Source organism: Micromonospora sp. NPDC005413 (assembly GCF_040606435.1).
Classification (GTDB): domain Bacteria; phylum Actinomycetota; class Actinomycetes; order Mycobacteriales; family Micromonosporaceae; genus Micromonospora.
In genome coordinates, this window is the sequence record NZ_JBEXEV010000024.1 from 1 (window position 1) to 106,355 (window position 106,355).

The 106,355-nt window shown below is 70.8% G+C and carries 96 protein-coding genes, 2 tRNA genes and 1 pseudogene; 59 read left to right on the forward strand and 40 right to left on the reverse strand.

Translation table 11 applies throughout. The features are described from left to right. Positions 1-648: 648 nt before the first annotated feature. From ABZS37_RS22500 to ABZS37_RS22610, 23 genes are all read left to right on the forward strand, one after another. Positions 649-1,581 (forward strand): ABC transporter ATP-binding protein, encoded by a 933-nt coding sequence (locus ABZS37_RS22500; RefSeq protein WP_355171804.1) that lies wholly within the window; start codon positions 649-651, stop codon positions 1,579-1,581. Between the two features lie 204 nt (positions 1,582-1,785). Beyond that, positions 1,786-2,325, forward strand: a complete 540-nt coding sequence (locus tag ABZS37_RS22505) for a hypothetical protein (RefSeq protein ID WP_355171806.1) — start codon at positions 1,786-1,788, stop codon at positions 2,323-2,325. Positions 2,326-2,468: 143 nt separating this feature from the next. Further along, a complete protein-coding gene (locus tag ABZS37_RS22510; protein ID WP_355171808.1) occupies positions 2,469-2,639 on the forward strand; it encodes a DUF397 domain-containing protein in 171 nt (56 codons plus the stop codon). Positions 2,640-2,851: 212 nt separating this feature from the next. After that, complete coding sequence (locus tag ABZS37_RS22515; RefSeq protein WP_355171810.1) at positions 2,852-3,649, forward strand: ABC transporter permease; 798 nt, start codon at positions 2,852-2,854, stop codon at positions 3,647-3,649. Between the two features lie 10 nt (positions 3,650-3,659). Next, positions 3,660-4,469, forward strand: a complete 810-nt coding sequence (locus ABZS37_RS22520) for an ABC transporter permease (RefSeq protein WP_355171812.1) — start codon at positions 3,660-3,662, stop codon at positions 4,467-4,469. Positions 4,470-4,532: 63 nt separating this feature from the next. Then, positions 4,533-5,558 (forward strand): YihY/virulence factor BrkB family protein, encoded by a 1,026-nt coding sequence (locus ABZS37_RS22525; RefSeq protein ID WP_355171814.1) that lies wholly within the window; start codon positions 4,533-4,535, stop codon positions 5,556-5,558. A gap of 289 nt (positions 5,559-5,847) precedes the next feature. Next, the gene (locus ABZS37_RS22530) at positions 5,848-7,026 is read left to right on the forward strand and encodes an ROK family protein (protein WP_355171816.1); all 1,179 of its coding nucleotides are present in this window, start codon (positions 5,848-5,850) and stop codon (positions 7,024-7,026) included. A 133-nt stretch (positions 7,027-7,159) separates the two neighbouring features. Further along, positions 7,160-8,668, forward strand: coding sequence for a sugar ABC transporter ATP-binding protein (locus ABZS37_RS22535; RefSeq protein ID WP_355171987.1), 1,509 nt, complete (start codon positions 7,160-7,162; stop codon positions 8,666-8,668). Continuing rightward, a complete protein-coding gene (locus ABZS37_RS22540; protein WP_355171818.1) occupies positions 8,665-9,792 on the forward strand; it encodes an ABC transporter permease in 1,128 nt (375 codons plus the stop codon). The genes ABZS37_RS22535 and ABZS37_RS22540 overlap by 4 nt, the downstream gene beginning before the upstream one ends. 98 nt (positions 9,793-9,890) lie before the next feature. Then, entirely contained in the window at positions 9,891-10,943 is a 1,053-nt protein-coding gene (locus ABZS37_RS22545; protein ID WP_355171820.1) for a substrate-binding domain-containing protein, read from the forward strand. A 20-nt stretch (positions 10,944-10,963) separates the two neighbouring features. Then, entirely contained in the window at positions 10,964-12,190 is a 1,227-nt protein-coding gene (locus ABZS37_RS22550; protein WP_355171822.1) for a Gfo/Idh/MocA family oxidoreductase, read from the forward strand. 610 nt (positions 12,191-12,800) lie between these two features. After that, on the forward strand, positions 12,801-13,967 hold the full coding sequence (locus ABZS37_RS22555; protein ID WP_355171824.1) for an inositol-3-phosphate synthase: 1,167 nt from the start codon (positions 12,801-12,803) through the stop codon (positions 13,965-13,967). Next, complete coding sequence (locus tag ABZS37_RS22560) at positions 13,951-14,805, forward strand: SCO3242 family prenyltransferase (RefSeq protein ID WP_355171826.1); 855 nt, start codon at positions 13,951-13,953, stop codon at positions 14,803-14,805. Before ABZS37_RS22555 ends, ABZS37_RS22560 begins: the two co-directional genes overlap by 17 nt. Beyond that, on the forward strand, positions 14,802-15,794 hold the full coding sequence (locus tag ABZS37_RS22565) for a sugar phosphate isomerase/epimerase family protein (protein WP_355171828.1): 993 nt from the start codon (positions 14,802-14,804) through the stop codon (positions 15,792-15,794). The genes ABZS37_RS22560 and ABZS37_RS22565 overlap by 4 nt, the downstream gene beginning before the upstream one ends. Positions 15,795-15,851: 57 nt before the next feature. Then, positions 15,852-16,460: an EboA domain-containing protein gene (locus ABZS37_RS22570; RefSeq protein ID WP_355171830.1), complete on the forward strand. Its 609-nt coding sequence runs from the start codon at positions 15,852-15,854 to the stop codon at positions 16,458-16,460. A 1-nt stretch (position 16,461) separates the two neighbouring features. Next, positions 16,462-17,319 (forward strand): TatD family hydrolase, encoded by an 858-nt coding sequence (locus ABZS37_RS22575; protein ID WP_355171832.1) that lies wholly within the window; start codon positions 16,462-16,464, stop codon positions 17,317-17,319. Next, positions 17,319-18,518 (forward strand): metabolite traffic protein EboE, encoded by a 1,200-nt coding sequence (gene eboE, locus ABZS37_RS22580; protein WP_355171834.1) that lies wholly within the window; start codon positions 17,319-17,321, stop codon positions 18,516-18,518. Before ABZS37_RS22575 ends, eboE begins: the two co-directional genes overlap by 1 nt. Next, a complete protein-coding gene (locus ABZS37_RS22585; protein WP_355171836.1) occupies positions 18,515-19,936 on the forward strand; it encodes a nucleotide pyrophosphatase/phosphodiesterase family protein in 1,422 nt (473 codons plus the stop codon). The genes eboE and ABZS37_RS22585 overlap by 4 nt, the downstream gene beginning before the upstream one ends. Further along, positions 19,933-21,000, forward strand: a complete 1,068-nt coding sequence (locus ABZS37_RS22590; RefSeq protein WP_355171837.1) for a polyprenyl synthetase family protein — start codon at positions 19,933-19,935, stop codon at positions 20,998-21,000. Before ABZS37_RS22585 ends, ABZS37_RS22590 begins: the two co-directional genes overlap by 4 nt. A gap of 220 nt (positions 21,001-21,220) precedes the next feature. Further along, positions 21,221-24,073 (forward strand): PQQ-dependent sugar dehydrogenase, encoded by a 2,853-nt coding sequence (locus ABZS37_RS22595; RefSeq protein ID WP_355171839.1) that lies wholly within the window; start codon positions 21,221-21,223, stop codon positions 24,071-24,073. A gap of 29 nt (positions 24,074-24,102) precedes the next feature. Next, on the forward strand, positions 24,103-26,217 hold the full coding sequence (locus tag ABZS37_RS22600) for a ThuA domain-containing protein (RefSeq protein ID WP_355171841.1): 2,115 nt from the start codon (positions 24,103-24,105) through the stop codon (positions 26,215-26,217). Positions 26,218-26,429: 212 nt separating this feature from the next. Further along, positions 26,430-26,933 carry an ATP-binding protein gene (locus ABZS37_RS22605; protein ID WP_355171843.1) on the forward strand — a complete coding sequence of 168 codons (504 nt, stop codon included), beginning with the start codon at positions 26,430-26,432 and terminating at the stop codon, positions 26,931-26,933. A gap of 211 nt (positions 26,934-27,144) precedes the next feature. Further along, the gene (locus ABZS37_RS22610) at positions 27,145-28,152 is read left to right on the forward strand and encodes a sugar phosphate isomerase/epimerase family protein (protein WP_088949630.1); all 1,008 of its coding nucleotides are present in this window, start codon (positions 27,145-27,147) and stop codon (positions 28,150-28,152) included. Between the two features lie 64 nt (positions 28,153-28,216). Here the strand turns inward: ABZS37_RS22610 and ABZS37_RS22615 are convergent, their stop codons facing one another. Then, positions 28,217-28,621, reverse strand: a complete 405-nt coding sequence (locus tag ABZS37_RS22615) for a hypothetical protein (RefSeq protein ID WP_355171845.1) — start codon at positions 28,619-28,621, stop codon at positions 28,217-28,219. A 293-nt stretch (positions 28,622-28,914) separates the two neighbouring features. Here ABZS37_RS22615 and ABZS37_RS22620 point away from each other — a divergent pair. The 5 genes from ABZS37_RS22620 to ABZS37_RS22640 all read left to right on the forward strand — a co-directional run bounded on the left by ABZS37_RS22620 (position 28,915) and on the right by ABZS37_RS22640 (position 33,057). Next, positions 28,915-28,987 (forward strand) — tRNA-Asn (locus tag ABZS37_RS22620). A 157-nt stretch (positions 28,988-29,144) separates the two neighbouring features. Next, positions 29,145-31,262: an MMPL family transporter gene (locus ABZS37_RS22625; RefSeq protein WP_355171847.1), complete on the forward strand. Its 2,118-nt coding sequence runs from the start codon at positions 29,145-29,147 to the stop codon at positions 31,260-31,262. Beyond that, a complete protein-coding gene (locus ABZS37_RS22630; RefSeq protein ID WP_355171849.1) occupies positions 31,252-32,490 on the forward strand; it encodes an FAD-dependent oxidoreductase in 1,239 nt (412 codons plus the stop codon). The genes ABZS37_RS22625 and ABZS37_RS22630 overlap by 11 nt, the downstream gene beginning before the upstream one ends. Positions 32,491-32,620: 130 nt before the next feature. Next, positions 32,621-32,694, forward strand: a tRNA-Ile gene (locus ABZS37_RS22635). Between the two features lie 24 nt (positions 32,695-32,718). After that, positions 32,719-33,057 carry a hypothetical protein gene (locus ABZS37_RS22640; RefSeq protein ID WP_355171851.1) on the forward strand — a complete coding sequence of 113 codons (339 nt, stop codon included), beginning with the start codon at positions 32,719-32,721 and terminating at the stop codon, positions 33,055-33,057. Between the two features lie 617 nt (positions 33,058-33,674). On the opposite strand, the gene ABZS37_RS22645 is transcribed toward ABZS37_RS22640, so the two are convergent. Beyond that, positions 33,675-35,093 (reverse strand): helix-turn-helix transcriptional regulator, encoded by a 1,419-nt coding sequence (locus tag ABZS37_RS22645; RefSeq protein ID WP_355171853.1) that lies wholly within the window; start codon positions 35,091-35,093, stop codon positions 33,675-33,677. An 82-nt stretch (positions 35,094-35,175) separates the two neighbouring features. On the opposite strand from ABZS37_RS22645, the gene ABZS37_RS22650 reads away from it, so the two are divergent. From ABZS37_RS22650 to ABZS37_RS22660, 3 genes are read left to right on the forward strand one after another with little or no spacing between them, the layout of a single operon-like run. Next, positions 35,176-36,741 (forward strand): toll/interleukin-1 receptor domain-containing protein, encoded by a 1,566-nt coding sequence (locus tag ABZS37_RS22650; protein ID WP_355171855.1) that lies wholly within the window; start codon positions 35,176-35,178, stop codon positions 36,739-36,741. A gap of 20 nt (positions 36,742-36,761) precedes the next feature. Beyond that, positions 36,762-38,171, forward strand: coding sequence for a hypothetical protein (locus ABZS37_RS22655; RefSeq protein ID WP_355171857.1), 1,410 nt, complete (start codon positions 36,762-36,764; stop codon positions 38,169-38,171). Then, entirely contained in the window at positions 38,158-39,405 is a 1,248-nt protein-coding gene (locus tag ABZS37_RS22660) for a hypothetical protein (RefSeq protein ID WP_355171859.1), read from the forward strand. The genes ABZS37_RS22655 and ABZS37_RS22660 overlap by 14 nt, the downstream gene beginning before the upstream one ends. A gap of 155 nt (positions 39,406-39,560) precedes the next feature. Here the strand turns inward: ABZS37_RS22660 and ABZS37_RS22665 are convergent, their stop codons facing one another. Then, on the reverse strand, positions 39,561-39,722 hold the full coding sequence (locus ABZS37_RS22665) for a hypothetical protein (protein WP_355171861.1): 162 nt from the start codon (positions 39,720-39,722) through the stop codon (positions 39,561-39,563). 514 nt (positions 39,723-40,236) lie between these two features. Here ABZS37_RS22665 and ABZS37_RS22670 point away from each other — a divergent pair. Both ABZS37_RS22670 and ABZS37_RS22675 read left to right on the forward strand, forming a co-directional pair. Next, on the forward strand, positions 40,237-41,010 hold the full coding sequence (locus ABZS37_RS22670) for a DUF6338 family protein (RefSeq protein ID WP_355171863.1): 774 nt from the start codon (positions 40,237-40,239) through the stop codon (positions 41,008-41,010). Between the two features lie 92 nt (positions 41,011-41,102). Continuing rightward, positions 41,103-41,327: a hypothetical protein gene (locus ABZS37_RS22675; RefSeq protein WP_355171865.1), complete on the forward strand. Its 225-nt coding sequence runs from the start codon at positions 41,103-41,105 to the stop codon at positions 41,325-41,327. Between the two features lie 270 nt (positions 41,328-41,597). Here the strand turns inward: ABZS37_RS22675 and ABZS37_RS22680 are convergent, their stop codons facing one another. From ABZS37_RS22680 to ABZS37_RS22690, 3 genes are read right to left on the reverse strand one after another with little or no spacing between them, the layout of a single operon-like run. After that, positions 41,598-42,878, reverse strand: a complete 1,281-nt coding sequence (locus ABZS37_RS22680) for a DUF6596 domain-containing protein (RefSeq protein WP_355171867.1) — start codon at positions 42,876-42,878, stop codon at positions 41,598-41,600. Positions 42,879-42,921: 43 nt separating this feature from the next. Further along, entirely contained in the window at positions 42,922-43,293 is a 372-nt protein-coding gene (locus tag ABZS37_RS22685) for a YciI family protein (protein WP_355171869.1), read from the reverse strand. A gap of 45 nt (positions 43,294-43,338) precedes the next feature. Next, positions 43,339-43,977, reverse strand: a complete 639-nt coding sequence (locus ABZS37_RS22690; RefSeq protein WP_355171871.1) for a DUF998 domain-containing protein — start codon at positions 43,975-43,977, stop codon at positions 43,339-43,341. A 150-nt stretch (positions 43,978-44,127) separates the two neighbouring features. Between ABZS37_RS22690 and ABZS37_RS22695 the strand changes: the two genes are divergently transcribed. Further along, positions 44,128-44,553: a hypothetical protein gene (locus ABZS37_RS22695; protein ID WP_355171873.1), complete on the forward strand. Its 426-nt coding sequence runs from the start codon at positions 44,128-44,130 to the stop codon at positions 44,551-44,553. Between the two features lie 145 nt (positions 44,554-44,698). On the opposite strand, the gene ABZS37_RS22700 is transcribed toward ABZS37_RS22695, so the two are convergent. The 6 genes from ABZS37_RS22700 to ABZS37_RS22725 all read right to left on the reverse strand — a co-directional run bounded on the left by ABZS37_RS22700 (position 44,699) and on the right by ABZS37_RS22725 (position 49,673). Then, positions 44,699-45,271 carry a hypothetical protein gene (locus ABZS37_RS22700; protein WP_355171875.1) on the reverse strand — a complete coding sequence of 191 codons (573 nt, stop codon included), beginning with the start codon at positions 45,269-45,271 and terminating at the stop codon, positions 44,699-44,701. After that, the gene (locus tag ABZS37_RS22705) at positions 45,268-46,590 is read right to left on the reverse strand and encodes a hypothetical protein (RefSeq protein ID WP_355171877.1); all 1,323 of its coding nucleotides are present in this window, start codon (positions 46,588-46,590) and stop codon (positions 45,268-45,270) included. Before ABZS37_RS22705 ends, ABZS37_RS22700 begins: the two co-directional genes overlap by 4 nt. Next, positions 46,587-47,387: an ATP-binding cassette domain-containing protein gene (locus ABZS37_RS22710; protein WP_355171879.1), complete on the reverse strand. Its 801-nt coding sequence runs from the start codon at positions 47,385-47,387 to the stop codon at positions 46,587-46,589. The genes ABZS37_RS22705 and ABZS37_RS22710 overlap by 4 nt, the downstream gene beginning before the upstream one ends. Before the next feature lie 11 nt (positions 47,388-47,398). Beyond that, the gene (locus ABZS37_RS22715) at positions 47,399-48,205 is read right to left on the reverse strand and encodes a zf-HC2 domain-containing protein (RefSeq protein ID WP_355171881.1); all 807 of its coding nucleotides are present in this window, start codon (positions 48,203-48,205) and stop codon (positions 47,399-47,401) included. Beyond that, on the reverse strand, positions 48,202-48,753 hold the full coding sequence (locus ABZS37_RS22720; RefSeq protein WP_355171883.1) for an RNA polymerase sigma factor: 552 nt from the start codon (positions 48,751-48,753) through the stop codon (positions 48,202-48,204). The genes ABZS37_RS22715 and ABZS37_RS22720 overlap by 4 nt, the downstream gene beginning before the upstream one ends. 161 nt (positions 48,754-48,914) lie before the next feature. Further along, positions 48,915-49,673 carry a TetR/AcrR family transcriptional regulator gene (locus tag ABZS37_RS22725; protein WP_355171885.1) on the reverse strand — a complete coding sequence of 253 codons (759 nt, stop codon included), beginning with the start codon at positions 49,671-49,673 and terminating at the stop codon, positions 48,915-48,917. 110 nt (positions 49,674-49,783) lie between these two features. Here ABZS37_RS22725 and ABZS37_RS22730 point away from each other — a divergent pair, with 110 nt between their 5' ends. After that, a complete protein-coding gene (locus ABZS37_RS22730; protein WP_355171887.1) occupies positions 49,784-50,983 on the forward strand; it encodes a DUF418 domain-containing protein in 1,200 nt (399 codons plus the stop codon). Positions 50,984-51,049: 66 nt separating this feature from the next. On the opposite strand, the gene ABZS37_RS22735 is transcribed toward ABZS37_RS22730, so the two are convergent. Beyond that, positions 51,050-54,115, reverse strand: coding sequence for a BTAD domain-containing putative transcriptional regulator (locus tag ABZS37_RS22735; RefSeq protein ID WP_355171889.1), 3,066 nt, complete (start codon positions 54,113-54,115; stop codon positions 51,050-51,052). Between the two features lie 217 nt (positions 54,116-54,332). Between ABZS37_RS22735 and ABZS37_RS22740 the strand changes: the two genes are divergently transcribed. The 3 genes from ABZS37_RS22740 to ABZS37_RS22750 all read left to right on the forward strand — a co-directional run bounded on the left by ABZS37_RS22740 (position 54,333) and on the right by ABZS37_RS22750 (position 57,489). Further along, positions 54,333-55,127, forward strand: coding sequence for a hypothetical protein (locus tag ABZS37_RS22740; protein ID WP_355171891.1), 795 nt, complete (start codon positions 54,333-54,335; stop codon positions 55,125-55,127). Between the two features lie 404 nt (positions 55,128-55,531). Next, positions 55,532-56,062, forward strand: coding sequence for a SigE family RNA polymerase sigma factor (locus tag ABZS37_RS22745; protein ID WP_355171893.1), 531 nt, complete (start codon positions 55,532-55,534; stop codon positions 56,060-56,062). Further along, positions 56,059-57,489 (forward strand): hypothetical protein, encoded by a 1,431-nt coding sequence (locus tag ABZS37_RS22750; RefSeq protein WP_355171895.1) that lies wholly within the window; start codon positions 56,059-56,061, stop codon positions 57,487-57,489. Before ABZS37_RS22745 ends, ABZS37_RS22750 begins: the two co-directional genes overlap by 4 nt. Positions 57,490-57,671: 182 nt before the next feature. Here ABZS37_RS22750 and ABZS37_RS22755 read toward each other — a convergent pair whose 3' ends face one another. The 6 genes from ABZS37_RS22755 to ABZS37_RS22780 form a co-directional block, all read right to left on the reverse strand. Further along, positions 57,672-58,856 carry an FAD-dependent oxidoreductase gene (locus ABZS37_RS22755; RefSeq protein WP_355171897.1) on the reverse strand — a complete coding sequence of 395 codons (1,185 nt, stop codon included), beginning with the start codon at positions 58,854-58,856 and terminating at the stop codon, positions 57,672-57,674. An 82-nt stretch (positions 58,857-58,938) separates the two neighbouring features. Further along, positions 58,939-59,883 carry an RNA polymerase sigma-70 factor gene (locus tag ABZS37_RS22760; protein ID WP_355171899.1) on the reverse strand — a complete coding sequence of 315 codons (945 nt, stop codon included), beginning with the start codon at positions 59,881-59,883 and terminating at the stop codon, positions 58,939-58,941. A 42-nt stretch (positions 59,884-59,925) separates the two neighbouring features. Beyond that, entirely contained in the window at positions 59,926-61,149 is a 1,224-nt protein-coding gene (locus ABZS37_RS22765; protein WP_355171901.1) for an MFS transporter, read from the reverse strand. A gap of 51 nt (positions 61,150-61,200) precedes the next feature. Next, positions 61,201-61,680: a hypothetical protein gene (locus ABZS37_RS22770; RefSeq protein ID WP_355171903.1), complete on the reverse strand. Its 480-nt coding sequence runs from the start codon at positions 61,678-61,680 to the stop codon at positions 61,201-61,203. Between the two features lie 9 nt (positions 61,681-61,689). Then, positions 61,690-62,166, reverse strand: a complete 477-nt coding sequence (locus tag ABZS37_RS22775; protein ID WP_355171905.1) for a GNAT family N-acetyltransferase — start codon at positions 62,164-62,166, stop codon at positions 61,690-61,692. 29 nt (positions 62,167-62,195) lie between these two features. Further along, positions 62,196-62,780 (reverse strand): TetR/AcrR family transcriptional regulator, encoded by a 585-nt coding sequence (locus ABZS37_RS22780; RefSeq protein ID WP_355171907.1) that lies wholly within the window; start codon positions 62,778-62,780, stop codon positions 62,196-62,198. 142 nt (positions 62,781-62,922) lie between these two features. Here ABZS37_RS22780 and ABZS37_RS22785 point away from each other — a divergent pair, with 142 nt between their 5' ends. From ABZS37_RS22785 to ABZS37_RS22800, 4 genes are all read left to right on the forward strand, one after another. Then, entirely contained in the window at positions 62,923-63,942 is a 1,020-nt protein-coding gene (locus ABZS37_RS22785) for an aldo/keto reductase (RefSeq protein ID WP_355171909.1), read from the forward strand. A 47-nt stretch (positions 63,943-63,989) separates the two neighbouring features. After that, positions 63,990-64,544, forward strand: a complete 555-nt coding sequence (locus ABZS37_RS22790) for a Uma2 family endonuclease (protein WP_355171911.1) — start codon at positions 63,990-63,992, stop codon at positions 64,542-64,544. A 538-nt stretch (positions 64,545-65,082) separates the two neighbouring features. Beyond that, entirely contained in the window at positions 65,083-65,352 is a 270-nt protein-coding gene (locus tag ABZS37_RS22795; RefSeq protein ID WP_355171913.1) for a hypothetical protein, read from the forward strand. Next, entirely contained in the window at positions 65,352-66,389 is a 1,038-nt protein-coding gene (locus ABZS37_RS22800) for a hypothetical protein (protein ID WP_355171915.1), read from the forward strand. Before ABZS37_RS22795 ends, ABZS37_RS22800 begins: the two co-directional genes overlap by 1 nt. Before the next feature lie 15 nt (positions 66,390-66,404). Here ABZS37_RS22800 and ABZS37_RS22805 read toward each other — a convergent pair whose 3' ends face one another. The 3 genes from ABZS37_RS22805 to ABZS37_RS22815 all read right to left on the reverse strand — a co-directional run bounded on the left by ABZS37_RS22805 (position 66,405) and on the right by ABZS37_RS22815 (position 68,583). Further along, positions 66,405-67,565, reverse strand: coding sequence for an acyl-CoA dehydrogenase family protein (locus ABZS37_RS22805; RefSeq protein ID WP_355171917.1), 1,161 nt, complete (start codon positions 67,563-67,565; stop codon positions 66,405-66,407). Between the two features lie 175 nt (positions 67,566-67,740). Then, the gene (locus ABZS37_RS22810) at positions 67,741-68,271 is read right to left on the reverse strand and encodes an SRPBCC family protein (RefSeq protein ID WP_355171919.1); all 531 of its coding nucleotides are present in this window, start codon (positions 68,269-68,271) and stop codon (positions 67,741-67,743) included. Further along, positions 68,272-68,583 (reverse strand): metalloregulator ArsR/SmtB family transcription factor, encoded by a 312-nt coding sequence (locus ABZS37_RS22815; protein WP_355171921.1) that lies wholly within the window; start codon positions 68,581-68,583, stop codon positions 68,272-68,274. It lies immediately after the preceding gene. Positions 68,584-68,682: 99 nt separating this feature from the next. Between ABZS37_RS22815 and ABZS37_RS22820 the strand changes: the two genes are divergently transcribed. Further along, positions 68,683-69,612 carry an LLM class F420-dependent oxidoreductase gene (locus ABZS37_RS22820; RefSeq protein ID WP_355171923.1) on the forward strand — a complete coding sequence of 310 codons (930 nt, stop codon included), beginning with the start codon at positions 68,683-68,685 and terminating at the stop codon, positions 69,610-69,612. A gap of 33 nt (positions 69,613-69,645) precedes the next feature. Here the strand turns inward: ABZS37_RS22820 and ABZS37_RS22825 are convergent, their stop codons facing one another. Beyond that, entirely contained in the window at positions 69,646-70,083 is a 438-nt protein-coding gene (locus tag ABZS37_RS22825) for a hypothetical protein (protein WP_355171925.1), read from the reverse strand. A gap of 119 nt (positions 70,084-70,202) precedes the next feature. On the opposite strand from ABZS37_RS22825, the gene ABZS37_RS22830 reads away from it, so the two are divergent. Further along, entirely contained in the window at positions 70,203-70,955 is a 753-nt protein-coding gene (locus tag ABZS37_RS22830) for a hypothetical protein (RefSeq protein WP_355171927.1), read from the forward strand. Continuing rightward, on the forward strand, positions 70,952-72,220 hold the full coding sequence (locus ABZS37_RS22835) for an FAD-binding protein (protein WP_355171929.1): 1,269 nt from the start codon (positions 70,952-70,954) through the stop codon (positions 72,218-72,220). Before ABZS37_RS22830 ends, ABZS37_RS22835 begins: the two co-directional genes overlap by 4 nt. A 75-nt stretch (positions 72,221-72,295) precedes the next feature. On the opposite strand, the gene ABZS37_RS22840 is transcribed toward ABZS37_RS22835, so the two are convergent. From ABZS37_RS22840 to ABZS37_RS22855, 4 genes are all read right to left on the reverse strand, one after another. After that, positions 72,296-73,435, reverse strand: a complete 1,140-nt coding sequence (locus tag ABZS37_RS22840; RefSeq protein WP_355171931.1) for a site-2 protease family protein — start codon at positions 73,433-73,435, stop codon at positions 72,296-72,298. Between the two features lie 7 nt (positions 73,436-73,442). Continuing rightward, positions 73,443-74,768, reverse strand: coding sequence for a 7-cyano-7-deazaguanine synthase (locus ABZS37_RS22845; RefSeq protein WP_355171933.1), 1,326 nt, complete (start codon positions 74,766-74,768; stop codon positions 73,443-73,445). Then, positions 74,765-75,529 (reverse strand): hypothetical protein, encoded by a 765-nt coding sequence (locus ABZS37_RS22850; RefSeq protein WP_355171935.1) that lies wholly within the window; start codon positions 75,527-75,529, stop codon positions 74,765-74,767. The genes ABZS37_RS22845 and ABZS37_RS22850 overlap by 4 nt, the downstream gene beginning before the upstream one ends. Positions 75,530-75,788: 259 nt before the next feature. Continuing rightward, positions 75,789-76,052, reverse strand: coding sequence for a hypothetical protein (locus tag ABZS37_RS22855; RefSeq protein ID WP_355171937.1), 264 nt, complete (start codon positions 76,050-76,052; stop codon positions 75,789-75,791). A 200-nt stretch (positions 76,053-76,252) separates the two neighbouring features. Between ABZS37_RS22855 and ABZS37_RS22860 the strand changes: the two genes are divergently transcribed. Next, entirely contained in the window at positions 76,253-76,867 is a 615-nt protein-coding gene (locus ABZS37_RS22860; protein ID WP_355171939.1) for a DUF6082 family protein, read from the forward strand. A 62-nt stretch (positions 76,868-76,929) separates the two neighbouring features. Here ABZS37_RS22860 and ABZS37_RS22865 read toward each other — a convergent pair whose 3' ends face one another. Continuing rightward, positions 76,930-77,136, reverse strand: a complete 207-nt coding sequence (locus ABZS37_RS22865; RefSeq protein ID WP_355171941.1) for a DUF397 domain-containing protein — start codon at positions 77,134-77,136, stop codon at positions 76,930-76,932. Between the two features lie 12 nt (positions 77,137-77,148). Continuing rightward, complete coding sequence (locus ABZS37_RS22870; RefSeq protein ID WP_355171943.1) at positions 77,149-77,985, reverse strand: helix-turn-helix transcriptional regulator; 837 nt, start codon at positions 77,983-77,985, stop codon at positions 77,149-77,151. Between the two features lie 272 nt (positions 77,986-78,257). On the opposite strand from ABZS37_RS22870, the gene ABZS37_RS22875 reads away from it, so the two are divergent. The 3 genes from ABZS37_RS22875 to ABZS37_RS22885 are packed head-to-tail and all read left to right on the forward strand — an operon-like array spanning position 78,258 to position 80,865. Next, complete coding sequence (locus tag ABZS37_RS22875; RefSeq protein WP_355171945.1) at positions 78,258-78,572, forward strand: DivIVA domain-containing protein; 315 nt, start codon at positions 78,258-78,260, stop codon at positions 78,570-78,572. Further along, the gene (locus ABZS37_RS22880; RefSeq protein ID WP_355171947.1) at positions 78,569-78,826 is read left to right on the forward strand and encodes a hypothetical protein; all 258 of its coding nucleotides are present in this window, start codon (positions 78,569-78,571) and stop codon (positions 78,824-78,826) included. Before ABZS37_RS22875 ends, ABZS37_RS22880 begins: the two co-directional genes overlap by 4 nt. Next, positions 78,823-80,865: a hypothetical protein gene (locus ABZS37_RS22885; protein ID WP_355171949.1), complete on the forward strand. Its 2,043-nt coding sequence runs from the start codon at positions 78,823-78,825 to the stop codon at positions 80,863-80,865. Before ABZS37_RS22880 ends, ABZS37_RS22885 begins: the two co-directional genes overlap by 4 nt. A 4-nt stretch (positions 80,866-80,869) precedes the next feature. Here the strand turns inward: ABZS37_RS22885 and ABZS37_RS22890 are convergent, their stop codons facing one another. Next, positions 80,870-81,724 carry an alpha/beta fold hydrolase gene (locus tag ABZS37_RS22890; RefSeq protein ID WP_355171951.1) on the reverse strand — a complete coding sequence of 285 codons (855 nt, stop codon included), beginning with the start codon at positions 81,722-81,724 and terminating at the stop codon, positions 80,870-80,872. A gap of 159 nt (positions 81,725-81,883) precedes the next feature. Here ABZS37_RS22890 and ABZS37_RS22895 point away from each other — a divergent pair, with 159 nt between their 5' ends. From ABZS37_RS22895 to ABZS37_RS22910, 4 genes are read left to right on the forward strand one after another with little or no spacing between them, the layout of a single operon-like run. Next, entirely contained in the window at positions 81,884-82,783 is a 900-nt protein-coding gene (locus ABZS37_RS22895) for an ABC transporter ATP-binding protein (RefSeq protein ID WP_355171953.1), read from the forward strand. Between the two features lies 1 nt (position 82,784). Beyond that, entirely contained in the window at positions 82,785-83,603 is an 819-nt protein-coding gene (locus tag ABZS37_RS22900; protein WP_355171955.1) for an ABC transporter permease, read from the forward strand. 26 nt (positions 83,604-83,629) lie between these two features. Next, on the forward strand, positions 83,630-84,760 hold the full coding sequence (locus ABZS37_RS22905; RefSeq protein ID WP_355171957.1) for a histidine kinase: 1,131 nt from the start codon (positions 83,630-83,632) through the stop codon (positions 84,758-84,760). Further along, a complete protein-coding gene (locus ABZS37_RS22910) occupies positions 84,757-85,386 on the forward strand; it encodes a response regulator transcription factor (RefSeq protein ID WP_355171959.1) in 630 nt (209 codons plus the stop codon). The genes ABZS37_RS22905 and ABZS37_RS22910 overlap by 4 nt, the downstream gene beginning before the upstream one ends. 23 nt (positions 85,387-85,409) lie before the next feature. Here ABZS37_RS22910 and ABZS37_RS22915 read toward each other — a convergent pair whose 3' ends face one another. Both ABZS37_RS22915 and ABZS37_RS22920 read right to left on the reverse strand, forming a co-directional pair. Further along, positions 85,410-86,321, reverse strand: a complete 912-nt coding sequence (locus ABZS37_RS22915) for a L,D-transpeptidase (RefSeq protein ID WP_355171961.1) — start codon at positions 86,319-86,321, stop codon at positions 85,410-85,412. Positions 86,322-86,396: 75 nt separating this feature from the next. Then, positions 86,397-87,842, reverse strand: a complete 1,446-nt coding sequence (locus ABZS37_RS22920) for an alpha-amylase family glycosyl hydrolase (protein WP_355171963.1) — start codon at positions 87,840-87,842, stop codon at positions 86,397-86,399. A 279-nt stretch (positions 87,843-88,121) separates the two neighbouring features. Between ABZS37_RS22920 and ABZS37_RS22925 the strand changes: the two genes are divergently transcribed. The 4 genes from ABZS37_RS22925 to ABZS37_RS22940 are packed head-to-tail and all read left to right on the forward strand — an operon-like array spanning position 88,122 to position 92,841. Next, positions 88,122-89,759 carry a hypothetical protein gene (locus ABZS37_RS22925; RefSeq protein WP_355171965.1) on the forward strand — a complete coding sequence of 546 codons (1,638 nt, stop codon included), beginning with the start codon at positions 88,122-88,124 and terminating at the stop codon, positions 89,757-89,759. Next, the gene (locus ABZS37_RS22930) at positions 89,756-91,222 is read left to right on the forward strand and encodes an NADH-ubiquinone oxidoreductase-F iron-sulfur binding region domain-containing protein (RefSeq protein WP_355171967.1); all 1,467 of its coding nucleotides are present in this window, start codon (positions 89,756-89,758) and stop codon (positions 91,220-91,222) included. The genes ABZS37_RS22925 and ABZS37_RS22930 overlap by 4 nt, the downstream gene beginning before the upstream one ends. Positions 91,223-91,282: 60 nt before the next feature. After that, positions 91,283-91,921, forward strand: coding sequence for a redoxin domain-containing protein (locus ABZS37_RS22935; RefSeq protein WP_355171969.1), 639 nt, complete (start codon positions 91,283-91,285; stop codon positions 91,919-91,921). After that, positions 91,918-92,841 carry a cytochrome c biogenesis CcdA family protein gene (locus ABZS37_RS22940; protein ID WP_355171971.1) on the forward strand — a complete coding sequence of 308 codons (924 nt, stop codon included), beginning with the start codon at positions 91,918-91,920 and terminating at the stop codon, positions 92,839-92,841. The genes ABZS37_RS22935 and ABZS37_RS22940 overlap by 4 nt, the downstream gene beginning before the upstream one ends. On the opposite strand, the gene serS is transcribed toward ABZS37_RS22940, so the two are convergent. From serS to ABZS37_RS22965, 5 genes are all read right to left on the reverse strand, one after another. After that, positions 92,838-94,121 carry a serine--tRNA ligase gene (serS, locus tag ABZS37_RS22945; protein WP_355171989.1) on the reverse strand — a complete coding sequence of 428 codons (1,284 nt, stop codon included), beginning with the start codon at positions 94,119-94,121 and terminating at the stop codon, positions 92,838-92,840. The genes ABZS37_RS22940 and serS overlap by 4 nt on opposite strands. 108 nt (positions 94,122-94,229) lie before the next feature. After that, on the reverse strand, positions 94,230-95,309 hold the full coding sequence (locus ABZS37_RS22950; protein ID WP_355171991.1) for a MerR family transcriptional regulator: 1,080 nt from the start codon (positions 95,307-95,309) through the stop codon (positions 94,230-94,232). A gap of 46 nt (positions 95,310-95,355) precedes the next feature. After that, positions 95,356-96,561 (reverse strand): saccharopine dehydrogenase NADP-binding domain-containing protein, encoded by a 1,206-nt coding sequence (locus tag ABZS37_RS22955; RefSeq protein WP_355171973.1) that lies wholly within the window; start codon positions 96,559-96,561, stop codon positions 95,356-95,358. A gap of 50 nt (positions 96,562-96,611) precedes the next feature. After that, entirely contained in the window at positions 96,612-97,760 is a 1,149-nt protein-coding gene (locus ABZS37_RS22960; RefSeq protein WP_355171975.1) for an alcohol dehydrogenase catalytic domain-containing protein, read from the reverse strand. Continuing rightward, positions 97,757-98,197, reverse strand: a complete 441-nt coding sequence (locus ABZS37_RS22965) for a hypothetical protein (RefSeq protein WP_355171977.1) — start codon at positions 98,195-98,197, stop codon at positions 97,757-97,759. Before ABZS37_RS22965 ends, ABZS37_RS22960 begins: the two co-directional genes overlap by 4 nt. 77 nt (positions 98,198-98,274) lie before the next feature. Here ABZS37_RS22965 and ABZS37_RS22970 point away from each other — a divergent pair. Next, a pseudogene (locus ABZS37_RS22970) lies at positions 98,275-101,251 on the forward strand (LuxR C-terminal-related transcriptional regulator). Positions 101,252-101,263: 12 nt separating this feature from the next. Here ABZS37_RS22970 and ABZS37_RS22975 read toward each other — a convergent pair. From ABZS37_RS22975 to ABZS37_RS22985, 3 genes are all read right to left on the reverse strand, one after another. After that, positions 101,264-101,812: a DsbA family protein gene (locus ABZS37_RS22975; protein ID WP_355171979.1), complete on the reverse strand. Its 549-nt coding sequence runs from the start codon at positions 101,810-101,812 to the stop codon at positions 101,264-101,266. Next, the gene (locus ABZS37_RS22980; RefSeq protein ID WP_355171981.1) at positions 101,809-102,306 is read right to left on the reverse strand and encodes a redoxin domain-containing protein; all 498 of its coding nucleotides are present in this window, start codon (positions 102,304-102,306) and stop codon (positions 101,809-101,811) included. The genes ABZS37_RS22975 and ABZS37_RS22980 overlap by 4 nt, the downstream gene beginning before the upstream one ends. A gap of 64 nt (positions 102,307-102,370) precedes the next feature. Beyond that, positions 102,371-103,057, reverse strand: a complete 687-nt coding sequence (locus tag ABZS37_RS22985) for a BON domain-containing protein (protein WP_355171983.1) — start codon at positions 103,055-103,057, stop codon at positions 102,371-102,373. 357 nt (positions 103,058-103,414) lie between these two features. Between ABZS37_RS22985 and ABZS37_RS22990 the strand changes: the two genes are divergently transcribed. After that, positions 103,415-106,168 carry a cellulose binding domain-containing protein gene (locus ABZS37_RS22990; protein ID WP_355171985.1) on the forward strand — a complete coding sequence of 918 codons (2,754 nt, stop codon included), beginning with the start codon at positions 103,415-103,417 and terminating at the stop codon, positions 106,166-106,168. Positions 106,169-106,355: the final 187 nt, after the last annotated feature.

Consider the following 106,355-nt stretch of genomic DNA (forward strand, 5'->3'; position numbering starts at 1 on the left):
CGACCACGGCGCTGCCCAACGTCACGTGACTGTCGCCCTCCGCCTCGCCAAGGCCGCCGACGATCGCCTGTACGGCGCCCCGCCCCGCCCCGCCGATCATGGAGTTGTGGTCGGGACGAATCGCCCCGTATGCATCCCAGACGGGCACCACAACTCCATGATCAACTATGCCAGGCTCCCCTTCCACGCGATCTTGCACTTACTGCCTCGACATAAAGGGCATTCCGTGCATCTCGGCGACCGAAACTGCAAGATCGGCGCGGCGGGCGCTCTGGAGTGGCGAACCTGGGTGTCGGGAGTTCACCGTGCCCCCTGGCCCAGCAACCGAACGCCTAACGCAACGGTGCTGCGAGGCCCCTCTGCTGCGCGATCTTGCACTTGCTGCCTGGGCATAAGGGGGAATTTCGTGCAAATCAGCGACCGAAACTGCAAGACCGGCGATTCGGGGTCGTGCTCCTGGCGTGTTCAGGCTTTTTCGGGATCTCGCGGCGAGCGCCTCGTCGAGGAGCATGGTCGGTAGCTCCGCGTCGTGGCGCGGGGGCGAAGGATGGTCGCTGACCGGTGCACCGCCATCGCATGCCGGGATCGGGGTACCGGGGCCGGGAATTTGCGTGGAGTGCTGTCGGGCCCGGCGGTTAGGGTCGGGCGGTGACTTCGGGGCGACCACTCATTCAGGCTCGGGGGCTGGTGAAGCGGTTCGGTGACTTCACCGCCGTGGACGGCATCGACGTCGAGGTGCGCTCGGGTGAGGCGTTCGGCTTCCTCGGGCCCAACGGCGCAGGCAAGTCCTCCACCATGCGGATGATCGGCTGCGTCTCCCCACCCAGCGGGGGCAAGCTGCGCATCCTCGACATGGACCCGATCGGTGAAGGGCCGGCGATCCGGGCCCGTCTCGGCGTCTGCCCACAGGCGGACAATCTCGACCCGGAGCTGACCGTCCGGGAAAATCTGACCGTCTACGCCCGCTACTTTGGCATCGCCCGCCGGGCTGCCCGGGAGCGGGCCGATGAGCTGCTCGATTTCGTCCAGCTCACCGAGCGGGCCGACAGCAAGGTCGAGCCGCTCTCCGGCGGGATGAAGCGCCGGCTGACGATCGCCCGCGCGCTGGTCAACGATCCGGAGATCGTGCTGCTCGACGAGCCGACCACCGGGCTCGACCCGCAGGCCCGGCACCTGGTGTGGGAGCGGCTGTTCCGGCTCAAGCAGCAGGGCGTGACGCTGGTGCTCACCACGCACTACATGGACGAGGCCGAGCAGCTCTGCGACCGGCTGGTGGTGATGGACGGCGGGCGGATCGTCGCCGAGGGCTCACCCCGGGCGCTCATCGAGCAACACTCCACCCGCGAGGTGGTCGAGCTGCGCTTCGCCGCCGAGTCGCAGGAGCCGTTCGCCGGCAAGCTCGCCGGGCTGGGGGAGCGCGTCGAGGTGCTGCCCGACCGGGTTCTGCTCTACGTGCCCGACGGCGACGCGGCGGTCGTCGAGGTCTCCGCGTTGGGGCTCAGCCCGGCCAACGTGCTGGTGCGGCGCAGCGGCCTGGAGGACGTGTTCCTCCACCTGACCGGCCGCACCCTGGTTGACTGACCGGCCACGGGTGATCGTTGGCAGCTCAGCCACTACTTCCCCGGCGTGTCGACCTGCTGAGCTGCCAACGATCAGCGCTCATCGGCTCTGGCCTGGCCGGGAAGGTGCGCTGAGCCCGGCGTGCGGCCACATTTGATCTTGGGCGTAGCATCGGCCGGCCCGGTCAGTGAATTCACCGAACCGGCTTCCGACCCCGGGGGTTTCATGTCCGACCTGCTGACTGCCAACCGACGTCAGGCCGGGCTCACAGCCCTCTACCTGGGCATCTTCGCGATGGTCTGGTTCAGCGTGCCGGCGGCGGAGCAGCCACTGCGTGCCCTGCTTGTGGTGGGCAGCATCGCCGCACTGCTCACCGCCGTGGTGGGGGGCGTGCTGGCGGCCCGACTCCGGGGGGTCGGTGGCCCTCGGGACCGGGCGGCCGACCGTCCGTACCTGCTCATCGTCGTCGCCGAATTCGCCGCCGCCGGCCTGGGTGCCGCCGTGCTGGTCGCCGCCGGCTGGTCCGAGTACGTTCCGGTGCTGGTCTGCCTGGTGGTCGGACTGCACTTCTTCCCGCTCGCCCCGCTGCTGCGGGATCCATTGCTTCGGCCGCTCGGTGTCGCGCTGTGCCTGGTGGCGGCGGCGGGGCTCGTCACCGGCCTCGCCTCGGGGGTGTCCGCCGGCCTGGTGGTCGGCACCGGCGCGGGGGTGCTGCTGCTCGGTTACGCCGTGCAGGCGCTGATCCGCGCGTACCGCCCGGCCTGACCGGCCTGTGCTTCGCCGCCGAGGTCGACACGGTCCGATCGTTGACGGTTCAGCAGCAACCTTTCCCGCGCGTCGAGCTGCTGAGCTGCCAACGATCACCGCTCAACGGGCTCTGGCCCAGGTATGGCGGAAGTGGCGGAGACATGGATTCAACGGGTGCCCGGTGGCGCAAGAGCGTTCGTAGCGGCCCGGATGGCGGCAACTGTGTGGAGGTTGCCGTCCGCGACTCCAAGGACCCGACCGGTCCGGTGCTGGCCTTCACGCCCGACGCGTGGCGCGCGTTCGTCGGGTCCGACGCCGTCCGCGCGAGCTGATCGACTCCATGTCGGCGATACGGGGGTGTCCGGGCGGCGGGATGCCGCCACATCGTCGATGTGGAGTGAATCATCGCGTCGACGCGCCACGAGTACGACGCGTCGCCGCCCGATAACCCGGGCGACACGCCGATGGGGGCGTCGTAGGGTGACCGCTGGCCTGTCGTACCCCGGGGGTAGACAGGTCGTGGTGGCCGGCACGGTGGGGCGGGGTGGTCGTGGTGGGTGTGGTGGGGCAGGCACGATTCCCGTGGGTGCCGGCGTACGCGGTCTTCGAGTACTTCCTGGTGGGTCTACGACGCACCTGGCGGGCGGGGGTGTTCTCCTCGTTCCTGCTGCCGGTGCTGACCGTGCTCGGCTTCGGGCTGGGTGTCGGCGCCTACATCGACCAGGGCGTCGGCGGGGTGCGTTACCTCGACTGGCTGGTCCCCGGGCTGATCGCCTCGACCGCGCTCCAGGTGACCGTCGGCGACTCGACGTGGCCGGTGTTCAGCAACTTCCGGTGGATCAAAATCTACTTCGCGCAGAGCGCGTCGCCGCTGCGGGTGGGCGACATCCTGGCCGGGCACCTGGCCTTCGTGCTGTTCCGGGTGCTCACCACGATCGCGGCGTTCCTGCTGGTCACCGGGCTGTTCGGGGCGTTGCGGTCGCCGTGGGCGGTGGCGACCCTGCCGGTGGTGGCGCTACTCGGGCTGGCCGTTGCCGCGCCGACCTTCGCGTACACCGCGTCGGTGTCCAGCGACAGTTGGCTGGCGATGCTGTTCCGGTTCGCCGTCATCCCGATGACGCTCTTCGCCGGGGTGTTCTTCCCGGTCGAGTCGCTGCCCGACGCGCTGCGCTGGCTGGCCTACGTGACGCCGTTGTGGCACGCCGTCGACCTCTGCCGAGCGGCCACGCTCGGCGTCGCCCCGCAGTGGTCGGTCGCCGGGCACCTGCTCTACCTGACCGCCTGGGTGGTCGCCGGCTGGTTGCTGGCGCTGCGCGCGTTCCGTCGCAAGCTCGTCATCTAGAGAGGCTGTCGTGGTCACGCTGATCCTGCCCCGGCTGGTCGACGTCTCCGCCGTGTCCCGGCGGTCGGCGTCGGTGGTTGAGCGCAACGTCGCGGCGCTCAAGTCGGTCTACTGGCTGTTGCTGCTCTCCGGCTTCGTGGAGCCGTTGCTCTACCTGTTCTCCATCGGGGTGGGCGTCGGGGCGCTGGTCGGCGACCTGCCGCTGCCCGATGGGCGGCTGGTCTCGTACGCCGAGTTCGTGGCGCCGGCGATGCTCGCCTCCTCGGCGATGACCGGGGCGCTCGCGGAGACCACCTTCAACTTCTTCGGCAAGATGAAGTACATGAAGCTGTACGACGGGATGATCGCCACCCCGGTACGGCCGTTCGAGATCGCCCTCGGTGAGCTGGGTTGGGCGATGCTGCGGGGCAGCGCCTACTCGGCCGCGTTCCTCGGGGTGATGGTCGCGCTGAATCTGACCAGCATCACCCGGGCATTGACCGCCCTCCCGGCCGCGGTGCTGGTCGGGTTCGCGTTCGGGGCGCTCGGCATGGCGATCTCCACCTTCATGCGCAGCTGGCAGGATTTCGACCTGATGGCCTCCGCACAGTTCACGCTCTTCCTCTTCTCCGGCACGTTCGTGCCGGCGCAGGCCTATCCGACCCTGCTGCACTGGTTGATCGAGGTCACCCCGCTCTACCGGGCGGTGCACCTGATCCGTGGTGTCGCCCTGGGCAGCGGTGGCTGGCTCTGGCTGCTCGACGTGCTCTACCTGTTGGTGATGGTGGCGGTCGGCCTGCTGGTCGCCTCGCGCCGGATGGGCAGGTTGCTCTACAAGTAGGGGTTACCCGCGCCCGTCCACGGGGCATGTCGGAGGCGACACCACCGATGAACAGGAGGGGCGATGGCCTCGGACGAGTCTTCCGCCCACCGGGAGCACGAGCGCGACCCCGCCAGCGCGCCGGTCGGGCCCGACGCGGGGCCGGACAGCCCCACCGATCTGCCCGGCAGCGGCTGGAAGGCGGCGCTGCGCCGGACGATCAGCGAATTCCAGGATGACAGCCTGACCGACTGGGCGGCGGCGCTGACCTACTACGGGGTGCTGTCGATCTTCCCGGGGCTGTTGGTGCTGATCTCGCTGCTCGGCCTGCTCGGCGAGAGCGCCACCCAGGGCGTCCGGGACACCGTCAACCAGGCGGTGCCGGATGACAGCATTCAAAAGATCATCGAGGGTGCGATCACCCAGGCGCAGGGCAACGGCGGCCTGGCCAGCGTCGCGGCGATCATCGGTCTGGTGGCCGCCTTCTGGTCCGCGTCCGGCTACATCGGCGCCTTCATGCGTGCCTCGAACACCATCTACGACGTGCCGGAGGGTCGCCCGATCTGGAAGACGCTGCCGATCCGGCTCGGCGTGACCGCGGTGATCGGGGTTCTGCTGCTGGCCAGCGCGGTGATCGTGGTCTTCACCGGTCGCCTCGCCGAGTTGGTCGGGGATGCGGTCGGCCTTGGCTCGACGGCCGTCGCGGTGTGGGACATCGCCAAGTGGCCGGTGCTGCTGATCCTGGTCAGCCTGATGTTCGCGATCCTCTACTGGGCCTCGCCGAACGCGCGGCACGGCGGGTTCCGCTGGGTCAGCCCGGGCGGTGTGCTGGCCGTGGTGATCTGGCTGGTGATCTCCGGCCTGTTCGCGTTCTACGTGAGCAACTTCGGCTCGTACAACAAGACGTACGGGGCACTGGCCGGGGTGATCATCTTCCTGGTCTGGCTCTGGCTGAGCAACGTCGCGATCCTGCTGGGCGCCGAGTTCGACGCGGAGCTGGAGAGGGGCCGGGCCATCGCGGCCGGCCACGACGTCGACGACGAGCCGTACGTCGAGCTGCGCGACGACCGCAAGCTCCGGAAGAAGCGGAACTCCGCCGGCCGCCGCTGACGGCCCCGCGCTGACGGCCCCGCGCAGACCGCCCCGCGCAGACCGCCCCGCCACCGGAGATCGGCTGGCGGGGCGGTTTCGTGTCCATCGATGGCACTGCAGGCGAGCGGATGCGGGCGGCCCGTGATCCTTTTCTTGATCGACTAGTAGCTTTTGTTCTTTCGGACAAAAGTTGGTCTCGGAACGGTTGAAGCTATGGACATGCGGTGCGGGACGCTCTTACTGTGTCGGACACAACACATCGGCATTGCGTCGATGTGAACGAGGCCGATGACGAGGTGAGTTTCCGGTGCGGACCGTCGACCCCCTGCACGTTCGACTGTTGCGGTTGCTCCGCGACGAGGGGGCCGTGTCCCGAGCCGAGTTGGGCGACCGACTCCAGATGCCGCGCCCGCGCCTGCTGGCCGAGCTGGATCGCCTGGTCGCGCTGGGTTACGTCGCCGAGGCGGGGCTCGCCGCCTCCCGGGGTGGGCGTCGGTCCACGCTGGTCGAGCTGAACCCGAAGCTGCGTTTCGCCGCCGTCGACCTCGGTGCCAGCTCGATCGACGTGGAGGTGGTCAACGGCCGCCTCGAACCGGTCGCCCACTACGCCGAGCCGGCCGAGATCCGCAACGGACCGAAGGTGACCCTGCAACGGGTCAACGAGCTGCTGCACAAGGCCCGGGTCGACGGCGCGTACGAGCGGTTGGACGCCGTGGGCATCGGCGTGCCCGGCCCGGTCAGCTTCCGCGACGGCGTACCGGTCTCGCCACCGATCATGCCGGGCTGGGACCGGTTCCCGGTGCGTGAGTTGCTCAGCCGGGAGCACGGCTGCCCAGCGGTGGTCGACAACGACGTCAACATCATGGCGATCGGTGAGCGGCACGGTGGGGTCGCTCACTCGGTGGACGACTTCCTCTTCGTGAAGATCGGCACCGGCATCGGTTGCGGCATCTACCTCACCGGCGAGGTCTACCGGGGCACCGACGGCTGCGCCGGCGACATCGGCCACATCCAGGTCGACTCGCACGGTCCGATGTGCTCCTGCGGCAACATCGGCTGCCTGGAGGCGCTGTTCAGCGGCGCCGCGCTGGCCAAGGAGGCCACCGCCGCCGCCCGCAGCGGGGTGTCACCGGCGCTGGCCGAGCGGATGGCCCTGCGTGGTGTGGTGACCGCACTGGACGTCGCCGAGGGCGCCGTCGAGGGCGACGTGACCTGCATCCAGCTGATCCGTGACGGCGGACGGCGGGTCGGCGGGGTGCTCGCCGGCCTGGTCAGCTTCACCAACCCGTCGATGATCGTGATCGGCGGGGGGCTGGCCCAGCTCGGGCACATCCTGCTCGCCGAGATCCGCAGCGTGGTCTACCGCCGGTCGCTGCCGCTGGCCACCGGCAACCTGCCCGTCGTGCTGTCCGAGCTTGGTGGTCGTGCCGGCGTCGCCGGCGCGGCCGTGCTCGCGAGTGATGTCGCCTTCGGGGAAGCCGCATGAGGCTGTCTGAGATTCCGTCGTGAGCGAGGAGGAGACCGTGGCCCTGCCCGAGGATGACCCCGCCACCGCGTCGGCCGAGGCCGTCGCCGAGGCGCCGCTGGTCGAGGCTCCCGCCGACACCGTCGCGGGCGAGGTGGTCCTGCGCCTCACCGATCTGGTCAAGACCTTCCCCGGCGTACGCGCGCTGGACGGCGTGCAGCTGGAGGTGCGTGCCGGCGAGGTGCACTGCCTGCTCGGGCAGAACGGGGCTGGCAAGTCCACCCTGATCAAGGTGCTCTCCGGGGTGCACCAACCGGATTCCGGGCAGGTGGAGTGGCGCGGCGAGCCGGCCAGCTTCGCCAACCCGCAGGCCGCGATGCGCGCCGGGATCGCCACCATCTACCAGGAGCTCGATCTCGTCGAGGATCTCTCGGTGGCGGAGAACGCCTTCCTCGGCCACGAGCACCGCAGGTTCGGGTTCGTCCGGCGCGGGACGATGGCCCGGCACACCCGGCAGATCCTCAGTCGGCTCGGCCACGGTGAGATCCCGCCGGGGCGGATGGTCCGGTCGCTGCCGGCCGCTGGTAAGCAGATCGTCAGCATGGCCCGTGCGCTGTCGCACGAGGCCCGACTGATCATCATGGACGAGCCGAGCGCGGTGCTGGCCCACGACGAGGTCGGCAACCTGTTCCGGATCATCCGAGAGCTGACCGCACAGGGCATCGCCGTCATCTACATCTCTCACCGCCTGGAGGAGATCCGCGAGATCGGCGACCGGGTCACCGTACTCAAGGACGGCCGGACCACGGCGGCGAACCTGCCGGCGCGCGACACCCCGACCCGCGATCTGGTCAGCCGGATGACGGGCCGCACCATCGAGTACGTCTTCCCGGACCGGCCGACCGACGACGCCGTCGGTGCCGAACTGCTCCAGGTCGAGGGGCTGACCCGCACCGGCGAGTTCGCCGACGTCTCGCTGAACGTGCGCGCTGGCGAGATCGTTGGCATCGCGGGCCTGGTCGGCTCCGGCCGCTCCGAGCTGCTGGAGACCATCTACGGTGCCCGGGTCGCGGAGGCCGGTTCGGTCCGGATGGACGGGCGGGTGCTGCGTCCCGGCGTCGGCGCGGCGGTGCGGGCCGGCATGGGGATGGCCCCGGAGGAACGTAAGAGTCAGGCGTTGCTGCTCGGTGAGCCGATCTACCGCAACGTCACGCTGGCCACCTTCGGCCGGTACGCACGGCTCGGCTTCACCGACGCCGGCAGGGAACGAGTCGAGGCGGATCGGATCGCGGAGAGCCTGGAGCTGCGGCCCCGGGACGTCAACCGGCCGGTACGCACGCTCTCCGGTGGCAACCAGCAGAAGGTCGTGGTCGGGCGGTGGCTGCTCGGCGGCACCAAGCTGTTGCTGCTGGACGAGCCCACCCGCGGCGTGGACGTGGGCGCCAGGGCTGAGCTTTACCAGGTCATCCGGGCGTTGGCCGCCCAGGGCGTCGGGGTGCTGCTGGTCTCCAGCGAGGTGCCCGAGGTGCTTGGTCTGGCCGACCGGGTGCTGGTGATGCGGGAAGGGCGGGTCGTCCGCGAGGCTCCCGCCGGCGAGCTTGACGAGAACACCGTGCTTGACCTCGTGATGGCGGGGTCCTTGATGGAAGGCGCACCGGCATGAGCGACGCGACTCCCACTCCCACCGCGACACCGGAGCGCCCGCAGCTTCCGGCGCAGTCGCCGCCGGTGGACCCGGCGGAGACGGCCGCGGCCAGTGACAAGGCAGGATCCACGCGCCGCCTCTCCTGGTGGCAGGGGGACGGCGGCGACGGCGCCAAGCGCAATCTTGGTCTGATCGGTGTGCTGGCCGCGCTCATCGTGGTCGGTGCGGTCACCAAGCCCGACCTCTACGGCGACCCGAACTGGGTCTGGAACAACGTCCTGGCCATCCTGCAACTGGCCTCGGTGGTTGGCGTGGTCACGGTCGGCATGACCTTCGTGATCATCGGCGGCGGGATCGACCTGTCGGTCGGGGCGATCGTCGCGCTGGCCGGGGTCTGGTGCACCACGGTGGCCACCCAGAGTTACGGCGCCGCTGGCATGATCTTCACCGCCATCGTGGTCGGCATCTGCGTCGGCCTGGTCAACGGTGTGCTCATCTCGTACGGGAAACTGGTCCCCTTCATCGCGACGCTCGCGATGCTGGTGGCGGCTCGCGGGCTCGCGGCGTCGATCTCCAACAAGCAGACCCAGGTGTCGAGCAGTACGTTCATCAACGACATCGCGGCGCGCAAGGTGCTCGGGATTCCGATCCTCGTCTACATCCTGGGCGCGGTGGTGGTGGCCGGGTGGATCCTGCTCAACCGCACCACCTTCGGTCGGCGGACCATCGCCGTCGGTGGCAACCCGGAGGCGGCCCGGCTGGCCGGCATCAACGTCCGCCGGCACACCATGCTGCTCTACGCGCTCTCCGGGCTGTGCTGCGGCATCGCCGCCATCATGCTGACCTCGCAGGCCACCTCGGCGCAGGCGGCGATGGCCAACCTCTACGAGCTGGACGCGATCGCCGCGGCGATCATCGGCGGGACGCTGCTCAGCGGTGGCCGGGGCACGATCGTCGGCTCGCTGCTCGGCGTCATCATCTTCGCCACGATCACGAACCTCTTCGCCATCAACGGCCTCTCCATCGAGGCGCAGAACATGGTCAAGGGCGGCATCATCGTCGCCGCCGTCCTGGTCCAGCAGTTCCAGTTCAAGTCATTCACTCGGCTCCTCGCGCGGAACAGGGTCACCACCGCAACCTGACGCACCGCACCGTTGTCCCTGGCGACGTCGAGACATTCGACGGTGGCCGGGCCTCGCACACCCTCACTACCTCAAATCCCGCTCCCAGGAGGTCGTTCATGACCCAGCACAGTCGCGACCTGTCGCGCCGCCGGTTGCTCTTCGGTGGAGCCGCAGTCGGCGCCGCCACCCTGCTGACAGCCTGCACCAGTAACGAGACCCCGGCGGCCAGCACACAGACGAAGGCCGCCGGAGACAGCGCCGGCAACAACGCCCCGGGCAAGAAGGTCGTCATCGGCTTCTCCGCCCCGGCTGCCGACCACGGCTGGATGGGCGCGATCCACGCCAACGCCAAGGCTCAGGCCGCCGCCTACTCCGACGTGGAGTTCAAGGAGGTCGACGGTGGGTCGAACTCCGAGGCCCAGCGCTCCACCCTCGGCACGCTGATCGCCCAGAAGCCGGACATCATCGTCGTGCTGCCGCACGACGGCAAGGAGGTCAACGCCGTTGCCCTCCAGGCGATGCAGGCGGGCATCCCGATCGTGAACCTCGACCGGGCCTTCCCCGACGCGCTCGCCTCGCGGCTGGTGATCAAGGGCGACAACTACGGCATGGGCGTCTCGGCCGGGCACTTCATCGGCAAGCAGCTCAAGGACAAGGGCATCGCCAACCCGATCATCGGTGAGATCGCCGGTCTGGAGATCCCGCTGACCGTCGAGCGCAGCGCCGGCTTCGCGGCGGCCCTGGCGACGTACGGGTTCAAGGTGAACAACCGTCGCTCGGCCGAGTTCACCTCGGACAGCGGTCAGCGTGAGGCGGCCCAGCTGCTCCAGGCGCTGCCGAAGATCGACGCGATCTGGAACCACGACGACGACCAGGGCATCGGTGTGCTTGCCGCCATCAAGCAGGCCAACCGGTCGGAGTTCTTCATGGTCGGCGGCGCGGGTTCGAAGCTCGCGATCGAGGCGATCAAGGCCGACAACACCGTGCTCAAGGCGACGGTCACCTACAACCCGTCGATGGCCTCGTCGGCGATCTCGCTGGCGCGGCTCGTCGCGCAGGGTCGGGGCCTGGGCGACCTGACGGAGCTTCAGGTGCCCAAGGAACTAACCCTGGCCTCCGAGACGATCACCAAGGAGAACGCGAGCAGCTACGAGAAGCTCGGGTTCTGACATACGGGGGGAGACCCACCTTGTCCACGACAGACAGAGAACTGCGGGTCGGCATGGTCGGCTACGCGTTCATGGGCGCCGCGCACTCACAGGCGTGGCGCACCGTGAACCGCGTGTACGACCTGCCGGCGCGGGCCCGGATGGCGTTGATCTGCGGTCGAGACACACCGAAGGTGGCAGATGCCGCCGACCGGCTCGGCTGGGACGCGTACACCACGGACTGGCGTGACCTGATCAACCGGGACGACATCGACGTGGTCGACATCTGCACCCCGGGTGACAGTCACGCCGAGATCGCCCTCGCCGCATTGGCTGCCGGCAAGCACGTCCTGTGCGAGAAGCCGTTGGCCAACACGGTGGCGGAGGCACGGGCGATGACCGCTGCGGCGGACGTCGCCCGGGCCGCCGGGGTGCGGTCGATGTGCGGGTTCAACTACCGCCGGGTCCCCGCGGTCACGATGATGCGCCAGATGGTCGCCGACGGACGACTCGGGGTGATTCGACACGTCCGTGCGACGTACCTGCAGGACTGGATCGTGGACCCGCAGTTCCCGCTGGTATGGCGGTTGCAGAAGGACAGGGCGGGCTCTGGCGCGCTCGGTGACATCGGTGCGCACATCATCGATCTGACCCAGTTCGTCACCGGCCAGCGGATCAGCGGGGTCAGCGCCATCACCGAGACCTTCGTGAAGGAACGGCCGTTGCCGGACGGGTCGAGCGGGTTGGCGGCCACGGTGGACGGTGGCGGTTCCGTCGACGGTAATGGCGCGGGCACCGGGTTGGTCACCGTCGACGACGCCGCGGTCTTCGTGGCCCGGCTCGACGGTGGCGCCCTGGCCACGTACGAGGCGAGCCGGTTCGCCACCGGCCGCAAGAACGCTCTGCGTGTCGAGATCAACGGCTCGCTGGGCAGCGTGGTCTTCGACCTGGAACGTCTCAACGAGCTGGAGTTCTACGACGCCACCCGGCCCGGCCTGGAGCAGGGTTTCAACCGCATCCTGGTGACCGAGGGCGAGCACCCGTACATGTCGGCGTGGTGGCCTCCGGGCCACATCATCGGCTACGAGCACTCGTTCACGCACGAGATGCGCGACTTCATCGAGGCGGTCGCCACCGGCGTCGACCCGGCTCCCTCCTTCGCCGACGGGTTGCAGGTCCAGCTCGTGCTGGACGCGGTGACCCGCTCGGCGGAGTTCGGCTCCACCTGGACCGAGGTGGAACCGGCGCTGACCGCGGCGGCCGTCTGACCAGTGACCATCCGCGATGGCGGTGTTCGTACCGCCATCGCCCGACCGGCTTTCCGACGCCGACCGGCGAGGGACCGACCGCGGATTGCGCCCCGCGGCCGGGACGAGGTCGGCATCGGAGAGCGTGCAGCCGGGCCGTACGGCCCGGTGGCGCACGAGCAGGACGGTCGTCCGGTGCGACCGGACCGGGATTCCCCGGCCGCACCGGAGGACCGCCACCATTCCGGAGATCCGGAGGACTTGATGGCACCGCCCGCCGCTGCCCTAACCCGTACCGCATCCGCTGGCCACCGTCCGGCGAGGCGTGCTCCGGTGGACGCGGTGGCCTGAGACGCCCGGTCGGGGCACGCCAACGCCCCGGCTGGTCGGTTGCGGGGGAGGCAGGGTCGAGACGCCGACCCGACCCTGCCTACCAAGCCCCGTCTGCCCGCACCCGGACCGGGAGCCGGTCCGGCGTCGTCGCCGCCGACGCCGACGTCGGAAACCGGTGCCGTCCCGGTACGGGGCGGGCGGGCGGGGCCCCGCCACCCAGGCCATATCTTTCCGAACAATATTCTGATATTCCTATATTTAGCGGTACCGACGTTCCTCCTGAACGGGAAGGAGCACCATGCGAACAGGTGTCTGGCTGGTAGGAGCGCGCGGTTCCGTCGCGACCACCAGCATCGTCGGAGGGCTCGCGCTGCGGGCCGGCCTGGTCGGGCCCACCGGTTGTGTCACCGAGCTGCCCGAGCTGCGCGGTCCCGCCCTGCCGGCCTTCGCCGACCTCGTCTTCGGCGGGCACGACCTGGCCACCACCCCTCTGTGCAAACGCGCCGAGGCGCTGGCCGACGCCGGTGTCGTTCCCTGGCGGCTGGTCGCCGCGCTCCATGACGAACTCGGCGCGGTCGAGCAGGAGCTGCGCCCCGCACCGGTCGGCGCCACCCAGGCAGATCGGGCCGCCGCCGTGGTGCGCGACCTCACCAGCTTCCGCGAGCGGCACGAGCTGGACCGGGTGGTGGTGGTCAACGTCTCCGCCACCGAGGCAGCTCCCCGACCGCACCCCGGGCACGCCGACCCGGCCGCGCTGCGCGTCGCCCTCGCCGGGCCGGACGAGGTGCTGCCGACCAGCTCCCTCTACGGGTACGCGGCACTGCTGGCCGGCTGCCCGTACGTCGACTTCACCCCGTCCACCGGGCTGCGGCTGCCGGCACTGGCCGCGCTGGCCGAAGAGGTCCGGCTGCCGTACGCCGGGCACGACGGTAAGACCGGGGAGACCCTGGTCAAGTCGGTGCTCGCGCCGATGTTCGCCATGCGCAACCTGGCCGTGCGCTCCTGGTCCGGGGTCAACCTGCTCGGCGGTGGCGACGGCGCCACCCTCGCCGACCCGGCCGCCAACGCGGCGAAGGTGCAGAGCAAGCAGCGGGTGCTCGGCGAGACGCTGGGCTACGTCCCGCAGGGCGGCACGCGCATCGAGTACGTCGAGGAGCTGGGTGACTTCAAGACCGCCTGGGATCTGATCACCTTCGCCGGCTTCCTCGGCACCGGCATGCGGATGGAGTTCACCTGGCACGGCTGCGACTCAGCGCTGGCCGCGCCGCTGGTGCTCGACCTGGCCCGGCTCACCGCCGCCGCGCACGCCGCCGGGCAGGTGGGGCCGCTGGCCGAGCTGGGCTTCTTCTTCAAGGACCCGCTCGGCTCGCCCACCCACTCGCTGGGCGAGCAGTGGGCCCGGCTGACCGACTTCGCGCGGCTTCTGCACGCGGGCTGGGACGGTGCCCATGGCCACGCTGGCTGACCTCGCCGAGCTGGTCCGGGCGCCGGCCGCGCTCTCGGTGCCCGGTGACGTGATCGCCGGAGCGGCGGCGGCCGGCACGCTGAGCCCGCGTACTCCCGCCCTGGCCGGCGCCTCGGTGCTGCTCTACTGGGCCGGCATGGCCGCCAACGACTGGGCCGACCGGCGCCTGGACGCCGAGGAACGGCCCGAGCGGCCGATCCCCAGCGGCCGGGTGACCCCGGCCGCCGCGGTCGGTCTCGCGGCTGGCCTCACGGCCGCCGGTGTGGGCCTGGCCGCCGCCGTGGGCGGTCGCCGTGCCGCCGCGCTCGCTGTGCCGCTGGCCGCCACCATCTGGGGGTACGACCTGCTGGCCAAGAACACCGCCGCCGGGCCGGCCGTGATGGCCGCCTGTCGAGGGCTCGATGTGCTGCTCGGCGCGTCCGGCGGCGGGGTGACCCGGGCGTTGCCGGCGGCGGTGACCGTCGCCGCGCACACCTGGACGGTCACCGCGCTGTCCCGCCGGGAGGTCACCGGAGCCGATGCCGCCCTCCCGATGCGCACGCTGGTCGGCACCGCCCTGGTCGCCGCCAGCGCGGCGGTCGCCACCCCTCGCCGTGCTGCGGTGCTGCCCGCCGTGCTGGCCGGGTGGTACGCGGCCCGTTACGGCGCGGCCCAGGTCGAGGTGGTCCGGGACCCGTCGGCCGGGCGGGTTCGCGCCGCGGTCGGCGCCGGGATCACCGGGCTACCCGCCCTGCAGGGAGCGCTCACTGCCCGGGGCGGAGCCGGCCTGCTCGGGATGGCCGTCGCGGCGGCCGCTCCGCTGGGTCGACGGTTGGCCCGGAAAGTCTCCCCGACATGACCGTTCCGCAGCCCCGACCCGCTCCGCCGACGGTCGACGCCACGACGCTGCGCCTCGGGTACGGCACGAACGGCTTCGCCAACCACCGTCTCGACGACGCGCTCGCCGTCATCGCCGATCTGGGCTACGACGGGGTCGCTCTCACTCTGGACCACGACCACCTGGACCCGTTCGCGCCCGGGCTCACGCGCCGGGTCGCCGCCGTCGGCCGACGGTTGAACGCGCTGGGTCTGGCGGTGGTGATCGAGACCGGGGCCCGCTACCTGCTCGACCCGTGGCACAAGCACGCCCCGACGTTCCTGCACGACGACCCGACGCGGCGGATCGAGTTCCTGCGGCGGGCCGTGCGGATCGGCGCCGACCTGGGCGCGGAGGCGGTCTCGTTCTGGGCCGGTGTCCGGCCCGAGGCGGTGTCACCGCAGTGCGCCTGGGACCGGCTGGTGGCCGGCTGTGCCACCGTGGTCGACGCGGCCGACTCCGCCGGTGTCACCCTCGGCTTCGAGCCGGAGCCGGGGATGCTGGTGCAGGACATCGCCGACTGGCGTCGGCTGCACGTCGCCCTCGGCGGCCCGGCCCGCTTCGGCATCACCCTCGACATCGGCCACTGCCGCTGTCTGGAGCCGTGGCCGGTGCCGCAGTGCGTCGCCGAGGTGGCCGGGCACCTGGTCAACGTGCAGATCGACGACATGCGCCGGGGCGTGCACGAGCACCTGGAGTTCGGCGTCGGCGAGATCGACTTTCCGCCGGTGCTGGCAGCCCTGGCGGAAGCCGGCTATCGCGGGCTGGTCGCGGTGGAGTTGCCACGAGACTCGCACGCCGCGCCTGCCGTGGCCGCCCGGTCGATCGAGTTCCTGCGTGGCGCCGCCGCGACTGCGGCGGCCCGCCCGCGGACCACCGAGGACAAGGTGCCCCCAGGCGCCCTTTGCTCTGCTTCAACGGACGCAACAGCGACCGTCCGATATTCGGACAGTGACCGTCGCGTGGGTTGAAGCAGAGCAAAGGGGCGCGCCTGGGGTGCCTGCGTAGCAGCTAGGGGAGGAGACGGGATGACACCGGATTCACTACGGGCCGCGCTGCGAGGCGTACCCGATCCCGATTGGCTCGACACGGCGCTGCGCCGGGTCACGGTCGAGCCCACCGCGATCACCCGGCTCTTTCCCGCCGTCGGCCGGCGCTGCGGCCGGGCCGCGTTGCCCGACGCCCCCGGCTGGACCGCCGACGACGCGGCCCGGGTGCTGCTGCTCACCAGTCTGCCCGGCGACCACGCGGCGTACGCCGACAGCCTCTACCAGCACGGTGACGCGACCGAGCGGCGAGCCGTGCTGCGGGCCCTGCCGCTGCTGCCGATCGGCGCCGCCGGGGTGCCGCTCCTGCACGACGCGATCCGGACCAACGACACCCGGTTGGTCGCCGCCGCGCTCGGCCCGTACGCCCAGCACCTCGACCCGGCCGCCTGGCGGCAGGCGGTGCTCAAGTGCGTGTTCAGCGGTGTCCCTCTCGCCGCGGTCGCCGACCTGGACGCTCGGGCCGACGGGGAGTTGGCCGCGATGCTGGGCGCGCTTGCCGCCGAGCGGCACGCCGCTGGCCGGGAGTTGCCCGCCGACGCCACCGATCTGCTCGACCGGCTCACCGCCGCACTGCCCCGGGAGGCGTGACATGCGTATCTTCGACCCGCACATCCACATGACCTCACGCACCACCGACGACTACGAACGGATGGCCGCCGCCGGAGTACGCGCCGTGGTGGAGCCGGCGTTCTGGATGGGTCAGCCGCGTACCAGCGCCGCCTCGTTCATCGACTACTTCGACTCGCTGATCGGCTGGGAGCCGTTCCGAGCCGGTCAGTTCGGGGTGCGACACCACGCCACCGTGGCGCTGAACCCCAAGGAGGCCAACGACCCGCGCTGCCGCCCGGTCCTCGACCTGCTGCCCCGCTACCTGGACAAGGACGCGGTGGTGGCGGTCGGCGAGATCGGGTACGACTCGATGACGCCGGAGGAGGACGAGGCGTTCGCCGCGCAACTCGCGTTGGCCGTCGCGTACGACCTGCCGGCGCTGGTGCACACCCCGCACCGGGACAAGGCGCGAGGCGTCGAGCGCACCCTCGCCGTCGTCAACGAGTCCGGCATCGGCCCGGGCCGCGTGGTGGTCGACCACCTCAACGAGGTGACCGTCAAGCTGGTCCGGGACACCGGCTGCTGGCTGGGCTTCTCCATCTACCCGGACACCAAGATGACCCCGCTGCGGATGGTGGAGCTGCTGCGGGAGTACGGCACGGATCGGATGCTGGTCAACTCGGCGGCCGACTGGGGGCGTTCCGACCCACTCCTGACCCGGGCCACCGGCGAGGCGATGCTGCTGGCCGGGTTCAGCGACGACGACGTCGACCGGGTGCTGTGGCGCAACCCGGTGGAGTTCTACGGGCAGTCCGGTCGCCTCGACCTGACCGACCTGGAGGACCCCGCCGCCGTGGACCCGCAGACCGGCAACTCGATCCTGCGCGGCGGCAGCTGATGCGGCTACGACACACCGGCGGCGATACCATCCACCTCGGCTACTGCACCAACGTGCACCCCGCCGAGGAGTTCGCCGGCATCCTCGGTCAACTGGACACCTACGCCGTGCCGGTCCGCGAGGCGCTCGGCAGCGACCTGCTCGGGCTCGGCCTGTGGTTGGCCGCCCCGGTCGCGGCCGAACTGGCCGCCGACCCGGCGCTGCGCCGCCGGCTGCGCACCGAGCTGGACGCGCGCGGGCTGGAGGTGGTCACCCTCAACGGCTTCCCGTACGCCGCCTTCCAGGCACCCGTGGTCAAGCACGACGTCTACCACCCCGACTGGACCACCGAGCAGCGGTTGACGTACACCCTGGACCTGGCCCGGGTGCTCGCCGACCTGCTGCCCGACGACGCCGCCCGGGGTTCGATCTCCACCCTGCCGCTGGCCTGGCGGCAGCCGTGGGACACCGAGCGGGCCGACGCCGCCCGCCGCCGGCTGGACCAACTCGCCGCCGGCCTGGCCGCGGTGCAGCGGGACACCGGCCGCGAGGTGCGGGTCGGCTTCGAACCGGAACCCGGCTGTGTGGTGGAGAGTACCGACCAGGCAGTCACATTACTGTCCGGTATGGACACCGAGCGGCTGGGCGTCTGCCTCGATCTCGCCCATCTGGCCTGCGCCTGGGAGGAGCCGACCGAGGCACTGGACCGGCTGCGGACGGCTGGCCTGCCGGTGGTGAAGGTGCAGGTCTCCGCCGCCGTCGAGGCGGCCGACCCGGCGGGCGGGGCCGACGCGTTGCGGCGCTGGGTGGAGCCACGCTTCCTGCACCAGACCCGGGGCGCCGGTTGCGCCGGCCTGGCCGACCCGGCTGACCCGAGGCACGCGGCCGACGACCTGGACGCAGCACTGGATCAGGAGCTGCCCGGCCCGTGGCGGGTGCACTACCACGTGCCCCTGCACGCCCCACCCGAGGAGCCGCTCGGCTCGACCCTGCCGGTCCTGCGCGCGGCCCTGAGAGCGCTCTTCGACGGCCCGACCGCCGGCTGCGACCACCTGGACGTCGAGACGTACACCTGGGGGGTGCTGCCGGCCGCGCGACGGCCCGGCACCGACGTGGAGCTGGCCGGCGGCATCGCCGCGGAGCTGGCCTTCGCCCGTGACGAACTGGTCGGCCTCGGCCTGACCGCAGAGCGAACCGTGAGCATGGGAGAGACGCGATGAGCCGGCGACTGGTGGTGCTCGACGTGGTGGGATTGACCCCGCGACTGCTGAAGCACATGCCCCGGCTGCGCGGGGTCGCCGACGGCGGCTTCCGAGCCGAGCTGGGCACCGTGCTACCCGCCGTGACCTGCTCGGTGCAGTCCACCTTCCTCACCGGCGAGCCGCCGAGCGGGCACGGGATCGTCGGCAACGGGTGGTATTTCCGGGAGCTTGGTGAGGTGTTGCTGTGGCGGCAGCACAACGCGCTGGTCGGCGGGGAGAAGCTCTGGCAGGCGGCCCGCAAGGCCGAGCCCGGCTACACCGTCGCCAACGTCTGCTGGTGGTACGCCATGGGCGCGGACGTCGACTGGACGGTCACCCCACGCCCCGTCTACTACGCCGACGGGCGCAAGGAGCCCGACTGCTACACCGACCCGCCGGAGCTGCATGACGCGCTGACCGGGCGGCTGGGCACCTTCCCGCTGTTCACCTACTGGGGGCCGACGGCCGGGCTGCCCTCGTCCCGGTGGATCTGCCAGGCGGCCGAGCAGATCCTGGCCGACGTGTCACCCGACCTGACCCTGGTCTACGTCCCGCACCTGGACTACGACCTGCAACGGTACGGCCCGTCGTCGGCCCAGGCCGCCGCCGCGGCAGCCGAGCTGGACGCGGTGCTCGGGCCACTGCTGGACGCCGCCCGGGCCCGCGACGCCACCGTGGTGGTGCTGTCCGAGTACGGCATCACCGACGTGTCCCGGCCGGTGGACGTCAACCGGCTGCTGCGCGCCGAAGGGCTGCTGCGGGTGCACACCCAGGCCGACATGGAATACCTCGACCCGTGGACGTCGAGGGCGTTCGCGGTCGCCGACCATCAGGTCGCCCACGTCTACGTCAAGGACCCGGCCGACGTGCCGGCGGTGGCGAAGCTCTGCGCCGGGCTGCCCGGGGTGGCCGAGGTGCTCGACGCCGACGGTAAGGCCGAGCACGGGCTGGACCATCCGCGCGCCGGTGAGCTGGTGTTGGTGGCCGAGCCGGACGCCTGGTTCACGTACTACTACTGGCTGGACGACGCCCGCGCACCGGACTTCGCCCGGCTCGTGGAAATTCATCGGAAGCCAGGTTACGACCCGGCGGAGTTGTTCTTCGACCCGGCAAACCCCGGTGCCGCGAAGGCTCGCGCCGGCGTGGCCCTGGCCCGCAAGAAGCTCGGCATGCGCTACCTGATGAGCGCGGTCGGCCTGGACGCCGGTGCGCGGGCGGTGCGGGGTTCGCACGGGCGGCTGCCGGACGACCCGGCGGACGCCCCGGTGCTGCTCTGCTCCGACCCGGCCGCCGCCCGGGACCGGATCGCGGCCACCGAGGTCAAGGCGCTGCTGCTGGAGCTGGCCGGGCTGAGCCCAGGCGCTACGGACGTGGGTCGGCCGGGTGAGGGGTCATGACGGTCACCGTCGCGCCCACCGACACGAGCGGGCTCCGGGCGCGCTTCGACGTGGAGCTGGCCGGGTTTCTCGACCGGCAGGGCCCGGACTGGCCGGACGGCGCGCCGCGCGGCGTGTTCACCGCGCTGCAACGGTTCGTGCTGGCCGGTGGAAAGCGGATACGCCCGCTCTTCTGTTACTGGGGCTGGCGCGGCGCGGGGGCGGCCGACGGCAACCCGATCGTGGTGGCGGCGGCGGCCCTGGAGCTGTTCCACGCGTTCGCGCTGATCCACGACGACATCCTGGACGGCAGCGACCGACGCCGGGGCGAGCCGTCGGTGCACCGGCTCTTCGCCGATCTGCACGCCCGCTCGTCGTGGCGCGGTGACCCCGAGGCGTACGGCCGCAACACCGCGCTGCTCTGCGGGGATCTCTGCGCGGCCTGGTCGGATCAGATGTTCCACGAGTGCGGGCTGAGTGCCGACGCGGTGCACCGGGGGTACGGCGTGTTCGCGCTGATGCGTACCGAGGTGATCGCGGGTGAATACCTGGACCTGGTCTCGGGCGTGGGTGACGGCTCGGTGGCCAGCGCGCTCACCGTGATCCGGATGAAGGCCGCCCGGTACACGGTCACCCGACCGTTGCAGATCGGCGCGGCCCTGGCCGGCGCGGGGCCGGAGTTGATCGCCGCGTTGGGCGAGTTCGGTGACCCGCTCGGCGACGCGTTCCAGCTCCGCGACGATGTGCTGGGTGTCTTCGGGGACCCGGCGGTCACCGGCAAGTCGGTGCTGGACGACCTGCGTGAGGGCAAGCCCACGGTGATGATGGCGCTGGCCCGCAGCGCCGCCGACCGGCCGCAGACCACCCGGCTGCGGGAGCTGTTCGGCAACCCGACGTTGGACGCCGAGGGCGCAGCGGAGCTGCGGAGCATCATCGAGGCGACCGGCGCCCGGGAGCGGATCGAGCAGATGATCCGGGTCCGGACCGAGGCGGCGCTCGCCGCGTTGCAGAGCGCGATGGTGGCCGAGGAGGCCCGCTCGGCGCTGGTTGCGCTGGCCGCACAGGCGATCGACCGCCGCGCCTGACCGGCGACTTTTAACCAGATCGACAAAAGTTGATGCTGGATCGCCGGAAGGTATGGACACATTGACACCCGCAACTTAGTGTCGTGACCAACACGACATTGTTTCGTCGAGGTGAACCGGCGGCGCGGCAACCCATCGACCCCCACCATCACCGCTACGGCATCCGGCGCGACGGCGCGCGCCCGGCCTGGCAGTCATTCGTCAGGAAAGGGCAGCACACATGTCCATGAAGGACGCTCCCACACGTCGATCCCGACGATGGTTCTCCGCCGGATCAGCAGCGTTGCTGGTGGCCGCGGCCGGCACGGTCGCACTCGGTGCCGGCTTGACCCCGGCACAGGCGCACCCGATCAACGCGACCGACTTCCAGCAGGTCGAGCTCGCCCGCGGCGTGACCGACATGGGTGAGCCGATGTCGCTGGCGGTGCTACCGGACCGCTCGGTCCTGCACACCGCTCGCAACGGCACCCTGCGCCGCACCGACGCCAACGGCACGACCTCCGTGATCGGCACCCTGGCGGTCTACAACCACGACGAGGAGGGGCTGCAGGGCGTCGGGGTCGACCCGAGCTTCGCCAGCAACCGGCAGATCTTCCTCTACTACGCCCCGCCGCTGTCCACCCCCGCCGGCGACGCGCCGGCCACCGGCACCGACTTCTCGGCCTGGAACGGCGTCAACCGGCTCTCTCGGTTCACCCTCAACGCCGACTTCACGATCAACCAGGCGAGCAAGGTCGACGTGCTCGACGTCCCGGCCAACCGCGGCCTGTGCTGCCACGTCGGTGGGGACATCGACTTCGACGCCGCCGGCAACCTCTTCCTCTCCACCGGCGACGACACCAACCCGTTCGAATCGGCTGGCTACTCGCCGCTGGACGAGCGGACCAACCGCAACCCGGGGTACGACGCGCAGCGCAGCGCCGGCAACACCAACGACCTGCGGGGCAAGATCCTGCGGATCAAGGTGAACGCCAACGGCACGTACTCCATCCCGGCCGGCAACCTCTTCGCGCCGGGCACGGCCAAGACGCGGCCGGAGATCTACGCGATGGGGTTCCGCAACCCGTTCCGGATCAGCGTGGACAAGGCCACCGGTGTCGTCTACGTCGGTGACTATGGGCCGGACGCCGGCACCACCAGCGCCACCCGCGGGCCGTCCGGCCAGGTCGAGTTCAACCGGGTCGCCGCGCCGGGCAACTACGGCTGGCCGTACTGCACCGGCACCAACACCTCCACCGAGACGTACAACGAGTGGGACTTCGCCGCCAACACCAGCGGTGCGAAGTACAACTGCACCGGCGGCCCGACGAACAACTCGTTCCGCAACACCGGCCTCACCACCCTGCCGCCCGCCCAACCGGCCTGGATCCGGTACGCCGGCGACGCCGGCACCCCGACCGAGTTCGGCGGCGGCTCCGAGTCCCCGATGGGCGGCCCGGTCTACCGGTACAACGCCTCGTCGACCTCCACCACCAAGTTCCCGCAGTCCTTCGACGGGCAGTTCTTCGCCACCGAGTTCGGCCGAGGCTGGATCAAGCCGATCCACGTCAACTCCGACGGCTCCCGGGGCACCATCGACACCTTCCCCTGGGTCGGCAAGCAGGTGATGGACTCGGCGTTCGGCCCGGACGGTGCCTACTACGTGCTCGACTACGGCACCGGCTACTTCAACGGCGACGCCAACTCGGCGCTCTACCGCTTCGACTACGTCGGCGGCGGCAACCGGGCGCCGACCGCGGCGGCCAGCGCCAACCGGACCTCCGGTGCCGCCCCGCTCGCCGTGACCTTCTCCTCGGCCGGCTCGTCCGACCCCGACGGCGGTGCGCTGACGTACTCGTGGAACTTCGGCGACGGGACCACCTCGACCGCGGCCAACCCGTCGAAGACCTACACCGCCAACGGCAGCTACACCGCCACACTGACGGTGCGGGACCCGCAGGGCGCCACCGGCAGCAGCAGTGTGCAGATCAGCGTCGGCAACACCGCGCCCACGGTGACCATCAACAACCCCGGCAACGGTCAGCTGTTCAGCTTCGGCGACACGGTCCCGTTCAGCATCACGGTGACCGACCCGGAGGACGGCACGATCGACTGCACGAAGGTCAAGATGACCTACGTGCTCGGGCACGACCAGCACGGGCACCAGATCACCTCGAAGACCGGCTGCTCGGGCACGATCACCATCCCGGTCGACGGTGAGCACGACGACGCGGCGAACATCTTCGCGATCTTCGACGCCGAGTACACCGACGCCGGTGGTCTGACCACGCACACCCAGCACACGCTGCCACCGAGGCACCGGCAGGCCGAGTTCTTCGGCACCTCGTCCGGGATCAACGTGTTCAGCAAGGCCACGGCCGAGGGCGGCAAGACCGTCGGTGACATCAACAACGGCGACTGGATCGCGTTCCAGCCGTACCGGCTGGGCAACGTCACCTCGTTCAACGCCCGGGTCTCCTCGGCGGGTGCCGGTGGCACCCTCCAGGTCCGGGCGGGCTCGGCCACCGGCACGGTGCTCGGCTCGGCCACGGTCGCCGTGACGGGCAGCTGGGACACCTTCGCCACGGTGACCGGGACGATCACCAGCCCGCCGACCGGCACGACCACGCTCTACCTGACCTTCGCCGGGTCGGGCACCGGGGCGCTCTACGACGTGGACGCTTTCACCTTCGTCACCGGGACTTCCACCGGCGGGGGCGGCCCGATCAAGGGTCTGGGCGGCAAGTGCCTGGACGTGCGTAACGCCGCCACCGCCGACGGCACCCAGATCCAGATCTACACCTGCAACGGCAGTGCGGCGCAGAACTGGGCGGTCACCCCGAACTCCACGATCAAGTCGTTGGGCAAGTGCCTGGACGTCTCGGGTGGTGGCTCCGCCGACGGCACCAAGATCCAGCTCTACACCTGCAACGGGACCGGGGCGCAGAACTGGTCCGCACAGGCCGACGGCACGGTACGCAACGCGGCGTCCAGCAAGTGCCTCGACGTCTCCGGCAACAACTCCGCCGACAGCACGGTGGTCCACCTCTGGACCTGCACCGCCGCCGCCAACCAAAAGTGGATCCTGCCCTGAGCCTGAACCGCCGCCTTTAGGAGAGCGATATGCGCAGACTTCTGCGACCCGTCCTCGGTGCGGGCCTGGCCGCCCTCGCCGTCATCGCCTGCACCACCCCGGCCAGCCCGGCCAGCGCCGCCGACGCCCCGTACGACGTGCTGGTCTTCTCCAAGACCGCCGGCTTCCGGCACGACGCGATCCCGGTCGGCATCCAGACCATCCGTGACCTGGGCGCGGCGAACAACTTCACCGTCACCGCCACGGAGGACGCCGCCACGTTCACCACCGGCAACCTCGCACAGTACGAGGCGGTCGTCTTCCTCAACACCACCGGCGACGTGCTCAACGCCAGCCAACAGACCGCCTTCGAGTCGTACATCGGCTCCGGTCGCGGGTATGTGGGTGTGCACGCGGCCTCCGACACCGAGTACGACTGGCCGTTCTACGGCAACCTCGTGGGCGCCTGGTTCGCCTCGCACCCGGCGATCCAGCAGGCCAACATGAAGGTGGAGGACCGGGGGCACGCGGCGACCGCGCACCTGCCGCAGACCTGGACCCGCACCGACGAGTGGTACAACTACCGGACCAACGCCCGGTCGACCGCCCACGTGCTGGCCACGCTGGACGAGTCGTCGTACTCCGGTGGCGGGATGGGCGCCGACCACCCGCTCAGCTGGTGCAAGAGCTACAGCGGCGGCCGGTCCTTCTACACCGGTGCCGGGCACACCCAGGCGTCGTACGCGGAGCCGGCGTTCCGGGCGCATCTGCTCGGCGGCATCCGGTACGCCTCCGGTCGGAGCAAGGCCGACTGCCGGCCCGAGACCGGCTACACCCCGCTCTTCAACGGCTCGACGACCGGCTGGTCGCAGGCCGGCCCGGGCAGCTTCAGCAACTCCGACGCCACCCTGACCTCGGTGGGCGGCATGGGGCTGTACTGGTACAACGCCAAGCAGTTCACCAACTACTCGTTGAAGATGGACTGGCGGCTCGCCGGCGACGACAACTCCGGTGTGTTCATCGGGTTCCCGCCGTCCACTGATCCGTGGTCCGCGGTGGACAACGGTTACGAGATCCAGATCGACGCCACCGACGCCGCCGACCGCACGACCGGCTCGGTCTACACCTTCAAGTCCGCCGACATCGCGGCCCGCGACGCGGCGCTCAACGCGCCGGGGGAGTGGAACACCTACGAGCTGTTGGTCGAGGGCGAGCGGCTGCAGATCTTCCTCAACGGGGTGAAGATCAACGACTTCACCAACACCAACCCGGTCCGTTCGCTGGCCGGCCACATCGGCATCCAGAACCACGGCACCGGTGACGACGCCTCGTTCCGCAACATCCGGATCAAGGAGTTGGGCACCACGCCACCGCCGACCGGGAACACCACGATCCAGGCCGAGGCGTTCAGCTCGGCCAACGGGGTCACCCCGTTCGCCAAGGCGGGCGCCAACGGTGGGCAGACCATCGGGTACATCGACCCGGGCGACTGGGCCGCGTACAACGGCGTCAACCTGACCGGGGTCACCTCGTTCACCACCCGGGTCGTCTCCGGCGGAGCGGGTGGCACCGTCCAGGTGCGCACCGGCTCGGCCACCGGCCCGGTGCTCGGCTCGGTCGCGGTGCCGAACACCGGCAGCTGGACGACCTTCGCCAACGTCACCACCACGCTGTCCGGCGTCCCGTCCGGCACCCAGAACCTCTATCTCACCTTCACCGGTAGCGGCACGGGGCTCTTCGACGTGGACGATTTCACCCTGGTCAAGGGTGGTGGTGGCACTCCCGGGGTCGGCCCGATCAAGGGTCTGGCCGGCAAGTGTCTGGACGTCCGCAGCGGTGCCACCGCCGACGGCACCCAGATCCAGATCTACACCTGCAACGGCGGAACGGCGCAGAGCTGGACCGTGACGCCGAACTCGACGATCAAGGCGCTCGGCAAGTGCCTGGACGTCTCGGGCAGCGGCACCGCCGACGGCACCAAGATCCAGCTCTGGACCTGCAACGGCACCGGTGCGCAGAACTGGGCGGCCCAGGCCGACGGCACCCTGCGCAACACGTCCTCGGGCAAGTGCCTGGACGTCTCCGGAAACAACTCGGCGGACAGCACGGTCGTGCACCTCTGGACCTGCCTCAACGCGGCCAACCAGAAGTGGACGCTGCCCTGACCGTCTGAGCCTCACCGTCGCGGTCCACCCCCCGCGGCGGCGAGACTCGGGAGCGGTGTCATCCGCGAGCGTTATACCTGTGAGTCATATCTATGACCCACAGGTATAACGCTCGCACCGCTATGTCCGCCGACTCTCGGACGTCGCCCGTGGCGCGCGACCCGCGGACGCCCGCAGACCAGCTCACAGCCGGCTGCCGTACCTTGACCGACATGGGGCAGTTCGCGCAGTGGCGCGGGATGGTGCGGGCGCAGGGGCACCGGCTGCGTGATGCGCTGCGCCGGGCCGAGGAGCCCGACGATTCGTCCGAGCCGGCGCCCAGTCTCAATCGCCTCGGCGCACTGGTGGAGGGCTTCGCCGCGGGCCAGCCCGTGCGCTGGAAGTTGGCCGGGCCGCCCCGACCGCTGCCCGGCCCGGTCGACGTCGTGGCGTACCGGATCATCGAGGAATCGCTGACCAACGCGTGCCGGTACGCCCCGGGCGCGCCGGTCGCGGTCCGTCTGCGCTACGACGCCACGGGCATCACCATCGAGGTACGCGACGAGGGCGCCGGTCCCGCACCGTCGGGCGGGGGCACCCAGGGCGCCGGGCGGGGTCTGCTCGGGGTACGCAGGCGTGCCGAGCGGCTCGGCGGCACGTTCTCGGCCGGCCCGCGCGCCGGCGGCGGCTTCACCGTGCGGGCCGTCCTGCCCGCGCCCGAGGAGGTGGCCGAATGATGATCCGGCTGTGGGGCTTTCGCGATGGGGTGCTGCGGAAATAGGGTGAGGGCGGCGACCGTGCTGGTGGCCGGTGACCCGGTGGGAGGCGCAACCCGCCGGGCCCAGGTGTGTTCCGCACCCACCGGTGACCGTCCCGGCGTCGCGTACGTCCGGTCACCCTCGCCCTGGTCCGCACATGGAATCCCCATCACAACAGGGGAGAAGGACAATGGCGCGACCCATCACGCTCTTCACCGGCCAGTGGGCCGACCTGCCGTTCGAGGAGGTCTGCCGGCTCGCCTCCGAGTGGGGCTATGACGGTCTGGAGATCGCCTGCTGGGGCGACCACTTCGAGGTCGACAAGGCGCTCGCCGACGACTCGTACGTCGAGCGCAAGCGGGAGACCCTCGCGAAGCACAACCTTGAGGTCTTCACGATCTCCAACCACCTCGTTGGTCAGGCGGTCTGTGATCACCCGATCGACGAGCGGCACCAGGACATCCTGCCCGGTCGGATCTGGGGCGACGGGGAGCCCGAGGGCGTCCGCCAGCGGGCAGCCGAGGAGATCAAGGACACCGCGCGGGCGGCCGCGAAGCTCGGGGTGAAGACGGTCGTCGGCTTCACCGGTTCGTCGATCTGGCACACCCTGGCGATGTTCCCGCCGGTGCCGCCGTCGATGATCGAGCGCGGTTACCAGGACTTCGCCGACCGGTGGAACCCGATCCTCGACGTGTTCGACGAGGTGGGGGTGCGGTTCGCGCACGAGGTGCACCCCAGCGAGATCGCGTACGACTACTGGACGACGAAGCGGACGCTGGAGGCGATCGGCAACCGGCCCGCGTTCGGGCTCAACTGGGACCCGTCGCACTTCGTCTGGCAGGAACTGGACCCGGTGAACTTCATCTTCGACTTCGCCGACCGGATCTACCACGTGGACTGCAAGGACGCCAAGGTACGGACCGGGGATGGCCGGCGTGGTCGGCTCGCCTCGCACCTGCCCTGGGCCGACCTCCGCCGTGGGTGGGACTTCGTCTCCACCGGGCACGGCGACGTGCCGTGGGAGGACTGCTTCCGCGCGTTGAACGCGATCGGCTACACCGGCCCGATCTCGATCGAGTGGGAGGACGCCGGGATGGACCGGCTGGTAGGTGCCCCGGAGGCGTTGCAGTTCGTCCGCCGGCTCGCCTTCGACGCTCCGAGCGCCGCCTTCGACGCGGCGTTCAGCAGCAAGGACTGACCGCAGCCCGGACAGACCACGGGCCGGTCGCCCTGCGGCGACCGGCCCGTCGACGTGCGATTGGTCAGAGCGTGCTGGCGTTCGTGCCCGAGCCGGACGGCTTGGTGCGGGGGTTGGTGGACGACGGCGACCCGGAGGTCGTGCCGACCGTGCTGGTGCTCGCCTTGGCGCCCATGGTGGCGGGCGTGCCGGCAAACGCGTCGTCGGCGGCGGTCAGCTCCTGCTTGTCAGTGCTGCCGTTGCCGTTGCCCAGCTTCTCGCCCAGTTTGGTCTGGCCGAGCTTGTCCTTGCCCTCGCTGTAGAACTTGTTGGCCTGGGCCTGCGCGACCCCGGCCGCCTCTTGGACGGTCGGGTGGTCGAGCACCTTGCGGCCCCGGACCACGAGCTCTTCGTACTTCTCCCGGCCGGCACGGGCGCCCAGGACGAATCCCGCAGCCAGCCCGCCAAGAAACATGATCTTTCCGCGCATGGCGGCTCCTTCCGTACCTGACGCGCCGTCGCCCCGGTGAGTTGCCCCGCCGGGAGCGACCAAACCGCGCCTGCGTCCTCTGTCCGCAGCTAACTACCCATCCTGCTCTCCACTCAAGCATGCTTGTGCCAGGATGACGATTTACCCCAATTGTCGATGCGTCGCGGCCCTGACCTGCGGGCCTTGATCATGGTGGGGGTGGGCCGTAACCCACTGGACCGCCACCGGGGAATGTCCTGTACTCTTGTCCCGTCGCACGGCGTCGGCGAGATCCGGAGTCGCGCGGTGCACGGTCCCCTGTAGCTCAATTGGCAGAGCAGCCGGCTGTTAACCGGCAGGTTATTGGTTCGAGTCCAATCGGGGGAGCTTCTCCACCCAGCGCCCGTCGGCATTACGCCGACGGGCGTTTTCGTGCGCATGGCCCGGTTTCGCCTCCCGCGACGTACTCGCCCGGCAGGATGGTCGATGTCGACCCAGGCTCCCACTGCGTCGATTGATGCGTCGATTCTTGGGGTGAGTGGGGATGTCCGGACGAGGCGGCAGGGCCACGCTGATCGCGGTGGCGGTCGTGCTCGCCTGGCTCGTGATCGGTGGCGTGGCAGGGCCGTACGCCGGGCGCCTCAGCGAGGTCGCCACCAACGACAACGCCGCCTTCCTGCCCACCAACGCCGAGGCCACCCGCGCCCAGGACCTCGCCGGCGGGTTCGTCGACCGGCAGACCATCCCGGCTCTGGTCGTCTACGAGCGGCCCTCCGGGATCACCGACGCGGACAAGCAGCGGGTGAGCGCCGACGTTGCCCGGTTCGCCCAGGTGCCCGGAGTGGTCACCCCGCTGCCCCCGCCCATCCCCAGCGAGGACGGCCAGGCACTCCAGGTCGTCGTGCCGGTGGACGACGCCGAGGGGGACCGGATCGGATCGGTCGTCGAACAGTTACGCGACATCACCGGCGACGACCGGGACGGGCTCACCGTGGACGTCTCCGGACCGGCCGGCCTGCTCGCCGACCTGATCGAGGTGTTCTCCGCCATCGACGGGCCACTGCTGCTGGTCACCCTTGTCGTGGTGCTGATCATCCTGCTGGTCGTCTACCGCAGCCCGGTGCTCTGGATCTTCCCGCTGCTGTCCGCCGGGATGTCGTACGCGCTCGCCTCGGTCTTCGTCTACCTGCTCGCCGACGCCGACGTGGTCAAGCTCAACGGGCAGGCCCAGGGCATCCTCACCGTGCTCGTCTTCGGCGCCGGCACCGACTACGCGTTGCTGCTGATCGCTCGCTACCGGGAGGAGCTGCACCGCCACGACCGCCCCTGGGGCGCCATGCGCACCGCCTGGAAGGGTGCGGCACCGGCCATCATCGCCTCCGGCGGCACGGTCATCGTCAGTCTGCTCTGCCTGCTGTTGTCCAGCCTGAACTCCAACCGAGCGCTCGGCCCGGTCGCCGCCATCGGGATCGCCGCCACCCTGCTGGTGATGCTCACCTTCCTGCCTGCCCTGCTGGTGCTCGGCGGCCGGTGGGCGTTCTGGCCCCGGCGACCGCGGGAGGACCAGGCCGACCCGAGGGCCGAGCACGGCCTCTGGAGCCGCATCGCCGGCTTCGTGGCCCGGCATGCCCGACCGATCTGGCTGAGCACCGCGGTCGTGCTGGCCATCCTCACCCTCGGCCTCACGCAACTCGGCGCCACCACCCTCGGCCAGTCCGATCTGTTCACCCAACGCACCGACTCGGTGGACGGTCAGGAGGTGATCTCCCGGCACTACCCGGCCGGCACCGGCAGCCCGGCCACCATCTTCGCCACCGAGCAGACCGCCCAGCAGGTGGCCCAGGTGGCGCAGGGCGTACCCGGTGTCGCCGAGGTCCGCCCGCTCACCGCCGGCCCGCAGACCGGCGTACCCAACCCGAACGCCGCGCCGAAGGTCGTCGACGGGCGGGTGCAACTGGAGGCGACCCTGGCCGACCCACCGGACAGCGACGGCGCCGAGCGGACCATCCGCGAGCTGCGGGTGGCCGTACACCAGGTGCCGGGCGCGGACGCGGTGGTCGGCGGCTTCACCGCGATCAACGTGGACACCTCGGACGCCGCCAAGCGCGACCAGAGCGTCATCATCCCGGTGGTGCTGGCGGTCATCGCGGTCATCCTGGCCCTGCTGCTGAGGGCGCTGCTCGCCCCGCTGCTGCTGATCGCCACCGTCCTGCTCAGCTTCGCGGCCACCCTCGGCCTCTGCGCGCTGTTGTTCCGCCACGTCTTCGACTTTCCCGGCGTGGACTCGTCGTTCCCGCTGTTCGCGTTCGTCTTCCTGGTCGCACTCGGCATCGACTACAACATCTTCCTGATGAGCCGGGTCCGCGAGGAATCGGTCAAGCGTGGCACCCGGGCCGGTGTGCTCGCCGGCCTCGCCGTCACCGGCGGGGTGATCACCTCTGCCGGCATCGTGCTCGCCGCGACCTTCTCCGCCCTCGCTGTCCTGCCACTGGTGGTGCTGGTCGAGTTGGGTACCGCGGTCGCGATCGGGGTACTGATCGACACCATCATCGTCCGGTCGCTGCTGGTGCCGGCACTTGCGTACGACATCGGGCCGAAGGTCTGGTGGCCGGGCCGGTTGTCCCGGGCGAACGGGGAGCGGGAGGCGCGCAATGCTGGCTGAGACCGACGTGGTCATCGTCGGCGGCGGCCTCGCCGGCCTCGCCGCCGCCCGCCGTCTGCACCGCGCCGGCGTGCCCTGGCGGCTGTTGGAGGCCGGTGGTCGACTCGGCGGCCGGGTCGCCACCGACGTCGTCGACGGCTACCTGATCGATCGTGGCTTCCAGGTGCTCAACACCGCCTACCCCCGGCTCGGCACGCTGCTCGACACCGACCGGCTCAACCTCGGGTACTTCACCTCCGGTGTGCTGGTGCGCAAGGGCGACGACCTGTTGCGACTGGTCAACCCGGTGCGCGAACCGACCGGTGGGCCGCGCACCGCGCTCGCCGGGGTCGGCTCGCTGCTCGACCGAATGCGCTTCGCCGCGCTCGCCACCGGTTGCGCCACCCTGCCCGCCTCCCGGCTGCTCGCCGCGCCGGAGACCAGCGCCGAGACGGCCCTGCGCCGGGCGGGCCTCTCCGACGCGATCATCGAGGAGCTGCTGCGGCCGTTCCTGTCCGGTGTGTTCATCGACCGGGAGCTGTCCACCTCCAGCCACGTACTGGCGATGGTGCTGCGCTCCTTCGCCCGTGGCCGGATCGGCCTGCCCGCCGAGGGCATGGCCGCGCTGCCCCGGGCCATCGCGGACCCGCTGCCGGCCGACCTGCTCGACCTGGAAACCCCGGTCGCGGAGGTAACCCCCGGCCGGGTCCGCACCCAGGCCGGCGACATCCGCTGCCGGGCCGTCGTGGTCGCCGTCGACCCGCCCGCCGCGTCCGCGCTGCTGCCGGCCCTGGCGACGGTACGCATGCACAGCTACACCACCTACTACCACAGCGCGCCCGAGCCGCCGCTTACCGAGCCGATCCTGCTCATCGACGGGGACCGACGCGAGATCATCGCCAACACGGTGGTGCTCAGCAACGCCGCCGGAACGTACGCGCCCGCCGGACGGCACCTCGTCGCCACCTCGGTGGTCGGCCCGACGGCCCCGCCTGAGCCGACCGTACGGGCCGAGTTGACCCGGCTGTATGGATGTTCAACCGCCGACTGGACCCACCTCACCACCGTGGCCGTCCCGAACGCGCTGCCCGCCGCACCGCCACCGCAGGGGCGACTGCGCAAGCCGGTGGCGCTGGGGGAGGGGCTGTTCGTGGCCGGTGACCACCGGGACAGCCCGTCCATCCAGGGCGCTCTCGCCAGCGGCTGGCGCACCGCCGGAACGGTGTTGGACGAGCTGCGCGTCGGGTGACCGGCGTACCCGGGACGACCCGAGCGCGCTGTTATATTCCTGTAGCCCATCGTGCTGGTGAAGGCGTGGGCGCCGGCCGGCTCGGTGCTGGCCGCTGATCGCCGAGCGGGATAAGATCCGGCGCGGTGTCGGGGCGGTAGCTCAGCCGGTTAGAGCAGGGGACTCATAATCCCTCGGTCGCGGGTTCGAGTCCCGCCCGCCCCACCGACCGCACCATTGTGCGAACCGGTGGTACTCCTGAAGTACACCCCCGTCCGTTTCGGGCGGGGGCATTGTCGTGTCGGTGGGGATCTTGAACACGGGGACGACTCCCTGGTCGGTGAGTTGGACTTCGGCGATGAGGGCCTCGATGGCGGCTTTGCGTTCGGTGGTGGTGCCGCTGGTCATGATGTCGGTGAGGTGGTCGCGGATGCGGGTGACGGTGCCGGGCGGCGAGGGCGCGGGCTGGGCGCTCAGGTCGGCGGCGAGTTCGGCGCGCCGGTTGTCGGTGGTGGTGTCGTGTTGGGCGTGGGCGCGTTGGATCATGGCGGCGAGGACGGGTTCGGCGGTGGTGTAGAAGTCGAGTAGGGCTTTGAGGATCATGTGGTCGAGGTCGTCGGCGGGGAGCCGGGGTGCCGTGCAGGTGGCGTGTTTGCCGTAGCGGGTGCGGGTGAAAGCAGGTGTAGTAGCGGTAGCGGCGGGTCCGGCCGTTGGCGGACGTGCCGATGTAGCCCAGTCCGCACTGCGGACATGTGAGTAGGCCGGTGAGGTAATAATCCGAGTCGGACATGGTCCGCTGGGTTTGGACGTCCCCTCGGGCGTTGGCGATGTCCTGGGCGCGTCGGAGGTGTCCCGGTCGATTAACGCGTCGTGGACGTCGGTGACGAGGATGTCGCGGTAGGTGATGTCGCCTACGTAGGCGACGTCAGCGTGCGGATGCGCACGCTGATCGCGGCCCGGGACTGGCTGACCGTGGTGCGGTTGCCGGCCTACGCACTCGATCTCAACCCCACCGAGGGCGTCTGGGCGTGGATGAAACGCGGCATCACCAACACCGGTCGTCCACGGCGTCGACCACCTGGCCAACCTGGTCAGACAGCGTTTACGCGCCTGCCAGAATTAGGCCGACTTCATCGCCGGCTTCATCGCCCAGACCGGCATGACCCTGGGCCCCGAACCATCCTGACCGTACAGATGTCAGCCTTTCAACCTCTGTATCCGGAGGTGGCAAAACCGTCGCCCGCCAACGCTTCTGCCACCTCCGGCATGATCAGCTGAACACACGGCTCGGCATTCCACCGATTTAGTGTGCGTGCCAGGTGCCGGAGGTCCTTTCGAATCAACGCTGAGTCGATGGACACCATTTGCGACAGCACCGGCCCGAGGAGTGCGCAGGCCGCCTCGAGCTCTCGAACACTGGCAAGCACGAGGGCCAGTCGGATGCCGTACCGCGCGCGGGTCCGGTGCGCGTCAGGTGGAAGCCTGGCAATCTCGGTGGAGAGCACACGGGCGGCCTCGACCGGGCGACCGAGGTCGTGCAGACACCATCCCCGGGTCATCTCGACGGGGTCGACAACCGTCGTCGTACCAAGGGGTGTAATGGACGATCCAACCCGCTCCGCCTCGGAAAGCAGAGTCCTGGCCTCAGTCAACGCCCGGCGGCAGGCCGGGGCATCGCCGGTGAGCGCGTGGCCCTGTGCCTCCCGCAGGGCCGCAAGACCACGTACCCGTGGGCCCTTTGCCTTGGCCCGTGCGCGTCGGGCAAGCGCCACGGTGTCATGTGGATGCCTGCGATAGAGGGCGATCAGGGCGCGTCGGACATACCCGTACGCCGCCAGGTCGTCATCCCCGCCAGCGGTCGCGAGTTGGGCGGCCTGGCCGGTCCACCAAAGGGCCGCGGCGTCATTCCCCAACTCCTGCGCCATCCACCCGGTGTACTCGGCGAATCGGGCAGCGAGTGCGAGGACCTCGGGATTCGAACCGTGACGGGCCATCGCCCGCAATGTCCCGGTCGCGGTGACCAGCACCGGCAGCACCTCGGCCGGGCCTGCTACCTGGCCGATTATGCGGACGTGGTCGAAGATCGCGTTGTAGGAGGCGACTGGCGAGAGTGCGGCGCTCCGTGCCTGCGCCGGACTCGACACCGACCAGCGAAGAGTGCGGTGGTCGGGTTGCGACTCGCCGGCCGGCCCGCGTGCGTCAAAGACGAACGAACCCTCGGGTGTCAGCGTCAGCAACCACGGGTCCACGCCGCTCGGTGGCGGCGCCGCTCGGTGGCGCTGGGCGGTCGGGGGCAGGGTCTGTGACAGTGCCCCGCTCGCGTCGAGCGCCGCGTCCAGGAGACGGGCCAGATCCGGTCCGGGGCGCTTGAAACCATTTTCGATCTTACTCAGATGGCCCCGACTGTAATACGTCAGCCGACCCAGATCGGTGAGCGACATTCCTGCGGCGAGGCGACGCCGTCGTAGCTCCGCGCCGAATGCGGTTGCGCTGGCGGCGCTTTGATCTTGTGATGTCAGATCTCTGTCCACGTTGTCAACGGTGGCCGCCGAGCGGCGCGTTGTCGAGGGCTCGACAGCCGTCGTTGTCCGCTGTTCGGCCAGTCGGTGTTTCCTGTTGTCCAATGGGCGACGGAAGAATATCTGTCTTGCCACGGGCAACGGGAGAGTGTCACCCTACGACGTGTCCGGAGGGGGGCGCACATCCATGTCGCCGCGTGTTTTTGTCAGTTACCGCAAGGCGGACGGGGGCTTTGCGGCAGTGTTGTTGGACGAGACGTTGCGGGGCCGTTTCGGAGATGATGTTGTTTTTCGGGACAGCCGCAGCATTCCACTCGCCATGGATTTCCGCAGTGAGCTGTGGAGGGCACTGCGAGACACGGGCGTCCTTCTCGCGGTCATCGGCCCGGGGTGGTTGACCGTTCAGAAAAATGGTGCTCGTCGGCTCGACGATCCGGACGACTACGTACGTCAAGAGATTGAGCATGCCATTAGGTTTGGTCTCCACGTGATCCCGGTGCTGATCGGCGACACAGCCTTGCCGTCGGCGAATGACCTTCCAAAGGACATGCGCGAGCTGGTCTACAGGCAGTATCACCGGATCAGCGTCCGGACCGCCTCCATCGATCTGTCCGTCCTTGTCGATCAGGTCGCGAGACTACTCGGCCACAGCGCCGGTGGCCCCACTCCGCCGGCCCCTCCGACCCCAGCCCCCGTCGAGGGGGAGGGCCACTACACCGTCGTCGCGGTCCGCATCGGAGGCTTTGCTGACCGCCCTGACAAGGAACAGGGCGCCCTGCGGGCGACGATGTACGAGCAGCTGCATCTCGCCGCCGGGTACGCGGGCCTGCCGTGGACTGACTTCTCCGTCCAGGACTACATCGACGGGGTGCATCTGCTCGTGCCAGGCTCGACACCGCCCGCCGCCGTCCTAGTCGAATTCCTGGGCGCCCTGGAGAAGCGGCTGGCCGATCTACCCGCGATGGGCCGACACGAGGTCCGTCTGCGCGTCGCCATCCATCTCGGCTTGGCCAGTAGGGACTCGCGCGGCTGGGCCGGTGCGGCGTTGGCCCTAGCCGACCGGCTGGTCGCTGCCCCTGCACTTACCCGACTGCTGGAGGATCCTTACACGCGACTCGCGCTAATCGTCTCCGAGAGCGTCTATACCACCGTGGTCAAGCCCGGACACCGTCGGATCGATCAGCGGGTCTACAGGGCGGTCGAGATCCGGTCCGCTGGTGTGCCGACGATCGGCGCGTGGGTCCGCGACCAGAACGGGATCTCGGCGCCCCGGATGCCACGCTGGGCGGTCGTTGTCATCGTGGTCCTGGTCGGGATTGGCGTGTTCGGAGGAGTGAGCGCGTACGCGATCGCCAACTGGTCGAATAGCGGGGCGTCCGGGCTTGACTCGCCGGGGACGACCTTGCCGGGTCTCCAATCCCGGGGATCGGCCGCATCGGGATCGACCTCGTCCGGCCCCGATGTGTCGGGATCCACCACCATCCAACTCACCGACAACGGCCTGGGCACCCCGCTGTACGTCGACACCGCCGGCACGCCGTCGGCGCATGCACGCATCCCCGTCGGCACCGAGGTACGGATCTCTTGCAAGGTGCGTAACACCGTTGCCGGCATGTCCAGCGTCATGTACTGGTACCGGATCGAGAGCGAGGAATGGCGGGGGCAATATGCCCCTTCCGACACTTTCGCCAACGGAGATACACCCCGGACTGGCGGAACTACCAGGGTCGCCGAAAACGTGCCGGACTGTTGATGAGCCTGCAGGGAGCAGTGGTGAAGCACAAAATTCTCCGGGCGCTGCCCACATTCGCCGTGGTCGCCCTAGGAGTCGCATTGCTGGTCGGTACTGGCCTCGGTCAGGCGCAACAGGCGGAGACCACTCCCGAGACGCGTTCGGTGCTCAACTCCGATCTTGGCTGGGTGAACCTGCGCCAGTGCACTAAGGCAATCTGTGCCGTGCTGGACCAGGCAGACAACGGCACGGTCGTCATCGTCCGGTGCACCATCGGCGGGCAGGTCGCGGATCCGGACAACCACCCGGGAGTCGACCGCTGGTTCCTGGTAACCAGGACCGACGGGCGCTTCGTCGGGGCATCCGGCTACGTGTACGCGCCCTTGGTGAGCAATCCGCCGTCGAACTCCCCGGGATGCCTGGATCGTCCGAATATGTTCGAGATCCAGTCGCGTTATCCGCTGATCCCCGAAGCAGGCAACGGGGTCACCCTGACTCGTGGGCCGACCGCGCCACAGGGCTACTGGTACGCCGTCACCGTGCGAGGACTTCGCCCCCACTCGACACTCAAGGTCCGCTGCTTCGACTCGGAGGACGATACCCCGACCACCTTCTTGCCGGACAAGGCTGGGTTCCGGACTTACCCGCTTCGAACCGACGGAAGCGGCAATGCCTACAGCAACAGGGGGTGTTTCTCGGCGGTGGACGGCGAGCACACTGTTTCGGTCGACGACGAAGTGTACTCGAACAGCGTCCTGTGGGGCGCCTCACCGGCCGGTCAGCCCTCCGCGACCAGAGCACCGCAATCTCCTGGTGGGACGCCCGGCACGGAGTCGGGTGCTCCGGGCACGGCACCTCCGGTGCCGACCGTCCTGCTTAAGAAGGGCGTTCTGGCCCCGGCCGGATACCGGTACACAGTCACGCTCAGCGGCTTTCCCAGCAACACTGGTATCAGTATCACCTGTTATGACAGCACCTCTCCTGCAGGGTTCTACACCTTTACCCTGCGTACCAATGGTGCGGGCGGTGCCAGCGCGGCCAACCGCTGCTATTCCGCTGACGGACCGGACCACTGGGTGACCGCCAACGGGGTCGAGTCGAACCACGTCGCCTGGTCCGCCAAGCCCGGAGCGCCTCCTCCTCCTCCTCCGCCTCCGCCTCCGCCTCCGCCTCCGCCTCCGCCTCCTCCGCCCGGTCAGACGGTGCACCTAGCGCAGGGACCAACAGCGCCGGCGGGATACCGGTACTCGATCACGCTGAACGCCTTCGCGCCGAACACCAACGTCGTTGTGACCTGCCACGATTCGGTCGATCCCGGCGGCTTCTACACCTTCAGCCTCCGCACGGACGGCAACGGTCACGCCTTCACGCAGAGCTACTGCTATTCCGGCGACCATCCGGACCACTGGGCACGGGCGAACGGGGTCGAATCGAACCATGTCACCTGGTAGAGACCGGATCCTCAGCCGAGGATCGGTCGTCGCCTGCTGCCTGGCAGCCGTTCTCCTGTCGCCGCTCGCGCTCGGCGGTTGTGGAAAGGACCGTATCCCCGACCCGAAGCCCATGACATCGCCAACGGCGTCAGTGGGGCCAAATCCAGGGGCGATCGCCACCCGGCTAGAGCAGGGGCCCGCCGCCGAGCAGGGCTACTGGTACGACATCAGGCTGAGCGGTTTTCCGCCGAGTAGCGACATCACGGTTGTCTGCCGCGACAGCATCACCCCCGACGGCTTCAAGACCGCGACCCTAACAGTGAATGACACGGGTGCCGCCGAGTCGAAGTCGTTCTGCTACTCCGGCGAGGGTGAGGAGCACTGGTTCACGGCCGACGGGCACGACTCCAACCGGGTCCGGTGGGCAGCACGGTCGGTCCCGTTGCAGGCCGGAAACGTCAGCGTCGTTCAAGGCAGCGCTGCCGCTTTCGGTTACTGGTACTCGGTGACGTTGAGGGGGTTCACCGCGAACACCGACGTGACGGTAGTGTGCCGGGACAGCGCCGATCCAGGCGGCTTCAAGACCCTCACCTTGCATACCGACGGTGGCGGGGCAGCCTCGAACCAGCGTGCGTGCTACTCCGGGGATGGTGCGGAGCACTGGGTCACCGCCAACAACGTCACCTCCAACCGAGTGCGGTGGGCGAAGGCGAAGACGTCGCCGCAGCCGGCCGGGAACGTGCGGGTGTCGCAGGGAACCGCAGCTGCGTCCGGCTACTGGTACGTGGTGACCCTTAGCCGCTTCGCGCGAAAAACCCAGGTGACGGTTGTTTGTCGGGACAGTGCTGATCCGGGCGGGTTCAAGACGTTCACTATGCGTACGGACAGCAGCGGGGCGGCATCCACAAAGCAGGCCTGTTACTCCGGTGAAGGTGCCGAGCACTGGGTCACCGCCAACAACGTCACCTCCAACCGAGTGCGTTGGACGAAAAGTGCTGGCCAAGCCAATCTCACTAAGGGAGCGGCAGCCCCGGCGGGTTACTGGTACGTGGTCGCGCTGAGCCGATTCCCGGCGAACAGCCAGGTGACGGTGGTCTGTCGGGACAGCGCCGATACGGGCGGGTTTAAGACGTTTACCATGCGTACGGACAGCAGCGGGGCGGCATCCACAAGGCAGGCTTGTTACTCCGGTGACGCGGGCGAGCACTGGGTCACCGCCAATGGCAGCCTTTCGAACCGGGTCACCTGGTAGACGGCCTACCCCCAGGTTAGGCCCGACAGTGCGGGCGAGCGGCCGGCCGTCAGCGATGGCGTCACCGCCACGCTCGGCGACCAAGCGGACGGGTCTTCACCGCGAAGCCGGCCGAACTGTACGACGCGATCGCGCCAATCCTCGGCCTGGGCCGGCTACGCGACACGGACACTCGGCTGCAGCAGCGGCGCAAGGTCTACGACGACCGGGTCAAAACGCTCAAAGCGATCTTCACCGAGCTGCGCGAACAGCTCGGCCAGATCGACGATGACCGCGCCCGCGACGCCCTGAGTGACGTCGACGAGGCGCTGAGGCACCTCGTCGAGTTGGAGTACCCCAAGATCCTCGGAGCACTACGCAGTCGGTCCGCTAACGCGGAGCTGTTCGCCTCCCTCTTCGTCTCGTCGGAGTCGAAAATCGATTACCCCCTCTCGGACGAGCAGGTATCTGAGGCGGTGAACTTCGAAGTAGCCGCCAACAAGATGGCCGGTTGGGAGTCGCTCACAGGCGGTGATCCTCGGTGACTCCGATGAGGCGTGCCCAGTCGTTCAAGCGCCTTGATGCGGCTGCTCGATCGGGCGCGGCACCGTTGGGCGTTGTGTCACCTCGGAATATCGGAAAGCCACTGTAGAGTGACAGCCGGTTCGCTAAGGGGTGACGATGTCAGAGAACAAGGACCGCGAGGTCATCCACAGGGTGGTAGTCCCTGGGGAGGGCGACTTCTCCAAGCGCGGGCAGGTGATCGTCTCGACGACGATGATCCCGCCGCCGGTGGCGACGCCACCTCCGCCGCCTCCACCCACCCAGACTAAGTCTGAGTAAGCGCCGTAGTTGATCCCCTCGTCCCTTCTGGGGCTGGTCCTGTTCGTCGTACTGCTTGCCCCTGGGCTCGCGTATGTACTGCGTCATGAGCGGGCTGTTCCGGCTCCATCGCACTCGACGCTGCGCGAGACCCTGCGCGTGGTGTTCGTCAGCGTTGCCTGCCTGACGTTCACCGGCCTGCTGTCTGCCGGACTGCGTCTCGCGTGTCCGGAGCGGACGCCCAACGTTCGCGGCTTGATCCAGGATCCGGCCGACTTCGCACGGGAACATCACGTGCAGTTGGTCTGGTGGTCACTGGCCCTGATCACCTTCGCCACACTGCTCGGCTTCTTCTCTGCTGATCCGCGGCTTCTAGCCGGGCTCCGCCAGATGCGGTCGAAGGCATGGGCGCAGCGGCTTCTCGGCGACGCGCCCATCAAAGACTCTTCCGCGTGGCACCAGGCCATGAGCGATCTCAAGAGTCGCGACCACGCTGCGATCGGCCGTAAGAAGCGCGAGGATGAGACTTTTATCGGCGTCCAGATGGACGACGGCACGTACGTCCGGGGTTACCTCGTCTCGTACAGCCCCGGCGGGGTCGAGGATGACCAGCGAGAGCTGATATTGACTAGGGCAGAGATACGGCCGGTCGACGGTGAGATACAGCCGATCGGCTCGACGTTGACGGTGATCTCCGCGCGGCACATCGTCCGGTTGGACGTGACGCACCTGAAGAAGCGAGAGGAGGCTTTCGCTGCCGAGTTACCGGCATCGTCTGCCCCTGTCCAGCGTGAAGGCACGTAGTCGGCTACCGGGGGAGGGCACCTAGCGTGGAACTCCTGTGTCGGGAGCTTGTCGCCGTCTCCCTGTGGCGGGTGTAGCTCCGCATCAGCCCGATGAGCTTGTCCTTGGGCATCTTGGCCGATGGCGACAGCCCTCGCTTCCGGGCGTTGAGCGAACAATTCACGTTCGACGTTGAGGCTGATCAGGCAGGGGTATTCGCATTGTCCGGTGCCGGGGTTGATCGCGTCGACGTGGCCGTTGAACCCGATGCTGGCAAGCCGCGGATCCGCCTCGAACAGGTCCCGCAGTGCCAGGAGCGCGACCTGGGCGACGAGTGACCGGTATAGCTCGCCGGTCTCTTTTGCGGGTCGTGGAACCGGCTGGATCTCGTCGCGGGTCTGGACGTACTTGTATCCGCGTACGGTGGGTACGGCGTGGCGGCCGGGAAGTTGCATGCGGACGACGACCTGCTCCTGCTGCGGGCTGAAGGTGATGAAGCAGCCGGGTCGAGGGATTCCCGAAACCGGCCTCGGCCTCGGGTATCGGCACGATGAGCGCCGTCTGTGTCGGTTCCATCCCGGCAGCTTCCCGATGAAGGCCGATGCTGACTACTGAGTTTCGCCAACGGTGCTGTATGGGCCGACGATCGGTGAGTCGAGGCGATCCGCCCGACTCTGTAGATACCGCTGTTCGACCCGGTTCTTTGTCAGTGCGGTCGCCTCGCGGTATTGCGAGGCCGCGCAGCCCGTGTCACCGGTCATCTCCAGCAGATGTGCGCGGACGGCGCGTTCCCGTTGCCGGGTCAGCGGTTCCTCGTCCAGGTGGTAGCGCCGGTTGAGGTCGTCGAGCAGGGCAAGCCCCCGGTCCGGCCCGTACGCGTGTGCGACCGCGACAACCCTGCTCAGCCGTATCGGCGCGGTCGGACTGAGCCGCTCGAGTCCCAGGTACAGTGCCGCGATCTGTGGCCAGTCCGTCCGGTCCGGCGACGCGGCAGCGGTGTGCACGGCGGCGATCGCCGCCTGTAGCTGGTACGCGCCGACCTCACGCCGCCGCCAGGCGCTGTCGATCAGCTCGGTGCCCTCGCGGATCAGCTCGGGATCCCACAGTGTCCGGTCCTGTTCGTCCAGCGGCACCAGTTCGTCGCTGTCGGTCCGGGCAGCGCGCCGCGACTCGGTCAGCAGCATCAGGGCGAGCAACCCGGTCACCTCGGGGTCGCCCGGGAGAGAGTCGCGGAGCATGCGGGTCAGCCGGATGGCCTCACGGGTCAGGTCGACGCGGACGAGTTCGTCGCCGGTGGAGGCGGTGTAGCCCTCGTTGAAGATCAGGTACAGCACCTGCATGACGGCCTTCATCCGACTGTCGCGGTCGGCGTTGGTAGGCGGGATGAACCGGGCGCCGGCGCGGGCCAGTTGCTGCTTGGCGCGGCTGATCCGGGCGCCCATGGTGTTCTCGGCCATCCCGTAGGCGTGCGCGATCTCCCTGGTCGTGAGCCCGCCGACCGCGCGCAGCGTGAGCGCGACCTGAGAGGTGGGACTCAGCGCGGGGTGACAGCACAGGAGCAGAAGGGTGAGGCTTTCGTCGGTCTCCGGCGCCGGGCGTACCCGTCGGGTTGGATCCTGCATCGCCAGCTCGCTCATGCCGGCGTGCCGCTCGCGGCGGTGTCGGGCCTGTTCGGTCCGGAGCAGGTCGATCATTCGCCGGTACCCGACCCGGATCAGCCAGCTCCGCGGGTTATCCGGGACGCCGTCGGCCGTCCAGGTCCCACTGGCGACGAGCAGTGCTTCCTGGACGGCCCCCTCGGCGATGTCGAAGTGGCCGAAGCGCCGCACCAGCGCGCCGAGCACCTGCGGCGCCTCGGTGCGCAGCAGGTGCTCGACATTCGGGGTCACGGGCAATCCGTCGCTCGGCGACCTGCGACGTCGCGGGGGCGCTTCATGCGACGAAGCCCTCGCCCATGATTGGCCGGATCTCCATCGGCTCGCCCAGCGCGGCGACCATCCGCGAGACGATCTCGACGGCGCGCTCATGGCTGCTCACGTCGATCACCGCGAAGCTGGCCAGGACTTCCTTGAGCTCGATGAACGGGCCGTCGGTCGCCACTACTCCGGACGGGCCCTTGCGGATCGTGGTGCTGACGGCAGGGTGGCCGAGGCCCTCGCTGGTGACGAACTCGCCGGTCTCGACCAACTCCTGTTCGAAGCGCTGGTAAGCGGCGAACGCGGCCAGCGCTTCCTCCGACGGCGTGTCGGCGGTCGCGGCGTCCCAGGCGGCGGCTGGCGTGTAGCTGAGCAGCAGATACTTCATCGTCTCCCTAGCGGTTGGGTCGATGTGAATATGCTAAGCCGCTGGTCAGGACACGCGGCGCAGCGAGATGGCGAGGACTGTCGTCCAGGTGAACGCGACCAGGCCGTTCACGGCGATCTGGATGCTCATGCGGCTCGGCGACATGGGCAACAGCAGGATGAGCGCGGCGACACCGTTCAGCACGGCCGGCAGCAGTGCCCGACGACGGGCGTGGCGGACGGTGAGCACGATCGCGGCGATGGCCAGCGCGGTGAAGGCGACGGCCGCCGCAGCCGAGTGCACGATGCTGTGCCAGGACATCTCGCCGACCGGACCCTCCGGCGTGCCGGCCGGGAAGCCGTACTCCGGATCCATCGTGAACACGCCGGCCGCGACGAGCCCGGCGCCGAAGACCCCGACGAAGATCGGCACCGCTCGCCGGCCGATGCCGTCGGTGAGGGTGCGCCGGGCACCGACGGCGAGCGCCAGCCCGCCGAGGCCAGCGAGCACGAACGTGGTGATCTGGATCCAGCCGAGCCTGCCGGTGGCCAGCTGACTGATCGGGTGCCGGGTGATGTCGTAGCCCTCACGGGTGAGCATCTGCGTGACTGCCGAGGCGAAGAAGACCGGCCCGGCGAGGGCGCCGGCGAGGAGCAGTCGGTCGGACGAGCGGCGGACGGGAACGGTGACGGCGATGGTGGTCATGACTTCCTCCTTGAGGGGCTCTGCCGGTACCTCGTGGCCGCACCGAGAACTTTGACAACGCCACGCTTGTGACCTGGGTCACGGCAGCCGCTTGTCAAAGCGGGAGTGCTTTCTCCGAGGTACCGGCAAGCACCCAACGAGGAGGACACGATGTCTGAGAACCCACAGCCGAGCGTCGAACTGACCACCCTGGACCGTCTGGTCGGTACCTGGAAGGTGACCGGCGGCGCCGAGGGAACCGTGCGATACGAGTGGATGACCGGCCGCTTCTTTCTGCTCCAGCACGTGCAGCTCAGCCAGTTCAACCAGCCTGTCACCGGTATGGAGGTCATCGGCCACCTGCACCCGTTCGGTGAGCCGGTCGGTGCGGACGTGGTGTCGCGTTTCTACGACGCGGCCGGTAACACCTTCGACTACGTCTACGAACTCGTCGGCGACAAGCTGACCATCTGGGCCGGCGCGAAGGGCAGCCCGGCCTACTACGAGGGCACGTTCAGCGCTGACGACACCACGGTCACCGGCGAATGGATCTACCCCGGCGGCGGCGGATACGCCTCCACCATGACGCGGATCTGACCTCGGAGCGTCACCCCGACGATGAGCTGCCGGAGTCGGTGTTCCTCGCACAGAGGAGTCACCGCGCTCCGGCCGCTCCCTCCCACCGCAGGACCTGGCCCGACGGAGGTGCCCGTCTCCCCGAACGACGCTTTCGACGCCGAGTTCACTCGCGCCGGGCGGCTCCGAGGAAGGCGTACGTCAGCAGGCCCGTGACCGCCAGGACGGCGGCGACCACCGCCGCCGGCCAGCTGTTGTGGGGCTGGCCCTGCCACGTGGCGAGGGCACCCCACGTGCCCGACTGGGGGAACATGGCGGCGACGACCGTCCAGCCCAGAGGGAGGAACCAGGCGCGGGCCGCGCCGACGACTGTCGCGCACAGGGCGGTCAGACCCAGCAGGCCGGCGGCGTCGCGGAGCACCAGCGCGGCCGGGCCGAAACGGGCGCCGGTGGGCAGGGTGGCGAGCAGCACGGCGAGGACGAGCGCCAGCGCGGCAAGCAGGTGCAGGGCCCGACGCCAGGGCCACCGTAACGAGGCCGTGCGCTCCAGGTCTTCGTCCGGGGCGGCCAGCGTGGTCGACAGGACCGCCACCATCAGTACGACCGTCAGCACGACGAGCAGCGCAATGGGGTCGCGTTCGTCGGAGAAGGCCAGCCACAGGGCCCAGATCAGGGCTGCGGCGCCGACCGAGGCGGCCAGGGCCAGGGGTACGCGCCGCGCGCGCAGATGAAGGGTCATCGCGACAGCAGTCCGGTGGTGTCCTGGCAGGCCAGGACCGCCGCGCGCACTGCCGCCACGCGGGACAGCGCCTCCGACGGCGGCAGCTTTCGCAGGCCCTGCCAGAGCGCGACAGCCTCGGCGTTGATCTCAGGATCTTCGGAGATCATTTCGGGGATCACGTCGACGTCGGAGACCGGCTCGCGGTCGAGCAGGTAGTAGGCGGCTGCCCGTTCGACGACGCCGTTGCGCGGGCACTCTCCGGTGCCGTTGACGCCCAGGCTGAGGACGATCTCGGGCACGACGGCGGCCGGATGGGCAAGGCCGCCGCGGTCGTCGATCCGTACGGTGATCACGAGGATGTCGTCGTCGCGGGCGGGCATTTCCATGGGGACGGCGTAGGACCGTCTGTCCTCGTGCACCTGCGTCGGCGTGCCCGGCAGCTTCGCGAGGACGGCCAGCCCCTCGCGGGCGAGTGGGGTCAGCGTGTCCAGCACGTTCGCGTTGACCCGGGTGACGCAGACCTTCGGCGCGTCGTCGGTGCAGACGAGTTCGCGGGCGACCGGGTCGATCGGCGCGATGAGGGAGGTTTCGTCGCGGGGGACGATCACCGCCGCGGCCGTGAGGCCGAGCAGCGCCGGCAGAACGGCGGCCACCCGAGCGAGTGGGCTCCGGGCGACCAGCAGCACCACGCCGGTCAGTGCGAGCGCGCCCATCCAGATCGCGAGCGCGCCGGTCACCCGGGCGTCGATGGTCTGGAATGAGTAGAACCGGCTGCTGCCGTAGACCGGGGAGAGCACCGCGCCCAACCAGTCCGGTCGCATGATCGCGGTGAAGAAGACCAGCAGCACGCCGGACACGGCGAGCGCGGGAGCGGTCACCAGTGCGGGCAACAGCCGCCCGATGCCCAGGCCGAGCCAGGCCGCCGCGACCAGGGAGAGGGCACCGACCAGCACGATGAGGACGACGTCCGGCGGGAAGTAGGCGGCGGTCGAGGCGATCCGTACGCCGCCCGCGACGACCACGAGCAGATAGGCGAGCCCGAGAGTGGCCCCCATCGCGACGAGGACGGGCAGCATCCGGCGGGCGGGTGAACGGGGTGTGGTGTCGAACAGTTCGCCGACCTTGGCCCGGTGTTCGCGGCGACCCTGCCACGCTCCGGCGGCCAGGGCGAGCGGCCACAGCAGGATCGTGTATTCCTTCGTGGTCAGCACGAGGGGCATCCAGCCCTCCGACCAGCGTCCCGGGTCGATGTAGAGGGCGGCGACGCCGACCACCAACGCGAGCAGGGCGGCGCCGGCCGCAGCGGAGCGACGCAGTTCGATCCGGAGGATGCTCATCGGGCGGCCTCCGCGCGGTGACGGCGCAGCAGAGCCGAGTAGCCGCGTTCGGCGGGGCTGTCGCCCGCGTGGCTGTCGTCGCCGTGCGCGACCAGCGCGGCAGGCGTGCCCTGCCACACCAGCCGGCCCTCGTTGACCAGCACCACCTCGGTGCAGGCGGCGACCACGTCCTCGACCAGGTGGGTGGAGACCAGCACGCAGGCGTCCGTCCCCAGGTCGCGCAGCAGTTCGCGCAGGTCGAGGCGCTGCTCGGGATCGAGGCCGACGGTCGGCTCGTCCATCAGCAGCACCTGCGGGTCGTTCACGATGGCCTGGGCGACGCCGGCGCGGCGCAGCATGCCGCCGGAGAGTGTCCGGAGCCGAGCGTCGGCCTTGGCGCTGAGCCCCACGCGGTCGATCGCGCGCTGCGTGGCCGCCGGGATGCTGGCCTTCGGCATCTCCTTCAACCAGGCCATGTACGCCACGAACTCGCGCACGGTGAACCGCGGGTAGTAGCCGAAGTGCTGCGGCAGGTAGCCCAGCGCTCGCCGGGCCGGCCGCAGATCGGCGCGGCCGTCGACCGGGCTGCCGAGCAGGGTCAGCCGGCCGCCGGACGGCTTGACCACCGTCGCGAGGGCGCGCATCAGCGTGGTCTTGCCCGCGCCGTTGGGCCCCAGCAGGCCGTGGACGCCGGTGGCCAGGCTCAGGTCGAGCCCGTCGACGGCCAGGTGGCGTCCGGCGCGCACCTTCAGCGCTTCGGCGTGAATGGCCCAGGGGTGGGTGGTGGGGGCCGTTTCGGCCGTACTCACCGCTCGCATGGTGGTTCCTTTCAGAACGAGGTGAGGCGCCGGAAACTGCTGGCGCGCAGGAGGGTCAGGGCGGCCAGCACGACCGTGAGGATGGCCCACCCGCCGGTGGCAGCGGGCGTGAGCAGCACGGGCAGTTCGGCGGTGGCGAGGCTGGGGGCGACCACGGCGGCGGCCCAGGCCGCCATCAGGCCGATCGAGGCGCGGTGGACGCCGACGAGGGAGCCGAGCAGCAGCGTTGCGGCGGTGAAGGCCAGGCACGGCAGCAGCATCAGCGCGGGGTTCGCCCGGCTCGCACCGAGGGAGGCGAACACGGCGAGCACCGGGATGACGAGGACCAGCACCACGGCGGTGCGCCGCAGCAGCATCGTCAGACCGGCCGAGGGGGTGCCGGCGATCAGCTCCCAGGCCGGGTTGGTGCGTCTGCTCCAGGCGGCCGCGACCCCGGGCAGTGGTGCCAGGGGCGCGAGCAGCAACACGATCGACGGCAGCTCGGGCAGGAAGTGGGTGAGCAGGGCCGCGGTGCCGAGCACGGCGGCGGTCATGGCGACCCAGGGGAGCAGCGCCGCCACGAACCAGCGCTGCCGCACCGTCGTACGGAAGAAGGCCTTGGATCTTGGGGCGGGGCCGGCGGCGATCTCGCGGTCGACGGCGAACGCGACGTCGGCGATCAGGGCGCGCGATACGGCCGTGGTGCTGCCGGCCAGGCGTGCGCGGCAGTCGGCGCAGCTCTCCAGATGCACCTCGATCGACCAGACGGTCGCCTCGTCCAGGCCGGGGGTGCCGTCGGCGTAGCAGTCGATCTCGTTCGGGGTGGGATGGGTGGTCATGACAGTGCCTCCCGCAGGGCGACCCGGGCGCGGCGGACCCGGGACTTGACGGTGTTCTCGGGCACGCCCAGCAGCACGGACGTCTCGCGGATGGAGAAGCCGTCGAGGACGGTGGCGCGCAACACCGCCCGGACCTGGGGCGGCAGGACGGCGAGGGCCTGTTCGAGCTCCTGCCCGACCCGGCCGGCCAGCACCTCGTCCTCGGCGGCGGGCGCCACGGTGTCGGTCGGGTGTACCTGCGGCATCTGGGCCTGCCGGGCGCGACGCCGGAACGCGTCGACCAGGCGATGCGCGGCGATGGTCCACAGCCAGCCGACGGCGCTGCCCTTGACGTGGTCGCCGGCGAAGCTGCCGGCCGCCCGCCAGACCGCCAGGTAGGTCTCCTGGAGCACGTCGGCGACCACGTCCGGGTCCGCGCACCGGCGGCGCAGCCGCACCTCCAGCCACGGCGCCGTACGCCGGTAGAGCTCGTCGAAGGCCCGCCGGTCGCCGTGGGCCACGCGACGCACGAGCTCCTGCTCGTCGGCCGCATCCAGGCTTCGTCTCACATGGGGTAAGACGACGGCTTTCGCGTGATCGGGTCCCGCGATGATGTGATCGCCGCCACTTCTGTGGATCAGCCACACGCCGTCAGGTGGTCCTGCCGTGCCCGCTTGGCGTGAACGCCTGCTGGGTGGATTTGTTGGGCCAACAGGAGTCGGAACGTGCGTCAGGAGTCGGAGTGTTGGATCCGGACGGCGACGCCGTCGAGGATCAGTTCCAGCCCGAGTGCGAAGTCCGCATCGGCGATCGTCGCGTCGGGTGTGTCCGACGGCGGCGCCTCGAACAGCGCCGAGGAGAACAGCCGCGCGGTCTCGGGGAAGCGCTCGGGCTGGACGAGTCGCGCCAGGGCGCGGCCGTAGTCGCGTTCGGCGTCGGCCTGCCCCTGGCCCTCGGCCCTGCCCTCGGTGAGCTCGCTGTGTTGCCGCACCGACTGGACCACATAGCCGCTGATCAGCGATAGGACACCGACCTTGTGTGCCCAGTCGAGGCGGGTGCGGGACATGATCGTCAGCGCGGCCTCCATCCACGCGATCTGGGTCGGCCCGGAGGGCGGCGCGGCGGTGGGCACGCGCGTCAGCCACGGCCGGCGCTGAAGCGCCGCGCGCTGGGCGAAGCCCCAGCTACGCAGCCCTTCGCGCCAGTCGTCGGTGCTCAAGTCCGGCGGCGCGCCCAACGCGGCGTCGGCCATGAGCGTGAGCAGCTCGTCCTTGGATCCGATGTGCCGGTAGAGCGACATTCCCGTGACGCCGAGGCTCTTGGCGACGTTGGGGAGTGTCACGCCGCCGAGTCCGTCGCGGTCGGCGATCTCTACCGCCGCGGCGATGACCAGGTTGACGTCGAGGGCCGCGGGCCGCCCGAGACGCGAGGGCTCCGACATCCTCCACAGTCGGCGCAGCGGCGCCGGAACGAAGTCCTCGCTGGTCATGGCTCCCTCGTTCGTCCGGAAAGGGGGTCCCCATCATGCCAGATCGCATTAGTTTGCTTGTGATACTTTGTCGAAGAAACTAAAGCTTGGTTCTTGAGGAGGGGACGGACGTGAGCATTGACACCGCACCGCGGACATCGGGAGGGCCGGTGCGGCACGCCGAACGCGCCCTCGCGCCGGATCTGGCCCGAGGATCGATGCTGCTGATCATCGCGTTGGCCAACGTCGCCGGGGTCGTCTTCGCTGGCGAGCCCGGCCTGGACACCACGCCGGAAGGCGCTGACCGGGGCCTGAACTTCCTGCTCTTCGAACTCGTCCACGCCCGGGGCTATCCGGTGTTCGCCGTGATGTTCGGCTACGGAATCGTCCAGCTCGCTCGCCGTCAGGATGCCTCCGGCGCTACGCCGAAGCAGGTCCGCTCGGTGCTGTTGCGCCGCAACGTCTGGCTCGTCGTCTTCGGATTCGCGCACGCCACCCTGCTGTACTACGGCGACTTCCTCGGCGCGTACGGGATCGTCGGGATCGTGATGACCCTGGTGCTGCTGCGCCGCGGCGACAAGTTCCACCGGATCGCGCTGGTGCTCTGGGCGCTGTCGGCCGTCGAGATCCTGGTCGTCGGCGCCATCCTGGTGAGCCGCCTCCTCGGAGGTTCGGACGGGTCGGCCCCGCTGCCGTCGGGCCACGTCGACTCCCTTGCCGCGCCCGACTATTTCGCGTCCATGCTGGATCGTCTCAGTGAATGGCCGATGCACACCGTGACTGTCGTGCCCTTCATCATCATCGCCTGGCTGGGTATGTGGGCCGCCCGCCGCCGCATCCTCGAAGAGCCGGCTCGCCACAAGACCCTGCTCACGTGGACGGCCGTCTGTGGACTCGGCGTCGCCATCGTCGGAGGTCTCCCGGCTGCCCTGGTCAGCGCCGGATGGCTGCACGTCGACGACTCGACCACCGGTCTGATGCTTCTGCTCCACGGCGGCAGCGGCATGTTCGCCGGACCGGGCTACGTGGCCATCTTCGGCCTGATCGCCCTGCGGGTCACCCGGCCCGGCCCCGTCATTGGTGGGCTCTCGGCCCTGGGCCAGCGCTCCCTGTCGGGGTACCTGTTCCAGTCGATGGCCTGGCTGATCCTCCTGGCACCCTTCACGCTCGCCCTCGGTGACCGTTTCAGCAGCCCCACCGTGACCGGCTTGATCATCGCGGTGGCCGTCTGGCTTGTCTCCGTTCTGATTGCCCGCCTGCTCGACAGGCGCAAGCAGGCCGGTCCCGCCGAGATCGCCCTGCGCCGCCTGACCTACGGGCCTCGGGGGTAGTCGGCGCGGGTGTGGGCAACCTGGCTCGCCGCCCGAAAGTCGGAGTCGGATGGGTTCGGTCCACCATCACGGCTGTGCGCCGCACAGTTCGCCTCGCGCCTGAGCCGGTACACCGATGGAGCACATGGCGTCCACGTAGCGCCGATACGCCTGTGCGGCCTCGCCGTGCCGCCCCGCAGCCGTCAGCGTTCCGATGAACTCGCCGTGCACGCCCTCGTCGTAGGGCTCCAGTTCGAGAGCGCGGCCGAGGTGGCGGATGGTCTCGTCGATCTCGCGGGCACCGTGTGCCAGCGAGGCCAGCGTGCGTATCACGCGCAGGTAGACCCGACGGGCCTCCTCGCGTGTCGGTCGGGACCAGTCGTCGTACGGCTCGTCCTCCAGGAAATCTCCCCGGTAGCGCTGTTCGGCGAGGAGGAGCGTGGCGCGCGCGTCATCGGTCTCACCGTGCTCGGCCAGCCGGAAGCCGTGTGCCGCTTCGGTGAGGAACTCCTCGACATCGAGCTCAAGGTGACCGACGTCGAGCGCCAGACTGGGGTGCGCGGCGATGATGAAGTGGTCGGTCGACGTACGGCGCTCCGGATCGAGCACTCCGCGGAGGGTGGACAGGGCCACGGACAACCGGTGACCGACCCGGTCCGGGTCCTGGGCGGGCCAGAGCATCTCGCCGAGTTGTTCCCGGGGGACCGCGCGACCACGCCGGGCGGCGAGGATCCGGAGCAGATCCCGTGCCTTACGTGACTGCCATGCCGTGGCCAGCACCTGCGAGCCTTCTACGAACACCTCGAAGCGTCCGAGGGTGCGGACGGTGACCTGTGCGACGCAGCGCGGGCCCTGCCGGCTGAGCGTCGGCGGTGGCACGCCGGCACCCGTCAGCCGCTCCGCGGCCAGTTGGGCGTTGACGCGCTCCTGCGGATCCGCGCCGGGCAGCCGGCTGAGCAGCACAACGAGTCGGTCCGCGGCCACGGCCGACCTGATGTCGCGCAGCGTCGCCGCTGCCTCCCGCCAGGCGTCGCGGGTGTCGTCGAAGTCGGTGGCGGCAGCCCCGCGAAGCTCCAACGCCTCGGCGAGCGCCGCACGGTCACGATGCAGCCGGGCGGCGGCGGACGCCGTCCGCGCCACCTCGGCGGCCCGCCTGTGGTCGCCGATCTGCAGTGCCACCCAGCCGAGCGCGAGCCGGGCGGTCGCCGAGTCCGGGCCGCGTTCCAGTTCGACGGCGCGTTGTGCCAGGGCGAACGCCGTGGCGCCGTCCTCGGCGGCCAGAACGCGGGCCAGTCCGGCGAGCGCGGGCACCTGGATCTGAAGATCGTTGACGGGTTCGCTGGCGCGCAGCGCCTCCTCGTACGCTGCGCGAGCCAGATTGGTGCGGCCCCGCAGCGCGTGGATATCGCCGATACCCACCAAGGGGTACGCCACCTTGCGGGACCCCATGCGCTGCAGGAGCGGTACGGCGCGTTCGTAACACGCGGTGGCCTCGGCGAGCTGACCGAGGCGGAAATAGGCCGAGCCCTCGTTGCAGAGCGCCAACGCGAGCATCGCGGCATGTCCGTTGGCCTGGGCCAACTCCACGGCGGGTCGCACCTCGGCCAGCGCTTCGAGGTATCGGCCCTCGCCCACCAGGGCGGACGCGCGGTTGGCGCGGATGCGGGTCACCTGGACGGTGTCGCGCGCCGCCTCGGCGGCCCGCAGGGCCTTCTCGTGATGCTCGTCGGCCGCCGGTCGATCACCGCGCAGCTTGGCGTCGAGGGCGAGCGCGGTGTGCGCGGCGGCGAGTGCGGCGTCACCCCCGACCGCTGTCGCTGCGGCGAAAGCCCGTTCGGCGTTGTCCCGGCACGCCTCGGCGTCCCCGGTCGTCCACTGTGCCGACGCGGTCCAGGCGAGCAGTCGGGCGTTGTCGATGGACGGGTAGGCGTCGAGCACACCGCGCTGGAGGACCTCCAGAGCGGACTGCGGCTCGCCGCGCAGATAGTGCACGAGGCCGTACCGCCAGGCGAGCCCCGCCGCGAGGGACTCCTGACGGTCGGCCAGCGCGGCGTACACGGCGAGTGCGGTGTCGAAGTCGCCGCGCATCTGTAGCGCCTCCCCGTACAGCAGCCGCAGGCCGTCGGTTCGGGCATGGTCGGGCAGGGACTGGAAGGCGTCGACGACGGCCTCGGCCCCGCCCGAGGCGAGCAGCTCCGCGCCGTGGTCGAGGAGGATCCGCGCCGCCGCCTCGGTGACGCCGGATTTCCCGTACGACCGAAGGGCCGGGCCGAGGAGCCCGTGCTCGACGTACCACGCCGCCGCTCTGGTGTGCAGGCGTTGTGCCGCCGCCGGGACCAACGGGAAACGCCGGCGGGCGACGCTGGCGACGACCGGCACCATCCGGTAGCCGTGCCCGCCCGTGGTCACCGGGACGAGAATGCCGGTGCGGACCAGTTGGTCCAGCCGGTGCCCCCCGTGTCGGTGCCCGAGGACACGGCACAGATCGGGGTGTAACGGGTCGAGGTGCGCCGCGTCCCGCAGCAGCCGGTGGACTTCGGGCGGCAGCTCCGCGAACACCTCCCGCACCAGAAAGGACTCCAGTGGTGTCCCCGGCTCGGCCGGGTTGTCCCAGTCCGTGCCGGTGGCAGCCGCCGTCCGCGCGGCCAGGCTTACCAGCGCCGGCCAGCCACCGGTCGCGGTGTGGATCCGGGTCGCCAGTGCCGGGTCGGTCAGGCCGTGGTCCGCGGCGAGTACGGACGCCACCTGGTCGGGCGAGAGCGTGAGATCCGTCGGACCGTGCACGGCGAGCAGCCCCGACTGCCGCCGGGAGAGCGTTGGCGGGTGGCGGGTCACCAGGACGACCCTGAGCTGCGGGGGAAGGCGTTCCAGCGTGTCCAGCAATGTTTGTAGCCGGCGGCGGGAGAGCCGCGGAACGTCGTCGAGGATGAGCCAGCTCGGTTCGTCGGCGGGCAGGTCCGTCGCGGACCGGGCGCCGAGGGTGGCAAGCCATTCCGGCCCGGCCGTCGCCAGCGCCGCGACGTCCGGCCCGTCGCACCAACGCACCGAGCGGTCGCCCAACCAGCCTCGCACGGCGAACGTCTTGCCGTACCCGGCGGCGGCGACCACGACGGTGCACCGCCGGCTCCAATCCCGATCCGCCGTGGCGTTCATCCGGTGCCTTCCAGTCGAAGCTGGTCCATGTTTCATTGGGCGCTGCGCTGGCGGCCGCGCGTACGCGAGCGTCGCCGTTACGACACCGAATCCCGGCGTATTTGACGCCACCTTGACGACGCTCTGAACCTCGCCTCGAAGGATGTCCCGGAGAAGGCACGCAGAGGCGCGAACCGTCCGGGTCCGCGTTTCGTGATCGATCGGATGAGGAGTTGTGATGGCACGAGTGCTGTCGGGACGCGCACTGCTCGCAGTGCTGGTCGTCCTGCCGCCGCTGACCGCGTGGAATGCCGCGCCGGTCAGCGCCGCCGGTGGGTCGAGTTCAGGGGTGTACGACGACGAGCCCGTCGACCGCGAGATCGAGTTGGCGCGGTTGGGCTACCAGAACGGTGTGCGGGTGGTGTTCTCCCGCGATGAGGAATCCGGCGACTGGGGCCTCCGTCAGGACGGAGAGATGGGCCGCAACGCGCCCCTGGCGTACGACGAGAAGCAGAGCATGCTGGCGACCTATCTGACCCTCACGCCCAGGTCCGTGCCCGTCCCGCGGGCGCTGCTGTCGGAACCGCCGGCCGGCACGCCGACCCCGCCGGAACTGGCCTACCGGACCATCGCCACGTCCCTGGTCGTCGCCGACGATCTCGCCGTGCCGACGGCGGGTGGAATGTCCACCGCAGCGGTGATGACGTGCTGGGACCTGTACTGGAACTCGTACAACTGGGCCGAGCTACCCGGATATCCGAATCCGGGTTCGGTGTGGCACCCGGCGAAGACCTACTACTCGTCCAGCTACGGCGGGATGAAGATGTACTCCTACAGCTACCTCGCCAACTGCGGCGGGTACGCGCGGCACCGGATCTACTACAAGTCGTTCGGTGACTACTACAAGCACCACGACTACGAGGTGGCGTCCTTCCACTGGCAGGCGGTCAAGAAGGGCTCGGTGCACCGCTACCGCAAGGTGGTCTACGACGGCGCGGCGGGGGACACCCGCAACGGCAAGTACACCGGCTAGCGACGTCGGTGGCGGCGGGCCTTTGCCGCGTCCGCCGTCATCCGGCCGGGCCGTGGGTGATCAGAGGCAAGGTCCTCGGTGGAAAGCTGTCGCGGCTGAGGAGTTGAGCGCACGGACGTGGTTCCGGATGACTCGGAGGCAGCGAGCCATATTCGTCGTCGGTGCCTGCATCGCGCTGGTAGGGCTGGTGCTTGCCTTGACGGTCAACACCGCGCTCGGGTCAATCATCATGGCGGTGTCAACGTTCACCATGATCGGTGCCCAGATATTCGCCCCGCCCGGGTAGCCACCCGCAACCCCAGATCTGTCCGGCGTGCGGCCCTCGACTCAACCCCGGACGCCCCCGGTCGCGTCTCACTCTGCGTCCGCACGTAGACGCGAGGTGGACGCGACCTGGAGGTGGCGTGAGTCGGCACGAGGACGACGAACAGTTCCGGCTGTTCGTCCAACGGCAGTGGGGATCACTGCTCCGAACGGCCTACCTGTTGACCGGTGACCGGGGGTCAGCCGAGGACCTGGCGCAGTCGGCGTTGGAGAAGACCCATCGGCGCTGGGGGCGGGTGCTGCGCAGGGACGCGCCGGAGGTCTACGTACGCCGGGCGATGGTCAACACGGCGATCTCCTGGCGGCGTCGGCGGCGGCCGTTGGAGGTGCCGCTGCTGACCTCCGACAGCCAGCCGACGCGGGACGCGTACGCGCAGGTGGAGGAGCGACAACTGCTCCTCGCCGCGTTGCGGCGGTTACCGCCCAGGACCCAGGCGGTGCTGGTGCTGCGCTACTTCGAGGATCTCAGCGAGGCGGACACTGCCAAGGTTCTCGGCTGCTCCGTCGGCTCGGTGAAGAGCCAGGCGTCGCGCGGGTTGGCCCGGCTGCGGAGCGAGTTCGTCCCACCCGCCGCTCAGTCCCCGGTACGGCTCGAGGAGGAACTGGCATGACCGAGAGCTTCGCGAATTCGACGCTCAGTCCCGCGCTGCGGCAGGCCGCGCACGGCGTCGACGTACCCGAGGACCCATGGCCCGGCTTCGCCCGCCGCGAGCGACGGCATCAGCGGACGCGGCGAATCCGAACGGCGCTGGCCGCCGCGGTCGGGGTCGCGCTCGTCGGAGTCCAGACCAACGTGGTTCCCCTGCCCGGATGGGCACCTGGCATCGCGGTCGCCGCCACCCCGACAGCGCTGCTCGACGCGTCACCGCGGGGCGCGCTGGCCGGGGATCAGGCCTGGCTGGACACGCTCCGGGCGCGGATCAGCACCGATCCGCCGGTGAGAATCGATGCCCCGTTGGGCGGCTGGAAGGTCGGCGATCGTGACCGGATCCGTCTGATCTACGGCAGTGACCAGCCGGGCCACCGGGTGGCGCTGGTCGCGGTGCCGTTGCGGTTCGGCCTGCTGACCAGGGAGGCACTGGTCTGGTACGTGGGTCCGGTCGGGGCCGCTGCCCAGCAGATGCGGTACGGCGGCCACAGCGAGGGTGACGACGACCCGGTGATGACGCTGATGCAGGCCTACCCTGACCGGTCCGGATTTGCGGTCGTCGTCGGTCCGGCCGAATCCACCGTGACGATCAGTGGCGACCCTCGGTACACGTCGAGGGGGACCCTGGAATACCAGAACATCGCCAGGGCGGACGGAGGAGGAGTCGGGTTCGCCGTCCTGCCTTCCGAACCCCTTTCGAGCGAACCCGTTGTCCGGGTCAGCCGCGGCGACCAGGTGTTTTTCCAGGGCGGTCTGGGCGGCGGCCCGTACGCCGCGGTCGACCCGGCCGGGCCGGAGATGGATGCCCTGCTCACCGCCGCCCGCCGACCGGCCCGAGGTACGCCGCTCGACGACGCCAACCTCCGCACCTTCGTCCAAACGGCACTCCTGAACAGCCATCTTCCGGCAGCCGGTACGACGGTACGGGTGCGGTGGTCGGGCAGCGAGCACGGCCAGGCCGCCGCGCTGCTCACCGTGCAGCCGACCGGCGGCGGAGTGATCGCCTACGCCATGCACGGCGACGAACGGACCGGATGGTGGACTGATCTGCGGCTGCTGCTGCCGGCCGAGGGCGCCGACCAGCGACCGATCGGCTGGCGGATCCGGGCCGACGACGGCACCCGGCCGCCCACGGGTCAGGTGCGGGTGATCGCCCCGCCGGACGCGGCCCGTGTCACGGTGACGGTCGGAGGCGCACCCCCGGCGACGGTCACCCTCGACGCGTCGAACGCCGGCACCACCCAGGTGCCGACGGGCCAGCCGGCCACCCTCACCGCGTACTCCACGGATGGCGGCGTCCTCGGAACCACACCGTTGCCGCCGGTCGAAACCGACACCGACGGAGGGGGACTGCCTGGCGACAGCCCAGCTACCCGGGTGACACCCTGACGCAGCGAAAGCGGGCCGAGTCGTCCGAGGACGGCTCGGCCACGCCGAGCAGTATTGGGGATGCGAGGCGGCCGACCAGCGAGTGTCAATGCCGATATGGCTGAGCTGCGGCGCCCTGGCCGGTACCACCCGCGCGTATCAGTCGGGCTTGGCCCATACCGCGTACCTGGACGCATACCTCGTCACGAAATAGCGGTGGCGATCTCTGTTCGGGTCGCGGTGATGCGGTGGCGGCGGACCGGGTACAGCACCGGGTGGGAGATGCCCCAGGCCGCGCCCTTGCAGACGGCCTCCTTGTAGCGGGCCGCCAGCTTCCCCGTGAGCAGGGACGGCTTGGCCCGGTCGTCGGCGGTCAGGTACTGGATGATGCCGTCGCGGCGGCCGAGGCTGATGCACTGGTTGTAGTAGCGCGGCGAAGTCTTGGGGATCTTCAGACCGGTCAGGCGCGCGGCGATGGCATCGGCGGCCTGCCAGGCCATCGGGACCCCAGAGGCGCAGGACATCCGCAGTGGCTTGCCGCCGGGCCCTTCGGCGAGTCCGGCGTCGCCCACCACGTACACGTCGGGGTGTGAGACCGAGCGCATGGTGGCGTCGACGATGATCTGCCCGGTCGCCGCGACGGCCAGGGTCGTGGCGGCGGCGATGGGGTGGACGGCGAAGCCGGTCGTCCATACGGTGACCTGAGCCGGGATCACCCGGGCGTCGGCGGTGACCGCTCCGGTCGCGTCGACCCGTGCGATGTCGGTGTGCTCGTGGACGGTGATGCCGAGCCGGTCGCAGACGCCGCGTAGGTGCTGCTGCGCCTTCTCGTTGAGCCAGTCACCGAGGCCACCGCGTGCGGCGAGCGCGACGTCGAGGTCCGGCCGGGCCTCCGCGATCTCGGTGACCGCTTCGAGGCCGGTGAGGCCGCCGCCGACGACGAGCACGGTCGCGCCGGCCGCGAGCTGGGCGAGGCGGTCGCGCAACCGCAGCGCCGAGGGCCGGCCGGCGATGTCGTACGCGTGCTCACCGACGCCGGGGACGCCGTGGTCCGCGGACGCACTGCCGAGGGCGTAGACGAGCGTGTCGTACGCGATCTGGTCGGTGCCGTGTTCGTCGAGGAGTGCCACGGTCCTGCGGTCGGCGTCGACGGCGGTGACCCGCGCAAGTCGCACCGTCACGCCGGTGCCCGCGTAGACGTCGCTCAGCGGGCGGCGCTTGAGGTCCTGCCCGGTGGCGACCTGGTGCATGCGGACCCGCTCGACGAAATCTGCGTCGGCGTTGACGACGGTGATCTCAGTGTCGCCGGGGTGCAGCCGCTTGGCGAGGCGCCCGGCGGCGATGGCTCCGGCGTATCCGGCCCCGAGGACGACGATGCGGTGCTTCATGGTGTCACTCCTGTCTCGGTGGTGGTCGCTTCCTGAACCGGACAGCGACGCGATTCCTGACAGGAGGCGGCTATGACCTGGGTCACCAGACGGGGAGGAGGGGCTCCCCATGTTCGGACGCGGCCCACTGGCGTGTGGCGCGTACGAGCTTGTCGGGGTTTACCTGGCTCTGGATGGCCGCGATACCCTCCGATGTCACCTCCAGGGATATGACGCCGAAGACCTGGCCGTCGATCACGACCACCACCGCAGGGCCGCCGTTGACGACTTCGGCGTAGAAGGCGGGGCTGCCGCCCGCCACGTTCCTCTTGGCGTCGGTGGGCTTGAACAGGCCTCGCAGGAACCTCGCCACCGCCAGCGCGCCGACGACCGGCGTGGTCCGAGCCGGGATCTTGCCCCCGCCGTCACCGGTGCTCGTCACGTCGTCGGTCAGCAGCTCGACCAGCCGCTGGATCTCGCCGTTGTTGGCCGCCGTGAGGAACTCCGCGACGATCTTCCGCGCTGCGGCCCCGTCGACCTCCGCGCGGGCCCGGTCGGTGGCGACATGCTGCTTGGCACGCCGGTAGGTCTGCTGGCAGCTCGACTCGGTGACGCCGAGGATCTCGGCGATCTCGCCGTGCGAGTAGCCGAAGGCCTCCCGCAGCACGTACACCACCCGCTCCTTGGCCGACAGCCGCTCCATGAGGGTGAGCACCGCTATCGAGACCGATTCGCGCTGCTCGACGGTGTCGACCGGGCCGAGCATCCGGTCTCCGGCGAGGATCGGCTCGGGCAGCCACGTGCCCACGTAGCTCTCGCGCCTGGCCCGCGCCGAGGTCAGCTGGTTGAGGCACAGGTTGGTGAGCACCTTCGTCAGCCACGCCTCGGGCGTCTCGACCCGCTCCCGGTCGGCGGCCTGCCAGCGCAGGAACGTGTCCTGGACGGCGTCCTCGGCGTCGCTCGCCGAGCCCAGCAGGCGATAGGCGATCGCCTCCAGACGAGCCCTGGCGTGCTGGAACAGCTCGACCTCGTTCGGACGGAGCGACATGGTTCGACAGTATCCACGCGTGTCGCACGCACCTACTTTTCATCAACTGATCACGTCAACACCGGTGTTTTTGTCGTCCGCGGGGGTCGGCAGGTCGGGTCTCCCCCTGCCCGGTACGCGACGCGGGCGGTAGAGCGTGGCGGCCACGGCCGTCAGACAGATCGCGACCGCGGCGAGGAGCGGCGGGCGGGCGCCGAGGTGGACGGCTGCGGAGCCGAGTGGGATCGCTGCGACGAGTGGCCCGAACATCGCGGTGTTGGCCGTCGCGGAGACCCGACCCAGCAGCGCTGACGGCGTGTGCGTCTGCACAGCGGTCACCGCCGCGACCAGGGTCCAGGGCAGGCCGACGCCCGCGACCACCGCGCCGATCACCGTGGCCGGCACCCACGGCACGCAACGTGCCAGGCAACCGACCGCGAACAGCACCGTCCCGGCGATGCCGACGGCAACGGGACCTCGTCGGGCGATGAACCGGCCGACGATCAGGCCACCGATGATGGAACCGGCGCCCTGCGCGCTGGCCAGCACACCGAGAAACGTCGTCGGTAGGCGCAGCTCCGAGATGACGATCGCGTAGATCGCCGCAGTCGTGAAGCCGGACATGGCAATCGACACGGCCGCGAGCACGACCGGCACGCCCGTCGCACGCTGTCCGAACAGGACGGACAATCCGGTACGCAGGCCGCCGCGCCGCTGCGTTGGCTGGTCGGGTGGCGTCCGGTGCAGACGTACCGCCGCGTACAGAATGGCGACCAGGACCGGCATGGCCGCGCTGAGTACGACGACCGCATGACCGCCGCGCCATGCGTAGAGGCCCGCCCCGGCCAGTGGAGCGACGAGCTTCATGCCCTCCTGCGCGCTTGAGCGCCACCCGTTGACGTCGCCGAGTTCCGTCGGCGACAGCGCGGACGGCAGCAGCGCCGTCTCGCCGGCGTCGATCAGCACATAGCTGACGCCGTAGGCGCACGAGACGACGAAGATGAGCCATGTCTGCCCTGGCCCCCGCACCGCGAGGAGTGCCAGCAGAGCGGCGGCCAACATGAGGTTGACGGCGGTGACCAGGGGGCGCCGGGGCGCCCGGTCGAGCAGGCCACCCAGCCACGGGCCGGCGAGGACCGGGGCGTACACGCAGAGCCCGGCGAGGGCCGCGAGACCGGTGGAGCCGGTGAGGTCCAGGATCCAGATGCCGGCCACCAGGGACATGGCGCTGCTGCCGAAGCCGGACAGCAGCGAGATCACCACGAACAGTCCCGCGTTGCGACGCATGACTCAGATCCTCAAGCTTGAGCCTGAGGCAGGCAATAGCGTCGGTGTTCGTCAATGATTCGTTGACAGGGCGGCGTCAATCTTGGCCTCGGCAGCCCGGACGGGTGCCGGCAGCCGCTCGCCCGCTTCGGCGAGGTCGGTGGCGAGATGCAGGGCCAACGCGTACAGCGAGCCCGGGGCGGCATCCAGGGCCGCGTCCACCGTGCTCCGCACGAGCGCCGCTCGACGAAAACGCGTGTCCCACCGCTGGTCTGCGGCGATCCAACGGCTGAGGTCGGCCACGGCGGTCCGCAGCGAAGCGATTCGCGGTGCGAAGCGGAGGTCCAGGTGCTGCCGCCGCGACCACCGCGCCGCCACCAGGCGCTGCCGGCGCTGCTCCGCGGCCTGCCGGCTGCCCAGGCCCAATGCTGTCGCTATCTGCGCCCACGTCGCGCCGTCGTGGCGCGCCCGGTCGATGAGCGCCAACTCCTGCTCGTCCAGGCGGGCACGGGTAGCGCGAACGTCCGCCAACTGAGCCAGCTCCGACGTCATGTGTCAACGTTACATTGACGTTACGCCTGTCTCACGGGGCTCCAGCGGGGCCGGCTCGCGCACCATGAACACGTCCACCGGGTCCTCGGTCTCCAGCGTGAATCCGTGCCGTTCGTACAGCCGTCGTGCCGGGCTGCCCTGCAACACGTTCAGCCGGACTCGGGTGCCGTCACGGTCGCACTGGGCCAACAGGCCGCGCAGCACTGCCGTACCGATGCCGCTGCCCTGCAGGTGCGGGGCCAGATAGAAGTGCTCCAGCCAGTGGGCGTCGCCGGCGGGCCGCAGCGCCACGCAGCCGACGAACGCGCCGCCCACCTCGACAACCCAGGTGTACGCCGGTGCGAAACCGTCCCGCAGGCGCTGCCGCACCCGCTGCTCGTCGTACCGCCCGAGCCGCTCCAGATCCGCCCGCAGCACCACAGCCCGCAACTCGGCCACCGCCTCGACGTCCACCGCCGAGGCCGGTCGAATCTCCCAGTCCGCCATGATCACCAAGCTATCGCTGCCAGGCGGTTCTACCGTTGGCGCAGCCCCGCGATGAGGAACCCGACCATGCGGCGCGCGTCATAGCGGGGGTCGCCAGCGCCGATGCAGAGGTTGCCGACGCCACGCAGCAACTCCAGGGCATTCACGTCGGGGCGGATCTCGCCCGCCGTGGCAGCGGCGTCGAGCAGTTGGGCGCACACGGGCACCAGGCGGTCCAGGAAGTAGGCGTGCAGGGTCGCGAAGGCGGCGTTGTCGGACTGTAGCGCCTCGGCGAGGCCGTGCTTCGTGACCAGGAAGTCGACGAAGAGGTTGATCCATTGGGCCAGGGCGGCGTGCGGTGTGCTGCTGGTGGCCAGCAGCGTCGGCCCGGCCTCCGCACACGCCTCGACCTGGTGTCGATAGACGGCGACGATGAGGTCGGCGCGCGTCGGGAAGTGGCGGTAGATCGTGCCGACACCGACGCCGGCCCTGGCCGCGATGTCGCGCACGGGCGCGTCGACGCCGGAGGTGACGAATGCCGCGGCGGCGGCGTTCAGCAGTGTCGCCTCGTTGCGCCGGGCGTCAGCTCGCTTCCGCGGGGCCGGTTGCCCTGATCCGCTGTCGATGTCGGCCACTGCGCCGTTACCTCCACCACTCCACTTGGCAAACGGAACAACGTTCCGTATGGTTCATAGCGGAACACGGTTCCACTTGCCCAGCATGCCAGAGCAGGTGGGCCAGAGCCAAGCCACGCTCCCGTCTCATGGAGGAACAGTCATGCAGTACCGCACCTTGGGCCGCACCGGTGTGCAGGTCAGCACCCTCGTACTGGGCGCGATGAACTTCGGCCAACTGGGACGAACCACCCAGGAAGAGGCGACAGCGATCGTCGACGCCGCGCTGGAGGGCGGGATCAACCTGATCGACACCGCCGACATGTACGGCCAGGGCGAGTCGGAAGAGTTGGTGGGCAAGGCCATCGCCGGCCGTCGCGACGACATCGTGCTGGCCACGAAGGCGGGCATGCCCATGGGTGACGAGCGCAATCATCGGGGCAGCTCGCGCCGTTGGCTGGTCACCGAATTGGACAACAGCCTGCGCCGCCTCGGCGTCGACCACGTCGACCTCTACCAGATCCACCGGTGGGACCCGACCACCAGCGACGAGGAGACGCTGTCGGCTCTGACCGATCTGCAGCGGGCGGGAAAGATCCGCTACTTCGGCTCCTCGACCTTCCCCGCGTACCGCCTGGTGCAGGCCGAATGGGCCGCGCGGGAAAATCACCTGAGCCGCTACGTCACGGAGCAACCCAGCTATTCGATCCTGCAGCGCGGGGTCGAGGCCCACGTCCTGCCCGTGACCGAGCAGTACGGGCTCGGCGTGCTCGCGTGGAGCCCGCTGGCCTCGGGCTGGCTGTCGGGCGCGGTCCGTGCGGGCCGGGACATCACCACCAGCCGCTCAGCGATCCTGCCCGAGCGCTTCGACATCAACATCCCAGCAAACCGGGCCAGGCTCGATGCTGTCGAGCAGCTGGCCACCGTCGCCGACGAGGCCGGCCTCACCATGATCCAGCTCGCGCTCGGGTTCGTCACCGCGCACCCCGCCGTGACCAGCGCGATCATCGGCCCCCGCACCATGGATCACCTGCACTCGCAGCTCGCCGCCGCGGACACCGTCCTCACCGCCGATGTGCTCGACGCGATCGACGCGATCGTCGCGCCCGGCATCGACCTTGCCGCACACGAGAAGTTCGACACCCCGCCCGCTCTGCTCGACGCGGCACAGCGACGTCGCTGATTCCGCGCTGCCCGAGTCGGCGGCGCTGGTCGCCTAGGATGGAGCTCATGAGCGCTGAGGCTGTTGGCATGCACATGCCCGCCGTTGTGACGCTCGACGACGTGGCGGCGATGAACGCTGCCGATCCGAACGGTCACCGCTACGAGACCAGCCCCGAGGGGGTCCTGTCGGTCATGCCGCCGCCCGATTCGGAACACGCCATGATCGCCAGTCGCCTCTTCGCCTGGTTGATCATGGCCGGATGGCCCGCCGAGCAGGTGCTCCAGGCAGCCGGTGTGCGCATCTCCGGACCGGACGGTGACGGTGGCCGCATTCCAGACCTCAGTGTGTGGCGTAAGCCGCCGACTCGCAGCGTCTGGGCAGCGGTCACCGACGTCGTACTCGTCGTGGAGATCGTCTCGCCAGGCTCAGAGGCGATGGACGCGGTGACCAAGGTCCGCGAGTACGCGTCGGCGGGGATACCGCAATACTGGGTGGTCGACCGGGACGGCGCCCAGACGGTCACCCTGCACCGGCTGAGCGGGGACGGCACCTACGAGGCGCGGGCACGGATGCCGCTGGCCTGGCTGCTCCAGACTGTCCCCGCCGACCATCTCGACTGAACGTCAGCGCCGACGGGTCTCTAGTGACAGGGCCTCTCGTATCGATCCGGCTCACCGCGCGGGCCAGGGCTGTGCGGGGCACCGGCTGCGAGTAACCACCGCGCCGCGCCACACCAGCGGCGGTGTCGCGATCCGGACTGGACGGTAAAGCCCCTGGTAGAGCACTGTTGGGGCAGGTGGAGGTAGACGGGTGGCGGGCCACATCCCAATCCTCCGGACCGGCGGGGACAACATCGTCCGCACCGGTGCCGCCCTCACCCAGCCCGGTCTCGACGCGGCGGCGGTCACGGCACAGAAGCCGTGCCGATCACGCGCACGACCGGCCGTGGCTGCCACCGACACCCCTGCGGGCGCCCGCAGCGGTGCTTCCGCCCACGGGGAAAGAGACGTCAGCACCGCCGACAGTCAGGCGATGCCGCCCACTGGCCGTGCCTGCCGTCCCCGTGCCCCGCCGGCCTTTCGCACTGTGGACCCCGCCGGGTCCGGCGTCGCTCAACCGCGCGCCGAGCCCTGGCGACCGAGCCAGAAAGGGCCCGACATGGCCGCTCCCACCGCGACCGCAGCCTTGAACGCATCCGTCTTCGCTCCGGGTGACCAGATGCTGCTGACCGTCACCTACTCAGACGCCGACACCAAACCGCTGACCGTCACCATCGTGGTCACCGACGCGCAGGGCAACAGCAGCGCGCCGGTCAAGGTCACCGCGGTCATCGACCCGCTCACCGTGACCGTCAGCGACAACTCCGGGCGTACCTGGACCCGGGTCTCCGACAGCGGCTCGGTGGCCGTGTATCGGTCGGTGGCGTGATGCCCCGGGTCACGGCCCAGGTCCGCGACGCCGCCGGAAACACCGCGACGGCCACCGCCGACTACAGCCTGAGCCAGCCGGTGCTCGGTGGCTACTACCTGTCCGGCGGCGCCGATCCGACCGCCGACATGGCCGGCGGCAGCTTCCGGTCGCTGACGCAGTACCGCAGCTTCGCCGACGGTTACACCTTTCCCGGTTACAACCGGCCCTGGCTGATCAACCTGGGTAAGGCCGGGGTGCAGATGAACATGGTTCTTGAGCTGAAGCACTACGGCGCCCCGAACGCGGGGCCGCAGACCTTCACCGTGGACGTCACCAATTACACCGTGCCGGCGCCGTCGATGACCATCCAGCAGCGACCCGGCACCACCTGGCCGAGGGCGTACGGGTACGGCCAGGTGCTCAAGGGTCAGTGCGACGGGCTGTTCCACCGCGCGCTGGCGCAGTACCGGACGCTCGGCTTCGGGGTGAACATCCAGCTCGCCTCGGAGTTGGACACCGACCACGAGTTCGGCACCACGGAGGACGGCAAGGCGTACACCTGGGCCGAGTCGGACGCTCGGGCGGTGCAGGCGATGAACTACATCCTCACGTGGTTCAAGGCCCGGACGGTGCCGGCCGGGACGACCTTCTCCGTGGGGCTGGGCGGCTTCGACCGGGCCTGCTTCCAGCGCACCCACCCGGAGTCGCTGATGTCCCGACTCGACTTCCTCCAGTGGAACGCGTACGCCACCAACGCCAGCCACACCGCGCTGGCCCGGTTTCGCCGCACCAAGGACTGGGCGGTGGCGGACCTTGGGCCGGTGGCGCTGTCCCGGCCCGTGATCATCGCGGAGTGGGGAGTCAGGTCGGCCGAAATTCCGAACCAGTCCGCCTGGATCGCCACCGTGCCGGCGGCGATCGCCCAGCTCAACGCCGAGGGTGGGCCGCGGATCGCCCGGACCAACTACTTCAACTCCGGGTGGGGCACCCTGACGCCGAAGGCGGACGGGTTGGCCGCGCTCCGCGCCGCGTACGCCAAGCGGCCCTACGTCTGATCGAGCCGCCAGCGCTCAGTACGCCAACTCGACCGAGCGGCCGAGCAGTTGAGCGGCGTTGTTGCCCAGCCAACCCTCGGCTGCCGCGGCGTGCTGGCTGAACGTGTGGATGTCCCGGAACCGGCGTTGCAGCGGCGCACCGTCCCGGGACGCCCCGCCGCCACCGGCCCGGTAGCAGGCGTCCACCGCCGCGGCGGTCCGCTCGGTCACCCAGGGCAGCGCGGCCGAGATCCGCGGGTGCAGCCGGGCCACCGCCGCCGGGTCGGTGGCGCAGGCGGCCCAGAGCTCGTCGGCCAAATCGCGCAGCAGCGCCCGCGCGGCCCGGACGTCGAGGTCGGCCCGGCCGAGCTGGATCCGGAAGGCCGGCGAGTCCGCCAGCGACTGGCGGGCGTAGAGCCGCTGCCGGCCGCCGGCCAACGACGCGACCATGTCGTCGAGTGCGCCCTGCGCGATGCCCACGGCCACCGCGCCGAGGTGCAGCACGAAGTGCACCATCGGCGCGACGAAGCCCGGCCCGGGTACGCAGGGCACTCCGGTGAACAGGTCGAGGCTGTCCTCGGCGGGGCAGAACGCCTCGGTCACCTCGACGTCGTGGCTGCCGGTGCCGCGCAGGCCCAACGCGTTCCAGGTGTCGTGCACGGTGACCCGGTCGGCCGGGAAGAGCATCGAGCGCAGCTGCGGCGGCTCCCCGGCCGGCGGCTGTCCGGCGTCGGTCAGCAGGCAGTTGCCGAAGATCCAGTCAGCGTGGCGGCTGCCGCTGGCGAACGCCCAGCGCCCGGTGACCCGGTAGCCACCGTCGGTCGGCTCGGCCCGACCCTGCGGGGCGAAGCCGCCGGCCACCACCACGTCCGGGCCCTCGGCATAGAACTTGTCGAACCGTTCCCGGGACAACATCGCCAGCAGGTGCGGGGTCTCGGCGCCGATCATCACGCTCCACCCGGTCGCCCCATCCGCCCGGGCCAGCGTCTCCAGCACCCGCAGCCCGGTGTGCAGGTCGGCCTCGTACCCGCCGTGGCTACGCGGCACGAACATCCGGAAGCAGCCGGCGGCGCGCAGCGCGTCGAGCAGGTCGGCGGGCAACTCCCGGGCCTGCTCAATCTCGCCGGCCCGCCGGGACAGCTCCGGGACCAGGTCCGCCACGGCCGCCGTCAGCCGGTCGCGGTGCTGATCATCCATCGTCTCCTCCTCGCGTCCGCCGAGCCGTCGGTCGCGGCAGGCTCCGTCCAGCGTGGACGTTCTGGGCGTGCGGGCGGTAGAGGCGTCGGCACCGGATGACCGGGACACCCGTTGCCCGTGACGGCCCGGTCGGGGGAGGTGCGCGGCACGTTCGCCGGTCAACGGGTGCGGCGGGTCAGCTCTCGCCGAGTCGTTCGGCGTACGCGTCGCGCAACTCGGGCCAGCCGAAGTCCCTGGCCTCGGCACCCCGGATCGGGCCGACCGGGTCGCCGTCGAGCAGCCGGTCGGCCACGTCGAGGCAGAGGTGCCAGCCGGCCGCGACCATCGGCAGCATGCCCCGGTCCGCGACCGTGTGCCGCAGGGTGAGTCGGGTGCCGGTGCCCAGCGGGCTCAGCTCCCAGCGCAGCAGGTCGTCGCCCCAGGTGTACTCCAGCACGTGCGGCGGCTCGGCACGCCGTACGCCCGCCGTGGTCGGCGTGGTGGTCTCGCCGTCGACCATGGTGAGCACCGCGGCACCGGCGGAGTCGAGGTTCCGGTCGGCGAGGAAGGGCGCCCACTCGGCGAGCCGGGTCGGGTCGGTCAGCGCCGCCCAGACGGTGGCCGGCGGATGCCGAAGGTCGCGGACGAAGACCAGGGTGACGCCGTCCTCGGCGGGCTCGGTGCGCACCTCGGCGGGTGGGCTGGGGCGGAACGCGTCGCGGTCCATTCACTGCTCCTGACTGTCGAGGTGCTGTTCCAGGGCGTCCAGATGTCGGTCCCACAGCCGGCGGTACGGGGCCAGCCACCCGTCGACCGCCCGCAGCGGGCCCGGGTTGAGGCGGTAGATCCGCTGCCGGGCGGCGATCCGGCAGGAGACGAAGCCGGCGTCGCGGAGCACCCGCAGGTGTTTGGAGACGGCCGGCTGGCTGACCCCGAGGTTGTCCACCAGTTGGCCGACGCTGTGCTCCGCGTCCCGGAGCTGGTCGAGGATCCGACGCCGGGTGGGCTCGGCGAGGACCGTGAAGGAGTCGAGGGACACGGAAGCCAATATGCCTCTCGGATCATATGTACGTCAAGGCATATGCGGCGGTGCGCTCGTCCCGGAGCGGCACCGGAGTCAGGTCCCTATGCTCGGATCATGGAACTGCGGATCTTCACCGAACCCCAGCAGGGTGCCACCTACGACCAGTTGCTCGCCGTCGCCCGCTGCGCCGAGGATGCCGGCTACGGCGCGTTCTTCCGGTCCGACCACTACCTGATGATGGGTGACGTGACCGGCGAGCCCGGCCCCACCGACGCGTGGACCACGTTGGCCGGCCTGGCCCGGGACACCAGCCGCATCCGGCTCGGCACGTTGATGACCGCCGCGACCTTCCGGCTGCCCGGCCCGCTGGCGATCACCGTGGCGCAGGTCGACCAGATGAGCGGCGGCCGGGTGGAGCTGGGCATCGGCACCGGTTGGTACGCCGAGGAGCACACCGCGTACGGCATCCCGTTCCCACCGCTGGCCGAGCGGTTCGACCGGCTGGAGGAGCAGCTCGCGGTCATCACCGGGCTCTGGTCCACGCCGCCGGGGGAGCGATTCGATCACGCCGGGCGGTACTACCCGGTCAGTGACTCGCCCGCACTGCCCAAGCCCGTGCAGCAGCCGCGCCCACCGATCCTGCTCGGCGGGACGGGCCCGAAGCGCACTCCCCGCCTGGCTGCCCGCTACGCCGACGAGTTCAACCTGCCGTTCGCCTCGGTGCCGGACACGGCGGCGCAGTTCGACCGGGTCCGCGCGGCCTGCGTCGAGATCGGCCGGGACCCGGCTGAGATGGTCTGGTCCAACGCCCTGGTGCTCTGCTGCGGGCGGGACGACGCCGAGGTGGCCCGCCGGGCCGCCGCCATCGGCCGTGAACCGGACGAGCTGCGGGCCAACGGTCTGGCCGGAACCCCTGGCGAGGTCCTGGACACCATCGGTCGGTACAGCGAGATCGGTAGTGAGCGGCTCTACCTCCAGGTGCTGGACCTCAGCGATCTGGAGCACCTTGAGCTGGTCGCCAACGAGGTGATGGCGAAGCTCTGAGCCGATTCGACCGACGGGGCGTGGTGCCGCCGGTCAGGCACTGCGGTGGGCGCCGGCACCCGTCCCGATCGCGTTCGGGTCGCGCAGCACGGTGTCCAGTCGCCCGTCCCCATCACTGTCCACATAGGTGATGTCCGGGATCCCGTCGCCGTCCACGTCGATCTGGACGACGTCGGCGACGCCGTCGCCGTCGAGGTCGGTGACCACCTCCACCGAGCCGTCCAGATGCCGGGTCACGATCGACTGTGCCCCGGCACCGGGCGCGCGCGGCGGCGGCCCGGGTGCCGGCACCGGCGTCGGGGCCGGCGCGGGTGCCGGTGTGGGTCGAGGGCCGGGCGTGGGCGCCGGGTGGCTCGGCAACCCGCCGGTCGGCGGGGCGCTGACCTGCTCGACCTCGGTGCCGGTGGGGTCCAGCTCCTCCTCGGAGGGGAAGACATCGCCCCGTAGGGCCGGATCACGGTAGCTGCTCATGAGCGTAGGGTTCCCCGACGATGACGAGAACAACCGTGCCCGATCGACCGGTGTCCTCGGTGCCCGGTTTGGCGGAAGATGCTGGGACCGACGCCACGGTCATGAACGGGGGTCCGAGCGTGGAATTACGCCGGAATCGGGGCGCCCTTGTGCTCGCTCTGGTCTGCGTACTCGGTGGGGTGGTGTTGCTGGCGTTGCCGCGCGACGGCGCCCTGCTACGGACGGTCATCGCGGTGGGCGCTGTTGCGCTCGGCGTGGTGGCGCTGGTCAGCGCGCTGCGACCGTTCCGGTTCGGGATTGGCGCGGAGGGGCTCACCATCCGACGGCCCGGCCTGCGCCGGGTGATCCGGTGGGCCGAGGTCGACGCGCTGGTCCTCGACGAGCCACCCCGGCGCGACGGCCGTCCGGAGCCGCCGAGGCTGCTGCTGGTGCCTGTGCCGGGTGTGACGGTTGAGCCGGTGACCGCCCGCCATCCGATCGACGGCCGCCCCGCCATCGAGTTGCTCGTCCTCGACCAGGTCCGCGAGCGGCCCGAGCAGGTGTCCGCCGCGCTCACCCGCTACGCCGGCGATCGTTTCGTCGACCTGCCCGCTCTGCGCGGCGCCGCCTTCGCCGACCCGGACCTTCCCGCCAGCCTGCGCGGCTACCAGATGAACCGGGTCGACCAGCTGATCCGGCGTGGCCAGGACGCCCTGGTGTCCGGGGACGCGCCGACCCGGCAGGCGGCCCGGGGGGAGATCGAACGCGCCTGCGCGGCCGGCCTGCCGGTCGCTCAGCGTGGATATGGCGGCCTCCAGACGGATACGGTTCTGGACGCCCTCGTCGCCGCGTTGGCCGACCACCAGTCCACCGATCGGGAGATCGCCACATGATCCCGCAGGGACAGAGCGACCCAGCGGCCGACGTGCCGCGCCACAACTGGGCCCGCAACGTGCGATACGCGGCGCGCGCGTTCCACCGACCCAACTCCGTCGACGAGCTGCGCCGGCTGGTCGGCGGCAGCACCCGGATCCGGGCGGTGGGCAGCGGGCACTCCTTCAACCGCTTCGGCGACACCGCAGGCGACCTGGTCACCCTCGCCGGGCTGCCCCCGGTGGTCGATGTGGATCCCGAGCGTGGGCAGGTCACGGTGGCCGGCGCGATGCGTTACGGCGACGTCGCCCAGCAACTGCACACCCAGGGGTACGCGCTGGCCAACCTCGCCTCGCTGCCGCACATCTCGGTGGCCGGCGCGGTGGCCACCGCCACCCACGGCTCCGGTCAGACCCACGGCAACCTGGCCACCTCCGTCGCCGCCCTGGAGCTGGTCACCGCCGACGGCGACCTGCTGCACGTGGACCGCGACGACGACGCGTTCACTGGCATGGTGGTCGGGCTCGGCGCACTCGGCCTGGTCACCCGGGTCACCCTGGACGTGGTGCCGGCGTTCGAGCTGAGCCAGTACGTGCGGCTCGACCTGCCCCACGAGGCCTTGGACGAGGCGCTCGGCTCGGCGTACAGCGTGAGTGTCTTCACCGACTGGCGTACGCCCCGGCTGCGTGAGGTGTGGCGCAAGCAGGTGGCGGACCAGCCACCGCCCCCGGCAGACTGGCTCGGCACCACGGCCGCCGACGAGCCACGGCACCCGGTGCTCGGGATGCCGGCGGAGAACTGCACCCCGCAGCTCGGCGAGCCGGGCCCGTGGCACGAGCGGCTGCCGCACTTCAAGCTCGGCTTCACTCCGAGCAGCGGCGACGAGCTGCAGTCCGAATACCACGTGCCGCGGACGGCGGCGGCCGACGCGCTCGCCGCGCTGGACGATGTGGCGCACCTGATCGCCCCGGTGCTGCAGGTGTCCGAGCTGCGCACGGTGGCGGCGGACGAGCTGTGGCTCAGCCCGAACCACCGGCGGGACAGCTTCGTGCTGCACTTCACCTGGACCGACGACACCGCAGCCGTGCTGCCGGTCGTGGCCGCGGTGGAGGAGCGACTGGCACCGTTCGCGCCCCGCCCACACTGGGGCAAGGTCTTCGTCACCGACCCGGCTGAGCTGGCCGCCCGCTACCCGCGTTACGCCGACTTCGCCGCCCTCCTGACCAACCTGGACCCGAAGGGCAAGTTCGGAACCGACCTGCTGGACCGCTACTTCCCCCGCTGACCCCCCGGTTGACCTCCCCGTTGATCATGAAGTTATTGCCGCCCGCCGCGGCGTGCCGGCGCAATAACATCATGATCAACGGGATGGGTTGGGGGTGCGGAGGGTGCTGCGTTGGACGGCGCGGCTGATGTCGCTGGGGGAGATGATGCCGGTCAGGCGGCCGTCGTCGGTCACCACCAGGGCGCGGCCGTCGGCGCACTCACTGAGCCGGGGGAGCAGGTCGTTGAGCTGTTCACCCGGCTGGGCCAGGACCAACTGGTCGGCCCGGCAGGCAACCTCAGCGAGGGTGGTCGATGCCCGGCGCTCGGGCGGTACGCCTCGCACACGGTCGACGGTGACCAGGCCGGTCGGCCGGCCCTCCTCGGTCAGCGGCAGCGCCGAATGCCGGTACGCGAACAGGTAGTGGTCGACGAAGTCGGCGACCGTCATCTCCGCCGAGGCGGTCTGCGGCTGCGGAGTCATCACGTCGCCCACCCGGATTCCCCGCAGCGCGCTGCCGGTGCGGGCCTGCCGCTCCTCCATCCCGGCGGCCCCGATCAGGAACCAGCCGATCAGCACCAGCCAGAGCCCGCCGAACCCGACCCCGGACAGGAACCGCCACAGCCCGAGACCGATCAGCAGCGCGCCAAGCACCCAGCCGGCCCGGGCGGCGACCACGGACGCCCGGGTCCGGTCACCGGTGGCCTTCCACACCGCGGCGCGCAGCAGCCGTCCGCCGTCCAGTGGCGCGGCCGGCAGCACGTTGAAGATCGCCAGCAGCACGTTGATGCCGGCCAGCCACGCCATCGCCCCGAGCAGCAGGCCGCCCACCCCGGCCACCGCGAGCAGCGCGGCGATGGCACCGAAGAACGCCCCGATCAGCAGGCTGACCAGCGGGCCGACACCCGCGATCCGCAGCTCCGCACCCGGGTCGCGGGGCTCGCCCTTCAGCTCGGCCACCCCGCCGAACAGCCAGAGCGTGATGCCGTCGACCGTCAGCCCGTTGCGCTTGGCGACCACCGCGTGCGACACCTCGTGGGCCAGCAGGCCGACGAAGAAGACCACCGCCGCGGCCAGCCCGGCAATCGTGTACGCCACGGGCGAGCGGTCGGGGTACGAGCGGGGGAACTGGTTGGCGGCCAAAGCCCACGCGATCAACGCGAAGATGACCAGAACGCTCCAGTTGACGCCAACCGGCACTCCCGCGATCCGGCCAAGCCGGAAGCTTGCCCTCATCGGCGACTCATACCCGTAGGTGACCTTCCCATGCCAGCTGGCGAGGTGGAGTGTCGACGCGTGTGATCGGATGGCCCTGCTGAGCGAACATCTGTCGAAGCTCCACCCGGCCGGACTCCACCACATCTAGCAGGGGGCTGGGATCGATGTTGCTGGGGAGCGGCGTGTCGGTGGTCAGGTCCCGAACGGAGAAGGGATGGCACAGCCATCGTTGTAGCGCACGCCGATCGGTGGCGGCGTCCTCCCGATCACCCAGCCTCCAGACATCTGTCTTGTACGGGGTGCTGTCGTTTCCCAGTGCGGCGAGCAGGCCTGATTGGCGTATCAGGCATGGGTAGCAATGGCCGCAGTGATAGTGCCTAGCATCTGGCCGATTGCGTGGCGGATGCCCGCAGCTGACGGTGGAATGGGTGAGAGCGGTTGGGCTGAGCCCGGCAATCAGGGCGCGTTGGCAGACCTGCCCTTTTGTCAGGTGAAGGTAGGGGTTGGTGACGGTCACGGCACCGCCGAGGGCTTCAATGAGCGAGTTGAGCAGGTGCAGTGTGCCGGGATGCACCGATTTCGTCGAGCAGGCGGCCACCCGGGCCGGAGTGAGCGGTGGGTTGATGGCGAGTTGCCCGTTCTCGGGCACAGTGACTTGCGAGACCCCGTGGGCTGCGGCGAGATAGATGGCAGTGGCGAGGTACAGCAGCCCTCGGGTACGCGCCGACGCCTCGAGTTTCCTCGTCAGCCGCACCTGCTGTGAAGCCTTCAGTTGTGCGATATCACGTCGGGCCGCACTCGTGATCATGGTGAACGCCCGGTCTTGCTGACGGCTCCACTGTGGTTCGAAGTACGAGACCAACAGGAGCGGACCCTGCGCGACCTTGGCGCGCTCCGCTGCCCAGGCGGTGGAGTCGAGCCCTCCGGAAAAGAGGGCGACTTCCTCCACATCGGCATAGGTGGTGCGCCCCTGCTGAGGCCATCTCTGAGCGCCGGGACGAACGGTGATCGTCCAGCGGTCCGCGCTCAAGGTTTCCGCGAGGCGGGTCAACAGGTGCAGTGCCGACGGGCCCCAGACGTCGGGAGAGATCACCTCCACGGACAGGTCGATCCTTCGGGTCCAGCCGTCGACGGCGCGGCTACGGAGCGAAAGCTTGTCAGCCAGGAAGGCGGCTCGGGCAATCTGCAGCAGGTCCTGTGCCCAGTCGGGGCGATCCTGGGGTACCTCTGCCAATTTCTGCAACCGACCATCCGCGTGGCCGAGTAGCGGCCAGCCGATCGTGTCCCGCATCGGCTCCGTGGAGTTTCGGCCGCGGGCGCCGTAGTGGTAGGCGAAGCTTCCCGAGCTCATGCCGCCAGCTCCAACTCGCTGCCGCCGAGCCCGAGAGCCGCGGTCACGGTTGTGGTCAGCAGGTCCTTCGCGACGTCCGCGAGTCGTGTTGGCTCAGGCCCACGTTTGGCCGCCTCGGCACAGGGGCTGGGCAGAACCTTCATAACCTGATCAGCAACGAAGTCGGCCACCACGTCGGTGGGGTCGAGGATGATCAGTGCTGGCATCGCGATCTTGACGTTCTCGGCGATGAGAATATGCACGAATTCGCCGACCACCTCTCCGAAGAACGCCTGGTACAGCGCGCAAAACAACTCACCGGTTAGCCGTGTTGGGTGACCGGGGTCGGCAACCGGCCCGCCAGACGCCACGAGGTCCTCCGCGATGCGTCGGGAGGCCCGGCGGATGGCAGCGTCCACGATGAGTTGGCCATCGCCCGCAACGTGCCGAACGAATCCCCGGACGAACTCGTCGGCGTCACCCTGCGCCGCCACATGCCGCGCTAGCGGGGCATTCGTTCGGCCGAGGCCATCAAGCAGCTCAATCAGCCGTCCACCGGCCTGCTTCGTCGCGTCTTGAATGCCGAACGCCTCAGGGTCGGCAGACAGCGCGTCTCGCAACGCTTGCTGATACCGGATGGCAATAGCCTCGGCGCGTTGCCTATCGGGCTTAACCAACTGGTCAGGCCGGCTGGAGGCGTCGGGCGTCCATCTGCTCAGTCGGTCCTTGGCGCTGGTCCAGCCGGCGTTTTTTGGCCCAGGTAGACGGGACGAGGTGCCCACGCGACCTCCCGGAGGGGTGGGAAGGACGTCGAGTGAAGCCTAAAGATACGGAAGGTGTTTGGCTAGATGCGCTGAGTGTGCAAGCGGCGGTCGCGGCTGATCGGTCACCGGAACGGCGAGGTGGGCAGACTGAGCCGGAACATGGACGGCCAAGGCGGAAGGGTCGGCGAAGGCGAGAGGATTCACCGCCCGCTGGCAGCCTGGCCGAGCGAGCGATCGGCCTCACGGAGGGCCGCTTTGACCTCGCCGATGCTCACGGTCAGCCCAGCACGCTCATGTACTGCCGGGCCGCTTGGCTGCTGCCTTGCAGGGTTGTGGCGGCCTCGACCAGCCGCTGTTTGTTCTGTTCGGCGCGGGCGATGGCCTCGGCAAGAGTCGGGTGGCCAGTGCCGGCGGCAACTGCCCGCAGCCGGACCAGTACCTGCTCGGTGCTCTCGATGGCGGCCCGGATCTGGTTGGTCGTCGTGTTGCTCTGGTCGGTTGCCTGGGCGAGCGCGGCCTTCACTTGCTCGATGCTGGCCATGCCATCCTCCCGATCGTCTGCGTGGAGGCAGGATCCGCGGACGTACGTTCCGTGGAGGGACGAACACTAACCGACATCATGCGTGATCTACAGCCCTGTCGATCCGACCGACCCGGCTGCCATCACACTCGGGCACTCAGTGGTGCAGCCGATCGCTTGTCATGTTGATCAGCTTGGATGTGCAAACTAGCCTTGCGTAGATGAGAAGCATTCGAGGCGTAGTGACTTGGGCGGTGTTCGCTCTCCTGGGAGGGCTTGTCCTGCTGCTCTCCCCGCCCTTGATCGGCTTCGCGTTCGATTCGAATACGGATTGGGAGCGTTTGGCAGACATCGGCCAGGCGTACGGATCAGTCTCTGTGCTCCTCTCCGCACTGGCTCTCGTCGGGGTAGTCGCCACCGTCATCAGTCAGACCAGGCAATCCGGAATCGCATTGGAGTACGCGCAGCGGGACCAGCATGCGATGTTGCTCAAGATGGCGATTGACGACGCATCGTTGATGGAATGCTGGGGGTCCCTGACGCAGGATCTTGATCCTCAAAGGCGGAGGCAGCGGGCCTATATCAACCTGATCCTCAACTTCTGGGCCGCGACCTGGCAGCTCGATGGGATGCCTGAGAGTCAGCTAAGAGGACTCTTGGCTTCCGACATTTTCGCTACCGAGATGGGGTTGAGCTTCTGGGAGCAGGCCCGACTGACGCGGAAGGTCGTGCATGCCGGAGCGAAGCCCGCAGCGTTTGACCGGATCGTGGAAGACGAGTATCTGCGGGCCTTGGCGCGGCGGCGAGGTGCGTCTGAGTCGCACCTGAGGCAGTAGGGACACCGATTCCTGGAACGGAAGATCGCTGTGGTGTTGCTCTTAAGTCCTCCGGCCATCGGTCACTTCTGCGATGCCCCACCCTTGACGTTGGCGACGAAGGTCGACCATGCGGTCGGGGTAAACGTCAACACCGGGCCGCCCGGGTCCTTGCTGTCGCGCAGCCCGACCTTGCCCGACAGGTCGTCGGCGACCTCGACGCAGTCACCGGAGCCGTTGCTGCGGGTGCTCTTCCGCCAGGTCACGCGGACCGCCTGGATCTCTTCCAAGGCGCCGCCCCCTCATCGCTCGTCGATCGCCCCCTGGATCAGGTCGCGCGACTTGCGAGCGCTGGCCGCCGTGGCAACCAGGTGATCGAAGATTCGGCTGTATTCCCTGACCTGTTGGCCTTCGAGGTAGAGGCTACCCGCGCGCGTCTCGATGTAGACCACCCCGGGGTCGGCCGGATCGGGAAACGCGAGCACGCTGAACGCGCTGCCCATCGAACCGTATTCGCCGGCACCGAAGGTCAGGATCTGCACGGTGTTGCCGGGACGCTCACCTGCCTCAATGAGCCGCTGTAGCTGCGCCTTGAAGGCCTCCGCTCCGCCGATTGGCCGCCGCAGAGTCGCCTCGTCGAGCACCACCCAGAGCTTCGGTGGGCTGTCGCTCGCCTGGCGGCGCATCCGCAGCTCAACTCGCCGATCCACCTCGTCGGTGGGAGCGTCCGGGTGCTCGGCCCGGATCACGGCACGGGCGTAGTCGGCGGTCTGGAGTAGACCGGGGATCAGTTGCGGCTGGAAGGCGCGGATCTCCGACGCCTCGGCCTCCAGCCCGACGTAGACCTCGAACCAGTCCGGCAGCACGTCGTCGTACGCCTGCCACCATCCGCGCTTGCGGGCGTCCCGAGCAACCTGGGCGAGTGCGTCGACCTCCTCACCCTCGACTCCGTACAACTCCAAGAGACCGCGCGCGACCGGCGGGAGGACGGAGACCTGGGCGTTCTCGATGCGGCTGAGGGCCGACTTGGAGATGCCGATTTCCTTCGCCGCCTGGTCGGCGGTCATCCCCGTCTGCTCACGCAGGCGGCGAAGGGCTGCGGCGAGACGCCGTCGACGGACGGTCGGGCTTCCAGTCATGCCGACCAGTGTGGACCGAATGGGCGCGACACGCAATGACTCTGTCCCAAATCGGGAGTTGCGCAACGGGACTAGTTCACTGCACGATGAGTGAGGCTTCGAGTGTCCTGAGTGATTGATTCACCGACGCGGACCGATGAGGCTGCCCTGCTGGCGTACCGCTGGTCGTGGCTGCGGTAGCAGGTGCTCGGGGTGGGTCCGCCGGTGCGCGGCGGGCCGGTGGGCCCACCCACTGCACAGGTCAATCTCGACGGTGAGAGGCAGGTCCGGTCTTGCGCGTCTTCTTTCGGCGTACCCGGCGTCGGCAACGATCGGCCCACGGGCCAACCAGTTACCGGTCCGCGGCCTACCATCCGTTGCGGCCGTGGCAGGTCCGCGAGCGGCGGTTCCGTCCGACCCCGCTCGGCCGGCGCGGCTTCGAGCCCGGTGAGGTGCAGGAATTCCTCGACCGGGTCGCAGATGACCTGGCGATCGTTTACGACGCTCTGGCCCAGAGTCGTCGGGAAACCGAGCGGATCAAGGACGCGCTGCACCGATGGCAGTCGGCGCAGGCCCGCGCCCGCAACGAGCGGAGCCAGGGCCAATGAGCGAACGCTGGGTCATCCATCTGCCCGTCGTCGTCGGGGACCTCCCCACCGCACAGCGGCTCGCCCGGGTGGTGGCGCACCGGGCGCACGTCCTGCCTCAGCTCGAACCCGGCGGCATCACCGTGTCGGCCGAGGACGACCAGAACGTACGCCACTGGGTCTTCTGCGACCGGACGCTGCCCGAAGGCCGGCGCTGCCTGCTGCGGGCCGACCACGACGGTGCCTGCTCCCGGCGGGTGGTGAGGCGGCGATGAACGGCGTGCCCGTGATCCCCTGCCCGGAGTGCGTCGGGCTCGCCTTTCAGGTGCAGCGGTGCCAGTGCACCAGCGGCGGCGACCGGCTGCTCGTCGAGTGGGACGCCCTGGCGGACCAGCCCTACACCGACTGTCAGCTCTGTCGGGGCGACGGCAGCGTCGCGGTGCCCTGCCGGCTCTGCGCATCACGCGGTCGTCGGCGAGCCGAGCTGGTACTGACCGTCGTCAACCTCGACACCGGGCGTGCCACATCTCGGCAGCTCCGGCCGGGCCGCCTCGCGCCGGATCCCGAGCAGGGCGGCGGGTGGCAGGTGCCGTTGGCACCGATCCTGCGGGAGTTGGCCGACGTGGTCGGCGCCAGAAGCCTGCGTGATCACTGGCGGCTCGACGATGCAGTGTGGCTGCCGCGACGCTGGCAGCCTGACCTGCCCGCTGCCCAACGGAACGCTATCGAGGCCGAGGCGTTGGCCGGCCAGGACTACGACCCGTGGCGGGTCCTGCTCGGGCGGTCCGCTGAGGATCCATTACCTCCCGATCCAAATCACCACCTTGGTCAGCTCTGTGCGCTGGCCGGCCTGCTGCACCTGGACCTGGTTGTGGAGGTTCGCCACTGCTACGGCCGGACGTCCTGGGACGTCCGCTACGAGATGCCCGGCGGGGAAGTGCCGGCTCAGACCCAGCTCAGGGGCGAGGACCTACCCGCAGCCGTCGCCGCCACCACGGTCGCCGAGGCGATGTACGGGCTCGACGCCCGAGGGCTGAGCGCGCCCGCGTACACCGTGCGGTCGGCCTCCGACGACCCGACCGTGCCCGTGGCGATCGACCTTGATCTGGTCGAACGCCGGGTCTTTGCGGACCTCGCCGCCGGTGCGCCTGGCGCACAGGCCATCTGGCGCAACGGCCGGTGGTGGCACACCCGGTTGCGCCCCGGCGACGACGCTGAGGTGCTGCACGAGCGTGCCACCGGCCAGGTCGTCCGACGCCGGGTGACCACGCTGCTGCGGGCCTGGGAACCACCCGACCCGACGTGGTGGGGCGAACCGGTCGACTGGCGGGAGTGCCCCGACTGCCGCCCGGACAGCCGGCTACGCCGCTGTCACTGCCGGCTCGGCTCCCCGACCGTCGACCCCGACTGCCCCCGTTGCGGCGGCGCCGGGATGGCACCTTCGGCGCTGTCCTGCCACACCTGCCGGGACAGCCGCCGGATCTACTCAGCGCTGACCGTCACGGTCACTGACCTGACCCGCGCCACGCACACGCTGTGGCACCCGGCCGCCGGCGAGCCGGCGACGCTGGTCGGCACCCAACCCGGCGGCAAGCCCGTCTACCAGCTCCGCGACCACTACCGGGCCGCGCGTCTCGCGGCCATTTTCGGGGTACGCCCGCAGGACCTCACCCACCTTGACGACATGCCAGGCCACGGCCTGGGCCAGGACCTGTGCGACGGAACCGTCACCGTCGACGGTCCGGAAGTGGACCCGGTCGGCTGCTACGTCTCCTCGGCCGCGCGTGGACGTCCCGGCGCCCGGCTGATCGTGCTGGCCCAGGTGCCCGACGCCCCGTCCCTGGCCGACCTGATCAGGCTCGCCCTCGGGCTCGACCTGGCCCTGGCGGTCAGCGTCTGCGACTACCGGCTCAACGCGGCCGACCCGCTGCTCGTGCACGGCGACCGGTGGCGGGTGCAGGTTGTCCGTCCCGATGCCCCCATCGAGTCGGATCCGGTGCTGTCGCGGTCTCTGGAAGCGGCCATCGCCGACTGCCTCGAATACCTGGACAACGCGCTGCTCGCCGCCGTACCCCAGGACCCGGAGCAGCCGGTGCCCGCGCCCGGGCTCGCCGTGCCGCCGGTCGTCGCCGACCCGCCGGCACTGCTCAGCCGGCTCGGGAGCCACTACGCCGGCCAGTTCGTCACCGCCCGTTTCACGCGTGACGGTTGTCAGCTGTACCTGGGCGAACGGGACTGCACGCTACCGCTGGCCCGCGCGGCCACCCTCGCCGACGCCGTGGCCGCCCTGCGCCTGATGCGCGATTCGCATTAGCGGCTCAGCGGCGGGGGGCCTCGCTGGCGATTGTCGCCTCCCGGGGCAGCGCCGCCGCGCGTAGCGCCCAGTCCAGCGCGTAGTCGGCGACCTCCTCCCAGCCGTCCTGCCCGACGGTGAAGTGCGAGCGTCCGGGGAACTCCTCGTACGCGGTGAGCGCCCGGGACTTCTGGTAGAGCCCCGCGTTGGAGCGCACCACCGTCGCCGGCACCACATGGTCGGCGCCCCCGGCGATCAGCAGCAGCGGCGCGCGGTCGTTGCGGCCGTTGTCCACCTTGGCGGGCGAGGTCGGGTCGAGGTTGGCGAACGCGCTCTCGAAGAGCACCCGCCCGGCACCCGGGACGGCGTAACGCTGCCAGGCCCGGTCGGAGTCCTCGCGGCTCATCGTGTTGCCGAAGGCGTAGGCGAATTCGTCCGGGGTGAATGGGACGGCCTTCTGCCGGTTGGCCGGGTTGCGCAGGATCGAGAACGCGGAGCGTAGCTGGCTCAGTGGCAGTTTGAGCACCCCCTTCACCGCTGCGGGGTGCACTCCGACGCCGGCCGCGCCGAGGCCCCGGTCGACCAGGAGTTGGGTGAACAGCCCGCCGAACGAGTGCCCCATGATGATCGGCGGTCGGGGCAGCGCCCGGATGATCCGGTCGTAGTGCGCGACGATCGTCGCGACGCTCTGCTGGGCGATGGGGCCGGGATCGTCGCGCAACTGCTCCACGGGCAGGTCCATGCCGGGCCAGGCGGGGGCGATGACGTGCATGCCGCGCCTGGTGTACCGCTCGACCCACCCCTCCCAACTGCGCGGGGTCATCCAGAGCCCGTGGATCAGCACGACCGTGTCGACCTGGCCCTGCGGCGTGGTACCCATCGCGTCCTCCCGTTGTCGTCGCGTTCGGCCCGGCGGTTACCCGTTGCCGGGCGCGGAATTCCTCGGCCCGCAAGTTCGCTCGGCCCCTGACAAATGTCACGGCCGGAACGTGACGACCGCTCCGGGCATCGGGGTAGGCGCCGCCGGAGCATCAGTGACATGACCAGTACGCATCCGGCTGTCGAGTTGGACGGCCTCACCAAGACCTTCGGCGCGGTCACCGCGGTCGACGGGTTGAGCCTGCGGGTGCAGCCCGGCGAGGTGGTGGCCTTCCTCGGCCCGAACGGCGCGGGCAAGACCACCACCATCGACATGCTGCTCGGGCTGGCCCGCCCGGACGCGGGCACCGTCCGCATCCTCGGCGGCACTCCGGACAACGCGGTGGCCCGGGGCCGGGTCGCCGCCGTGCTCCAGACCGGCGGGCTGCTCAAGGACCTCACGGTGGGCGAGACGGTCCAGATGACCGCCCACTTCTACCGGCACACCCGCCCGGCCGCCGAGGTGCTGGAGCGGGCCGGCATCGCCGACATCGCCGATCGGGTGGTTGGGCGCTGCTCCGGCGGCCAGCAGCAGCGACTGCGCTTCGCGCTGGCCCTGCTGCCCGACCCGGATCTGATGGTGCTCGACGAGCCGACCACCGGCATGGACGTCGAGGGCCGGCGGGACTTCTGGCAGGCCCTGCGCCGTGACGCCCGGGCCGGACGGACCGTCATCTTCGCCACCCACTACCTGGACGAGGCGGACGCGTACGCCGACCGGATCGTGCTGGTCCGGCAGGGGCGCATCGTGGCCGACGGCACCACCGCGGAGATCAAGAACCTGGCCGCCGGCCGTACGGTGCGAGCCACGCTGCCCGGCGCCGACCAGGCTGCGCTCGCAGCGCTGCCCGGCGTGGACGCCGTGGAGGTACGCGGCGACAGCGTGCTGGTGCGTACCGGCGACTCGGACGCGATCGCCCGGCACCTGCTCACCCGGACCGCCGCCCGGGACGTGGAGATCACCTCCCGCAACCTTGAGGACGCCTTCCTCGCCCTGACCACCGCGCACACCGGAGCCTGAGATGACCACCCTGCCGGCCACCCCCACCCCTGTCCCCACCCCCACCCGTACCGATGAGCCGGACCGTCGGCTGCCCGCCCTGGGCGGGTTCGCCCCGGGCGTCCTGCGCATCGAGCTGCGCCGGGTGCTGCGCAACCGCCGCACCCTCGCCTTCACGCTGATCATGCCGGGCGTCTTCTTCCTCATCTTCGGCCTGCCGCAGGGCGGGCAGTTGCTGGACAACGGCCGCCCGGTGACGGCGTACGTCATGATCAGCCTGGCCGTGTACGCGGCCATGGTGGCGACCACCAGCGCCGGTGGTGCGGTGGCCACCGAGCGGGCGCTGGGCTGGAGCCGTCAGTTGCGGCTCACCCCGTTGCGCCCGACCGCGTACGTGGCCACCAAGCTGATCACCGCGATGACCCTCGGCCTGCTCGCGGTCGTGGTCGAGTTCCTGGTGGGCGCCGCGGCCGGGGTCCGTATCCCGGTGTACGTCTGGCTGCTGTCCGGGCTCGCCGCCTGGATCGGGTCGCTGGTCTTCGCCGCGTTCGGTCTGTTCATCGGCTACCTGGTGCCGGCCGAGAACGTCATGCAGTTCATCGGCCCGATCCTGGCCGTGCTGGCCATGTTCGGCGGGCTGTTCGTCCCGGTCGAGGTGCTGCCGGAGGTGCTTCAGCAGGTCGCGAAGTTCACCCCGGTGTACGGCATGGGCGTGCTGGCCCGTGCCCCGCTGACCGGCGAGGCGGTGAGCGCGGCGGCGCTGGCGAACCTCGTCGTCTGGGCGCTGGTCTTCGGCGTCGGTGCGGCCCGGCTGTTCCGCCGGGACACCGCGCGGGTCTGACCGCCGCGACGGCTAGCGTGAACCCGATGGACCTCTCCACGGGGCAGCCCTGGCCGGCGAACCGCCACTGGCGGTACACCGGCTGGCTGCTGGCCGCGGTCTGGCTGTTCTTCCTCAACGTGCCGCTCTCCACCGCGGTGCACCAGCCACAGCTCTGGCGGCAGGTCCTCGGCGTGACGGCCCTGGTGGTCTTCGGGGTCGGTTACGTGCTGCTGTTCCAGTGGGCCCGCCGGCTGCGCCAGTCCCTGCTGCCGATCCCGGCGGGCCGGGCGCGGGTCGGGCTCCTGCTCCTTCTCGCGGTGGGCCTGGCCAGCATCCCGGGCACCGAGGGGGACTGGCTGGCCACCCTGGTCTACGTGGCGGCGGCGGCGGTGTTCCTGCTGCCGTCGCGCGAGGCGGCGGCCAGCGTGGTCCTCTGCGCGGTGACCCCGGTGCTCGCGTCCTGGCTGGTGCCGGGATGGGAGGCGGAGAACGGCATCGTCTTCGCGGTGCTGCTCGCCTCGTTCGCCATGTTCGGGGTGTCCCGACTGGCCCAGCGCAACAGCGAGCTCCAGGCCGCCCAGCGGGAGATCGGCCGGCTCGCGGTCACCGAGGAGCGGGCCCGCGCCGCCCGCGACCTGCACGACATCCTCGGGCACTCGCTGACCGTGGTGGCGATCAAGGCCGAGTTGGCCGGCCGGCTGATCGAGGTGGACCGGGACCGGGCCGCCGCCGAGATCGCCGAGGTGGAGGCGCTGGCGCGGGCGGCGTTGTCCGACGTGCGGCAGACCGTCGGGGCGTACCGCGAGGTCACCCTCGCCGTGGAGCTGGCCGGCGCGCGCTCCGCGCTGGCCGCGGCGGGCATCGCGGCGGACCTGCCGGCCGAGGTGCCGGCGCTGCCGGACGAGTGGGACCGGTTGTTCGGTTGGACGGTACGGGAAGGGGTGACCAACGTGGTCCGGCACAGCGGGGCGCGGTGCTGCACGATCCGGGTACACCCGGACCGGGTCGAGGTGAGCGACGACGGTCGCGGTCCGTCCACTCCCGACGCCACCGGGCACGGGCTGATCGGTCTGCGTGAGCGGGCGCGGCGGCTGGACGCCGTGGTGAGCGTCGGTCGCCGGCCGGACGGAAGTGGCTTCCTGCTGCGGGTGCAGACGCCGGCGGAGGCCCGGTGAGCCGGGCCGCGCCGATCCGGCTGCTGCTCGCCGACGACCAGGCGCTGGTCCGGGGTGCGCTGGCCGCGCTGCTCTCCTTGGAGGAGGACCTGACCGTGGTGGCTGAGGTCGGTCGGGGCGACGAGGTGGTGCCCGAGGCCCGCCGGTGCGCCCCCGACGTCGCCCTGCTGGACGTGGAGATGCCCGGCATGGACGGGATCGCCGCCACCTCCGCGTTACGGGCCGCGCTGCCGACCTGCCGGGTGCTGGTGGTGACCACCTTCGGCCGGCCCGGCTACCTGCGCCGGGCGATGGAGGCCGGCGCGAGCGGCTTCGTGGTCAAGGACACCCCGGCCCGGCAACTCGCCGACGCGGTCCGCCGGGTGCATGCCGGCCTGCGGGTGGTCGACCCGACGTTGGCGGCGGAGACCCTGGCCACCGGGGTCAGTCCGCTGACCGAGCGGGAGACCGAGGTGCTGCGGACGGCCCGGGGCGGTGGCACGGTCGCCGACCTGGCCGGTGCGCTGCACCTGTCCGAGGGGACGGTCCGCAATCACCTCTCGGCGGCGATCGGCAAGACCGGCGCCCGCAACCGGGCCGATGCGATCCGGGTCGCCGAGCAGAACGGCTGGCTGCTCGGCGAGTGAGCGTTGTGCCCCTTGTGTGCCGCTCAGGCGGTGGGCGGTGGGGTGGGCAGTTGGTCGACCACCAGCACGCTGGTGCCGGGGCGGACCTCGGCGAGCAACTCCCGTTGACCGCTGCGGGTCAGCCGGATACAGCCGTTGGTGGTGTTCTCGCCCAGCTCGTCGTCGTTGTGCCAGGTGTGCACCCCGATGTGCGCGCCGCGCAGCCCGTCCGGCACCGACTCCGGGTCGTCGGGGATCGAACCGAGGGCGTAGATGTCCACCCCGCCGTAGACCGCCTCCGGCGGTGGGGTGCGGCCCAGGATGAAGGTCCGCCCGAGCGGAGTGTTCTGCCCCGACTGGCCGAGGCTGACCTCCCAGGAGCGCACCGCCTTGCCGGCGCGGTACCAGGTGAGCCGGTGGACTGTGCGCTCCACCACGATCTGGTCGCGTAGCGGCACGGTGTCGAACCCGCCGGGCGGCAGCCAGGCGAGCCGCCGGTTGGCCGAGGGCAGCAGGACGGCCGTCCAGCCGGCGCGCCGCTCGGCGATCGGCATGGTCAGCTCGACACCGCGGATCGACGGTTCGAGGAAGGCTCGCGGACGACCGCCGGGGGCGTCGTACGCGGCGATCCGCTTGGTCGGGTGCGCGCCCTCGGTCAGCGGCGTGGTGTCCATGCTGGCCGGATCGGCGGGGAACCCTCCGGGGGCGGGGTCGTAGTCGACCACCGGCAACCCGGCTGGGGCGGGCGCGGCCGGGGGGATCGACTCCTCGGGGCTCTGCTCCACGCTGCTCGGGGTCGGGTCGGCTGCCACGACAACCAGGTCGTCGAGGGCCGTCGAGCTCGGAGTGACGGCCCGGCCGACCAGCAGGGCGGTCACCAGCAGTGCGGGTACGGCGATGGCGGCAGCCACCCAGCCGGCGCGGCGGCGGTACGGAGACATTCGGTCAAACGACACCAAACCACACTACGGCGGCGAATGGTCCGGGGCCCCCGGTTCGGCGATACCCGCCGGCCGGAGGCCACGACCGACTCAGACCCGGGCGCCGATGTGGATGGCCACTGCGTCGTGTGCCGCCACGTTGGCCGCGAACCAGCCGCTACCGTCCACCGTGATCACCGGCCCGCTGCACGCGCCGCCCGCGTACGTGCCGTGGATGACGTCGCAGTACCGACCGGCGGGCAGCCCCGTGTAGTAGGAGCGACCGTTCACCGCGGAATCCTCGTCGTTGACGGTGATGAAACCCTTGCCGCTACGGCTGAACGCGATGTGGTTGTTGCCGTTGTCGTACCAGTTGGCCACGCCGGCGCCCTCGGTGGCGTTGCGGAAGCCGACCATGTTGGCGATCACCGGCCAGCGGTGCTCGCACTCCCAGCCGGAGTAGCAGGTGGCGTTGAGTGTCTTGTTGGCACCGTCCGACGGCGGGCCGGCGTCCCGGTTGCTGAAGGTGTAGCTGGACATGACGGTCGGCGAACCGTACGGCCAGGCCAGCATGAACGCGTTCGCCAGCGCGTAGATGCCGCGATCCTTGTAGGTGAGCACGCCACCGCTGTCGCGCTGGGTGTCGTGGTTGTCGACGAACACCGAGGCCGGCCCGGTGGGCAGGTGCCCCCAGCCCTCACCGAAGTTGCGCAGGTAGGACAGCCGTTCCGAGCGGAACACCCGGGCCAGGTCCTTGCCGTAGCGGAACTCGTGCACGTCACCGTTGCCGGTGTACTCCGTTGGCTGGACCGGCTCGCCGGCACCGTAGATGACCTCCTGCACGATGTACGCCGAGCGGGAGAGCTTGCCCTTGATCGCGGCGATGTCGGCGGCCGGCATGTGCTTGCTGGCGTCCAACCGGAAGCCGTCCACACCGAGGGAGAGCAGGTCGTTGAGGTACGACGCGATCTTCGTACGGACGTAGTCGGACTCGGTCTTCAGGTCCGAGAGGTTGACCAGCTCGCAGTTCTGCACCTCGTACCGGTCGTTGTAGTTGGCGATGTCGTCGCCGCCGTTACGCCCGCAGTGGTGGAAGTCCTGGTTCTGGTAGATGCCAGGGTAGTCGTAGTGCGAGTAGGACGAGCCGGCCCAGCCGGTGCCGCCGTTGTCCTGACCGGACATGTGGTTGATCACCGCGTCGACGATCACCTTGACGCCGGCCGTGTGGCAGGTGTTCACCATCGACTGGAACTGGGCCCGGGTGCCCTTGCGGGACTCGATCCGGTAGCTGACCGGCTGGTACGCCAGCCACCACTGGTTGCCCCGAACGTGTTCCTGCGGGGGCGAGACCTGGACGTAGCCGTAGCCCTTCGGGCCGAGCGTGCTCTGGCACTCGCTGGCCACCGAGGGCCAGTTCCACTCGAAGAGCTGGACGATGACCTTCTTGCCGCCGGGCGGGGCGGCGACGGCCGGGGGTGCCGTCATGGTGATGGGGACGAGCAGGCTGGCGACCAGGCCGAGGGCGAGGATCGCCGAGCCACGTCGACGACGGTGCATCGAGGACTCCTGACGAGGGCAGGGGCGGGGGTGGTGGTGCGGCGGGGAAGCGCTGGGTTGTCGGAATCTTGCAACCCAGGCTGAAATTTTCTGAAAGGTTACAAGCGTGTTGCAGTGACTGTCAATGCATGGACATCTGTCACTGTCTGAACCGGTGCGGGGGAGCGGGTGCAACGCACGCCGGCACCACTCGGTTCGATCGCGCCCCAGAAATTTTCGCCACCGGATGATCCGCGCGCCCCGCCGGTCCGTACTGGATGGGGGAGCAGGGGTCGGCCGGTGGTACGCCGCCGCGAGACGATCGAGGAGCAGATGGCCCGGGCACAGCAGGACCAGAAGGCGGCCACCGTCCGGACCAGCGCCAGCAGTCGGGGGGTACGCGCCCCGTCGCGGTCCGCGGTCGCCATGCTGATCGCGTCGGTGCTCGCCGCGCTCTGGGCGGCGATAATGCTGACCGGCGCCGGCCAGACGGCGTACGCGTACGGCTTCTTCTTCACCGAGTTCTTCGCCGGGGTGATCGCCCTGGTGTCGTTGAGCCTCACCGTGATGCTCGGCCTGCTCGCCACCGACCGGCTGGTGCTGCGCATCTCGCACCGGGTGCTGATGCAGTCGGCGCACCGGGCCACCGGCGTGCTGGGCGTGGCCGGGCTCGGTTTCCACGTCCTCACCAAGATCGCCACGGGTCGTGCGGCGGCGACCGACGCGCTGGTGCCGTTCGTCGGCGGCCGAGGGCTCTACGTCGGGCTCGGCACGGTGGCCGCCCTGCTGATGGTCAGCGTGATCTGGACCGGCATCATCCGGGCCCGCTTCGCCGGCGTCGGTCCGAAGTGGCTGTGGCGCACGATGCACTCCACCGCGTACCTGGCCTGGCCGTTCTCTGTGCTGCACGGCCTCAACGCCGGCCGGGCCGCGAAGTCCTGGGTGGTGCTCAGCTACCTCGGTTGCATCCTGCTGGTCGTGCTGGCCCTGCTGGTCCGGCTCTCGGTCACCATCGGTCGGCGCAGCCGTGAGCAGCACCAGGCGGCGGTGCGGAACGCGGCGTTGGCCGGCCGGGCCGGCGAGGCGAGCCGTGGCCGATCGCTGCTGGCCGGTATGAGCCGACGCCGCACCTCCGATGCGGACAAGCGTCCCGCCTGGGCGGAGACCACCACCGCCACGTGGGCCGCGCCGGCCGGGCGGCGCGACCCCGATCGGTTCACCGTCCCGGTGGTGCCCGAGCCCGGCTCCCTCGTCGAGCCGACCCGACCCAGCCGGCGTCGACGCGAGGAAGAGCCCGCGGCCCGCCGCGACACCGAACGGCCGTCGCGCGGCCGACGCGACGAGGAGCCGGCGACCCGCCGCTCGACCCGCCGCAGTGCGGAGGAGACCGGCACCCGTCGACGCGACGAGGAGGAGTTGGAGCCGGTGGCCCGGCGACGCGGCTCGCGTACCCGGGACGAGGCTGCCACGACGCGGCGGCGAAGCGCCGAGGAGCCGGTCGCCGAGCGGTCCAGCCGCCGGTCCCGCAACGAGGACGACGGCAGCCGCTACTCGGCGCCGCCACAGCCGACTGTCGCCGAGCCCGAGGAGCCGTGGGACAGCCCGCGCCGGTGGCAGGCCGGCGAGCCGATCTCGGCCGGCCCGGTCTCCGCCGAGCCGATCTCCAGCAGCCCGATCTCGGCGACGCCCCGCAGTGGCAGCGGCCGGCACAGCGTCGAGGACGACCTGCCGGAGGAGCCGGACTACTGGCGCCCCCCGGCCCGGTACGTGCCGGACGAGGTGCCGCCGCCCGTCGACGACACCCCGACCCTGGTCGACCTGGCGTCTCGCCGCGCCAAGCGGGCAGCCGGCGAGGGCCGGTCCGCCAAGCGCCGCAAGGCCAGCGCGGATGCGGTGGACGGGGCGTACTGGGCCGGGCTGCGAGGTGAGGCGAAATGATGCGGACGGCCGTGCCAGCGGTCGCCTGCGTGGGTGAGCCCCGGCTCACCGCCGGCTTCGCCGAGTTCGGCCGGCTCGACCTGGCCGCGCACGAGGAGGTGCACGGCCCGATCGGCCCGATGGAGCCGGCGCAGTTGCTCCGGCTCGCCGAGGGCATGCAGCTCAAGGGCAAGGGCGGGGCGGGTTTCCCGTTCGCCCGCAAGCTGCGCGCGGTGCTGGAGTCGTGCGAGCGGCAGGACCTCGCCGCCGTGGTGGTGGTCAACGCCAGCGAGGGGGAGCCGGCCAGCTGGAAGGACAAGGTCCTGCTGACCCGCGCCCCCCACCTGATCCTGGACGGCGCGGCGCTGGCCGCGTACGCGTTGGACGCCGACGAGATCGTGATCGGCGTGGCCGACGACGGGGTTGGCCGGGACTCGCTGATGGAGGCGCTGGAGGAGCGCCGGATGCCGGTGCCGACCACCATCGTCACCGTGCCGCACCGGTTCATCTCCGGCGAGGGCGGCGCGCTGGTCAATGGGATCAACGGTCTGCCGCACATTCCGCCTGGCACCAAGAAGCGTTCCAGCGACTCCGGCGTCAGTGGCCTGCCCACCCTGCTGTCCAACGCCGAGACGTACGCCCAACTCGCCGTCGGGGCGCGACTCGGCCCGTACGAGTACGCGGCGCTCGGCACCGACGACGAGCCGGGCACCGTGCTGCTCACCGTGACCGGCGCGGCGGGCCGGCCGGCCGTGGTGGAGTGCACCGCCGGCATGCCGTTGCGCGACGTCCTTGACCTGTGCGAGGTGCCGGACGTGCAGGGCATCCTGATGGGCGGCTACCACGGCAAGTGGATCACCCCGGAGGCGGCGGAGAAGGCCGAGGTCTCCCGCAAGGGCCTGGCCGCGGTCGGCGGCACCCTCGGCGCGGGCATCATCATCCCGCTCGGCGTCGACACCTGCCCGCTCGGTGAGGCCGCGCAGGTGGTGCGCTACCTGGCCGGCGAGTCCGCCGGGCAGTGCGGACCGTGCAAGATGGGCCTGCCGGACCTGGCCCGCGCCGTGGACCTGGCCGTCGCCGGCAGCCAACCAGCGGACGTGGTCCGGGCCGCCGCCGGCGAGGTGAAGGGCCGGGGCGCGTGCAGCCACCCGGACGGCACGGCGCGGTTCGCCCTCTCCGCGATCGAGGTCTTCGCCGACGACCTGCGGCTGCACAGCACCGGCGATGGCTGTGGCCGCCGGGTCAAGGGCGTGATGGGGCTGCCGGGCGCACCCGACCTCAACCCGCAGAAGCTCACCCTGGACTGGTCGCGGTGCGACGGGCACGGCCTCTGCGCGCACGTCGTCCCGGATTTCATCCGGCTCGACGCGAACGGATATCCCGCCTTCCCGACCACCCCCGTGCCGACCTGGCTGCGGGAGGGCGCGCTGAAGGCGGTCAAGGTGTGCCCGGAGCTGGCCCTCCGGCTGGCAAAGGCCGAGTAGGGAAGGGCCCCTTCGCAACGCCTGGTGTAGGGGAAGTGCGACTGTCGAAGGGAGACGCGGATGCGCCGCTGGCACGCATGGAGGCGACCACCCCGGCTCGGCGGGGATCGTCGGGCCGCCCTGGCCGGCGCGCTCGTCGTTGCCCTGCTCGGTACGGCATCCTGCACCGGCACGGCGGCGTCCGGACCGGCCACCGCCGGATCCCCACCAGCCTCGACCAGCGCCTCGGCCGCACCGACCGGTTCCGCGGCCGCCGCTTCGCCCGGCTCACCGGCTGCCGCTCCGGCGCAGGTCCCGGACACTCTGCGCTTCACCGGGACCACCCTCACCGGCGCCGCGTTCGACGCGGCACAGCTCGCCGGCCGGCCCGTGGTGCTGTGGTTCTGGGCGCCGTGGTGCGCCACCTGCGCCAGCCAGGCCTGGACGGTGGCCGAGGTCGCGCCCCAATACCGCGACACCGTGCCGATCATCGGCGTCGCCGGGCTCGGTGAGCAGAAGGCCATGAAGGAGTTCGTCACCGAGTTCGACCTCACCGGGACGCCACAGCTCGACGACCGCAAGGGAACGCTCTGGCGCCGGTTCAAGGTGACCGAGCAGAGCATCTTCGTGATCATCGACCGGAACGGCAAGGTGGTCCACCAGGGATTCCTGGACGGCGAGGCGCTCACCGCCCGGGTCGCCGCACTGGCCGGGGCGTGACCGCCCCGCTGCTGCTCGCGCTGACCGCAGGCATGCTCGGCGCGGTCAACCCGTGCGGCTTCGCGTTGCTGCCCGCGTACCTCTCGCTGTTGGTCGCCGGGGCGACGGACGCCCGCGGCGCGGTCGGTCGCGCGCTCACCGCGGCGGCCGGGCTGACCCTGGGGTACGTGCTGGTCTTCGGCGCGTTCGGCCTGGCGCTCGCGCCGCTGGCCGGTTGGCTGCGGCCCCGGCTGCCGTGGCTGACCGTGGCGCTCGGCGTGCTGCTGGTGGTGGCCGGCTGCTGGCTGCTCGCCGGCCGGCGACTGCCCGCGCCCGGCTGGTCCGCCCGGGCACCCCGGCTCACCCGGTCCTGGCCGTCGATGGTGCTGTTCGGCGCGGCGTACGCGCTGGCGTCGCTCGGCTGCGCCATCGCGCCGTTCCTGGCCATCGTGGTGACCAGTCTCCAGGCCGGCTCGACCGGCCGCGGGCTGGCGCTGTTCGGCGCGTACGCCCTCGGGATGGGTCTGGTGGTCGCGGTCGCCGCGCTCGGTGTGGCGCTGCTGCGCGACGGGCTGGTGGCCCGGCTGCGCGTCGCCGGCGCGCTGGTGCCCCGGCTCAGCGGCCTGGTGCTGCTGCTCGCTGGCGGTTATGTCGCCTGGTACGGCTGGTACGAGCTACGGCTCGCCGCCGGCCGCCGTGACGCCCTGAGGGACCCGGTGATCCAGGCGGCGTCCCGGCTGCAACACGCCCTGGCGGACACCCTGAACCCCACGGTGCTGCTGCTAACCCTCGCAACCCTCCTGCTGGCACCAGCCCTGATCCGCCGCTCCCGCCCCCACCCCCGCGATCTTGCAGTTGCTGCCCCGGCAAAAGCCGCAAAGCACCCCATCTCGGGGACCGAAGCTGCAAGATCGACGGGAGGTCAGGGGGTTCGAGGTTAGCGGGGGGTTAGGCGGTCCGTTCCTAGGCGGTCTTGGAGGACCTTGGGGATCAGGACTGAGCCGTCGGCCTGCTGGTTCTGCTCCAGGATGGCCGGGAAGAGCCGGCTGGTGGCCAGCGCCGAGCCGTTGAGGGTGTGCACGAAACGGGTCTGCTTGCCGCCCGGCTCGCGGTAGCGGATGGCCGCCCGGCGGGCCTGGTAGTCGCCGGCCCAGGAGACCGACGACACCTCCTTGTACTTGCCGGTGCTCGGCATCCACACCTCGATGTCGAGGGTCTTCTTCATCGAGGCGCTGGCGTCACCGGCCGAGAGCAGAGTGCGCTGGTAGTGCAGGCCCAGCCCCTCGACCAGGCCCTCGGCGTGGGCGAGCATCTCCTCCAGTGCCGTGTCGGCCTGCTCCGGCAGGGTGAACTGGAAGATCTCCACCTTGTTGAACTGGTGCCCCCGCACCGTGCCGCGCTCGTCCGAGTGCGAGCCGGCCGACTCCCGCCGGTAGCACGGGGTGTAGGCGAACGCCTTCAGCGGCAGCTTCGGGGTCTCCAGGATCTCGTCCTGGTACGCGCCGAGGATCGCCGTCTCCGACGTGGGCAGCAGGAACTGCCCACGCGGGGCGGACTCCTTGTCCAGGTGGTAGACGTCGTCGTAGAACTTGGGGAACTGCCCGGCAGCGAAGCCGGCCGAGTCCAGAAGCAGGTGCGGCGGGAGCAGGAACTCGTACCCGGCCTTGACGTGCTGGTCGATGAAGTAGTTGAGCAGCGCCCACTCCAGCCGGGCGCCGACCCCCGTGTAGATCCAGAAACCGGACCCACCGAGCTTGACCCCGCGCTCGTAGTCGACCAGGCCCAGCGCACGGCTCAGCTCCACGTGGTCGCGGACCTTCTCGATCACCGGCGGCTCGCCGAAGGTCTTCACGACCCGGTTGGCTTCCTTGCCGCCGGCCACGACATCGTCGGCCGGCAGGTTGGGCAGCTCACTCATCGCCGTGCGCAGCCGGGCCTGCACCTCGTCCAGCTGGGACTCCAGCTCGGCGAGCTGCTTACGCTCGGCCTCCGGCGCGGCGACCTGCGGCTCCTCGCCGGCGCGCTTGGCCTGCGCGTACGCCCGGGCCTCCGCCTTGCGGCGCTGCCGCTCGGCGTCGATCTCCGTGATCAGGGTGCGGCGTTCCTGGTCGAGCCGCTGGATCTCGTCCAGGGCACGGGTGACCTCGGCGGGATCCAGACGCTTCGCCAGCGCGGTTGCCACCGCCTCGCGATCCTTCCGGATCAACTCCATGTCGAGCATGCTGCTCCGTACGCCTCCGTCCGGGGTCACAGGTGAACCACCAGATGCTACCGTCGCGCCCTCGTCGCCCCGGGACGGGGAGCGCGGAAGGGACGCGGCGACCCCGGTTCAGAGCCGGATCGGCATCAGCATGGAGTAGGTGTCCGCGTCGTCCGGGCGGCGTACGGCCAGCGGGGCGATCGGGCCGTCCAGCTCCAACACCAGTTGGGGTGCGCCGGCCGCGTTCAGCGCGTTCAGCGCGTCCAGCAGGTAGCCACCGTCCACCCCGACCCGCAGCGTGTCCGAGGACAGGTCGGCGGTGGGGAGCAGGCGCAGGCCGCCCTGGTCGTCGAGGCCCAGCACGGTGACCTCCCGTGGCTCGCCACCGTAGTCGCACGACACCGTGGGGGCCGCCGGGTCGGCCAGCGCGGCGCGCAGCGCCGCCACGTCCACCGGGATCCGGCGCGCCCCCGGCCGCTCGTCCACAGCTTCGCGCAGCAACCGGCGGTAGTCCGGGAAGTCGTACGGCAGGGCGGTGCCGGTCAGCGTCCGGCCAGCCACCACGATCCGCAGGTCGGCGTCGGACGCGGTCAGCCGCACCGGCCGGGTGTCGGCGGCGTCGAGCAGCACGCGGAGCTGGTCGATGAGGGCCACGGGAACGAGCACCCGCACCGGTGGGCCGTCGACGGTCACCCCGGGCCCGACCCGGGCCAGCGCGAGCCGGTGCCGGTCGGTGGCGACGAGCCGGACGCCGTCCGGCGCCACGTCGAGCAGCACGCCGGAGAGCACCGGCAGCTCCGGGTCGGTGCCGACGGCGAAGCGCACCGCGTCGACCGCGACGGCCAAACCGGCGGGGGAGAGCAGCAGCGTGGTGGTGGCGGGCTCGGCCGGGTCGACCAGAGCCCGGAGCCGGGCGACCTCACGTCGGGCGTCGGTGAGCCCGTCCGCCAGCCGGCGCAGGTGCGTGTCGAGCAGCCGGTGCACCGCGGCCGGATCGGCGCGGACCGCGGCGGCGATCTCCGGCACCGGCATGCCGATGCGGCGCAGCCCGGCCACCAACCGGGCCGGGGTGATCTGCTCCTCGGTGTACCAGCGGTAGCCGCTCATCGGGTCGACCAGGGCCGGCTCCAGCACCCCCGCCGAGTCGTAGAAGCGCAGCGCGCTGACGGTCAGGCCGCTGGCCCGGGCCAGCTCGCCGATGCTGTGCAGGTCGTTCTCCACGCTGGGAATCCTGCCCCCTCGACCTGGTAGAGGGTCAAGCCACCTGCCCCTGCGGCGTCGTCGTGTCCTGCTCCAGCACCCGGAAGGTGAGGCCGGCCCGGATGAGCCGGTCGAGCAGCGCGTCGCCCATCGCGGCGACCGGGGTGAGCTGGCCGGTGGTCGGCGGCAGCTCGTCGAGCGCCAGGCAGAGCGCCGACTCGCCGAGCATCTTCGCCGTCTCGTCGTAGCCCGGGTCGCCGCCAGCGACCTCGGTGACCACCCGCCGCCCGCCGCCGGTGCCGACGAACCGGACCCGGAACCAGGACGCCGCCCGCTGCTGCGCGGTGGGCCCCTGCCCGGAGGCGAGCCGGCCGAGCAGCCAGCGTCGGCTGGGTGGCAGCTTCACCAGCCCCATGAGCGCGCCGAGCCCGGCCGCGCCGGCCAGCACGGTGGGCAGCCGCTTCACCGCGGCGAAGTGCCGGTAGCGGAAGTCCGGGCCGTACTCCGGACGGGCTGCCGCCGAGCGGCGGACCACCTGCGGGTCGATGGTCGGCAACGGCACGGTCCAGATGCCCAGCTCGGCTGAGCGGGCCAGCCGACCGGGAATTGCCCGGACCCGGCGGTCCGTGGGGCGCGGCTCGACGGCCCGGCGGTCCCGGGCGGCCCGGCTGGCCTGCCCGGTGCGGGAGAACGCGGTGAGCGCGGAATGGTACGTGCCGGCGGAGAACCGACCGCCAGCGCGCACGTAACCGTCCACCGTGATCGGAACGTCGGCGGGCAGTTGCTTGACGGTGAACCAGACGCCCAGGTCGTGCGGGATGGAGTCGAACCCGCACGCGTGCACCAGCCGCGCGCCGGTGCGGGTCGCCTCGGCGTGGTGGCGCACGTACATCAGGTCGACGAACTCCGACTCGCCGGTGATGTCCAGGTAGTCGGTGCCGGCTCGGGCGCAGGCGGCGACCAGCGGCTCCCCGTGGTGGACGTACGGGCCGACCGTGCTGGCCACCACCCGGGCGCTGTCCGCCACCGCGCGCAACGAGTCGGCGTCGGTCACGTCGGCGGTGAGCAGCGGCAACCCGGCCAGCGTCGGGTCGATCGCGGCGAGCCGTTCCCGGACGGCGGCGAGGCGGTCCGGGCTACGCCCGGCCAGCGCCCAGCGCAACCCGGGCGGCGCGTGCCGGGCCAGGTATTCGGCGGTCAGACCTCCGGTGAATCCGGTCGCCCCGAACAGCACCACGTCGTACGTTCGCTCCCCAGCCATCCCCAGAGTCTGCCATCCGCCGTCGCCGATGGGCGGTCACGAGTGTGGCGTCACGGGGTGAACACGGCCCGTACGCAGCCGTCGGCCCGGTCCCGGAACAGCGCGTACCCCTGGGGGCCGTGCTCCAACGGCAGGCGGTGGGTGGCCAGATGTTCGGTGCGCAGCTCGTCGCGGGCCATCCGGTCCAGCAGCATCGGCACGTCCCGCAGGTCCGGCCGACGGGCTCCGCGCAGGGTGAGCCGCCGGTCGGTCACCGCGCCCAGCGGGAACGCGTCGACGAACTCGTCGGCCCCGCCGAGCACCACCACCACACCGCTCTTGCGGCAGGAGTGCACGGCCTCGCGCAGCGCGTCCGGTCGCTCGGCGGTACGCCCACCGAACCGATCAATCGCCGACCGGGCCGGGGGCGTGCCGACCGCCAGCACGCACACGTCCGGCCCGCGCCCACCGCTGCGATCGCGCAGCTCGGCCGCGATGTCGGTGCGGCGGTAGTCCAGTGGCTCCGCGCCGGAGTGTCGCTCTGCCATCCGCAACCGCTCCTCGTACCGGTCCACCACCAGCACCCGGGCGGCACCGCGCAGCACCGCCGCCTGAGCGGTCAACTGGCCCACCGCCCCGGCGCCCCAGATCGCCACCACGTCGCCGGGCCGTACCGCACCCAGCTCGGCCGCCAGCCACCCGGCAGGCGCCGCGTCGGCGGCGAACAGCGCCCGTTCGTCGTCCACCGCGTCCGGCACCTGGAACGCGCCCACGTCGGCGTACGGCACCCGGACGTACTCGGCATGACCGCCCGCGAAGCCGCCCGCCGCCCGGGGCCGGCCGAAGCAGCCGGCGTCCAACCGTCCCCAACCGGGGTCGGTGCTCGCCGGGTCGGCGCTGCCGTTGTCGCAGCAGGAGTGCAGGCCCTGGCGGCAGTACCAGCAACCGCCGCAGGCGACGCTCGCGCCGACGACCACACGGTCGCCGACCCGGTGCCGGCGGACCGCGGGGCCGACCTCGACCACCTCGCCCAGGAACTCGGCCCCGAGCACGTCGCCGGTCCGCAGAAGCGGGTCCGGGCCGGCCAGCAGCGGCAGGTCCCCGCCGCAGGTGGCGCTGCGGCGTACCCGGACGATGACGTCGCGCTCGTTGCGCAGCTCCGGGTCGGGCACCTGGCGTACCGCCAGCTCGTCGGCGGCCACCCAGCACAGCGCCCTCACCCGTGGACCTCGGAACGGTCCAGCGCGGACCGGTCCGCGCGCAGCACCTCGCCGGCCTCCACTCGTTGCTTGATCTGGCGCAATGTCCGGCGAACCAGCAGACCCGGGTCGTCCCCGACCACATGCACGGCCAGCCCGGCGGGCGGGGTGGCGTCGACCAGCGGCCGGGCGGCCAGCTCGGTGCCCCGGTCGCCGGGTGCCAGTCGCACCCGCACCTCGACCGCACCGTCCAGGTGGCGCAGCGGTTCGGGCCATCGGCCACCGGGGAGCACCTGCTCCGGCGGCCGGTCGACCGTCACCACCTCCCACCGGGCCGGCGCGGCAGGGTCACCGTCCGCACCGGCCCGGCCGCGCCACCGGGGTACGCGCAGCAGCCGCGCCGCGCCGGTCAGCGCCGCGTTGCCGATGGCGGGTCCCGCCCGCGCCAGCCGTCCCATCGGTCCCACCCGTCCTCCCGGTGTCACGTCCCTCGATCGTTGGTCGCGGTCGGGTGAAGCGTGCTCGCCCGGAAGGGGTGAACCGGCCCGCGCCGGGTAACCGCTGGCCGACCGGGGCGGAACGCGTGGTGGGGGTGAGGCCGGGTGCCAGAACAGCGGGATCGCGCAGGGGTCGACACGGCACCGGGGCACCGGGCGGAGGCACCGCTGCTGGCGTCCCGGTTGATTCCGGCCGTGCCGCCGGCGCCGGTGGTGGCCCGTCCCCGACTGCTACGCCGGCTGGACGAGGGCAGTGCGGGACCGGTCACCCTGGTCGCCGCCCCCGCAGGCTGGGGCAAGACCACGTTGCTCGCCTCCTGGGCGCGGCTGACCGGCGACACACCTGAGGCCGAAACGGGCGTTGGTGTGCCCGACTCCGGCCGCCTGTCGGTTCTGCCCGAGGTGGGTCCGGTGTCGGCGTGGGTGTCCGTGGAGGTCGGTGACGACGGTGACCGGCTCTGGGCGTACCTGGCGGCGGCCCTGCGGTCGGCGACCGGGTCGGCGGATGACGGCCCGGTGCCCGACGGGCCGCCGCGCCCCGACCAACTGGAGCTGCTGGCCGCCACGCTCACCGCCGCGGACCGGCCGGTGCTGCTGATCCTGGACGATCTGCAGCGGGTCGCCGACCCGGCGGCGCTGACCGGGTTGGAGTTCCTGCTGCGCCATGCCGAGCAGCGGCTGCACCTGGTGATCGGGGCGCGAGCCGGGCTGCACCTGCCCCTGCACCGGCTCCGCCTCGCCGGTGAGCTGACCGAGATCGGTCCCGACGAGCTGGCGTTCACCGACGACGAGGTGGCCGATCTGCTCACCGCGCACGGCGCGGCGCTGCCGGCGGTCGCCGTGCACCGGCTGCGCGAGCGCACCGGGGGCTGGCCGGCAGCGCTGCGCATCGCCGCGCTCGCGGTGCGGGGACAGCCCGACCCGGAGCGCTGGGTGGGGCACTTCGGTGGTGACCAACCGGAGATCGCCGGATATCTGCACGAGGAGGTGCTCGCGACGCTCGACCCGGCCGACGAGGACCTGCTGCGTCGTACCGCCGTCGTCGAGACCGTCTGCGCCGACCTGGCCGAGGCGCTGACCGGGCGCGCCGACGCCGGGCAGGCCCTGGCCGACCTGGCCAGGGCCGGTGGTCTGCTGCACCGGGAGGGCAGCCGCCCGCCCTGGTACCGCTGCGAGCCCCTGCTCGCCGACCTGCTCCGCGCCGACCTGGCCCGGCTGCCCGCGGACGAGCTGCGTGAGCTGCACGTGCGGGCGGCCGACTGGTACGCGGGCGACGGACGACCGACCGATGGTCTGCGGCACGCGCTGGCCGGCGGCCGGTGGGACCTGGCCGGCGACCTGTTCGTCGCGCACTGGCCGGAGCTGACCCGGTACGACCGCGACCCGGTGCACGCCCCGGCACCCGTGGCCCCGCCAACGGAGGTGATCCGCGCCGATCCCGAGGTGGCGTTGGCCTGCGCCGCCGAGCGTGCGTACGCCGGCGATCTTTCCGCCGCCACCGGCTACCTGCGGGCCGCCGCCGGGCACGCCACGGGCCTGCCGCTGCCACGCCGGGACCGGTTCCTGCGGTTGGTCACCGCGCTGGAGTTGACCGTGGCCCGGCTCGCCGACGACCCGGCGGAGGTCCGGGCCGCCGCCGCCCGGCTGCTGCGGACCCGTCCGGAGGGCGCCACGCCGACCCGAGTGCCGGACTCCGCGGCGACCGGGGCGGCGAGTTCCGCTCCGACGGCCGGTGGGGGCGGCGCGGCCGATGACGCGGACCTACGGGCGTTCACCGGTACCGCGCTCGGGCTGGTCGAGTTGGCCGACGGGGCGCTGCCGACCGCGCGGTTCGTCCGGGCCCGGGCCGCGGCTCGGGAGGCCGGTCGGCCGCGTACGGAGCTGGTCGGCGCCAGTCGCGCCGCGCTGCTGCTCGCGGTACGCGGTGAGCTGCGAGCGGCCGAGCAGGCGGCCCGGGCCGCGCTGAGCACGCCGCCCTGTCGGGGCTGGTCCTGTCGGCTCGACTGCGCCTACGCGTACCTGGCGTTGGCCCTGGTGGCGCTCCTGCGTGACCAGCCCGAGGAGGCCGCGGCGAACCTCGCCCTCGCCGGCCCGGCGCTCGGCGTCTCCGGCGGCCGGGTCGACAGCTCCGAGGCGGATGCGGGCGACGACTGGCTTGCCGCTGCTTCCGGCGAAGACTCCTGGCTTGCCGCTGCTTCCGACGAACCGGTGGCGGTGGCGGTGGCCGCGCTGTGCCGGGCGCAACTGCACCGCGACTCCGGCGACCCGGCGGCCGGCCAACGGCTGCTCGTCCAGGCCCGGGAGGCGCTGGTCGACCGGCCGTCCGCCGCCCAGCTGGCCGGCCTGCTGCGGGCCGCCGAGGCCGAACTGCGTGCCGAACGGGGTGACCTGGACGCCGCCCGTGCCCTGCTGGCTGGCGTCGCCGACGACAGGACCGACCCGGTGCTCGCCGTGACGGTGGCGAAGGTGGAGCTACTGGCTGGCGACGTCGCCGCCGCTGGACGGACCCTGCCGGGCTGGCAGGCGCCTGCTGCCACGGCCTGGCCCCTGCCGGTACGCCTGAACGCGGGCCTGCTGGACGCGGTGCTGGCCGATCGAGCCGGGGACGGGCGGCGGGCGGGTCGGATCCTGGAGCAGGTGCTGGATCTGGCCGGCCCGCAGGGCTGCCGGCGGGTCTTCACCCGCGCCCAACCGCCGGTGCGGGACCTGCTCGCCGCACACCTCGACGCGGGCACCGCGCACTTCGCGCTGGTCGGTGACCTGGTGCGAGGGTCCGGGCAGACTGCCGCCCGGCCGGTCGCCGAGTCGAGGGGCACCCTCGACGAGCCGCTCACCGAGCGGGAGCTGACCATCCTGCGCTACCTGCAGAGCATCCTGTCCAACGTGGAGATCGCCAGCGAACTGTCCCTCTCGGTCAACACGGTCAAGACCCACGTCCGCAACATCTACCGCAAACTCGACGCGACCCGCCGGCGCGAAGCGGTCCGGCGGGCGCGCGAGTTGCGGCTGATCTGAGCGGCATGGGGGTCAGGCGTCTCCCGCGCCGTCCACGGCCGCCAGCAGGTCGGGCAGGTCGTACCCGCCCTCGTGCCGGACACCGTTGACGAATAGCGTGGGGGTGCCGTTGACCCCGCTGCGGATGCCGCCCACGAAGTCCCGGCGCACCCGGTCCGCGTGCGCATGGCTCTCCACCTCGGCGTTCAGCTCGTCCGGCGGCAGTCCGACCTGCTCGACACCGAGCGAGAGGTGCACCGGGTCGAGTTGGTCCTGGTGCTCGTAGAGCCAGTCGTGCATCTCCCAGAACCGGCCCCGGACCGCGGCGGCCTCGGCCGTCTCGGCGGCGCGTTCGGCGTACGGGTGCACGTTGGCGATAGGGAAGTAGCGGTAGACCAGTCGTACGGTGTCGGCCCTCTGCCGCAGCAACTCGTGCAGGTTCGGGTACGTGGCACCGCAGAACTGGCACTGGAAGTCGCCGTACTCGACGATCGTCACCGACGCGTCGGCTGGCCCTCGAATGTGGTCCTCGGTCGTCACCGGGTCCCGAAGTCGGGCCGTGACCTGCAGTGGCGTGGTCATCGGGCCATCACCTTCCGATCGGCGGCGAGCTGGTCCAGCGCGTCGAAGATGCCGTCGGCACCCGGGTTGACGTCGGGTGGGGAGAGGTAGCTCCAGGTCACCTTCCCGGCCGGGTCGAGCACCACCAGCGCGCGCGCCGCCTCACCCTGCGGGCTGTACGCGCCATAGCGGCGGGCCACCTCGCCCTTGGGCTCGAAGTCGGCCAGCAGCGGGAACTCGATGCCCCTGCTCTCCGCGAACGCCCGGTGTGACCAGACGCTGTCCACCGAGATGCCGAGCACCACCGCCTGGTACTGGGCGAAGACGGGTGCCGCCGATTGGTAGAGCGACATCTGGTCACCGCAGACCGGGCTCCAGTCGGCGGGGTAGAAGGCGAGCACGATCGGCTGGCCGCGGAACTGCTCGGGCCCAATCTGGCGCCCGTCCGGGGTGGCCGGCAGGGTGAAGCCGGGCGCGGTGCGCCCCGGTTGGATCAGCCCGTTCGGATCACTCATGCCCCGAGCCTGCTCCCGGGGTGGGTGAGGTCGGCTCACCCACCCCGGGTGGTTCCGCGCTCGCTCAGCGCAGCACCGGTGCGACCGCGATGTGGTTCTGCACCTCCCGGATGCCCGGCGCGGACCAGGCCACCTGCTCCACCTCGGCCCGCTCGGGCATCGAGTGCACCAACCCGGCGAGGATCGCGGTGTCGCCGTGCACCCGGACGCTGATCCGTTCGGCCTCGGTCGCCCCGGCACGGGCCAGGGCGTCGACGATCCGATCGGCCAGGTTCCGGCCGTCCGGCGTGGCGGCCGGACGGACCGTGATGCCGTTGCTCACCCCGCGTACGCCGGTCAGCCGACCGACCGCCCGCTCGGCTGCTCGGCGCTGGTACTCCCACTCGACCTCGCCGTGCAACGTCACCCAGCCGGCCGAGACGGTGACCTGGAGCTTCTCGATGGGCACGAACGCGTCCCATTCCAGCGCGTGGCTGGCGGCGTCGGCCAGGTCCGGATCGGCGCGCTCGGCGCTGTTGGCCAGCTGCACGGCCAGGTCGTTGGCGACGGCCCGGACCCAGGTGACGCGGTGGGCGGCCCGTTCGGCGGCCCATTTCTTGGCGTAGCTGTCCACCCGGCCGGTCAGCGTGACGACGCCCTCGGCGACTGTCACGCCGATCTCGTGCGGCTGCACCCGTGGTTCCCAGGTCAGCTCGTCGAGTACGGCGGACTGGATGTCCTGGTCGGTGCGGCCGATCTCCGCGATGGCCATCTGCCCCTCCTCCGGTGCGTGGTTGGCGGACCGGGAGGCGGCTGCGGCCGGAGGTCCGCCGTGGTCCGATCCTGCCGCCGCCCCGGGTGAGCCGTCCTCGCCCGGAACGGGTGACGGACCGGCCGGGCCTGGGTGGCTCTGGTTGGGGCACGCACGGACATCAATGGTGGGAGCGCTTCCATAGGGGTCGGGGATCGGTTAGGGTAAGCGCGTTCCTCGATCGCGGGAGCCGTCGCGTCGGGTGGTGGGAGCCAGGGCAGCTCCGCCCGTCCCCGTCGTCGTGCCTGTCCCCCAGGCCACGGCGGCGCCACCTGGTCGACCCCGTCCCCCGGGGCTCCATCCCGAGAGGAACCGCAGATGCCGAGAGGTCTCGCTGGCACGGTCGTGTCCGTGCTGGTCGCCGCCACAGCCGTCGTGGTGGTCCCGTTCACCGCCGCCGGGTCGGCCCCGGCCCCGGCCGCCGCCGAGGCGTACACCTGGCGAAACGTCCCCGTGGGCGGTGGCGGCTTCGTGCCCGGCATCGTCTTCAGTCCCACCGAGAAAAATCTGATCTACGCGCGGACCGACATCGGCGGCGCGTACCGCTGGGAGCAGGCCAGCCAGTCGTGGACGCCGTTGCTCGACTGGGTCGGCGCCGACCGGTGGGGCTACAACGGCGTGGTCAGCATCGCCACCGATCCGGTGCAGACCAACCGGGTGTACGCGGCGGTCGGCATGTACACCAACGGCTGGGACCCGAACAACGGCGCGATCCTGCGCTCGGCCGACAAGGGTGCCACCTGGCAGATCACCGAGTTGCCGTTCAAGAACGGCGGCAACATGCCGGGGCGGGGAATGGGGGAGCGGCTGGCCGTGGACCCCAACCGGAACAGCATCGTGTACTACGGCGCCGAGGGTGGCAACGGGCTGTGGCGCAGCACCGACCACGGGGCGACCTGGGCCCGGGTCACCGCCTTCCCGAACGCCGGCAACTACCGGGCCGACCCCAGCGACCCGAACGGCTACAACGGGCAGAACCAGGGCCTGACCTGGGTCAGCTTCGACAAGAGCACCGGCACCGCCGGCTCCACCACGCAGACCATCTACGTGGGCGTGGCGGACAAGGAGAACCCGGTCTACCGCAGCACCGACGGCGGCGCGACCTGGTCGCGCATCCCCGGCCAGCCCACCGGCTACCTGGCGCACAAGGGTGTCGTCGATCCGGTCGGCGGTCACCTCTACATCGCCACCAGCGACACCGGCGGCCCGTACGACGGTGGCAAGGGCGACGTCTGGAAGTTCACCCGGTCGACCGGAGCCTGGACGCGGATCAGCCCACTGCCGTCCACCAGCGCGGACGCCTACTTCGGCTACAGCGGCCTGACCATCGACCGGCAGCGCCCGAACACGCTGATGGTGGCCACCCAGGTCTCCTGGTGGCCGGATGCGATCTTCTATCGCAGCACCGACGGCGGGGCGACCTGGACCCGGATCTGGGAGTTCGGCAACTACCCGGAGAGGTCCCGTCGCTACACCATGGACATCAGCGCCGTGCCCTGGCTGACCTTCGGCACCAACCCGGCCCCGCCGGAGGAGGCGCCGAAGCTCGGCTGGATGAACGAGTCGGTGGAGATCGACCCACACGACTCCAACCGCATGATGTACGGCACCGGCGCCACCATCTACGGCACCACGGACCTGACCAGGTGGGACACCGGGGGCCAGTTCACCATCCGGCCGATGATCCGCGGGTTGGAGGAGACGGCCGTGCTCGACCTGATCAGCCCACCCAGCGGTGCGCCACTGATCAGCGCGCTCGGTGACGTCGGTGGTTTCCGGCACACCGACCTGGACGCCATCCCGCCGATGCTGTTCACCCAGCCGGTCTTCACATCCACCACCAGCCTGGACTACGCCGAGAGCAAGCCGGCCGTACTGGTCCGTGCGGGCAACTTCACCGACGCCGACCGGCCCGCCGACAGCCACGTCGCCTTCTCCACCGACGGCGGGGCCACCTGGTTCCAGGGCACCGAGCCGTCCGGGGTCAACACCGGCGGCACGGTCGCCGCGGCGGCCGACGGCAGCCGGTTCGTCTGGGCACCCGGGGACGCGGGCCAACGCGTCGTCCACTCGGTCGGATTCGGCAACTCCTGGACGCCGTCCACCGGCATCCCGGCCAACGCCACCATCGAGTCCGACCGGGTCGACCCGAACCGGTTCTACGGGCTCAGCGGCGGGCGGGTCTACCTGAGCACCGACGGCGGAGCGAGCTTCTCCGTGACCGCGGCGACCGGGCTGCCCACCTCCGACGTCCGGTTCAAGGCGCTGCCGGGCCGTACGGGCGAGCTGTGGCTGGCCGGGCCCGGTGGGCTGTGGCGCTCCACCGACGCGGGTGCCAGCTTCACCAAACTGGACGGCGTCAGTGCCTCCGGCAACGTCGGCTTCGGTAAGGCGGCACCCGGGCGGACCAATCCCGCCGTGTTCCTGTACGGCACGGTGAACGGTCAGCCCGGCGTACACCGCTCCGACGACACCGGCGCGAGCTGGGTACGCGTCAACGACGACCGCCACCAGTACGGCAATCCCACCGAGGCGTTGACCGGGGACCCACGCGTCTACGGCCGGGTCTACCTCGGCACCAACGGTCGCGGCATCCTGGTCGCCGACCGGGCCGGCGGTCCGCCCCCGACCACGCCGCCGCCCACCACCCCGCCCCCGACCACGCCGCCCCCGACCACCCCGCCGCCGACCACGCCGCCCCCGACCACCCCGCCGCCGACCACTCCACCGCCCACGACGCCGCCCCCGACCACCCCGCCGCCGACCGGCGGTTGCGCGGCGACCTACCGCGTCACCGGCTCCTGGTCGGGCGGCTTCCAGGCGGAGTTGGTGGTTCGCAATGCCGGCAGCGCGCCGATCACCGGCTGGACGCTGGGCTGGACCTTCCGGGACGGCCAGGTGATCAGCCAACTCTGGGGTGGCTCGTACACCCAGACCGGGGCTGCCGTATCGGTCCGGGACAGCGGCTGGAACGGCGCACTAGCCGCCGGGGCGAGCACCACCGTCGGTTTCCTCGGCTCGTGGACCGGCAGCAACACACCACCGGCCACCATCACCTGCACAAGTCGCTGACCAGTGATCCGGGCCGGGACCCCGGATCACCACCAGACACCGGTCCGCCGGGCCGCCTGAGGGGTCCGGCACCCGGCGGACCGGTCCCACCCCCGCCCCCGCCGCCCCCCCGGCCCCCGGGGCGCGCGGCCCGCGACGCCGCCCCCCGCGCCCCCCACCCCCGCCCCCCCCGCGGCCGGCGGGCCGG

Excerpts from the sequence above, each read along its gene's own strand:
- ABZS37_RS22505 (WP_355171806.1), top strand. The coding sequence starts at position 1,786 with ATGTCCGACCTGCTGACTGCCAACCGACGTCAGGCCGGGCTCACAGCC.
- ABZS37_RS22510 (WP_355171808.1), top strand. The coding sequence starts at position 2,469 with ATGGATTCAACGGGTGCCCGGTGGCGCAAGAGCGTTCGTAGCGGCCCG.
- ABZS37_RS22525 (WP_355171814.1), top strand. The coding sequence starts at position 4,533 with ATGGCCTCGGACGAGTCTTCCGCCCACCGGGAGCACGAGCGCGACCCC.
- ABZS37_RS22540 (WP_355171818.1), top strand. The coding sequence starts at position 8,665 with ATGAGCGACGCGACTCCCACTCCCACCGCGACACCGGAGCGCCCGCAG.
- ABZS37_RS22545 (WP_355171820.1), top strand. The coding sequence starts at position 9,891 with ATGACCCAGCACAGTCGCGACCTGTCGCGCCGCCGGTTGCTCTTCGGT.
- ABZS37_RS22555 (WP_355171824.1), top strand. The coding sequence starts at position 12,801 with ATGCGAACAGGTGTCTGGCTGGTAGGAGCGCGCGGTTCCGTCGCGACC.
- ABZS37_RS22560 (WP_355171826.1), top strand. The coding sequence starts at position 13,951 with ATGGCCACGCTGGCTGACCTCGCCGAGCTGGTCCGGGCGCCGGCCGCG.
- ABZS37_RS22565 (WP_355171828.1), top strand. The coding sequence starts at position 14,802 with ATGACCGTTCCGCAGCCCCGACCCGCTCCGCCGACGGTCGACGCCACG.
- ABZS37_RS22570 (WP_355171830.1), top strand. The coding sequence starts at position 15,852 with ATGACACCGGATTCACTACGGGCCGCGCTGCGAGGCGTACCCGATCCC.
- ABZS37_RS22575 (WP_355171832.1), top strand. The coding sequence starts at position 16,462 with ATGCGTATCTTCGACCCGCACATCCACATGACCTCACGCACCACCGAC.
- eboE (WP_355171834.1), top strand. The coding sequence starts at position 17,319 with ATGCGGCTACGACACACCGGCGGCGATACCATCCACCTCGGCTACTGC.
- ABZS37_RS22585 (WP_355171836.1), top strand. The coding sequence starts at position 18,515 with ATGAGCCGGCGACTGGTGGTGCTCGACGTGGTGGGATTGACCCCGCGA.
- ABZS37_RS22590 (WP_355171837.1), top strand. The coding sequence starts at position 19,933 with ATGACGGTCACCGTCGCGCCCACCGACACGAGCGGGCTCCGGGCGCGC.
- ABZS37_RS22595 (WP_355171839.1), top strand. The coding sequence starts at position 21,221 with ATGTCCATGAAGGACGCTCCCACACGTCGATCCCGACGATGGTTCTCC.
- ABZS37_RS22600 (WP_355171841.1), top strand. The coding sequence starts at position 24,103 with ATGCGCAGACTTCTGCGACCCGTCCTCGGTGCGGGCCTGGCCGCCCTC.
- ABZS37_RS22605 (WP_355171843.1), top strand. The coding sequence starts at position 26,430 with ATGGGGCAGTTCGCGCAGTGGCGCGGGATGGTGCGGGCGCAGGGGCAC.
- ABZS37_RS22610 (WP_088949630.1), top strand. The coding sequence starts at position 27,145 with ATGGCGCGACCCATCACGCTCTTCACCGGCCAGTGGGCCGACCTGCCG.
- ABZS37_RS22615 (WP_355171845.1), bottom strand. The coding sequence starts at position 28,621 with ATGCGCGGAAAGATCATGTTTCTTGGCGGGCTGGCTGCGGGATTCGTC.
- ABZS37_RS22625 (WP_355171847.1), top strand. The coding sequence starts at position 29,145 with ATGTCCGGACGAGGCGGCAGGGCCACGCTGATCGCGGTGGCGGTCGTG.
- ABZS37_RS22630 (WP_355171849.1), top strand. The coding sequence starts at position 31,252 with ATGCTGGCTGAGACCGACGTGGTCATCGTCGGCGGCGGCCTCGCCGGC.
- ABZS37_RS22650 (WP_355171855.1), top strand. The coding sequence starts at position 35,176 with ATGTCGCCGCGTGTTTTTGTCAGTTACCGCAAGGCGGACGGGGGCTTT.
- ABZS37_RS22660 (WP_355171859.1), top strand. The coding sequence starts at position 38,158 with ATGTCACCTGGTAGAGACCGGATCCTCAGCCGAGGATCGGTCGTCGCC.
- ABZS37_RS22675 (WP_355171865.1), top strand. The coding sequence starts at position 41,103 with ATGAGCTTGTCCTTGGGCATCTTGGCCGATGGCGACAGCCCTCGCTTC.
- ABZS37_RS22685 (WP_355171869.1), bottom strand. The coding sequence starts at position 43,293 with ATGAAGTATCTGCTGCTCAGCTACACGCCAGCCGCCGCCTGGGACGCC.
- ABZS37_RS22690 (WP_355171871.1), bottom strand. The coding sequence starts at position 43,977 with ATGACCACCATCGCCGTCACCGTTCCCGTCCGCCGCTCGTCCGACCGA.
- ABZS37_RS22695 (WP_355171873.1), top strand. The coding sequence starts at position 44,128 with ATGTCTGAGAACCCACAGCCGAGCGTCGAACTGACCACCCTGGACCGT.
- ABZS37_RS22700 (WP_355171875.1), bottom strand. The coding sequence starts at position 45,271 with ATGACCCTTCATCTGCGCGCGCGGCGCGTACCCCTGGCCCTGGCCGCC.
- ABZS37_RS22705 (WP_355171877.1), bottom strand. The coding sequence starts at position 46,590 with ATGAGCATCCTCCGGATCGAACTGCGTCGCTCCGCTGCGGCCGGCGCC.
- ABZS37_RS22710 (WP_355171879.1), bottom strand. The coding sequence starts at position 47,387 with ATGCGAGCGGTGAGTACGGCCGAAACGGCCCCCACCACCCACCCCTGG.
- ABZS37_RS22715 (WP_355171881.1), bottom strand. The coding sequence starts at position 48,205 with ATGACCACCCATCCCACCCCGAACGAGATCGACTGCTACGCCGACGGC.
- ABZS37_RS22725 (WP_355171885.1), bottom strand. The coding sequence starts at position 49,673 with ATGACCAGCGAGGACTTCGTTCCGGCGCCGCTGCGCCGACTGTGGAGG.
- ABZS37_RS22735 (WP_355171889.1), bottom strand. The coding sequence starts at position 54,115 with ATGAACGCCACGGCGGATCGGGATTGGAGCCGGCGGTGCACCGTCGTG.
- ABZS37_RS22740 (WP_355171891.1), top strand. The coding sequence starts at position 54,333 with ATGGCACGAGTGCTGTCGGGACGCGCACTGCTCGCAGTGCTGGTCGTC.
- ABZS37_RS22750 (WP_355171895.1), top strand. The coding sequence starts at position 56,059 with ATGACCGAGAGCTTCGCGAATTCGACGCTCAGTCCCGCGCTGCGGCAG.
- ABZS37_RS22755 (WP_355171897.1), bottom strand. The coding sequence starts at position 58,856 with ATGAAGCACCGCATCGTCGTCCTCGGGGCCGGATACGCCGGAGCCATC.
- ABZS37_RS22760 (WP_355171899.1), bottom strand. The coding sequence starts at position 59,883 with ATGTCGCTCCGTCCGAACGAGGTCGAGCTGTTCCAGCACGCCAGGGCT.
- ABZS37_RS22765 (WP_355171901.1), bottom strand. The coding sequence starts at position 61,149 with ATGCGTCGCAACGCGGGACTGTTCGTGGTGATCTCGCTGCTGTCCGGC.
- ABZS37_RS22770 (WP_355171903.1), bottom strand. The coding sequence starts at position 61,680 with ATGACGTCGGAGCTGGCTCAGTTGGCGGACGTTCGCGCTACCCGTGCC.
- ABZS37_RS22775 (WP_355171905.1), bottom strand. The coding sequence starts at position 62,166 with ATGGCGGACTGGGAGATTCGACCGGCCTCGGCGGTGGACGTCGAGGCG.
- ABZS37_RS22785 (WP_355171909.1), top strand. The coding sequence starts at position 62,923 with ATGCAGTACCGCACCTTGGGCCGCACCGGTGTGCAGGTCAGCACCCTC.
- ABZS37_RS22790 (WP_355171911.1), top strand. The coding sequence starts at position 63,990 with ATGAGCGCTGAGGCTGTTGGCATGCACATGCCCGCCGTTGTGACGCTC.
- ABZS37_RS22795 (WP_355171913.1), top strand. The coding sequence starts at position 65,083 with ATGGCCGCTCCCACCGCGACCGCAGCCTTGAACGCATCCGTCTTCGCT.
- ABZS37_RS22800 (WP_355171915.1), top strand. The coding sequence starts at position 65,352 with ATGCCCCGGGTCACGGCCCAGGTCCGCGACGCCGCCGGAAACACCGCG.
- ABZS37_RS22805 (WP_355171917.1), bottom strand. The coding sequence starts at position 67,565 with ATGGATGATCAGCACCGCGACCGGCTGACGGCGGCCGTGGCGGACCTG.
- ABZS37_RS22810 (WP_355171919.1), bottom strand. The coding sequence starts at position 68,271 with ATGGACCGCGACGCGTTCCGCCCCAGCCCACCCGCCGAGGTGCGCACC.
- ABZS37_RS22820 (WP_355171923.1), top strand. The coding sequence starts at position 68,683 with ATGGAACTGCGGATCTTCACCGAACCCCAGCAGGGTGCCACCTACGAC.
- ABZS37_RS22825 (WP_355171925.1), bottom strand. The coding sequence starts at position 70,083 with ATGAGCAGCTACCGTGATCCGGCCCTACGGGGCGATGTCTTCCCCTCC.
- ABZS37_RS22835 (WP_355171929.1), top strand. The coding sequence starts at position 70,952 with ATGATCCCGCAGGGACAGAGCGACCCAGCGGCCGACGTGCCGCGCCAC.
- ABZS37_RS22840 (WP_355171931.1), bottom strand. The coding sequence starts at position 73,435 with ATGAGGGCAAGCTTCCGGCTTGGCCGGATCGCGGGAGTGCCGGTTGGC.
- ABZS37_RS22845 (WP_355171933.1), bottom strand. The coding sequence starts at position 74,768 with ATGAGCTCGGGAAGCTTCGCCTACCACTACGGCGCCCGCGGCCGAAAC.
- ABZS37_RS22855 (WP_355171937.1), bottom strand. The coding sequence starts at position 76,052 with ATGGCCAGCATCGAGCAAGTGAAGGCCGCGCTCGCCCAGGCAACCGAC.
- ABZS37_RS22860 (WP_355171939.1), top strand. The coding sequence starts at position 76,253 with ATGAGAAGCATTCGAGGCGTAGTGACTTGGGCGGTGTTCGCTCTCCTG.
- ABZS37_RS22870 (WP_355171943.1), bottom strand. The coding sequence starts at position 77,985 with ATGACTGGAAGCCCGACCGTCCGTCGACGGCGTCTCGCCGCAGCCCTT.
- ABZS37_RS22880 (WP_355171947.1), top strand. The coding sequence starts at position 78,569 with ATGAGCGAACGCTGGGTCATCCATCTGCCCGTCGTCGTCGGGGACCTC.
- ABZS37_RS22885 (WP_355171949.1), top strand. The coding sequence starts at position 78,823 with ATGAACGGCGTGCCCGTGATCCCCTGCCCGGAGTGCGTCGGGCTCGCC.
- ABZS37_RS22890 (WP_355171951.1), bottom strand. The coding sequence starts at position 81,724 with ATGGGTACCACGCCGCAGGGCCAGGTCGACACGGTCGTGCTGATCCAC.
- ABZS37_RS22895 (WP_355171953.1), top strand. The coding sequence starts at position 81,884 with ATGACCAGTACGCATCCGGCTGTCGAGTTGGACGGCCTCACCAAGACC.
- ABZS37_RS22900 (WP_355171955.1), top strand. The coding sequence starts at position 82,785 with ATGACCACCCTGCCGGCCACCCCCACCCCTGTCCCCACCCCCACCCGT.
- ABZS37_RS22905 (WP_355171957.1), top strand. The coding sequence starts at position 83,630 with ATGGACCTCTCCACGGGGCAGCCCTGGCCGGCGAACCGCCACTGGCGG.
- ABZS37_RS22920 (WP_355171963.1), bottom strand. The coding sequence starts at position 87,842 with ATGCACCGTCGTCGACGTGGCTCGGCGATCCTCGCCCTCGGCCTGGTC.
- ABZS37_RS22930 (WP_355171967.1), top strand. The coding sequence starts at position 89,756 with ATGATGCGGACGGCCGTGCCAGCGGTCGCCTGCGTGGGTGAGCCCCGG.
- ABZS37_RS22935 (WP_355171969.1), top strand. The coding sequence starts at position 91,283 with ATGCGCCGCTGGCACGCATGGAGGCGACCACCCCGGCTCGGCGGGGAT.
- serS (WP_355171989.1), bottom strand. The coding sequence starts at position 94,121 with ATGCTCGACATGGAGTTGATCCGGAAGGATCGCGAGGCGGTGGCAACC.
- ABZS37_RS22955 (WP_355171973.1), bottom strand. The coding sequence starts at position 96,561 with ATGGCTGGGGAGCGAACGTACGACGTGGTGCTGTTCGGGGCGACCGGA.
- ABZS37_RS22965 (WP_355171977.1), bottom strand. The coding sequence starts at position 98,197 with ATGGGACGGCTGGCGCGGGCGGGACCCGCCATCGGCAACGCGGCGCTG.
- ABZS37_RS22975 (WP_355171979.1), bottom strand. The coding sequence starts at position 101,812 with ATGACCACGCCACTGCAGGTCACGGCCCGACTTCGGGACCCGGTGACG.
- ABZS37_RS22980 (WP_355171981.1), bottom strand. The coding sequence starts at position 102,306 with ATGAGTGATCCGAACGGGCTGATCCAACCGGGGCGCACCGCGCCCGGC.
- ABZS37_RS22985 (WP_355171983.1), bottom strand. The coding sequence starts at position 103,057 with ATGGCCATCGCGGAGATCGGCCGCACCGACCAGGACATCCAGTCCGCC.
- ABZS37_RS22990 (WP_355171985.1), top strand. The coding sequence starts at position 103,415 with ATGCCGAGAGGTCTCGCTGGCACGGTCGTGTCCGTGCTGGTCGCCGCC.